Consider the following 92,845-nt stretch of genomic DNA (forward strand, 5'->3'; position numbering starts at 1 on the left):
GGAGGGGCGGTGGTTCATGGTGCCCATGGTGCTCGCGTGCGCCTCCTCGGCCTGTCAGCGGGGTCGGCGTGGTCGGGGGTCGGCGTGGTCGGGGGTCGGCGCTGATCGCGGTGGGCGGGTCAGACGGCTCGGCTGACCCCGCGGCTCATGATGGCGGTGGTGAGGGCGTCGACGGGTTCGCGGGGGGCGACGGGGTTGGCGACGAGGACGTAGTCGACGTCTCCGAGGTCGGGCAGCGAGAAGCGGCGGCTGACCTTGACGAGGTCGGTGGGGATGAGGGAGAAGGGGAAGGCGGCGATGCCCATGCCGGCGCGCACGGCGGCGAGCATGCCGTTGACGTCGCGGGTGTTGCAGGTGATGCGCCAGGTGCGGCCGGCGGACTCGAGCGCGTCGATGGCGAGCTGTCGGCTGAGACTCGGCGCCTGGTAGGCGATGAGGGGCACGGGGCGACCGGTCTCGATCTGCAGCTTCTCCTGCGCCATCCAGACCATGGTGTCTCCGGCGACCCGGGTGCCCTCGGTGCTCTCGCCCGCCGTCTGCTTGACGAAGATGAGGTCGAGGTGTCCGGAGGCGAGGCGGCGACGGAGCGGCGCGCTCTGGTTGACCGTCAGCTCGAGGTCGATCTGCGGATGCAGCTGACGGAAGTGGCGGAGGATGCGGGGCAGCTGCGTGATGGCGAGGTCGTCGGCGGCGCCGAAGCGGAGTCGCCCGCGCATGGCCGAGCCGCTGAAGTAGCTCTCGGCGGCGGTGTGCGCGGCGAGGATCGTGCGGGCGAAACCGGCCATGGCGTCGCCGTTGTCGGTGAGTCGGACCTCGCGGGTGTCTCGCGTGACGAGCGTGCGGCTGGCCGCCTTCTCGAGACGGCCGATGTGCTGGCTGACCGTGGGCTGGCTGATGCCGAGTCGGAGCCCGGCGTTCGTGAAGCTGCGGGTCTCGGCGACGGCGAGGAACGTGGCGAGCAGGGCGGGGTCGAACACGGGGCTCCTCTCGGTGCATTGGGATGACCAATGGCACTGATTCGAACCATAGCGGGTCCGAATGAGGGTTCGGGCCGTAGCGTCGTGGGTGATGTCAGTCCCGCCCCGCACCGTCGCCCCGCCGCCCGCCACCGAACCCCTGCCCGTCATGGCCGAGCGCCCGCCGTGGCGCCACACCTTCATCGCCCTGAGCGTGCCGAACTTCCGGCTGTGGACCGCCGGCAACGTCGTCGCGATGACGGCGGGCTGGATGCAGCGCATCGCGCAGGACTGGCTCGTGCTCGAGCTGACGGGCAGCGCGACGGCCGTCGGCATCACCGTGGCGCTGCAGTTCGCCCCGATGCTCTTCTTCGGCCTGCTCGGCGGGGTGATCGTCGACCGCTTCTCGAAACGCGCCCTGATGATCGCGACGCAGAGCGTGTTCGCGGTCCTCAGTCTCGGGCTGGCGGCTCTGACGCTCTCGGGCGTCGTGATGCCCTGGCACGTCTTCGCCATCGCGTTCGCGACCGGTCTCGTGACGGTCATCGACAACCCCGCACGGCAGGTGATCGTGTCGGAGCTCGTGGGGCACAGGTACCTGCGGAACGCCATCAGCGTGAACTCCAGCGTGTTCCAGCTCGGCGGGATGATCGGACCCGCCGTGAGCGGGGTGCTGCTGCTGGCGGTGGGTGCCGGCTGGGCGTTCGTCGTCAACGGGGTCGCCTGCCTGCTGGTGGTCGTCATGCTCGGCCTGCTGAAGACGGCGCAGATGACCCGCACGACGCCGGGCCCGCGCAGTCGCGGTCAGCTGCGGGCGGGCCTCGCCTACGCCCGGGCGAAGCCGACGATCCTGGTGCCGGTGGTGCTCGTCGCCTCGTACGCCGTGTTCGGCCTGACCATGCCGGTGCTGCTGGCCTCGTTCGCCGACGACGTCTACGACGTGGGGGCGGGCGGCTACGGGCTCTTCAACTCGATGATCGCGGTGGGCGCCCTCACCGGCGCGCTGCTGTCGACGCGGCGGGCGACCATCCGGCTGCGGACCATCGTGCTCGGTCTGCTGGCGACGGGCCTGCTCCAGGCGGTCGCCGGCTCGATGCCGTCGGTCGGGCTCTTCGCCGTCACCCTCGTCACCGTCGGCTTCGCATCGCTGCTGTTCCTCACGGCGGCGAACCAGCTGGTGCAGCTCTCGAGCAACATCGCCATCAGGGGGCGCGTCATGTCGCTGTACGTGCTGGTGCTGCTCGGCGGGCAGGCCATCGGCGGGCCGCTGATGGGGCTCGTCGTCGAGACGTTCGGAACCCACGCGGCGATGGTGCTGTCGGGTGGAGTGCCTGCGCTCGTCGCGGCGATCACCGCCCTCGTGCTCGCCCGGCGGGGGCAGCTGACGCTGCAGATGCGCGTGCGGCGATACGTGCCGGTGGTCGAGATCGCGCACCGCTGAGGCGTCGGCCGGACATCGCTGAGGCGGCCGCCGAACACTGCTGAGGCAGCCGCCGCGACCCGCGAGCCGCGACCCGTCAGACGGCGGGTGCGCGCCTCGTGCCGCCGAACGCGAGGGCGACGTCGAGTCGCCACGAGGTGGGCTCGCCCGAGACGTGGGTGGTGCCGACGAAGCGCAGCAGATCGCCGGCGCGGAGGCTGAGCACCCCGTGCACGTCGTCGCTGCCCTCGAGCCAGAAGGCGATGTCGTGCTCGTCGAGCAGGTCGTCGTCGACGGTCGCCCCGAAGCTGGCCCCGTCGAACTTGAGCGGCACGTCACGGAACCGGAGGCGCGGCGGCGACTCCGTCCAGTCGGCGGCGGCGGGCACCCGCTGGGCGACCACGACCGCGTCGATCACCCCGTCGTCGTCGAGCGTGACGCTCGAGGCCTGCAGGTCGACCCCGAGGTCGTCGTCGTCGATGCGAAACCGATTCTCCACACGATCACGCTACCGAGATGAGCGGCCGGGCGGAATGGGCTGCGAGCGCCGATGGTTCGCCCGGTCATGAAGAAGCGCATCGGGTTCCTGTCGTTCGGCCACTATCAGGACGTCCGCGGGTCGGCGACCCCGACCGCCCGGGAGGCGCTGGTCCAGTCGATCGAGCTGGCCGAGGCCGCGGAGGAGATCGGCATCGACGTGGCCGCCGTGCGCGTGCACCACTTCGTGCGTCAGCTGGCCAGCCCGTTCCCGCTGCTGGCGGCCATGGCGGCGCGCACCAGCCGCATCGAGCTCGGCACCGGCGTGATCGACATGCGCTACGAGAACCCGCTCTCGATGGCGGAGCAGGCCGCGTCCGCCGATCTGATCAGCGCAGGGCGACTGCAGCTCGGCGTCAGCCGCGGGTCACCCGAGCCGGCCCTCCGCGGCTGGGAGTCGTTCGGCTTCACGCCGGCGGACGGCGAGAGCGACGCCGACCTCGCGCGTCGGCACACCGAGCTGTTCCGAGCCGCGATCGGCGGAGCCGACGTCGCGCGGTCGGACCCGAAGATGACCGGCTGGTCGCAGGGCCTGTCGATCGAGCCGCATTCCCCCGGTCTCGGCGAGCGCATCTGGTGGGGTTCGGGCAGCCGGGCCACCGCCGTCTGGACCGCGCAGCAGGGCGTGAACCTGATGAGCAGCACCCTGCTGACGGAGGACACCGGTGTCCCCTTCGATCAGCTGCAGGCCGAGCAGATCGAGCTCTACCGCCAGGCGTGGGCCGACGCGGGTCACACCCGGGAGCCCCGCGTCTCGATCAGCCGCAGCGTCATCCCGATCACCACCGACGAGGACCGCCGCTACTTCGGCGTGCGCGCCCAGGCCGACAGCGGCGACCAGGTCGGTCTGCTCGACGGCGTGCAGTCGCGCTTCGGCAAGAGCTACATCGGCGAGCCCGACGTCATCGCCGAGCAGCTGGCGGCCGACGCGGCCGTGCAGGCCGCCGACACCGTGCTGCTCACCGTTCCGAACCAGCTGGGCGTCGAGTACAACGCCCGCCTGCTGCAGACCGTGGCGGAGCACGTCGCTCCCGCGTTCGGCTGGGTGCCGAACCTGGTGCCGGCGGCCTGACCCGCGCCTCCTCGGCTCCGCCTCTCCGGCTCACCGGCTCACCAGCTCGAAGAGTCAGGACACGCCGCGTCGCATCGGAGGCCCGCGGCATGTCGTGACTCCTCGACGAGCCGCTCGGCGGGTAGACAGGAGCGCATGTTCACCGACATGCCCGAGACAGCCCTCTGGGAACACCGCAGCACCCAGACCGAGCCCGACGACTTCGACGCGTTCTGGGCCGCCACCCTCGACGAGACCCGGGCGCACCCCATAGACGTGCGGGTCGAGGCTGTGGACACCGGACTGACGACGGTCGACGTGTACGACGTCACCTTCGCCGGCTGGGCAGGGCAGCCGGTGCGGGCGTGGCTGCGAGTTCCCGCCGGTGCGACCGGGCCGTTGCCCGCCGTCGTGCAGTACGTCGGCTACGGGGGCGGCCGCGGCGCCCCCACCGAGAACCTCTTCTGGTCGGCGACCGGGCACGCGCACCTCCAGATGGACACCCGCGGGCAGGGCTCGGGCTGGAGCCGCGGCGACACCCCCGACCCCGACGGCTCGGGGCCCGCCCACCCCGGCGTCATGACGCGCGGCATCGACAGCCGCGAGACGTACTACTTCCGACGCGTGTTCGCCGATGCCGTGCGCGCCGTCGAGGCCGCTCGCTCGCTCGAGGTCGTCGACCCCGCCCGGGTGTCCGTCGTGGGCGGCAGCCAGGGCGGCGGCATCGCGCTCGCCGTCGCCGGTCTCGTGCCCGACCTCGCCGCCGTCGCGGCGTACGTGCCGTTCCTCTGCGACTTCCGCCGAGCCAGCGTGATCACCGACGCCGACCCGTACAAGGAGATCGGACGGTACCTGGCCGTCCACCGGCACCGCGCCTCCTCGGTGCACGAGGTCCTGTCGTACTTCGACGGGGTGAACTTCGCTCGCCGCGGCAGTGCTCCCGCCGTGTTCACCACCGCGCTGATGGACCCGATCTGCCCGCCGTCGACCGTGTTCGGCGCGTTCCACGCCTACGGCGGACCGAAGGACATCACGATCTGGCCGTACAACGGGCACGAGGGCGGCGGGCCCGAGGACGACCTGCTGGCGCTCGCCGCGTTCCGCCGCGCGTCCGCCTGAGCCGGGGCTTGGCCCCGTTTCCGTTCTCGGGGAGTCACGACACGCCGCGGGACTGCAGGAGGCGCGGCGTGTCGTGACTCCTCGAGCGCGGTCTCCGAGACGGCGGGAACATCGGGCGGCCGCGTCTGGTTGGCTCCGGGCATGAAGTCGATCGTGTACACCGAGACCGGACCCGCCACCACCGTGCTGCAGCTCGTCGACCGCGAGGTGCCCGAACCCGCCGCCGGCGAGGTGCGCGTGCGCGTCGTGTGGTCGGGCGTCAACCCCACCGACTGGAAGTCGCGAGCCGGCGGCGAGCCGGGCGAGAGCCTGCCGTTCGACGAGGTCACCCCGAACCAGGACGGCTCGGGGATCGTCGACGCCGTCGGCGAGGGCGTCACCGGGCTCTCGGTCGGCGACCGGGTCTGGACGTACCTCTCGGCCTACCAGCGTCCGACCGGCACGGCGCAGGAGTTCACCGTGCTGCCCGCACGCCTCGTCGTCCCGCTCCCCGCCGGCATCGGACTCGACGTCGGTGCCGCGTTGGGCGTCCCCGCGATGACCGCCCACCGCGCGCTCACCGTCTGGGAGGACGGCCCGAGCCGCCTGACCCCCGGCAGCCTCGACGGCGCGACCGTTCTCGTCGCCGGAGGCGCGGGTGCCGTCGGTCACGCCGCCATCCAGCTCGCCCGCTGGGCCGGTGCAACGGTCATCACGACCATCAGCTCGGACGCCAAGGCGGCGCTGGCCACCGCCGCCGGCGCGCACCACGTGGTGAACTACCGCACCGGCGACGCCGCCGCCGAGATCCGATCCATCGCACCCGACGGGGTCGACGTCGTCGTCGAGGTCGCCATCTCGCAGAACGCCGATCTGCTCGCCGACGTCGTCGCCCACCGCGCCTCCGTCGCCATCTACGCCGACAACGGCGGCGACACGACGACGATCCCGATCCGCGCGAACATGATCACCAACACGCGGTACCAGTTCGTGCTGCTGTACACGGTCGGCGCGGCGGCGCTCGACGCCGCCGCGGAGGACGTCACGGCGGCCCTCCGCGACGGGGTCCTGCCGATCGGCGAGGCCGCGGGCCTGCCGGTGCACACGTTCCCGCTCGCCGAGACCGCGGCCGCGCACGAGGCCGTCGAGGGCGACATCGTCGGCAAGGTGCTGATCGAGGTGTCGGCCGAGTAGCCGTCGGCCGCTCTGCCCCGCGAACCCCGTTCGCGAAGATGAACCGCCGTATATCGCGGTTCATCTTCGCGAACGGGGTTCATCGCTGCCGGGGCGGCGGCAGGACGGGCGGGCGGCGGGCGGGCGGCACGGCGGGCGGGCGGCGGGGCGGGCCTGGCGAGGCTCGGAGGGTGAGCGACCCCGCCAGCCGACCCGCGCCTCCCACCCCCGTCAGCGCCGTCCAGGCGCAGGCGCTCGACCGTGGCGAGCTGCCCCCGGTCGAGGAGGTGCGGCACGGAGTCTGGTCGATCGCCTTCCCGTTCGGCGACGGCGACTTCTCGCTCGGCTACCTGGTCGAGGGCTCCGACGGCGCGCTCGCCCTCATCGACCCCGGGTGGGCCGACGACGCGAACCTCGACCGGCTCGAGGCCGCACTCCGCGAGATCGACCACACGATGGCGGACATCGCCCTCGTGGCCGTCACCCATCTGCACGCCGACCACCTGGGTGGTGCCGATGCCGTGCGCCGCGCCTCCGGAGCCCGCCTCGCCCTGCACTCCACCGAGCAGCGCGCCCTCGACGAGCGCACCGCCGACGCCGCCGCAGCCGACGCCGACATCGCCCGCTGGGGCGCACCGGCCGACGACGAGGAGGCGCTGGTCGCGTCGTGGGGATCGGGTCGCCACCTCCCCCGCGTCACCGCCGACCTGCTGCTCGCCGATGGCGACGAGCTGCCGATCGCCGGCCGACGACTGCGCGCCGTCCACACCCCCGGTCACACCGCCGGGCACCTCTGCTTCGTCGAACCGGAGCAGCGGCTGATCTTCACCGGCGACCACGTGCTGCCGCGCATCAACCCGGGCATCGGGCTCGGCGGTCGGGCGGACGGCAACCCCCTCGACGACTACCTCGCGTCGCTCGGTCGGGTCATCGCCCTCGACGTCCCGGGGGCGGACGCCCTCGAGGTCTGCCCCGGGCACGAGTACCGGTTCGTCGGTCTCGCCGACCGGGCGCAGGCCCTCGTCGATCACCGTGCCGCCCGCAGCGCCGACGCCGCAGCCGCGCTCGACGCTCTCGCGGGGGCGCGCGAGGACGCGACGGGCGCCGACACGACGGTCGCCAGCGCGACCGATGCCAGCACGACGCACGCCGGTACAACCGACCCCAGCGCGTCCGATGCCGGCACGACCGACGCGTCGCTCGACCATCCGACGGTCTGGCAGGTCGCCGAACGCATGTCGTGGACCGGCGGCATCGCCTCGCTGCACGGCTACCGGCTCGGCTCGGCGCTCGCCCAGACCGAGTGGCACGTGCAGGCGCTCGGCCGACTCGGCGAACTCCGACCGTCCTCTTAGGCGACGGGCCTACCGTCGGGGCCGGCCCCGTGGCAGCGCGATCTCGCACCCGAGACGACCCGCGCCCGGGACGCCACCGAACCGACACACCGCCGACACTCCGGAGATGCACGACATGACCAGCCCCGCCTCCTCCCGCCCTCGCACCGCTCTCGTCCTCGGCGGTGGCGGCATCACCGGAATCGCCTGGGAGCTCGGCGTGCTGTCGAGCCTCCTCGAGGCCGGTGTCGCCCTCGACGACGCCGATCTGGTGGTCGGCACGTCGGCCGGCTCGGTCGTCGGCACGATGGTGCGGCTCGGACGCGTGGACGAGGGTCTGCGCGAGCAGTACGAGGCGGTCACGGAGCTGCCGACCGGCTCGATCGACCCCGAGGCGTTCCAGCAGACGCTCGGTCAGGCGCTGATGGGCGCGACGGACCAGCAGGAGGCGCGGGCCCGCATCGGCGCGCTCGCCCGGCAGACACCGGTCACCGGCGACGAGCCCGCCCTGCTCACGACGATGCGCGCGCGATTCGGCGACGTCGGCTGGCCGACCGGCGCGTTCACGGTCTGCACCGTCGACGCGACCGACGGCGCCTTCCGCCCCCTCGACGCCGACTCGGGCGTCGACCTCCACCGAGCCGTGGCTGCGAGCTGCTCGGTGCCCGTCGTCTGGCCCACCGTCGAGATCGACGGGCACCCCACCATGGACGGCGGGGTCCGCTCGGGCACGAACGCCGACCTGGGCGACGAGTACGACCGGGTGCTGGTGCTCTCGTGCGGCCCCGAGCTCGACGTCTCGCCGATGGGGCCGACGCTGCCCCAGGTCGTCGCCGCCCGCCGTGCCGCCGGGCGCGAGGTGCTCGTGATCCAGGCGGACGCCGAGGCGCTGGCGGCCTTCGGCGGCGACGTCCTGTCGACCGCCACCCGCCGCCCCGCGGCCGACGCCGGACGACGCCAGGCCGAGGCGATGCTCGACGACGTCCGCGAGTTCTGGACGGGCGCGACCGCCTGATCCGCCGGCCGGGCGGGTCCGGCGAAGACGGGCGCGTCCGGGCGACCGTCCTGGCCGGACTCGCCCGCGTCGTCCGGCGCACCGGGCGCGCGGGCGCGCGCACCCGCGGGCCGGTACCCTCGGGAAGTGACCACCGCCTCCTCCCCGCTCCGCATCGCGCTCGTGTCGCTGCACACCTCCCCCGGCGCCGAGCCGGGCTCGGGCGACGTCGGCGGCATGAACGTCGTGGTGCGCAACCAGGCCGAGGCCCTCGGCGCCGCCGGCCACCGGGTCGACATCGTCACTCGACGCTCGTCGCCCGACGAGCCGCCCCGCGTCGACCTGTCGCCGGGCGTCACGCTCCACTTCGTCGCCGCGGGCCCCGCCGAGCCCGTCACGAAGGGCCGCAACGAGCTCTTCGTCGACGAGTTCCGCGACCGTCTCGCCGAGCTCGGCCCGTGGGACGTCGTGCACTCCCACCACTGGTTCTCGGGCATGGCCGCCCTGCCCGTCGCCCGAGCGCTCGGCGTGCCCCACGTGCAGAGCTTCCACTCGATCGCGGCCGCCGACTCGACCCCCCTCTCGCACGGGGAGCGCGCGGAGTCCCCCGGCCGCCTCGCCGGCGAGGCCCACCTGGCCCGCGAGTCCGACGCCGTCGTCGCCATCAGCCGCGCCGAGGCCGAGACCGTGCTGACCCGTCTCGGCGGCAGCCCCGATCGCGTCGCCGTCGTGCTGCCCGGCGTCGACAGCGAGCTGTTCCACCCGCTCGACGGCACGGTGACGGATGGCACCGCGACCGACGGCGCCGCGACGGATGGCACGGCGACCGACGGCACGGCGTCGGAGGGCACCGCGGAGGCGCGGGTCGTCGACCCCGCACGCCCCTACGTCGTCGTCGCCGGGCGCCTCGAGCCGCTCAAGGCCCCCGACCTCGCCATCCGCGCGGTCGCCGCCGTGCCCGCGGAGGTGCGCCCCGACCTGGTGATCGCCGGCGGCGCGTCGACGGAGTTCGCCGGCTACGAGGACGACCTCCTGGCCCTCGTCGACGAGCTCGACGTCACCGTGCGCTTCGTCGGCCCCCGCACGCGCACCGGTCTCGCGACGCTCCTGCGAGGAGCGCGCGCAGTGCTCGTGCCGTCGCACTCCGAGACCTACGGCCTGATCGCCCTCGAGGCGGCCGCCAGCGGGGTGCCCGTCATCGCCGCCTCCTCGGGCGGACTCCGCGAGAGCGTCGTCGACGGCGTCACCGGCGTCGTGCTCGACTCGCGCGACCCCGACGTCTGGGCGGCCGCCATCACCCGCGTCGTCCGCGACGTCGAGTGGGCCGGGCGACTCTCGCGCGCCTCCCGGGCCAGGGCGCTCGACCACCCGTGGGCGTGGTCGGCCGCCGAGCTGGCCGACGTGTACTGCCGCGTCGCGGGCAGCGACGACTGCTCCGAGCTCGCGTCCGCCGGCGTCCGCCGCTGACCGTCCGGCGGCGGGTCACCGACGCACGGCCTCCAGGGCCCGGTCGGCAGGGTCGCCCGACGCCCCCGGCTCGGACGCCCCCGGCTCCGATGCTCTCGGCTCCGATGTCAGGGGCCCGGCCTATGCTCGGATGCGACCAGACGACCCGCATCGACCGGAGGCCCTCATGACCGACGACACCCTGCTGACCGAGCTCGCCGAGCAGGAGGAGCGCCTGGTCTTCCGTCGCTTCACCACCGACACCGCTCTCGATCTCGGTGCGTTCCTGCTCGCCGAGGCGCGTCGCCGCGGTCTCGCCGTCACCGTCACGGTGCGCAAGGGCCGCCAGCGGGTCTTCCACGCCGCGCTGCCCGGCACGTCGCTCGACAACGACGAGTGGCTCGACCGCAAGGCCCGCGTGGTCGAGCGCTACGGGCAGAGCTCGTACCGGGTCGGCGAGTCGTTCCGCGTCGCCGGGTCCACCTTCGACGAGAAGTCCCGTCTCGACACCGACCTCTACGCCGCCCACGGCGGTCTGTTCCCGGTGACGGTGGTCGGGGTGGGCGTCGTCGGGTCCGTCGGGGTGTCGGGGTTGCCGCAGGCCGACGACCACGCCCTGGTCGTCGAGGTGCTCGACGACTTCCTGGCGCACGGCTACGACTCCTGAGCCGATCGTGCCCGCACCGATCGTGCCCGCACCGATCGCGCCCGCACCGAGCGAGGCCGATGAGCAGGCGGCCGCGCAGCTCCGCGCGTTGCTCGCCGACACGGCCCGCGACCTCGCCGCGCGTGACGCCCGCACCGAGGCGCTCGCCCGCTACCGGCCGTCGCGCCGGATCGTCGTCGTGAAGACCGCCGACTCGCTCGAGCCAGTCGGCCGGGCCTGGCGCCTCGGCGTGCTGCTGCTCGAGACCGACGGCCGTGTGCACGAGACGGGTCGCATCACCCGGGCCCTCGAACCGACCCGATCGCAGAACCTCTCGCCGTCGGTCGAGAGGCGCAAGGCCGAACGGCGGGCTGCGGCCCGGGGTCACTTCGCCGAGGGCGAGGTCGTCGACTACGCCTATCTGCCCATCGACCTCTCGACCGAGGCCCTCGTCGCCGGCGACCAGCGCCTCCTCGTCTCCGACGGCCGGGCACTGGTGCGCTGGGGCGCCGGGCCCGGCGAGGTGCGCGATGCGGCGGCGTACCTGGCCGACCGAGGCGACCTGCTCTAGGCGATCCGCTCCGGGCCATCCGCGCTAGGCGATCTGCTCTAGGCGTTCCGCTCCAGGGGGGCGGGCGTCGTCGGCGAGGCACGCCGCGCCTCCTCGGCTCGCGCCCAGTGAGGGTCCGAAACCGGGCGATATCCTCGGACTCCGTCAGACGCCTCCGAGTCGTCTGCTCCATCCGCCCGACCGAGAGGCCCACCTGTGCGCCGAGTGCTGATCGCCGCGTCGATCGTCTTCTGCGCCGCGGTGCTGGCTCTCGTCGTCGCGCTCGTGATGGTCGTGTCGTCGTTGGCGGCGCCGCGCGATCAGGTGGCGCGGCCCGTGACTCCGCCGGTGACCTGCCCCGCGGTCGACCCGGTGATGGTGGGCGACATCGAGGTGCCTGCCGGTCCGGTCGCCGGCTACTGCCAGGACCGCCTGATCAACGCGGCGTGGATCATGCAGGCCGCCCGGGCGCAGGGCATCGGCGAGCACACCCAGGCGATCGGCGTGATGACGGCGATGGGCGAGTCCAGCCTGCGCAACATCGACCACGGCGACGCGGTCGGCCCCGACAGTCGCGGGCTCTTCCAGCAACGCGACAACGGCGCCTGGGGAACCTATGCCGAGCGGATGGATCCGTACTCGGCGGCCACCCGGTTCTTCTCGAAGCTCGTGGCGATCCCCGGCTGGAAGGAGCTGTCGCCGACCGAGGCGGCGCACGCCGTCCAGATCAACGACGACCCCGACCACTACGCGCGGTGGTTCCCCGAGGCCGAGCAGGTGGTCGCGGCACTGTCGGGTTCGACGTCGCCCTGACCCGGGGGCCGCGCGTCGTTCGCAGGCCGACCCGCGCCTCCTCGGTGTTCGCGTCGATGGTCAGAAGATGCCGTTCATCCGAGCCCGAACGGCATCTTCTGACCACTCGAGGCCGCCAGCACGGAACCGAGGAGGCGCGGGTCACCAGCCGAGCGTGCCGGGCGGTCCCTTGAACGGGCCGACGATCGCATCGGTGATCCAGCCGCCGTAGAAGTCGCCCTCCTGCGCCCGCACGGTCTCACCGTCCATCTCGATCGACTCGACGCGACCCGGGTAGAGCGCGACATGGTCGACGAGCTGCTCGTACCCCGCCCACGGGGACGGATAGAACCAGCCGGCTCCGCTCGACCGGTCCGCCCCGCCCCGCAGATCGACGTAGCCGGCGCTGCCCTTGAACTCGCACATGCTCGATCCGTCGCCCCGGGTCAGGGCGCCCTCGACGAACGCGCTCCGCGGCAGGTAGTAGACCGGCGGGTGGCTGGTCTCGAGCACGCGGAACGACCGGGTCGTGTCGGCCACCACCTGCCCGCCGAGTCGCACGACGATGCGCTCGGTTCGCGCCTCGACGCGAGGGGGTCGGGGATAGTCCCAGACGGACTCCTGACCGGGGCCGGGGATGTCGCGGTCGGGTCGGCGGACGCTGCGTCTCATCCGGCCATCGTGCACCCCGCGCCGACGAGTCGTCGGGGAGATGCTCAGGCCCGGACGACCGCGGGTGCCGAACGGAGCGTCGACGACAGGCCGTCGAGGGCCGCGACGCCGCCCGTGGCCCCGCGCGCCGACGCGACGAGCAGCTCGAGCGCGGCCCGGGCGGTCGTCGGCGACACGTCGACGTGCTGACCGACGCTGAGCGCGAGGTCCTCGAGATCGGCGGCGAGGGAGGCGAGTCGCGAGGCCGGGATGTCGCCGCGATCGATGGGACCACCCGCCGAAGCGCCGACCGCATGCTGCTCGAGACGCTCGACGAGCAGTCGCGCCTCGCGGGCCGTGGACTCCGCGGTCGGACGCAGCGCCGACGGCACGGAAGGACCCCGGCCCAGATCGAGCGCGCTCAGACGCAGCCCCCGCACCAGCTCCGTCGCGACGTCGCGCACCCGGAGCCCGTCGTGCACGGACGGCAGCGCCCAGGCCGCCGCCAGCTCGGGTCGCTCCAGCAGCCGGACGGCCACGGAGGCGCAGGCCAGGAAGGCCGATCGGGTCTCGGTCACGGGAACCATCCTCGCATCGCCCCCGAGACGGGGACGACCGGCGGGCGCGGATCATCTTTTGCCTCTTCGGCAACAGACGTTGCCGCGCAGGTCATCGACCGGCACCCTGGAGTCAGGAGGTCATCGACCATGACGCACGACACCACCCATCCCCGGACCGACTCCCCCGAGACCGAGAACGCGCACGCACACGCACACGCACACGCACACGAGACCGAACACGAACACGCCATCGAGCACGACGCCGTCGTGATCGGCGGAGGGGCCGCCGGCCTCAGCGCCGCCCTGACGCTCGCGAGGGCCCGCCGCGACGTCGTCGTCGTCGACGCGGGCGAGCCGCGCAACGCCCCGGCCGACGGCGTCCACGGGTTCCTCGGCCTCGACGGCATCGCCCCGCTCGAGCTGCTCCGTCGCGGGCGCGCCGAGGTCGAGTCGTACGGCGGGGTGGTCGTCTCGGGCACCGCCACCGACGTCCGCCGCACCGGCCGAGGAGGCGCGCCCGGCTTCACCGTCGAGGTCGCCACCCCCGACGGCGGCCACCGCACCCTGCGCGCCCGCCGCCTCGTCGTCAGCACCGGCCTCGTCGACGCCCTGCCGCCCGTCGACGGACTCGCCGCACGCTGGGGCCGGGACGTCGTGCACTGCCCCTACTGCCACGGCTGGGAGGTGCGCGACCGCGCCATCGGCGTGATCGGCACCGGGCCGATGAGCATTCATCAGACGCTGCTCTTCCGGCAGTGGAGCGACGACGTCACCCTGTTCGCGAACGACCGCCTGGCCCCTGACGACGCCGACCGCGCGCGTCTCGAGGCGCGCGGGGTCCGCATCGTCGAGGGGCCCGTCGCCTCGGTGCGCGTGGAGGACGACCGCCTCACAGGCGTCGTGCTCGCCGACGGGACGACCGTCCCGGTGGGCGCCGTCGCCGTCGCGACGAGCGTCGCGGCTCGCAGCGACGTGCTCGTCTCGCTCGGTCTCGACGCCGAACCGCACCCGTCGGGCATGGGCACGATCGTCGCCGCCGACCCCGTCACGGGGCAGAGCGCCGAACCGGGCGTCTGGCTGGCCGGCAACCTGACGAACCCCGGTCACCAGGTCGTGATGGCCGCGGCGTCCGGCGTCATGGCCGGCGCCGCGCTCAACATGGACCTCGTCTCGGCCGAGACCCGGGCCGCCGTCGAGGCCGTCGAGACCTGGAGCGCCGACGCGCCCCGCCGGTCGGCGACCGCCCCGCCGACGATCTCCGAGACCGCACCCGAGACCGCGCCCCCGACCTCACCCCAGAACCAGCACCCGCCCCGCCCCGGCGGCGAGCTCTTCGACGCCGCCTACTGGGAGGACCGCTACGGCACCGAGGGCTGGGCCTGGAGCGGCGACCCCAACGCCGCGCTGGTCGACGAGGTCGCGGCGCTGACACCGGGCCGCGCCCTCGACATCGGCAGCGGCGAGGGCGGCGACGCGATCTGGCTGGCGCGCCGGGGCTGGACGGTCACCGGCACCGACATCGCCGTGAACGCACTGGACAAGGCACGCGCTCGGGCCGAGGAGGTCGACGCGGAGGCCGCCGGGCGCATCACCTGGGAGCAGCACGACATCACCGGGTGGACGCCGCCCCGCGCCTCCTACGATCTGGTCACGTCGCACTTCATGCATCTGCCGGCGGCGGACCGCGACCGGGTCTTCCGCGGACTCGGCGAGGCGGTCGCGCCGGGCGGCAGCGTGCTCATCGTCGGACACGACCTGTCGGATCTCGACTCCGACGCGCACCGGCTGCACCACCCCGAGCTGATGTTCGGCGTCGACGAGCTCGTCGCGCTGTTCGACCCGGTCGAGTGGACGATCATCACGGCCGAGACCCGCGAACGCGAGACCGCCGCCGGGCACGAGGGCCCGGCGACGGTCCGCGATGTGGTCGTCCGCGCGGTCAGAGCCCTCTGACCCGCAGCCGGATCGCCCGGGCGGAGGGTCGCAGCACGTGCGGGGCCGAGACGTCGGGCCCGCACGCCCGCGAGCCGACGCCGTTCTGCGCCGCGTCGATCCAGAGGTGGGTCGCCTCGGGCTCGGGCAGCTCGAACGGGTGCTCGGCGGCGTCGACCTGCTGGGCCGTGTGCCGCCGCAGCGAGAACCCGGGGCGCCGCCCGGCGGTGTCGGGCGCGGCGTCGAGACGCAGCCACGGGGCGCCCGCCCCGGTCTGCAGCTCGAGGCTGCGGAGGTCGCTGCGGTGTCCGCTCTCCTGCGGCCGCGCGTAGTCGACGGTGAGGTCGTCGACGCTCGACTCGAAGCGACCCACCCGGGCGGCCTCGCGGCTGTCGGGGTACGACTCGAGCGGGCCGGTGCCGAACCACGAGACGCGGTCGACGTCGAGCGGCAGGTCGAAGCGCACGCCGACCCGCGGCCACGAGAGATCCCAGCCGGCCGACGGCACGAGGTCGAGCGAGAGCCAGAGCTCGCCGCGCTCGAGGCTCCACCGCTCGTCGACGGTGACCGAGTGGCGACTGTCGGCGGCGGCCCAGCGGGTGCGGACCGCGACGTGCTCGGACGACGACCGCACCGACTCGACCCGGGAGGTCAAGCGGTGCAGCCCGGCCCGCTTCGCGATCGTCTCGGCGCTCGGCAGCAGCTCGTCGGTCGGCAGGTCGGTGCGGTGCCGATCGCGCATCGGGTCGGCGTCGATGTCGCGCGGGGCGTCCCAGTGACCGCGCTCGTTGTCGGTCGTGGCGCGCCACAGCTCGAGCCGCGGGCCGGAGACGGGTCGCCCGGCCAGCGAGACGAGCCGCCCGTCGACGAACGACGCGGGGCCGAGCTCGAGGGAGCCGTCGAGGGCCCCCGAGGAGGCGCGGGTCGAGTCGTCCCGCCCGGCACCCGGTGCCGCGGACCGCGGGTAGGCGGCGACGTGGCGCACGGCCGCCGGCGCGCTCAGGTCGACCTGGGTCGTCGCGAGCACGTGACCGGCGTCGGCCCAGCCGTGGTCGGCGCGGAGGGCGACCCGCACCGTGAGCCACGTCTCGCCGGTCGCCGACACCTCGAGTCCGGGCAGGGCGAGGGCGACCTGCTCCCCCGCGGCCAGGGCGCGCCCGCGGTCGTCGAGCGCGTCGAGGCGGCCCGTGGCGACGACGTCGCCGTCGTGCTCGAGCGACCAGAGCAGCTCGACGTCGGCGGTCGTGGCGCTGTGCCGGCGGTTCTCGACGACGATCGACGCGCCGGCGAGGTCGGCGTCGGCGTCGGTGCCCGCGGCCCGCGTCGCCGTGAGTCGGATCGGCGAGACGACCTGGGCCCATTCGTGCAGACCAGGGCTCGGCGTGCCGTCCGAGAGCACCATGCCGTCCATCACGAAGTTGCCGTCGTGGACGACCTCGCCGAAGTCACCGCCGTAGCCGAAGTACTCGACGCCGTCGGGCGTCGTCGTGCGGAGGCCGTGGTCGCGCCACTCCCAGACGAAGCCGCCGTGCAGACGCGGGTACTCGTCGACGAGCCGCTCGTACTCGTCGACCGCGCCGGGGCCGTTGCCCATGGCGTGCACGTACTCGCAGAGCACGAACGGCTTCGAGCGCTGACGGGCCGCCTCGGAGGCCGTGCAGCCGAGCAGGCGGAACCCCTCGTCGCCGGCGCCGATCGCCCGGGTCTCGTCGATCCACGAGTACATCCGCGAGTAGACGTCGGTGTACGAGCCGGTGTAGTCGCCCTCGTAGTGGACCGGTCGACCCCGGTCGCGCGCGTGGGTCCACGCGGCCATCGCCGCGAGGTTCCGCCCGGTGCCCGCCTCGTTGCCGAGCGACCACATCACGATGCTCGGGTGGTTCTTGTCGCGCTCGACGGTGCGGACCATGCGGTCGACGTAGGCGTCGTGCCAGTCGGCGTCGTCGCTCGGGTTGCCGACCCAGCGCTCGCGCTCGAAGCCGTGCGTCTCGAGGTCGCACTCGAGCACGACCCAGAAGCCGAGCTCGTCGGCGAGGTCGAGGAGGCGCGGGTGCGGCGGGTAGTGCGAGGTGCGGATCGCGTTCACATTGAACCGCTTCATCAGCTCGAGGTCGCGGCGCGCGTACTCCTCGTCGAACACGCGCCCCTTGTCGGCGTGCACCTCGTGCCGGTTGACGCCGTGGAAGACGACGCGGCGGCCGTTGACCTCGAACCGGTCGCCGACGATGCGGACGGTGCGGAACCCGAGCCGGTGCGAGATCGTCTCGACCGCGTCGGCGCTCGACACGGTCGCCTCGTAGAGTCGCGGCACCTCGGCGCTCCACGGCTCGACGTCGATCAGCTCGATCGGAGCGACGTCGGCCGGGGACTCCCACGTGACGTCGACGCCGAGCTCGGGGACGGCGAGCGTGACCGGCCACGCGGCGGGGCCGGCGGTGATCTCGGCGACGATCGTCGCGCCTCCTGCCGTCTCGCCGGCCGTCCCGTGCCATTCGCTTCGCAGCCAGACGTCGTCGATGCCGCCGACCGGTCGAGCCTCGAGCGATACGCTGCGGAAGACGCCGGGCAGCCACCACTGGTCCTGATCCTCGACGTAGCTCTGGGCCGACCACTGGTGCACCCGCACGGCCACGGTGTTGATGCCGGGGTGCACGAGATCGGTGACGTCGTACTCCTGCGCGAGCCGGCTGCCGACGCCGACGCCGACGTGCACGCCGTTGACCCAGACGACCGCCGTCGACTCGACGCCGTCGAAGCGCAGCAGCACGCGCTCGGCGCCCTCGAACGAGGCGGGCAGCTCGAAGGTGCGCCGGTGGTCGCCCGTCGGGTTCGCATCGGGCACGTTCGGCGCGTCGGTCGGGAACGGGAACTGCACGTTCGTGTAGATCGGGGCGCCGCGACGACCGTCGCCCGTGAGCACCCAGTGCGACGGCACCGTGATGGTCTCCCAGCCCGAGTCGTCGAGGTCGACCGAGCCGACGTCGTACGCGCCCTCGCCGTCGGGCAGCACGCCGCGCCCGCCGGGCAGCCCCGGCACCCCGGCGAGCAGGCGGAACGACCACTCGCCGTCGAGCGAGAGGCGCGGGGCGTCGCTGTGCAGCCACGAGCGCGCGGGCGAGCGGCGACCGCTTCCGGGGCCCGTGTCGGAGAGGTACCCGACGGGCGGCGAGAGCGGCGAGCCGGCGGTGGACGAGGAAGCGGTGGTCGAGGAGGCGGTGGTCGAGGGGACGACGGAGGTCACTTCACGGATCCTTCGGTGAGACCGCCGCGCCAGAAGCGCTGCAGCACGATCATGGCGATGACGAGCGGGATGATCGACAGCAGGACGCCGCCGGTCGTCAGTTGGTAGAACTCGGGCAGTCGGTCGGTCTGGCTCAGCCAGTTGTTGAGACCCAGCGTGACGGGGAACTTGTCGACGTCGCTCAGCATCACCAGCGGCAGGAAGTAGTTGTTCCAGATGCCGACGAGCTGGAAGAGGAACACCGTGACGAGCGCCGGGGTGAGGATGCGCAGACCCAGGGTGTGGAAGATGCGCAGCTCGCTGGCGCCGTCGAGGCGGGCGGCCTCCATCAGCGAGGTGTCGACCGTCGCCTGCGCGTAGATGCGGCAGAGGAACAGCCCGAACGGCGACACGAGCGACGGCAGCAGCACGCTCCAGTAGGTGTTCGCGAGACCCATCTGGCTGAAGAGCAGGAACAGCGGCAGGGCGGTCGCGGTGCCGGGCACCAGCACGCCGCCGAGGATCGTGCCGAAGACCAGATTGCGGCCCTTGAACTCGTACTTGGCGAGGGCGTAGCCGCCGGCCGCGGCGAAGTAGGTCGCGATGAGGGCGCCGACGCCGGCGTAGAGCACCGAGTTGCCGAGCCAGCGGACGAAGACGCCGTCGCCGTAGGTCAGCACCTGACCGAGGTTGTCCCACAGGGCGAACGACGGGGCGAACCAGAAGCCGAAGGTGCCGAAGAGGTCGCCGGTGGTCTTCGTGGCCGCCACGACGACCCAGTAGACCGGGATCAGGAAGTACAGCGCGACGACCGTGAGCACGGCGGTGACGATGATGGTGGAGGCGCGGCTGCGACCCGCGGACCGGTCGGGCCCGGCCCCGCGCGAGCGTCGGGGGGAGACGCGACCCGCGCCGCGCCTCCCGCCCTGCCCGGCGGTGACGATCGACTCGGTCTCGGTGGCGTGCTCGGCGACCGTGGCGCGGGGGCTCATGCGGACTTCCTGTTCGTGATGGTGAGGAACACGATCGAGAGCGTGAAGGCGACGAGCGCGATCAGCACGGACTGCGCCGCGGCGACGTTGTAGTCGTTGTAGGCGAAGGCGGTCGTGTAGGCGCTGAGGTTCGGCGTGTACTGGCTGTCGATGGCGGGGGCCACGCGCTGCAGCACCTGCGCCTCGGCGAACAGCTGCAGGGTGCCGATGATCGAGAAGACGGCGGTCAGCAGCAGGGCCGGGCGGATCAACGGCAGCTGGATGCTGGTCGCGACGCGCAGAGGCGACGCGCCGTCGACCTTCGCGGCCTCGTAGAGCTCGACGGGGATCGACTTGAGCTGGGCGATGATGATCAGCATGTTGTAGCCGGTGTAGCTCCAGGTGACGATGTTCGCGATCGACCAGAGGACGGTGTTCGGCCCGAGGAAGTCGGGCGAGACGCCGAACGTCTCGGCGACGTCGATGATCGGGCTGAGCCCCGGCACGTAGAGGAACGACCAGAGGATGGTCGCGATGACGCCCGGCACCCCGTACGGCAGGAAGTACGCGGCGCGGAACAGCCCCGGCCACTTCGCCGACGCCGACTCGAGCAGCAGGGCGAGCACCGTGCAGAGGATGAGCATCAGCGGCACCTGCACGATGCCGAACAGGAACATGCGCCCGATCGAGGCGACGAAGTTGGGGTCGCCGAGCACCTGGGCGTAGTTGCCGAACCCGGCGAACTGCGTCACGACGCCGGTCTCGCCGAAGAGACCGCCTCGGCGCACCTGCGTGAAGCTCGACACGAGCGCCATCAGGATCGGCACGATGAAGGTCAGCAGGAACAGCGCGAGGAACGGGAAGAGCAGCACCCACGGCGCCCGGGCGACCGAACGCGACGACGGGCCGCTCATGCGCCGGCCTTGCGGATCGAGAGGCCCTTGTTCTTCATGACCGTGATGATGTCCTTCTCGGCCTGCACCACCGCGTCGACGAGGGTCCCGCCCGAAGCCTTGCCGCGGAATCCGTCGCTGAGGATGTTGAACGACTGCTGCGTCACGGGCCACCAGCTCCAGTCCTGATTCTGACTCGACTCCTTCGTGGCGGGCACGAACACCTCCTGGTTGTAGTTCTGACCGCTGAAGAACTCGCTCGGCTTCTCGCGCAGGTCGCCGACCACGTCGACGGCGGGCGACCAGCCGATGCCGCAGAACTCGATCAGCGCGTTCACGCCCTCGGGGGTCGTGGTCATCCAGACGGCGAAGTCGAGCGCCTCCTGCGGGTGCCGGCTGTTGGCGAGGATCGCCGCCGTCGACCCGCCGAGGAACGACGACGCGTAGCCGTCCTCCCAGGTCGGCAGGGGCGCGGCGCGCCACTTGCCCGAGGCGCCGCTGACGCCCTCGATGAGCGCGTCGCCCCACGAGCCCGTCGCGACCGACGCGATCTTCCCGTCGGCGGCGGCCGAGAACCAGGCGGGCGTGTACGCGCCGTAGGCCGTCGTGACGATCCCGTCGTCGATCGCCTGGTCGAAGAAGGCCGCGACCTTCATCGTCGCCTCGTCGGTCATGTCGATGACCCACCCGTCGTCCTCCGCGCGGAACCACGAGGCGCCGGCCTGGGTGGCGTAGGCGGCGAACGGCGACGCGTCGGCGAGCGGGAACGAGTCCATCAGGACTCCCGCGCCCTTCAGCTCGGCGCCCACGGCGGCCCAGTCGCTCCACGTGGCGGGCACGGACGCGCCGACCTGGTCGAAGACGGCGGGCTGGTAGAACATGCCCATCGGGCCGCTGTCCTGCGGCACCGCGTAGACGCCGCCCGTGTAGCTGACCTGGTTCCAGAGCGTGGGGTCGTAGAGCTCGCGATACCGGTCGATCCCGTAGCGCGAGAGGTCGACGACGCCGTTGGCCAGCAGGAACTCGGGCAGCGACCGCAGCTCGACCTGGGCGATGTCGGGGCCGGCGCCCGCCGCCAGCGCCGAGTACAGCTTCTGGTAGCCGCCGGCGTTGCCACCCGGGATGAACACGGTCTCGACCTGGACGCGGTCCTGGCTGCGGTTGTAGAGGTCGGTCACCTGGTCGAGGCCCTTGAGCCAGGCCCAGTACTCGAGGCGGACGCGGCCGTCGGCCGGCGGGATGGTCGGCAGGCTGTTGACCGAGGTCGTGCCGGGTGTCGCGCACCCGGCCAGGATCGCGGCAGCGCCGGCGCTCAGGCCGAAGCCGAGCAGTTGACGTCGACTGAGGGGGCTCATCATGACTCACTTCATCGTGGACGGGACCCGCCGAACCTAACACAATTCCGAGTGCTCACTCGGATTTGAGCCGGGGAGGCGCGGGTCGGCCGTAGAGTCCCCTCATGACCGCAGACACCACCGCCGCCCACCCGGAGCCCGCCGCCCGGCACGACGCGCCGGTCGCCCGCGGCCCGCGGGGCCCGCGCGGCCCCTACGCGAAGTCGTCCGAGCGCCGGGCCGCGATCGTGGACGCCGCCTTCGAGGTGTTCTCGACCCGCGGCTACCGCGGCGGCTCGCTGCAGGAGGTCGCGGATCGCGTGGGCGTCAGCCAGACCGGCCTGCTGCACTACTTCCCCTCGAAGCGCGATCTGCTGCGGGCCGTGCTCGAGCGACGGGACTCGATGGCGAGCGGCGCCGTGCGCGACGGGACCACCGACGGCGACTTCATCGAGGGGGTGCTGCGACAGGCACGGCACAACGAGACGGTGCCGGGTCTGATCGCGCTGTACGCGGTGCTGGCCGGAGAGGCCGCCACGGAGGACGCCCCCGTGCGCGGCTACGTGGCGACGCGCTTCGAGGGGTTGCGGGCCGAGTACACGGCCGGGTTCCGCGACCTCGAGTCGCAGGGGCGCCTCCGTCCGGGGGTGGACCCCGCCCGGGCGGCGTCCGGGCTCGTGGCGCTCTGGGACGGCATCCAGCTGCAGTGGCTGATCGACCCGTCGAGCGTCGACGTCGAGCAGCAGCTGCACGACCACCTCGGGTCGCTGGTGCTGCCCGGCTGAGCTGCGCCGCGCCTCCTCGGCGCCGCTACTTCGAGCGGGTGAGCTGCGAACGGAGCGCCGCACGGTCGCGCCACGCGCCCGTGGACCAGAGCGCGAGGAGGACGAGGAGGGGCTGGCCGATCAGGCGGACGGCCCGCTTCGTGTCGGTGTCGAGGCCGAACGCGTCGGTGTGCGTCACGAGCTGCGAGATGTTGCCGGGGAAGATCGCGATGAAGAACGCCGCGACGGCCCAGCCGACGGCGACGCGCTTCTTGCCGAGCACGAGCAGCGCCCCGCCGAGCGTGATCTCGACGACGCCCGAGGCGAGCACCACGGCGTCGTCGTCGAAGGGCAGCCACTCGGGCACCTGCGCCTGGAAGTCGTCGCGGGCGAAGGTGAGGTGGCTGACGCCGGCGAGGACGAGGATGCCGCCGAGGGCCAGACGCCCGATGACGCGGGGGACGGACGTGGGGCGCGGGCGCGTGGTTCGACGTGACATCCCGTCAGTCTGCTCCTCCCCCGGTGCATCGTCGACCCGTGTCGCTGCACGTCCGTGCAGGTCGGACCGTGGGCGTCGTGTCTGCGGACCGGTGCCAGGGTCGTCGGGTAGAAGAGGCGGATGAGCCTCGCATCCACACTCCTCCGCACGACGATCGGCGGCCTCTTCGTGGGCCACGGACTCCAGAAGCTGACGGGCGCCTTCGACGGGCCCGGGCTCGAGGGCACCGAGCAGATGATGGCGGGGACGGGCATGCACCCGGCCGCCCGCACCGCACGACTCGTCGCCGTCGCCGAGACCGCCGGCGGCGCCGCGCTGGCCCTCGGCGCCGCGACCCCGCTCGCCGCCGCGACGGTCGTCGCCACCATGGTCACCGCCGTCCGCAAGGTGCACGGGTCGAAGGGCCCGTGGAACACCGAGGGCGGCTTCGAGTACAACGCCGTCCTGATCGCCGCGGCCGCCGCCGTCGCCGCGGGCCCCGGCGGGCCCTCGATCGACCAGGCCTTCGGCAAGAAGACCTGGGGCACCGGCGGCACGCTGTTCGCCCTCGTCGCCGGCACGATCGGCTCGTTCGTGGTCGTCGAGCTCGGCCGCCGCGCCGCGCCGAAGGACGCCTGACCCGCCGCACCCGCACCGCCAGCACCAGCACCAGCACCAGCACCAGCACCAGCACCAGCTGAACCGCTTGTGCAAATCGCGACCGTCCGGGCGCGACACGCCGCTCATCTTCACGTGAGCACGGCGTGTCGCGGCCGACAGGTCGGGTTCGGCACGCAGAAGCGACGCCCGCCGGTCGGGTTCGGCACGCAAAAGCGACGCCCGCAGCTCGCCATCCACCCAGAGCAGCCCGAGAACTCCCGGCCCGGTGATCCCTCCCCAGACGGCCCTGCCGAGGAGGCGCGGTGCAGGCACCCGACGAGGGCCCGGCACTGTCGGTGGCGTCTGACACCATGACGGCATGACTTCGACGAGCACCACGACCGACATCGACGCCGAGGCCCTCGATCTGCTCAGGGCTCTGACGGGTCGCGACGACGCGGTGTTCCACGACGGTCAGCTCGAGGCCATCCGCGCCCTCGTCGCCGACCGGCGCCGCGCTCTCGTCGTGCAACGCACGGGGTGGGGCAAGTCGGCGGTGTACTTCATCGCCACGCTGCTGCTCCGCCGTCGCGGCACCGGGCCGACGCTGCTCGTCTCACCCCTCCTCGCCCTGATGCGCGACCAGGTCGCGGCCGCCGCGCGGGCGGGGGTCAGGGCCGTCGCCTTGAACTCCGCCAATGCGCACGAGTGGTCCGACGTGCAGCAGCAGCTCGTCGACGACGAGATCGACGTGCTGCTCGTCTCGCCCGAGCGCCTCAACAACCCGAGGTTCCGAGACGAGCAGCTGCCCGTGCTGATCGCCCGACTCGGCATGCTCGTCGTCGACGAGGCGCACTGCATCTCCGACTGGGGCCACGACTTCCGGCCCGACTACCGCCGTCTCGCCGAGCTCATCCGCACGCTGCCGAACGGCGTTCCCGTCCTCGCGACCACCGCGACCGCCAACGCCCGGGTCGTCGCCGACGTGGCCGAGCAGCTGGCGGTGGGGCCGGGCGACGACGTGCTGACCATCCGCGGGTCGCTGGCGCGCGCCTCCCTGCGGCTGGGGGTGCTGCAGCTGCCCACCTCGCGCGACCGGCTCGGCTGGCTGCTCAGCCACCTCGCCGACCTTCCGGGCAGCGGCATCATCTACACGCTGACCATCTCGGCCGCCGACGACACCGCGCGGCTGCTGCGCGAGGCCGGCCACGACGTCCGCTCGTACTCGGGGCGCACCGACCCCGAAGAGCGCGAGCAGCTCGAGCAGCGGCTGAAAGACAACGACCTCAAGGCCCTCGTCGCGACCAGCGCCCTCGGCATGGGGTTCGACAAGCCCGACCTCGGTTTCGTCATCCACCTCGGGGCGCCCTCGTCGCCCGTGGCGTACTACCAGCAGATCGGTCGAGCCGGTCGGGCCACCGACAACGCCGACGTCCTTCTGCTGCCCGGCAGCGAAGACGCCGAGATCTGGCAGTACTTCGCCACGGCCTCGATGCCGTCCGAGGCCAGGGCCTCCGCCGTGCTGGCCGAGTTGACCGACACCCCGCTGTCGACCCCCGCGCTGGAGGCACGGGTCGACATCAAACGCACCCCCCTCGAGCTGATGCTGAAGGTGCTCGACGTCGACGGGGCCGTCCGGCGGGTCCAGGGCGGGTGGGTGAGCACCGGGCAGCCCTGGGTGTACGACGCCGAGCGCTACGACCGCATCGCGACCGCCCGCGTGGCCGAGCAGCAGTCGATGCTCGATTACCAGCACGCCACCACCTGCCGCATGCAGATGCTGCAGACCGATCTCGACGACCCCGACGCCAAGCCGTGCGGGCGCTGCGACGTCTGCGCGGGCGCCTGGTACCCGACCGACATCAGCGGCGAGGCCGCCACCTCGGCCACGTCGTCGCTCGACCGGGTCGGTGTCGAGATCGAGCCCCGCGCGCAGTGGCCCACGGGCGCCGACCGCGCCGGTGTGCCCGTCAAGGGCAAGCTCCCCGAGGGCGAGCGCGTCGAGCAGGGCCGGGCCCTCGCGCGGCTGACCGATCTGGGCTGGGGCACGACGCTGCGCGAGGTGTTCGCACCGTCGACCCCCGACGCCCCCCTGTCGAAGAACCTGCTCGATGGCGTCGTGCGCGTGCTGCGCGAATGGCCCTGGGCCGAACGACCCGTCGGCGTGGTGGCCATGCCGTCGGCGTCGCGACCGCTGCTCGTCGGCTCGCTCGCCGAGGCCATCAGCACCGTCGGGCGACTCCCCCTGCTCGGGGCGCTCACCCCCACCCGTCCGTCCGCGGGGCGGGGCCAGGGGGGCAACAGCGTCTACCGACTCGCCGACGTCTGGCAGTCGTTCGAGGTCGGCCCCGAGCTGGCCGCCGCCCTGGCCGGCGTGCAGGGCCCGATGCTGCTCGTCGACGACCTCGTCGACAGCCGCTGGACGCTCACCGTCGCCGGTCGCGAGCTGCGCCGAGCAGGGGCACCCGCCGTGCTGCCCTTCGGACTAGCGATCGTCGGCTGACCACCGGGCCGCCGAGGTCGCCCGCCGACGGCACGAGCGACGGGCGGACTGCGACCACGGGAGACCCCGTCACCGCCGCCGCGTCACCGCCCCCGCATCAGCGCCCGAAGCGCATGCCGTCCCGCGTCAGCGAGCTGAACCGCATGGCCCACACGTCGCGTGGGTAGTTCTGGTGCATCCGCCACGGAGCACGCCCGCCCTGGCGCGGCAGCAGATGCTCACCCCGCGCGACGTACCCGCTCGACAGATCGATCAGCGGCATCGTCCGACCGGTGCGTCGAGGCGCCGTCGGCACCGCCCACCGCAGACCCCGGCGGTCCAGGTGTCGGAGCAACCGCGACAGGTACCGGCCGACCAGGTCGATCTTCAGCGTCCACGACGCGTTCGTGTACCCGATCGCGAACGCGAAGTTCGGCACGTCCGCCAGCATGAACCCCTTGTACGTCAGCTTGGTCGCCGGGTCGACCACCGCCCCGTCCACCGACAGGCGCATGCCGCCGAACAGCAGCAGATTCAGCCCCGTCGCGGTGACGACGACGTCCGCGGGCACGACCCGCGCCTCCTGCCCGTCACGCCCCTCGACCGCCACGCCCTCGGGCACGAACCGCTCGATGCCGTCGGTCACGATCGACGCCGACCCCGACCGCAGCGCACGGAACAGCGCCCCGTCCGGGGTGATGCACAGACGCTGATCCCATGGGTCGTAGCTCGGCTGGAAGTGCCGGTCGACGTCGAAGCCCTCGGGCAGGCGGCGCTCGACGCCCGACCGGAGGAACGCCTTCATCCGCTCCGGCGATCTGCGGCTCGCCTGGTAGCTCAGCAGCGCCATGCCGACGCTCCGCCACCGGACGAGCCGATCGTCGACCAACAGCGGCAGCAGTCGCCGCCAGGGCCGCGGTCGCTTCCGCTCCGACGGCAGCGACAGCACGTACGTCGGCGAGCGCTGCAGCATCGTCACGTGCTCGGCCTGCTCGGCGAGCGCCGGCACAAGGGTGATCGCGGTCGCGCCCGACCCGATCACGACGACCCGTCTGCCGGTGACGTCGAGGTCGGCGGGCCAGTGCTGCGGGTGCACGAGGGTGCCGGCGAAGTCCTGCTGACCGGTGAAGGTCGGCGTGTAGCCCTCGTCGTAGCGGTAGTACCCCGAGCAGGCGACGAGCACGCCGCAGGTCACCGTGAGGCGGCGGGCGCCGACGGACCGGTCGGCGGAACCGGCGGAACCGGCCGAACCGTCCGAACCGTCCGCGGCTCCCCCGGCTCCCCCGGCTCCCCCGGAGGGAGGCGCGGCGACGTCGATCTCGACCGTCCAGCGGGCGTCGGCGGACGACCAGTCGGCGGCCACGACCCGGTGCCCGTAACGCACCCGCTCGCCGACCCCGGTCTCGTCGGCGGTGTCGCGCACGTAGTCGCGGATGGCCGCGCCCGGGGCGATCGAGCGACGGTCGCGCCACGGGCGATCCGCGTAGCCGAGGGTGAACATGTCGCTGTCGGAGCGCACGCCGGGGTAGCGGAACAGATCCCAGGTGCCGCCCATCGCCTGGCGGGCCTCGACCACGGCGAGGGTGCGTCGCGGGAAGTCGCGCAGCAGGCGCGCGGCCATGCCCACGCCCGACAGCCCAGCGCCGACCACGAGCACGTCGACGTGCCCGGGCAGCGGCTCACCCGACGACCGTCTATCGCGTGACCGCTCCCCGTGCAGCGGCTCACCCGACGACACGCCCGCCGAGGAGGCGCGGTTCGAGCCGGTCACGGGACCAGCACGATCCGGATCGGGTCACCCTCTTTGCGCTCCAGCATCTCGACCGCGCGGGCCGCCTCGGCGAGGGGGACGGTGGCGCTGACGGACCGCGAGAAGTCGAGGCGGCCCTGCCCGGCCAGGGCGACGAGCGTCGTGACGTCGGCGGGCTCCGACCCGTAGTGGCCGAGCACCTGCTGCTGCAGGTAGCTGAACTTGGTGCCGTCGGCGATCGTGATGGGCTTGTCGGTCAGACCCACGAGGGTGAGTCGGCCGCGGTAGCCGAGGCAGGCGATGGCCTGCTCGCGGACGGCCGGCACCCCGGCGAAGTCGAAGGCTCGTGCGAGACCGGCGCCGCGCGTGGCCTGCCCGAGCTGCTGCGCGAAGTCGGGGGCGGCGGGGTCGAGGGCGAGGTCGGCGCCGAAGGCCAGGGCCCGCTCCCGCGCCTGCGGCAGCGGGTCGACGGCGATGATCGGGGCGGCTCCGATGAGGGCGAGCAGCTGCACGGCGTGGGCGCCGAGTCCGCCGACGCCCCAGACTCCGACGGCGGTACCGGGCTTCGTGTCGGCCGTGGTGGTGAGCGCGGCCCACGGGGTCGAGACGGCGTCGGGGATGAAGCAGGCCTGCTCGAACGGGAGCCCGTCGGGGATGGGGACGACCGTGTCGGCCCGGGCGACCGCGTACTCGGCCCAGCCGCCGTCGTAGTCGACGCCGCGGGTGAGGACCCGTCCGTCGTCCTCCTGGCCGGCCTGCAGCAGGACGCGATCGCCGACCGCGAGGTGCGCGACCCCGTCGCCGACCTGGTCGATCGTCCCGGCGACCTCGTGACCGAGGGTGACGGTGTCGCCCGGCAGGTGGAGCGGTGTCAGCGACCCCTGGATGAGGTGGACGTCCGACAGGCAGACGCCGGCGGCGGCGACGGCGATGCGGACCTCTCCGGGGCCGGCGTCGGGGGTGGGCACCTCGACGACCTCGAACTGGCGGGTGGTGACGGTCAGGCGTCCGGCGAGCATGGTTCTTCCGATCTGGGGGCGGCACGCTCTCGGTCGTCGGTGACCGCGGGCTCGCACCGCGCCTCCTCGGCGACGGTACGCCCGCTCCCGTGGCCGTGCCCCACGCACGGCCACGGGAGGTCTCAGCGTCGGGTGCCGGTCTCCGCGTCGGCCGCGACCGCGGCGGCTGAGGGCGCCTCACCCGCGGCGGCGGCGTCGTCGACCGCGCCGTCGGACGAGCCGTGCCCGTCGGCGTTCATCGTCGCCTCGTCGAAGGGCGCCCGACCGGACAGCACCGTCTCGACGCGCTCGGCGTCGATCTGCTTCGTCCAGGTGCCGACGAGCACGGTCGCGACCGCGTTGCCGGTGAAGTTCGTCAGCGCGCGGGCCTCCGACATGAACCGGTCGATGCCGACGATCACGCCGACGCCGTCGACCAGGTCGGGACGATGAGCCTGCAGCCCGCCCGCGAGCGTGGCGATGCCGGCGCCGGTGACCCCGGCGGCGCCCTTCGAGGCGATCATCATGAACAGCAGCAGCGAGATCTGCTCGCCGACGCTGAGGGGCGTGCCCATGGCGTTGGCGATGAACAGCGACGCCATCGTCAGGTAGATGGCCGTGCCATCGAGGTTGAACGAGTACCCGGTGGGCACCGTGATGCCGACGACCGGCTTCGAGACGCCCAGGTGCTCCATCTTGGCGATGAGACGGGGCAGGGCGACCTCGCTCGACGAGGTCGAGACGATCAGCAGGTACTCGCGACCGAGGTACCTCATCAGCCGGAAGATGTTGACCCCGGTGACGAGCTTGAGGATCGAGCCGAGCACCACCGCGACGAACACGATGCAGGTGATGTAGAACGCGATCATCAGGGTGCCGAGCGCGATGATCGCGGCGACGCCGGTCTCGCCGACGACCGCGGCGATGGCCCCGAAGGCGCCGATCGGCGCGACCCACATGATCATCGCGAGGATGCGGAAGACCAGCACCTGCAGGTTGCGGACGCCCTCGAGGATGGAGGCGCCACGGGTGCCCATGCGCTGCAGTGCGAACCCGACGAGCAGGGCCACGAAGAGCGTCTGGAGGATCGAGCCCGACGTCAGCGACGACACCAGGGTCTCGGGGATGATGCCGAGCAGGAACCCCGCGGTGCCGCCGGCCTCCTCCGACGCGGGGGCCTCGTAGCCGGTCGAGCCGACCATCAGACCCTCGCCCGGGTGCACGAGGTTGCCGACCACGAGGCCGATCCCGAGCGCGAAGGTCGACATCGCGATGAAGTAGCCGAGCGCCAGACCGCCGACCTTGCCCACCGTCGCCGCCTTCGCGATCGACCCGACGCCGAGCACGATGGTGCAGAAGATGACGGGGGCGATCATCATCGAGATGAGCGAGACGAACGCCGTGCCGATGGGCTTCAGCTGCACGGCCACCTCGGGCGCGGTGAGACCGACGAGGATGCCGGCCGCGACCGCGACGATGACGGCGATGTACAGCCAGTGCGAGCGGTCGATGCGACGGCGCGTCCGCCCGCCGCCCGCCGTGGGTGTCGACGGTGTCGTGCTGCCACCGGGGGCGAGCGCGCCGGCGCCCTTGTGCGTCCTAGCCATGGGGACTTCCTCGTTCTCATGTCCGATCGACGTCGTCGTCGACGGTCTGCGGAGTGCGTTCGGGCGAGCCTGACGTGCGGTCCGGCCCCGGTCGAGGTTCTGGTCATACTGGTCACGCCGGCTCGCGCGGGCCCGCGGCGCACGACCCGGTGCAGCGCGACCCGGTGCAGCGCGACCGGTGCAGCGCGACCCCCGCCGCACGACCCCGCGCCGCCCGACTCGACGAGGAGCCACCCGATGACCCGACCCCACCCCCGGTGGAGCATCGCCGCGCGCCTGTTCGCCCTGCAGGTCGTCGTCATCGTGCTGATCGCCGCCCTCGCGACCGTGTGGACGATCCGCTCGGCGCGCACCGACGCCGACTCCTCCGCCGCCCGCGCCTGCCTCGCGCTCGCCACCGGGATCGCCGACAACCCCTTCGTGCTCGACGCGCTGACGACGACCGATCCGAGTGCGCGCCTCCAGCCCTACGCCCTCGACCTCATGCGCGACACGTCGACCGACTTCGTCACGATCATGAGCCCCGACCGCACCCGTCTCACGCACCCCGACGCCGCCGAGATCGGTCGGCCGTTCGTCGGCACGATCGAGCCCGCGCTCGCCGGGCGCTCGTTCACCGAGACCTACACGGGCACGCTCGGCCCGTCGGTGCGGGCCGTCGTCCCCGTGCTCGGCGCCGACGGCGAGGTCGTCGCCCTCGTCGCGGCCGGGGTCACCGTGTCGGCGATCGCCGACACCCTCGAGCAGCGACTGACGCTGGTGCTCGCGGCCGCCCTCGCGACCGTGCTGATCGGCGCCCTCGCCTCGTGGCTGCTCAGCCGCTACCTCCGTCGAGTGACGAGGGGCCGCGGCCCGGAGGAGCTCGGCCGCCTCTTCGACTACTACGAGGGCGTCCTCCACTCCGTGCGCGAGGGCCTGCTGCTCGTCGACGGACGCGGTCGCCTCACCCTCTGCAACGATCAGGCGGCCGAGCTGCTAGGTCTGCCGCCGGGCGGGGTCGACCGGCCGGTGCCCCTCGAGAGCCTCGACCTCCCCGACTCCCTCGCGCGCCTCCTCGTCGAGGGGCGCGTCGCCGTCGACGAGGTGCACGTGACCGACGAGCGCGTCCTCGTCGTCAACCAGCAGCACACCGGGACTCCGAGCCGAGGAGGCGCGGGTCGCGTCGTCCCGGCACGCACCCTCGGCACGGTGACCACGCTGCGCGACCGCACCGAGCTGACCGACCTCGCCGACGAGGTCGAGACGATGCGGACGCTCGCCGACGCCCTGCGCTCGCAGACGCACGAGTTCTCGAACCGGCTGCACACGATCGTCTCGCTGATCGAGCTCGGTCGCGGCGACGAGGCCCTGCGGTTCGCGGCCACCGGGCTCGACGTCGACCAGCGACTCGCCGACAGCCTCGTCTCGTCCGTCGCCGAACCGGCGCTCGCGGCGCTGCTGCTCGGCAAGTCCGCCCAGGCGCGCGAGCGCGGCGTCGACCTCGTGATCGACGTCGATCCCGCCCTCGGCACCGTCGACGTCGAGCCGCGCGACCTCGTGACGGTGCTCGGCAACCTGCTCGACAACGCCCTCGACGCCGCCGCCGGCACCGTGCGGATCACGGCGCGGCGGGAGCAGAGCGAGGGCGGCGAGCTCGGCGGCGCCGTCGTCTTCACGGTCGCCGACGACGGGCCGGGGCTCGGCGACGTCGAGCAGGCGTTCCACCGCGGCTTCAGCACGAAGGAGCCCGGCAGCACCGGTCGGGGCGTCGGGCTCGCGCTCGTGCGGCAGGCGGTCTCCCGCGCCGGCGGCGGCATCACGGTGACCACGGGCACCGACGGGACCGCCTTCTCGGTGCGGTTCTCGGACGCCGCGACCGCCGACGCGGCCGCGACGCCTGACGGCGGGGGTGGGCGAGGGTGACCCGCGCCTCCTCGGGGCCCGGGCCCGAAGCACCCGTCGCGGACGTCCGGGTGCTCGTCGTCGAGGACGAGCCGCTGACCGCCGAGGCGCACGTCGCCTACGTCGGCCGCGTCGACGGCTTCGTCGTGGCGGCCACGGCCCACGACGGGCGAGAGGCCCTCGATCGGCTCCGCGACGACCCCTCGATCGACCTCGTGCTGCTCGACATGAACCTGCCCGACACGCACGGCATCGCCCTCTGCCGGGCCCTGCGCGCTGCGGGGTCCACCGTCGACGTGATCGCGGTCACGGCCGTGCGCGACGTCCAGGTCGTCCGCGCCGCCGTCTCGCTCGGCATCGTGCAGTACCTGATCAAGCCGTTCACCTTCGCGACGTTCGCCGAGCGCCTCGAGGGGTACCGCACGTTCCGGTCGTCGCTGACGCCCGACGGCGGACTCGTGACCCAGGGCGACGTCGACGCGGGGCTCGCGACCCTCCGCACGACGACGGCGCCCGCGCTCGGCAAGGGCCTCTCGCCCACCACGCTCGACCGGGTCGTCGCGGTGCTGCGCGGCGGACCCGACCCGTGGACCGCGGAGGCGCTGGCCGGGTCGACGGGGGTCTCGCGCGTCACGGCGCGCCGCTACCTCGAGCACCTCGAGACCGCCGGCCTCGTGCGCCGCGACCAGCGCTACGGCTCGCCCGGGCGGCCCGAGAGCACGTACCGGTGGCTGGGGCGCCGGTGACCAGCAGGCGGGAGTGACGCGCGGCCGCGAGTGACGCCCCGGCGCGAGTGACGGGCGCCCCGGCCCGAGTGACGTCCCGGCGCGGTCAGCGCACGGTGATCGTGTGCTCGTCCCAGCCCTCGGCGCCGTTCGGGGCCGGGGGCAGCGGCGTCTCCGACTGCGTGACGCCGTCGGCACCCGTGGCCCGCACCTGCACGGTGTGGTCGCCCGGCGTGGCGTCCCAGCGGTGGACCCACTGCACCCAGGTGTCGGCCGAGACCGACTCGGCGAGCTCGGCGGCGACCCAGGCCCCGCCGTCGATCCGCACCTCGACGCCCGAGACCCCCGTGTGCGGATGCCAGGCCACCCCGGCGATCGGCACCCGGCCTGCGTCGACCGACGCGCCCGCCTTCGGCGTATCGATGCGCGACTCCAGCTTGACCGGCCCGAGGGCGTCCCAGCCGCGCGGCGTCCAGTAGCCCTCGGTGTCGGCGAACCGGGTGACCTCGAGGTCGACGACCCACTTCGTCGCCGAGACGTAGCCGAACAGCCCGGGCACGACCATCCGCACCGGGAACCCGTGCTGCTGAGGCAAGGGCTCGCCGTTCATCCCCACGGCCAGGATCGCGTCGGTCCCGTCGTCGACCAGCACGGACAGCGGCGTGCCCGCGGTGAACCCGTCGCTGCTGGTCGAGAGCACCATGTCGGCGCCGCTCTGCGGACCGGCCCGCTCGAGCAGGGCGCGGATCGGGTAGCCGAGCCAGAGCGCCGTGCCGATCAGGTCGCCGCCGACCTCATTCGACACGCAGCTGAGGGTCGCGTAGTGCTCTTCGAGGGGCAGGGCGAGCAGCTCGTCGAACGAGATCTCGATCTCGCGGTCGACGAGACCGTGGATCCGCAGACTCCACTCGGCCGGGTCGATCGAGGGCACCTGCAGGGCGGTGTCGATGCGGTAGAAGTCGGCGTTCGGGGTGACGTACGGCGTGATGCCCTCGACGTCGAGGGAGGCGCCGGCCGGCACCGCGGGAGCGGCCTGCGCCGGCGCGGGCAGGGTCAGGGCGTCGCGGAGCGCCCCGACGTTCGCCCGGGTCGCGTTCACCAGACGGGCGCCGGTGCCGACGACGACGGACGCCGCACCCACGGCGATCGCCATCACCAGGAACCCGCGGCGCTCGAGCCCGGGGCCGCGCAGCGGCGGTTCGGGCACGGTCGCGGCGGCCCAGCCCGGCTCGGTCGAGGCCTCCCAGCGGTGCAGGCGCGTCATCAGCGCGGTGAGGACGACCAGCGACACGACGGTGCCGACGGCCGTCGGGGCGCCGTCGAGCGAGGTGCTGTCCGCCCGGGTCAGCACGGCGACGAGCGCGACGACCCCGCCGATGCCGAAGACGATCTTGCCGCCGGGCGGACGGCGATGCTCGAGCACGCCGGCCCCCGCGGTGATCGCGACGAGCAGCACGCCCATCAGCACGAAGAGGGCCACCTTGTCGCCGGTGCCGAACAGCGACACCATCAGGTTCTTGACGGCCGCGGGGGCCAGGTCGATCGCGGCCGAGCCCACGCCGAACAGCGGGCTGCCGCCGGCGCCGGTGACCCACGCCACGGCCTCGGCCGACGCGAGGAACGCCGCCACCGACACGACGCCGGCCAGAGCGGCCCAGGCCGAGGAGGCGCGGGTCGTCATCCCGACGCCGGCGGGACGGGGCGGGGACTCCAGACGCACGGACATGCTGCCAGGCTAGGCCGCGCCTCCGGGGAGTCGCCTCCGCGCAGCCGCGCCACGGTCAGTCGTCGTCGCCGACGAGGCTCTCCATCAGCTCGACGATCAGCGCGACGGCCGACTCCGAGCCGGGCGGGTCGCCGGCGTCGGCCTCGGCGTCGGGGGCGTCGACGACCAGCAGCGGGATGCCGGGGCCGAGCACCAGCTGGGCGATCTCGGAGCGCCCCTCGATGCGGCAGGCGACCGGTACGCGGAGCGTGCGGTCGTCGTCGGCGAACTCCATCGAGGCGGCGAGCAACGTCTCGGCGAGCTCGTCGGTGACGGTCAGGCGGGCGCCGGCGTAGTGCAGGGTCTTCATCCCCTCACCTTAGGTGCGCGACCGGAGCACACTCGGGTGATGATCCCCGACGCCGCTCATCCCGTCGTTCCGATGCTCGCGAAGGCCGTCGCCGAGGTGCCCGAGCCCGACTCGGTGCCGGGTGGGTTGTCGTACGAGCCGAAGTGGGACGGCTTCCGCGGCATCGTCTATGCCCGATACCCCGACGCGGACCAGCCCGGCGGTGCGACCGACGCCGTCGCCCCGCGCGGCGGTACCGACCGCCCCGCCCTCGAGATCGAGATCGGCAGCCGCGGCTCGAAGACGCTGACCCGGTACTTCCCCGAGCTGGTCGCGTCGCTCGCCGAGCTGCTGCCCGGTCCGTGCGTGCTCGACGGCGAGATCGTCGTCCGCACCGGCGAGCCGGGTCACGAGCGGCTCGACTGGGAGGCGCTCGGTGCGCGGATCCACCCCGCGGAGTCCCGGGTCGCCACCCTGTCGGTCGAGACCCCCGCCCTCTTCATGGCCTTCGACCTGCTGGCCCTCGGTGACCGCGAGCTCGTCGACGCGCCGTTCGGCGAACGTCGCGCCCTGCTGGTCGAGACCGTCGGCGGCGGGACCGGCACCGGGCCGCTGCACGTCAGCCGCACCACCGACGACGTCGATCTCGCCCGCCGCTGGCTCGCCGAGTTCGAGGGCGCCGGGCTCGACGGGGTCGTCGCGAAGCCCCTCGACGCCCCGTACTCCCCCGGCAAGCGCACCATGCTCAAGATCAAGCACCACCGCACGGCCGACGTCGTCGTGCTCGGCTACCGGGTGCACAAGAGCGGAGCCGGGGTCGGGTCGCTGCTGCTCGGCCTGTACGACGCCGACGGCGAGCTGAGGAACGTAGGAGGCGCGTCGGCGTTCTCCGACGCCCGTCGCCTCGAGCTCGTGGCCGAGCTGGAACCCCTCGTGGCCCGCGACGCCGACGGCGGTGTGTCGCACGCCGAGACGGAACGGAGCCGGTTCTCGTCGGGCAAGGACGTCTCGTACGTGCCGCTCCGGCCCGAGCGGGTCGTCGAGGTCCGCTACGACCAGATGGAGGGGTCGCGGTTCCGCCACACGGTGCAGTTCGCCCGCTGGCGGCCCGATCGCGACGCCCGCTCGTGCGGCTTCGACCAGCTGGAGGTGCCGGCCGCGTACGACCTCGGCGACGTGCTCGGGTAGGCGCGCCGCGCCTCCCCGGGGGGGCCGGGACTCCTCGGCTCCGCGCGCCTCCTCTGTTGCCGAACCGCGCCTCCTCGGCTCCGCGCGCCTCCTCGGGAGGCGACCCGGGCCTCCTGGGCTCCGCGCGCCTCCTCGGCCCGGTAGCGGGCGGGTCAGTCGGTTGCGGGCGTGCGGGCGCGACTGGGCTGCACGCGGGGCGGCTCGCCCGGCATCTTCGGGAAGTCGGGCGGGAACGGCAGCTCACCGAGACCGTCGGCGACGTCGCGCTCCCACCAGCCGAGCAGGGTGTCGATGCGGCCCGGGCTGTCGTGCATGCCCGCCCACGGGTCGCCCAGCCGCTGCAGCCGGTCGGGCACCGTCAGCACGGTGTGCTCGGCCGGGTCGACGGTCGGCAGATCGTCCCAGCCGACGGGCAGCGAGACGGAGGCGCGGGGCAGCGCCCGAGGCGACCAGGCCCCCGCCATGGTCCGGTCGCGATTGGCCTGGTTGTAGTCGACGAAGATGCGCTCGCCGCGCTGCTCCTTCCACCAGGCGGTGGTGATGCGGTCGGGGGCGCGACGCTCGAGCTCGCGGGCGGCGGCGATCACCGCGTGCCGCACCACGAGGAACTCGTGCTCGGGTTCGATCGGTGCGAAGACGTGCAGCCCGCGGTTGCCGCTCGTCTTGACGAAGGCGGTCAGTCCCGCCTCGGCGAGCACCTCGCGGAGGTCGAGAGCGGCGCGGACGGCGTCGTCGAACCCCGTGCCCGGCTGCGGGTCGAGGTCGATGCGCAGCTGGTCGGGCAGATCGGGCTGCTCGGCGCGCGACGCCCACGGGTGGAAGACGAGGGTGTTCATCTGCGCGGCCCAGACGGCGGCGGCGGGTTCGTCGATCACGAGCTGCGGGTGGACGCGCCCGCTCGGATACGTGACGTCGACGGCGCGGACGTAGTCGGGGGTGCCGCGCGGCGGGTTCTTCGAGAAGTACTGGTCGCCGTCGACGTCGCCGCCGAAGCGCTGCAGCGAGATCGGTCGGTCGCCGTTCGCCTCGACGAACGGCGCACCCACCTCGACGAGATAGCGGGCGAGGTCGAGCTTCGTGACGCCGAGGTCGGGCCAGAGCACCCGGGAGGGGCTGCTGACCCGGACGTCGCGGTCGCCCACCCGCAGGGTCGTCGATTCGGAGGCCATGCGCGCGACGCTAGTCCGCCGGGCGAGGTGCGGCCCGACGGGCGAGGTGCGGCCCGACGGGCCGGGTGCGCTGCGATGAACCGCGTTCGCGAAGATGAACCGCGATCTATCGCGGTTCATCTTCGCGAATGCGGTTCATGGGGAGGAGTGGCCCGCTTCGCGGACGCAGTTCATGGAGCGGAGGTGGCGGTGGGGAACGCCCGCGCTAGATTGTGCGCATGAGCAGCTCTCGCGAGTCCAAGGGTCCTCGGGTCGAGCGGGGAGATGCGGAGCTGACCCGCGCCTCCTTGGTGCTCGGTCTTCCTCCGACGATGGTCCCCGCGCTGGTGCGTCGGGCGGTGCAGACGAGCCCGTCGTTCACCGTGACCAGCGTCGACGACGACGGGGCCGTGCTGTCTCGCCGGTCGGCGACGGCGACGGGTGACGTGGCGTTCCGACTGACGTTCACGGCGGTCGACGGCGGGACGCGCGTCGATGGCGAGCTGCGGCCCCCGACGGGGACGATCGGCGCCTCGGTCAAGCGTCGCGACGACGATGCGACCGCCCTCTTCGAGGCCCTGGCTGCCGCCGCCGGCCCCTTCTGAGCGAGCCTCCGGCCCGCCCCGGCTCGAGTGGTCGGAAACCGCCCTTCCGCGCGCCACGAAGGACATCTTCTGACCACTGACGCACCCCGGCGACGCGTTCGCCTACGCACTCCGCCCGGCTGACGCCCACCCCCGAGCCAGGGTGGTCAGAAACCGCCCTTCCGCGCGCCACGAGAGACATCTTCTGACCACCGATGCACCCGGCGACGCGTACGCCCGCACTCCGCCCGGCTGACGCCCGCCCCCGAGCTCGAGTGGTCAGAAAAGGCCTTTCCACGCGCCGCGAGAGACATCTTCTGACCACCGACGCACCCGCGCGAGACGGAGCGGTGCCTAGGCGCCCGCCTCGTCGTCCGTCTCGTACCGGTCGACGCTGATCGTCGGGATCGACGCCGTGATGACCGACCCGTCGGCGCGCATCAGCCCGCGCAGGTCGTTCGTCGTCGGCACCTTGGTGGTGATGCGCGGCCCCTGGTCGTCGAGTGCGATGCGCACCGGCGCCTCGGGCGTGACCGTGAAACCCTGCTCGCGCACCCACAGCTCGACCTCGCCGCCGGTCTCGATCGTGAAGACGATCTCGTGCTGGGCCAGGTCGACGCGCACGCGGCTGCCCCGGATCTGCACCCGGAACGTGAGCTCGGTCCACTCCCCGGGCAGACGCGGGTCGAAGCTGAAGCGGCCGAGCCAGTCGCGCATGCCGCCGTACCCGTTGACGAGCGCGCTCCAGATGCCGCCGGTCGAGGCGACGTGCACCCCGTCGGAGGTGTTGTTGTGCAGGTCTGCGAGGTCGACGAAGAGCGACGACAGGAAGTACTGCTGCGACAGCTGGTGGTGCCCCACCTCGGCCGCGACGATCGACTGCACGACGCCCGAGAGGGTCGAGTCGCCGGTCGTCAGCGCGTCGTAGTACTCGAAGTCGCGCAGCTTCTGCTCGGCGGTGAACTCGTCGCCCTGCAGGTAGAGCGCCAGCACGACGTCGGCCTGCTTCAGCACCTGGAAGCGGTAGATCACGAGCGGGTGGTAGTGCAGCAGCAGGGGGCGCTTGTTCTCGGGCGTGGCGTCGAGGTCCCAGAGCTCCTTGTCGAGGAACTGCGCGTCTTGAGGGTGGATGCCGCGGTGCTCGTCGTAGGGGATGTGCATGGCCTCGGCGGCGAGGCTCCAGCCGTCGACCTCGTGGTCCTCCAGACGGAGGCGCGCCACGAGCCGGTCGTAGGCGGCCGGCGACTCCTTGGCCAGCCAGGTGACCGTGCGGACGGCGGCCCGGAGGTTCGCCCGGGCCATGACGTTCGTGTACAGGTTGTCGTCGACGACGGTCGTGTACTCGTCGGGCCCGGTGACGCCGTCGATGTGGAACCGCTGATCGCCGTTCGACCGCCAGAAGCCGAGGTCGGCCCAGAGACGGGCTGTCTCGACGAGGATGTCGACGGCGCCCCGCTCGAGGAAGTCCTGGTCGCCCGACGCCTGCACGTACTGGCTGAGGGCATGCGAGATGTCGGCGTCGATGTGGTACTGCGCGGTGCCGGCGGCGTAGTACGCCGACGACTCGAGGCCGTTGATCGTGCGCCAGGGGAACAGCGCCCCGCGCTGGTTCAGCTCGACGGCGCGGTCGCGTGCCGCGTCGAGCATCCCGAGCCGGAACCGCAGCGCGTTGCGGGCCACGTTCGGCGACGTGTACGTGAGGAACGGCAGCACGTAGATCTCGGTGTCCCAGAAGTAGTGCCCGCCGTAACCCGAGCCGGTGACGCCCTTCGCGGCGATGCCCTGGCCGTCGGTGCGGGCCGTCGCCTGCGCCAGCTGGAAGAGGTTCCAGCGGATGGCCTGCTGCACCTCGGGCTGACCGGCGACCTCGACGTCGCTGCGAGCCCAGTAGTCGTCGAGCCAGGCGCGCTGCTCGGCGAAGACGTTCTCGATGGGCTGATCGGCGATGCGGTCGAGGGTGCGGTCGCAGCGATCGGCCAGTTCGCGCGGCGGCACCCCGCGCGACGTGTGGTAGGCGACGGTCTTGGTCAGCGTGACCTTCTGACCGGCCTTGGCGCGCACGCGGTAGACGTGCTTCGCGATGTCGTCGTCGATCTGCGACGACTCGTCCCAGCCGTTCTCGGTCTCGAGCACGTGGTCGGCGCCGACGGCGAGGGTCATGCCCGAGTTGGTGGTGCGGTAGCCGAGGATGGCGCGCGACCCGCCGTTGCGACGCAGCTCGGGCTGCAGCACGCGGTCGTCGAACGACTCGGCCCGTCGCGGGTCGAAGGCGTCGGCCGCCGCGCGCATCCCGGCGTGGTACTCGTCGCCCATGTCCTGGCGGTTGAGGATCTGACTCGAGATCAGCAGCGACGCGTCGGCGTCGAGCACCGTCACCTCGTACTGGATGACGGCGAGGTGACGCTCCTCGAACGACACCAGGCGGCGGCTGGTGACGAGCACCTGCTTGCCCGAGGGGGTGCGCCATTCGATCTCGCGGACGAGCACGCCGTCGCGGAAGTCGAGGCGGCGGCAGTGCCGGAGGATGTCGGCCTCGAACAGCACGAACGGCTCGTCGTCGACGTAGAGGCGGATCACCTTGGCGTCGGGCACGTTGACGATGGTCTGACCGACCCGCGCGAATCCGAAGGCCTCTTCGGCGTGGCGGATGGGCCACGTCTCGTGGAACCCGTTGATGAACGTGCCGAACGAGTGCCCGCCGCGCCCCTCGTCGGGGTTGCCGCGGAGACCCAGGTAGCCGTTGCCGACCGCGAAGACCGTCTCGGTGCGACCCTCGTCGCCCTGGTGGTACTCGTCTTCGATCAGGGCCCACTCGTCGACCGGGAACCGGCGGCGGTCGAGCGGGTCGGACGTGATGTGGTTCACGGCTGGTCCTCTCGCGGGCTGGTGCTGATGTCGTGGTCGGTGTTCGGAGCGATTCGAGGAGGCGGTGGGTCCGAGGGCGCGTCGGCCCGCGTCCGCGACGATCCGAGGCTCCCGACGACCTCGGCGAGATCGTCGACGACGACGTCGGCCCCGAAGTCGAGCAGGGTCTGCGCCCCGGTGCCGCGGTCGACGCCGAGCACGAGGCCGAAGGCCCCGCGACGACCGGCCTCGACGCCCGACTGGGCGTCTTCGACGACGACGCAGTCGGCGGCGGTCAGCCCGAGACGGCGAGCGCCCTCGAGGTAGGTGTCGGGGGCCGGCTTGCCCGTGATGCCCTCCGCCGCGGCGACGACGCCGTCGACGATGACGTCGAAGCGGTCGCGGAGACCGGCGGCCTCGAGCACGGGCACGGCGTTGCGCGAGCTCGAGACGACGGCGACGCGGATGCCGAGCGCGATCGCCCGGTCGAGGAACTCGACCGACCCCGGGTACGGCGCGACCCCGTTCTCGTCGAGCTCCGCCGCGAAGGCGGCGTTCTTGCGGTTGCCGAGACCGCGCACGGTCTCGACGTCGGGCCCGTCGTCGTCCGACCCCTCGGGCAGGGTGACGCCGCGGGCGGCCAGCATGGCGCGCACGCCGTCGTAGCGCGGGCGGCCGTCGACGTGCTCGAAGTAGTCGGCCTCGGTGTACGGCGCGAGCCCTCGGGGTTCGAAGTACTCGGTGAACAGCCGCGACCAGGCGCGCATGTGCACCTCGGCGGTCGGTGTCAGCACCCCGTCGAGGTCGAAGAGCAGGGCGTCGAGCGAGGCGAGACGGAAGACGTCGCGCGGGCCCTCGGAGGGCGGGGATGCAGGCACGGGCCGATCACTTTCGAGCGATGTCGAGTCAGGAGGTCGTCATCGGAGCGTCGGTGATCCGGTGAGGCACGACACCCCGCGGGGTGTCCGCGCCCAGTCTGACAGGTCGGCGGCGACGGACGGACCCCGTCACGACCGCGCGTCGACGGGTTCCCCCTCGCGCGCCTCCTCGGGTCCGACGATCCAGGTGTCCTTCAGCTCGCCGCCCTGCTCGGCGGTCACCACCATGCTGCCCTCCGGGGCGACCCGGGTGAGGGCCAGGTCGGCGAGCGCGCTCTCGCCCTCGCCGAGCCCGGTGACGTGCACGAAGCAGCGCAGGTCGATGTGCCGCGGCTGCAGCCCCGTGGCGGTGAGGGTGGGGTGCGACGACAGCTGGACGACCTCCTGGGCGACCCAGTGCGCGGGGTCGGCGGCGATGGCGACCCGGCGCGCGCCGACGGCCGCGGCCGAGGCGGACGGTCCGATCAGCACCCCGTGCCCTCCTCGGCCGTCGACGGGCTTGGTGACGAGCTCGCCGACCCGTTCGAGCACCGAGACCCGCTCGGCCGGGTCGCCGGGTCGGTAGGTCGGCACCGATTCGAGCAGCGGCTTCTCGCCGAGGTAGTAGGCGATGAGGTCGGGCACGGCGCAGTACATCGACTTGTCGTCGGCGAGACCGGTGCCGGGGGTGTTCGCGAGCACGACTCCCCCGCCGACGGCCGCGTCGATCAGGTGCTCGCCGAGCCGGTCGTCGTCGGGCGACGCCGCGTCGATCAGCTCGCCGTCGAGGCGCACGTACACGGCGTCGATCACCGTGCCGGTCGCCCGCTCGACGACGAGCCCGTCGCGCACGATCAGATCGCCCGGTCGCACGAGCAGCAGACCGGCGCCGTCGGCCAGCACCCGGTGCTCGTACCAGCCCGAGCTGCCCGGTCCGTCGCTGAGCAGGGCCGCGACGCGCTCGCGGTCGGCATCGCGGTCGCCGCCCAGGTCGCCATCCCGGTCGCCTGCGAGGTCGCCGTCGACGGGCCGAGGAGGCGCGGCGTGCGCCAGCAGCGTCCGTCGCAGCATCGAGAACACGGTCGTCGGGTCGAGCAGCCCGGCCGGTCGAGGGGCGTCGGGCACGACCGCGTCGAGCATCGCGCGGACGGCGAGCGAGAAGGCGGCGCCGCCCGGCGAGCGCACGGTGTCCTCGAGCACCCGCCACGAGCCGAACTCGGTGCGGACGAGATCGAAGCCCTGGAGGGGCGCGCGCACGACGTCGGCCGGCAGCCGGGTCGCCTCGTCGCGCCAGCCCGAGGCGCCGACCACCTGGTGCTCGGCGAGGACGCCGTCGGCCACCACCCGGCGGTCGCCGTAGGCGTCGCGGAGGAACGCCTCGATGGCTCGGGCGCGCTGGGTGAGCCCCGCCTCGAGTCGCGCCCACTCGTGCCGGCCGACGACGCGGGGCACGAGGTCGCCGCGGAACTCGCGTTCGTGACCGTCGACGACGGGGCCGACCCGCGCCTCCTCGGCCCAGCGGTCCCGGTGGGCGACGCGCTCGCGGAGGCCCTCCGCGCCGAGGTCGACGAAGAAGGCGGCGATGTCGGCGTAGGCGGCGCGGGGCTGCAGCCCGGGCCCGATCGCCTCGTCTCCGGCCCGGAGCCGGTAGCCGGTCAGGGTCGGCACGGCGGCGCGACGCCCGGCGGCGGGGCCCCGGGTCTCGTCGAGCACCTGCGCCACGACGTCGTCGAGCTCGCCCCGTTCGGCGAAGGCGGCGCGTTGCCGGTCGGCGCTGTTGCCGCGGGCGAGGGTGGCCTCGGCGAGGTCGCGCACGTCGTCGTAGTCGCCGAGCTCCTCCAGCTGGGGCCGGAGGTGCTCGACGAGCGCGCGGACGGCGTCACGGGCCGGCAGGCGCGACGGGTGCGCGTCGAGGTCGAGCAGCTCGCCCGAGAGGCCCGCCCGCGCCGCCTGCCACATCGCCGCGCGGTGCAGCGGCTGAGCGCGGAGCTCGTAGGGCCGGTCGGCGAGCACGTCCAGCTCGGCGTGCCGGACGGCCGCCCGGTACAGCCCGGCGATCAGCACGGCGTCGTCGACGAGCGGGCAGGCGTCGCAGGTGCGCAGCTCGAGGGTCGGCGCGTGCGAGGACGGCCGCACGTCGAAGTAGGCCATCTTCGCGTCGGCGATGACGCCCGAGGCGATCAGGTCGTCGAGCAGGCGGTCGTACTCGGCGGCGTCGCGCATCGGGCCGGTGGCGCCGGCGCTCGGCCAGCGCTGCCAGATGATCGACCGGATGCTCGCGTAGCCGGTGTCCTGTCCGTTCCAGAACGGCGAGCTCGCCGACAGCGCCAGGAGGGCGGGCAGCACGGGGGCCACGCGACCGGCGATCCGCACGGCGACGTCGCGATCGGCGACCCCCACGTGGATCTGCAGCCCGCAGATCAGCTGCTCGTCGACCAGCAGCCGGTACTGCTCGTGCATGCGCCCGTAGCGCCCGGTGGGGGTCAGCTCGAAGTCGGCGAACTCCGACCGGGGCGCCGTGCCGACGGCGGCGACGGCGAGACCCTCGGCGGCGGTGACCTCGGCGACCTCGCGGCGCAGCTCGACGATCTCGCGACGGAGGTCGCTCAGCGTCCGCACGACGGGCACGTTCGTCTCGATGGTCGAGCGCTGCAGCTCGGCGCCGAACCGGTCGGCGGGCAGGCGGCTCAGCAGGTGCGGCGCCCTCGTCGACAACCGCCCCGTGGCGACGTCGATCAGATGCAGCTCCTCTTCGGCCCCGAGCGTCAACTCCGCAGTCATGGCCCGACCCTAGGGCTCAGAGACACCGTTGGGGCGGGTTACGTGAGGAATTCACAAGAAGTTGAGGAGGCGCGGCGCCGAGGAGGCGCGGTGCCGAGGAGGCGCGGTGCCGAGGAGGCGCGGTGCCGAGGAGGCGCGGTGCCGAGGAGGCGCGGTGCCGTCGCGCCCGCGGTCAGGCGTCGGCGGGCTGCCGCACTCCGGCGGCGGGGAGCAGCACGCCGTCGATCAGCGAGATCAGGAAGTCGCGGTCGACGGGCCTGCGGAGCACGAGCACCCGGTACGAGACCATCGACGGCGTGACGAGCGCGAGCGACTCGATGTCGGTACCGGGGTCGATCTCGCCGCGCTCGAGGGCGCGGCGCATGAGCAGTCGATTGGCCTGGGCCCGCGGCTGCACGATGGCGCTGTCGACGGCGTCGGCCAGCTCGGGCGTGGTCGAGAGCATCGTGACGACCCCGGCCATCACCCGCATCTTCTTCTCGGCCTCGTCGATGCTCTGCGGCTTGATCATCGCGACGAGGTCGCCGCGGAGGGTGCCGGTGTCGGGCAGGTCGTCGAGATCGACCGCGCCCTGCTTCAGGCAGGCGACCGCGTCGACGACGAGCTCGCCCTTCGACGCCCACCGGCGGTAGAGCGTCGCCTTGCCGGCCTTGGCGCGGGCGGCGACCATCTCGATGGTCATGCCCTCGAAGCCCGTCTCGGCCAGCACGTCGATGGTGCAGCGGAGGATCTCGGGGTCGCGGCTGTGATCGCGCTTCCGCCCCGGGCGGCCGGGCGTCGGTGCATCGGTCATGCCGGTGACTCTACCTCGCGAGTTTGCGAGACCGGGCATATCCGAAACCGACGAGACTCGTATATGCTCGCGCCCATGTCTCGGACCTCTCCGCTCTCTGGCGACGCGACCCGCGCCTCCTCGTCCCGCCGCTGGTGGACCCTCACCACCGTCGCCCTCGCCCAGCTGATGGTCGTGCTCGACTCGACCGTCGTCAACATCGCGCTGCCCGCCGCCCAGGCCGACCTCGGCTTCTCGGACGGCGACCGGCAGTGGATCATCACCGCCTACTCGCTCGCCTTCGGCAGCCTGCTGCTGCTCGGCGGCCGCATCTCCGACCTGATCGGCCGCAAGCGCACCTTCATCGTCGGCCTGATCGGCTTCGCGCTCGCCTCGGCCCTCGGCGGCGCCGCCGACAGCTTCGGGCTGCTCGTCTTCGCGCGAGCGCTGCAGGGCGCGTTCGGCGCACTGCTCGCCCCCACCGCGCTCGCCGTGCTGACCACGACCTTCACCGTGCCGAAGGAGCGCGCCCGCGCGTTCGGCGTCTTCGGCGCGATCGCCGGCGCCGGCGGGGCGATCGGCCTGCTGCTCGGCGGGTTCCTGACCGAGTACGCCTCCTGGCGCTGGAACCTCTACATCAACGTCGTCATCGCCGTCGTGGCCATCGCCGGCGCCGCGGTCTTCGTCTCGCACATCACCCGCACGGGCCCGCGCCCGAAGCTCGACGTGCCCGGCACCGTGCTCGTCTCGGCCGCGCTGTTCTCGCTCGTCTACGGATTCTCTAACGCCGAGAACGAGGGCTGGGGCTCACCTCTGACCTGGGGGTTCCTCGTCGCGGCCGTCGTGCTGCTAACCGCCTTCGTGCTCTGGCAGCGCCGTGCCGAGCACCCGCTGCTGCCGATGTCGATCGTGCTCGACCGCAACCGGGGCGCCGCGTACAGCTCGGTCACCATCGCGGGCGCCGGCATGTTCGGCATCTTCCTGTTCGTCACGTACTACCTGCAGACCTCGCTCGGCTACACGCCGACGCAGACGGGTCTCGCGTTCCTGCCGATGATCGGCATGCTCGTGCTCGCCGCGCAGCTGTCGACCAACATCTTCGTGCCGCGCTTCGGTCCGAAGATCATGGTGCCGTTCGGCATGGCCCTCGGCGTGATCGGCATGCTGCTGCTCACGAGGCTCGATCTCGACAGCGGCTACGCCGGCGACGTGCTGCCCGCGCTGATGGTGCTCGGCTTCGGCATGGGGTCGATCATGCCGGCGTCGATCCAGACCGCGACCCTCGGCGTCGATCGCGAGCACGCCGGAGTCGCCTCCGCCATGGTCAACACCAGCCAGCAGGTCGGCGGATCGATCGGCACCGCGCTCCTCAACACCCTCGCGGCCACGGCCACGGCGAACTATGTGATCGACAGCACGTCGACGACGGGTGCGGTCGCCGCCGAGGCCGCCGTCGCGGGCTACGCGACCGCGTACTGGTGGGGAGCCGGGTTCTTCGCCGTCGGCGCCGTCATCGCCGCGCTGCTGTTCCGCCGACGTGCGCCCCAGGCACCGGACGAGGAGGCGCGGGCCGGGATCTCGACGGAGACCGGGCCGGTCGCCGTCCCCGCCTGATCGTCCCGGTCTCGCGGCCGCGCACGACCCCTCGGGGCGGGCTCTCCACAGGGCCCGCCCTCGACGCTCTCGGCGTCGGTGGCTGCTGACATCATGGTCGGCATGGACCACACGGACGGCATGGGCGACGACGGGGCCGAGGCCGACTTCTCCCCTCTCACGCCGCTGATCGACGCCGTCGACATCATCCGACTCGTCGGGCCGATGGCCTTCAACCGGGCGAAGGAGTACGCGGCGACGGGTGCCGTCACCGAGACGTCGTGGCACCCCGCCGACGAACGCATCACCGGCACCGTGCAGGGCACCGAGGCCACCCCGTACCTCAGCGAGATCGTCGTGCGAGCCGGCCGGGGCGACTACAGCCGACCGCTGCGCAGCACCTGCAGCTGCCCCATCGGCGGCGACTGCAAGCACATCGCGGCCGTGCTGCTGCAGAGCAACACCGCGGCCCTGCTGCAGCGACGCGGGGCGTCGAGCGGCGGGCTGCAGTCGGGTGCGCTGCCGTCGGGTGCGCTGCAGCCCGGCGGCCTGGCGGGGTCCGCCCTGGGCGAGATCACCTCGGCGTCGAGCGCATGGTCGCCGACGGGTGCGGTCGACCCGGGCGACTGGCGATCGGTCGTGGGCTCCCTCGGTCGGTCGACCCGCGCCTCCTCGGCTCGAACGACCGGCATGGGGCTGCTGTTCGAGGTGCGCGACCGGGCTCCCGCCCCACGACCGGGCGGCCGACGCCCGCCGGGTGGCACGGGTCGATCGATGCCGCCCCGCCTCGGCGTGCGACCGGTCACGCTCAGTGCGACGGGCAACTGGGTCAGAGGCTCCCTGACCTGGACGTCGCTGCCGTACCAGCTCAACCGTCTCGCCGTCGACCCCGATCAGCACGCCTGGTTCGGTCAGTTCGCGGCCCTGCACCGATCGGTCGTCGCGACCTACGTGCCCGGCGACGCCGACTGGCTGCACCTCGACGACTTCGCCAGCCCGCTGCTCTGGCCGCTGCTCGCCGAGGCCTCGCGACTGGGGGTGGCCTTCGTCACCGGCAAGCGCGCGACCGACGTGACGATCGGCGAGCAGGCGCAGGTGACCGTCGACGCGACCCGCGCCGCGGATGGGGCCGTGCTGCTGACCGCGGGCGTCTCGATCGACGGCTCGACCGGGCGCGCGCCGATCGCGGGGGTCGTCGGCGACCACGGGGTGTGGACGGCCGAGACGTCGCGGGCGCTTTCGGTGGTGCTGGCTCCGACGGCCGCGCCGCTCGGCGCCGACGAGCGTCGGCTGCTGACCCTCACCCCCGAGATCCTCGTGCCGGCCGCCGAGACCGCCGAGTTCCTCACCGACTTCTACCCCGCGCTCCGCCGCAGCGTCGACGTGGTCAGCTCCGACTCGTCCGTCGAGCTGCCCGAGATCGTGCCGCCGAGCCTCCTGCTCACGGTCGGCTTCGAGAGGTCGCACACGCTGCGGCTCTCGTGGGGCTGGTCGATCGACGGCCGACGGCTGCCCCTCGACGCCCACGGTCCGGTGCCGACCCTCGACGAGCTCGCCGCGCCTCCTCGAGACACGGTTCTCACCGGGGTCGCGGCGGCCGAGTTCGCCGCCGAGGTGCTGCCGGCGCTCGAAGCCCGAGCCGACGTCGTCGTCGACCTCGTCGGCACGCGGCCCGACTACCGCGAGCTCACCGACGAGCCGCATCTGACCGTGACGACGATCGAGACCGACAAGCGCGACTGGTTCGACCTCGGGGTGCTGGTCACCGTCGAGGGGCGCACGCTGCCCCTCGTGCCGCTCCTCACGGCGATCGCCAAGCGGCAGCGCAAGATGCTGCTGGTCGACGGCTCGTACCTCTCGCTCGGCTCGCCCGTCTTCGACGAGCTGAAGCGCCTGCTCGACGAGGCGGCCTCGCTCGACGAATGGGAGACCGGGCCGCGCATCAACCGGTACCAGGCGGGTCTCTGGGCCGAGATCGACGACCTCGCCGACGAGACGGTGCAGGCCGACCGGTGGCGCTCGGCCGTGGGCGGGCTCCTGGCGCTCGCGCAGCGGGGCGAGGGCGGTGGTGACGGCGAGGGCGACGGGTCGGGGCTCGTCACGACTCCCCCGGCGGTGCCCGCGTCGATCGACGCGACCCTGCGGCCGTACCAGCGCGAGGGGTTCGAGTGGCTGGCGTTCCTCTACGAGCACGGGCTCGGCGGGGTGCTGGCCGACGACATGGGTCTCGGCAAGACCCTGCAGACCCTCACCCTGATGGCGCACGTGCGCGAGACGGAGGACCCTGCCGAGCGGCGGCCGTTCCTCGTCGTGGCGCCGACCTCGGTCGTGGCGAACTGGGTGCTCGAAGCGGCCCGGTTCGCCCCGGGTCTCGTCGTGCACGGGGTGACCGAGACGGAGCGGAAGAGCCGGGGCGCGCTCGCGACCGCCCTCGACGGAGGCGCGGGGCCGGTGCCCGACGTCGTCGTCACCTCGTACGCGCTGTTCCGACTCGACGCCGCGGCCTACCAGGCGCACGCCTGGGCGGCGCTCGTGCTCGACGAGGCGCAGTTCGTCAAGAACCGGGCGTCGCAGGCGCACCGTGTCGCCGTCGAGCTCGACGCCCGGGTCGCGATCGCCATCACGGGCACTCCGCTCGAGAACAGCCTGATGGATCTCTGGTCGCTGTTCCGCATCGTCGCCCCGGGTCTGCTCTCGACGGCGAGCGCGTTCACCGAGAGCTACGTCAAGCCGATCGAGGCCGGCGGGCGACCCGAGCACCTCGACCGGCTGCGTCGGCGGATCCGCCCGCTCCTCCTCCGCCGCACGAAAGAGCTGGTGGCGGCCGACCTGCCGGCGAAGCAGGAGCAGGTGCTCCGCGTCGATCTGGCGCCCGCGCATCGCGAGCTCTACGACACCTTCCTGCAGCGCGAGCGCCTGAAGCTGCTCGACCTCATCGACGACCTCGACCGCAACCGCTTCATCGTCTTCCGATCGCTGACGCTGCTGCGCATGCTCTCACTCGACGCGGCGCTGCTCGACGAGGCCTACGCCGACATCCCGTCGGCGAAGCTCGACCAGCTGATCGACGAGCTCGACGACGTCGTGGCGGGCGGGCACCGCGCGCTCGTGTTCAGTCAGTTCACGTCGTTCCTCGGGCGGGTCGCCGCGCGGCTCGACGAGCGGGGCATCGCCCACGAGTACCTCGACGGGTCGACGCGTCGACGGGCCGAGGTGATCCGGCGCTTCAAGACCGGCGACGCCCCCGCGTTCCTGATCAGCCTCAAGGCCGGTGGGTTCGGGCTGACCCTGACCGAGGCCGACTACGTCTTCATGCTCGACCCGTGGTGGAATCCCGCGGCCGAATCGCAGGCCGTCGACCGGACGCACCGCATCGGCCAGACGAAGAACGTCATGGTGTACCGGATGATCGCGAACGGCACCATCGAAGAGAAGGTGCTGGCGCTGCAGAAGAAGAAGGCCCAGTTGTTCGACGCCGTCATGGACGACGACGCGGTCTTCAGCTCGGCGCTCACCGCCGACGACATCCGCGGTCTGCTCGACGTCTGAGCCGGCGCCGGGTCTGCGCGCCCGGCACCTGGTCTGCGCGCCCGGCACCGGCGCTGAGCGTCGGCGCCGGGTCCGGATCGTGGTCCGTGCGGAGGCGTTACGCGTCGAGCGGGATCGTCGTCGAGAACGAGCGCGTCGTCGGCGGCTCGACGAGCACCTCGGGCAGGCGGTTGGCACCCTCGGGCGTCGCGCGCCACGCGACGTAAGCCTCGTGATCGGCGGCCGTCGCCCAGGTCTCGACGACGATGGCGCGCGTCGGGTCGTCGTCGTCCACGACGACCACGAGGTCCTGGCAGCCCGGCCAGGCACGGGTCGCGACGAGCGTCTCTCGGACGATGTCGCGGGCGAGGTCGAGCTTGTCGGCGTCGAAGTGCACCTCGAGATGGACGGTCGTGGTCATGCGGTTCCTCCTGCGGTCGGAGGGTCGACGCTACGCGCGTCTCCCCCGTCTGCCCGCACCGCGCCTCCTCGGACGCGATGCGCCTCCCCGCTCGCGCCTGCGCAATCCACCCACGCGGCGCCTCCTCGGCTGCACCGCGCCTCCCCGGCTGCACCGCGCCTCCTCGGCTCCGGGGTCGACAAGCGGCGCGGAGCGGGGGCAGGATGTCGTGGACATCCGTGCTCCACCGACGCACCCGGAGGTCGCCATGACCACGTCGAGCAACACGAAGCCGCCGACCACCGACACCGGTGAGACGCCCACCGAGCTGAAACGGGCGATCGGCCCCAAGCTGCTGCTGCTGTTCATCGTGGGCGACATCCTCGGCACGGGCGTCTACGCGCTCACCGGGCAGGTCGCCGCGGAGGTGGGAGGCGCGGCCTGGCTGCCGTTCCTGATCGCGTTCGCCGTCGCCCTGGTGACCGCGTTCTCGTACCTCGAGCTCGTGACGAAGTACCCGCAGACGGCCGGGGCCGCCCTCTACGTGCACAAGGCGTTCGGCATCCACTTCGTCACGTTCATCGTGTGCTTCGTCGTGATGTGCTCGGGCATCACGAGCGCCTCGACCGCCGCGCGCGCTTTCGCGGCCAACCTCGCGGCGGGCATCGGCGTCGAGCTGTCGAACGGCGTCGTCATGGCGATCGCGATGGGGTTCATGCTGCTGGTGATGGCGATCAACTTCCGAGGCGTGAGCGAGAGCGTCAAGGCGAACGTCGTGCTCACGCTCGTCGAGCTGTCCGGTCTGCTGATGGTGATCATGATCGGCTTCTGGTTCATCGCAGGCGGCAACGCTGATTGGGGGCGGGTCGTGCTGTTCGAGACGCCGGGCGACAAGTCGCTGCTGCTGAGCATCAGCACGGCGACTTCGCTCGCGTTCTTCGCCATGGTCGGCTTCGAGGACAGCGTCAACATGGCCGAGGAGACGAAGGACCCGAGCCGGATCTTCCCGAAGGTCATGCTCACCGGGCTCGGCATCGCCGCCGTCATCTACGTGCTGGTCGCCATCTGCGCCGTCGCGGTCGTGCCGATCGGCGAGCTGGCCGACAACGAGACGCCGCTCGTGACCGTCGTCAACACGGCCGCCCCCGACTTCCCCATCGGTCAGCTGCTGCCCTTCATCTCGATGTTCGCCGTCGCCAACAGCGCCCTGATCAACATGATGATGGCCAGCCGCCTGCTCTACGGCATGAGCCGCCAGGGCGTGCTGCCCGGGTTCCTGTCGAAGGTGCACGCGAAGCGCCAGACCCCCTGGGCCGCGATCGTCTTCACCACGGCGCTCGCGCTCGGGCTGATCGGCTACGTGTCGCTGTCGCCCGAGTCGCCCATCGTGGCGGTGCTCGGCGGCACGACGTCGCTGCTGCTGCTCGCCGTGTTCGCCGTCGTCAACGTGACGGTGCTCGTGCTGCGCCGCGACCGCGTCACGCAGAAGCACTTCCGGGCGGGCACCGTGCTGCCGGTGGTGGGCGTCGTCGCGTGCCTGTGGCTCGTGCTGCCGGTGTCGTCGGGGCGCGGAGCCGAGCAGTACGAGATCGCCGGAGGGCTGCTCGCGATCGGGATCGTGCTCTGGGCCGTGACCTTCGTGTCGCGGCGCGGCAAGCCGGTGCCGAGCGAGGCGATCGCCGAGGCCGATCGCGCCGAGCCGCCCGCGTAGCCGCCCGCGCGCATCCGTGTGACCCGAAGCGAGCCGCGGCAGCCCGCTACGGCACCCTTCGGGTCACCTCGATGGCCGCAGACGAGGCGCGCGGGCGGGCGCGCGGGCGGGCGGGCGGCGGGCGGGTCGGCTGGACACACGCGTACGCGACCTTCGGCGGGTTCCCGTCATCGGGGGCGGGTCAGCGCTGACCCGCCGCCGATGACGGGAACCCGCCGAAGCACAGGACGCACGAGAAACTTGACGAGCTTTATTTAGTGGGGTAACAATGGGCCATCGGGGCGACGACGCCCTGTGACAACGATGTCAGCACCGCCCAGGGCAGCCCGCGGCGGTGCAGCGAAAGGATCGACGATGTTCCTCCGTGCTTCGACCGGCCACCGGCCCGTCCGCCCCCGCTGGGTCGTGGGGGCCGCGGCCGCCGCCTCCCTCGCGCTCGTCCTCACCGGCTGCTCCGCCGGCGGCTCGAACTCGAGCTCCACCCCCTCCGACACCCTGGTCGTCTACACCGGTCAGGCCGGCGACTACCAGATCAACTTCAACCCGTACTCGCCCTCGAGCATCGGCGGCATCGGCGCGATCTACGAGTCGCTGTTCTTCGTCACGAACGTCAACACCGAGGCCTACGAGCCCCTGCTCGGCACCGAGTACACCTGGAACGAGGCCGGCACCGAGCTGGCCGTCACCCTCCGCGACGACGCCACCTGGAGCGACGGCGAGCCCTTCACCGCCGACGACGTCGCCTTCACCTTCCAGATGCTGCTCGACACCCCGTCGCTGAACACCAGCGGCTTCGACGGCACCGTCACGGCGACCGACGACACCCACGTCGTCTTCACCTGGAGCAAGCCCGCGTTCGTCGCCGGCCCCACCCTGCTCGGTCGCACACCGATCGTGCCCGAGCACCTCTGGTCGGGCATCGACCCCACCACCGACGTCATGGCCGAGCCCGTCGGCACCGGCGCGTTCACGCTCGACGACTTCAAGGCGCAGGCGTTCACGCTCGCCTCGAACCCCGAGTACTGGGGCGGCGAGCCCGAGGTGAAGAAGGTCCGCTACCTGTCGCTGTCGGGCAACACGGCCGGCGCCGACGCGCTCGCCGCCGGCACCATCGACTGGCAGACCGGCCCCGTGCCCGACATGGAGAACGTCTCCGAGAACTACCCCGGCTACGACGCCGTCACCATCCCGCAGAACCAGGTCGCCCTGCTCACCTGCTCGAGCGTCGAGCTCGGCTGCGAGGGCCCCCAGACCGACCCGGCCGTCCGCCAGGCCATCTACTACGCGCTGAACCGTGATCAGGTGAACTCGCTCGCGTTCCAGAACACCGCCAGCGAGATCTCGCCCACGTTCGCGCTCACCTCGACTCAGGAGGACCTCATCTCGGCCGACGTCGCCGAGCCCGTCGCGCCCTCGGCCCCCGACCTCGACAAGAGCGGCGAGCTGCTCGAGGAGGCCGGCTACACCAAGGGCGGAGACGGCGTGTACGCGAAGGACGGCGAGCCGCTGAAGCTCACGGTCGAGGTCGTCACCGGCTGGACCGACTACATCACCGCCATCGACACCATGGGTCAGCAGCTGAAGGCCGCCGGTATCGAGCTCACGGCCTCGCAGTCGTCGTGGAACGAGTGGACCGACAAGAAGAGCAAGGGCAACTACCAGCTCGCGATCGACTCGCTCGGCCAGGGCCCCGCGTCCGACCCGTTCTACCTCTACGACCAGTACTTCAACACCGCCTACACGTCCGAGGTCGGCGAGGCCGCCCCGACGAACATGGCGCGCTTCAGCGACCCCGCCGTCGACGCCGCACTCGCCGAGCTGAAGGCCGTCGACCCGGCCGACACCGCGGCCCGTCAGGTGCAGTTCGACGTCATCCAGGCCGCGATCGTCGAGGACATGCCCTACATCCCCGTCATGACCGGCGGCACGACGAGCGAGTTCCACTCGTCGAAGTTCACCGGCTGGCCCACGATGGACGACCTGTACGCGTTCCCCGCGATCTGGGCCTCGCCCGACAACGCTCAGGTCTTCAAGAACCTGAAGCCCACGGGCGAGTAGGCGATCGTCGTGACCGAGGAGGAGACGGCGGCCCCCGAGACGACGTCGAGGCCGGGTGAGGGTTCGTGAACTACTTCGTCAGGAAGCTTGGCTTCTACGCCATCGCGCTGTGGGCGGCGTTGACCCTGAACTTCATGATCCCGCGCCTGCTGCCGGGCAACCCCGTCGACATCCTGCTGGCCAAGCTGCAGCAGCGTGGCGGCGTGGTGACGGCGGACACCCGGGAGGCCTACACGCTCCTCCTCGGCGGCGACTCGTCCGAGCCGCTGCCCGTGCAGTACTGGAACTACCTGATCAACATCCTCCGCGGCGACCTCGGGGTCTCGGTGAGCTACTTCCCGGCACCGGTCAGCGAGGTCATCGCGGGGTCCCTGCCGTGGACGATCATGCTCGTCGGCATCGCCACCGTGATCGGCGCCGCCCTCGGCGTCCTGCTCGGCGCCTTCGTCGGCTGGAAGCCGGGCACCTGGCTCGACTCGCTCGTGCCGGCGACGACGCTGCTCGCGGCCGTGCCGTACTTCTGGCTCGCGCTGATCCTCGTCTACGTGCTCGCCACGTCGATGCGGCTGTTCCCCTCGCAGGGCGGCTACGACGTCGTCCTCGACCCGGGCTGGGACTGGGCGTTCATCTCGTCGGCGATCGAGTACGGGTTCCTGCCCGCTCTCACCATCGTCATCGCGTCTCTCGGCGGCTGGCTGCTCGGCATGCGGAACATGATGGTGTCGACCCTGTCGGAGGACTACATCCTCACGGCGCAGGCCAAGGGACTCAGCCAGGGGCGCATCCTGCGCGGCTACGCGGCCCGCAACGCGGTGCTGCCGAGCGTCGCCGGCTTCGCCATCTCGCTCGGCTTCGTCGTCTCGGGGTCGATCGTCACCGAGCAGGTGTTCTCGTACCCGGGCATCGGCGGCAAGCTCCTCTCGGCCGTGACGAACAACGACTACGCGCTGATGCAGGGCATCTTCCTGTTCATCACGCTGGCCGTGCTCGGCGCCAACCTCGTGGTCGACCTGTTCTACGGGATCATCGACCCCCGCACCCGGGCCCGCAGCTGATGCGCGGCGCACGGACCGGAGCCCAGGAGGCGCGACCCACCCGGGTGGGCCGCTCCCGGACACAGACACCGCGCCTCCTGCAGGCCGATCTCGGAGAAGACTCATGACGAACGTCGCGCCCCTCACGGAGGCCGCGGTCGCGGATCCGACCGCCGAGCTCGCGTCGGCGTCCGCCGACAGCGGCAAGCCGCCCCGCTCGCCCTGGCGGCTGATGCTGCCGACCATGACGCCGTGGCTCGCCACCGGCCTCGCCCTGATCGGCGTGATCGTGCTGTTCGGCGTCGTCGGCCCGTTCTTCGTCGGCGACCCGGCGGCCATCCGCGACATCGGACTGACGGGACCGTCGGCCCAGCACCTCCTCGGCACCACCCAGACCGGGCAGGACGTCTTCGCGCAGCTGGCCTGGGCGACCAGGGGCTCGCTGCAGATCGGGCTGATCGTGGGCGTGCTCGCGACGGCGCTGTCGGCGTTCTTCGGGATCCTCGGCGCGTACATCGGCGGGTTCACCGACGAGGCGTTCTCGTTGTTCTCGAACGTGTTCCTGGTGATCCCCGGACTGCCGCTCGTCATCGTGATCTCGGGCTTCGTGCCGCAGGAGCAGCGCGGGCTGTGGACGATCGGCGTCGTGCTCGCCATCACCGGCTGGGCCGCGTCGTCCCGCGTGCTGCGGGCGCAGACCCTGTCGATCCGGTCGCGCGACTACGTGGCCGCGTCGCGGGTCGCGGGCGAGCGGCCGTGGCGGGTCATCACGGTGGAGATCCTGCCGAACCTTCTGCCGGTGCTCGCGTCGCAGTTCGTCTTCGCGGTGATCGCCGCGATCCTCGGCGAGGCGGGGCTGTCGTTCCTCGGGCTCGGGGCGTCGAACTCGTCGACCCTTGGCACGATGCTGTTCTACGCCCAGAACGGCTTCGCGCTGCCGCTCGGCGCCTGGTGGTGGTTCGGCCCTCCCGGTCTGATCATCGCCCTGTTCGGCACCGGCCTCTCGCTGATCAACTTCTCGATCGACGAGATCATCAACCCCAAGCTCAAGAACGTCCGACTGCACCGCAAGCAGGCGCGTCGGGCCCGGAAGGCAGCACGATGACCCCCACCCAGGAGGCGCCGGTCGCGTCGCGCACGCGCACCCGCCGCGACGCCGTGCTCACCATCGACGACCTCACCGTCGTCTACGAGGTCGAGAACCCGGTCACCGCCGTGAAGTCGGCCAGCCTCACCCTCGGACCGGGGGAGATCCTCGGGCTCGCGGGCGAGTCGGGCTGCGGCAAGACGACCCTCGCCTACGCGATCAACCGGCTGCACCGGCCGCCGGCGCGCATCGCGACGGGGTCGGTGACCTTCCACGACCGCGACGGCACCGACGTCGACCTGCTCGCCCTCGAGTCGGAGGAGCTGCGGGCGTTCCGCTGGTCGAAGCTGTCGATGGTGTTCCAGGGCGCGATGAACGCCCTGAACCCCGTGACGACGGTGCGGACCCAGCTGGAGGACGTCCTGATCACGCATCGTCGCGGCATGTCGAAGAAGGAGCGCCGCGAGCGGGCGGCCGAGGTGCTGACCCGCGTCGGGGTCGACCCGGTGCGCCTGTCGTCGTACCCGCACGAGCTGTCGGGCGGCATGCGGCAGCGCGTCATGATCGCCATGGCCATGCTGCTCGAGCCGCAGATCATGATCATGGACGAACCCACCACGGCGCTCGACGTGGTCGTGCAGCGCGACATCCTGCGCGAGATCGTCCGCCTGCGCGACGAGCTCGACTTCGCCGTCATCTTCATCACGCACGACCTGCCGCTGCTGCTCGAGATCAGCGACCGGATCGCCGTGATGCTGCAGGGCGAGATCGTCGAGCTGTCGACGGCGCAGCGGATCTACACCGACGCGCAGCACCCGTACACGCGGCGGCTGCTCAGCTCGTTCCCGAGCCTCAGCGGGTCGCGCGGGGCGTTCATCCGCACCGGCGTCGACGAGGGCTCGCCCGTCGACACCGACACCCGCTCCGTCGTGCTGCCCACGCCGGACGACCTCGAGGAGGGGCTCCGATGACGAGCATCCAGATCACCGACCTGACCAAGGACTTCGCGGTCGGCTCGGGGCTGTCGCGGAAGGCCTTCCGGGCCGTCGACCACGTCTCGTTCGACCTGCTGCCGGGTCGCACCGTCGCGCTCGTCGGCGAGTCCGGCTCGGGCAAGTCGACCATCGCCCGGATGCTCGCCAAGCTCGAGAAGCCCACCTCGGGCACCATCGACGTGCAGCTCGACGACGGCACGCCCGTCATGGGGTCGCTGTACCGACGGCACGTGCAGATGGTCTTCCAGGACCCGTTCGCATCGCTGAACCCGTTCCACTCGATCGAGCACCACGTCGCCCGACCGCTCAAGATCCACCGGCGCACCCGCGGTGCCGCGCAGACGCACGAGCGGGTGCTCGAGATGCTCGAGCGCGTGAACCTGAGGCCGGCCGCGGACATCGCGGCCCGGCGACCGCACGAGCTGTCGGGCGGGCAGCGGCAGCGCGTCGCCATCGCACGGGCCCTCGCGCCGGGCGCGCAGGTGCTGATCGCCGACGAGCCCGTCTCGATGCTCGACGTGTCGATCCGCCTCGGCGTGCTGAACCTGATGGGCCGACTGCAGCGGGAGGACAACCTCGCGGTGCTCTACATCACCCACGACCTGGCGACCGCCCGGCACTTCTCCGACGAGATCCTCGTGCTCTACCGCGGTCGCGTCGTCGAGCGCGGGCCCGCCGACGCCGTCATCCTCGACCCTCACCACGACTACACGAAGCTGCTCGCACTCGCGGCGCCCGACCCCGAGCGCGTGGGCAAGATCGTCTCGGACGAGGCCGCCCCCGACCGCGCCTCCCTCGACAACTCGGTGTGCTTCGACCACTACACGGGCGAGTGGCAGACGGCGCGCGAGAAGGGCGGGGCGCGTGCGCGGGTCTGACGGGGGCGGTGGCGGTGCCGGTGCCGGGGCTGGAGCCGGCGCGGGGGCCGGCGCGGGGGCCGGCGCGGGGGCCGGGGGCGGGCGCGGTGCCGCGGCGCGCCTCGCCTGGCCGACGGACGGGCTCTCGTTCGGCGGCGACTACAGCCCCGAGCAGTGGCCGTGGGAGGTCGTGCTCGACGACATGCGGCTGATGCGCGAGGCGGGGGTCACCCTCGTCACGCTCGGCGTCTTCTCGTGGGTGGTGCACGAGCCCCGCGAGGGCGTGTTCGACTTCACCTGGATCGACCGGATGCTCGACCTGCTGCACGAGAACGGCATCGCGGTCGACCTCGCCACCCCGACGGCCGCCGTGCCCATGTGGCTGCACCGGCTGCACCCCGAGATCCTGCCGCACGACGAGCTCGGCCACCCGCTGGCCCCCGGCGGACGCCTCGGCTTCTGCCCGTCGTCGCCGACGTTCCGCCGCTTCGCGCTGCGCATCGTCGAGGCGCTCGCCGAGCACGTCGCCGGGCACCCGGCCGTGCGGATGTGGCACGTCGGCAACGAGCTCGGCGGCGGCAACGCCCGCTGCCACTGCCCGGTGTCGAACGAGGCGTTCCGTCGCTGGGTGGAGGCGCGCCACGGGTCGGTCGATGCGCTCAACACCGCCTGGGGCATGGCGTTCTGGGGCAACAGCTACTCGTCGTTCGACGAGGTCACGACGCCGAGCGGCGTCACGGCCCACAACCCCGGGCAGCTGCTCGACTACGAGCGCTTCTCGTCCGACGCGCTGCTCGAGTGCTACCGGGCCGAGAAGGCGGTGCTGAAGCGCGTGACGCCCGAGCTGCCGGTGACGACGAACTTCATGGTCGGGCTGGGGCCCGACGTCGTCGACTACGCGCGCTGGGCGCCCGAGGTCGACATCGCCGCGAACGACCACTACACGTACGGCCCCGATCCGCTGCGGCACGAGGAGCTCGCCTTCAGCGGGGACCGCATGCGCGGCATCTCGGGCGGCGGCCCGTGGATGCTCATGGAGCACGCGGCGGGGGCGGCGAGCTGGCACCCGATCAACCAGCCGAAGGCGCCGGGCGAGATGATCCGGCACGCGATCGCGCACCTGGGGCGCGGGTCGGACAGCGTGATGTTCTTCCAGTGGCGGGCGTCGCGATCGGGCACCGAGCAGTTCCACTCGGCGATGCTGCCGCACGCCGGTCCGTCGTCGCGGCGGTTCGCCGAGATCACGCGTCTGGGGCGGCATCTCGAGGCGCTGCGCGAGGTGCGCGGGAGCGTCGTGGTCGGCGCCCGGGTCGCGCTGCTGCACGACGACGAGGCCGGGTGGGCGCTGAAGAGCGGCCTGAAGCCGATCAACCGGCCCGATTACGCGGCGACGGCGCGGGCGATCCACACCGCGCTGTTCGAGCGCGGCGTGACGGTCGACGTCGTGCCGGCCTGGCATCCGCTCGAGGCCTACGACCTGGTCGTCGTGCCGGGGCTGTTCCTCGTGTCGGACGCCGACGCCGACGCGGTGCGACGCTTCGCGGAGGCGGGCGGCACCGTGCTCGTCACCTGGTTCTCGGGCATCGTCGACGTGAGCAACACAGTGCGGACGGGCGGCTACCCGGGTGCCTTCCGTGAGCTCCTCGGCGTGCGGGGCGAGGAGTTCTCGCCGTTGACCGACGAGCAGACAATCGAGCTCTCGACCGGCTGGCGCGCTCGGCGCTGGGCCGAGGTCGTCTCGCCGGTCGACGCCGGGACCGAGGTGATCGCGTCGTACCGGGTGGCCGCGGACTCGGGCGTCGTGGCCGACGGGGTCGACGGCGGGCTCGCGGTGTCCCGCCGACCAGTCGGAGCGGGAGCGGCCTGGTACCTCGCGTCGGACCTCGAGCCCGAGGGGCTGGGGGAGCTGCTCGAGCGGCTGCTCGACGGGAGCGGCGTGCGGCCGGCGGCCGTCGCCTCGGCCGGTGTCGAGGTCGTCCGGCGCGCCGCGGGGGAGTCGTCGTGGCTGTTCGCGATCAATCACGGCGCCGTCGAGGGCTGGGTCGAGGCGACCGGGGTCGACCTGCTGACCGGGACCGCGTGGGAGGGGCGAGGCGTCGTGCCCGCCGGGGGCGTGGCGGTCGTCCGCGAGGAGTAGCGCCCGCCCCGCGCGGCGACCCGAGCCGCGCCTCCTCGGGGCCGGTGCGGCGCATCGAGGTGACGCGAAAAGGCGCCTCCGGCCCCCGGAGGCCGCCCTTTGCGTCACTTCGACGCAGGCCCCGCGGCGCGACGCCGCGAGGGGCCGCAAGCGCCGCATCGAGATGACGCGAAAGGGACCCTCCGGACCGCGAAGGCACCTCGACGCGTCACTTCGATGCAGGGCCGCCCGCAGGGTGACGCGAGCCGCGCCTCCTCGGGGCCGCGGATCAGGCGCGTCAGCCGGTCGCGAGCTCCGCCGAGAGCACGGCCTCGACGGCCTCGGCGACGGCCCGGGCCGAACCGGCGAGGTGCCAGCGGCGACCGAGATGCTCGACGATCTCGGTGCCGCCTCCCGCTCCCTCGACCAGGGCGCGCCCGGGCAGCCAGTCCCAGTCGTCGCAGTCGGCCTGCACCCACAGCCCGATCCGCCCGGCTGCCACGTCGGCCAGATCGCAGGTGCCCGACCCGCTGACCCGCACGGTCGCCGACGAGCCGAGGAGGCGCGCCATCACCGCCACGGACCTCCCGTCACCGAGATCCCCCGACTTCACGAACGTGGCCACGCCGCACTCCGCGAGGGGTCGATCGACCAGCGGTGCGACACGACGACCGTTCAGGCGCGTTCCGTCGGCGTCGGCCACCCAGGTCTCGTCGAGCGCAGGGCGGTGGACGGCGCCGACCGCGAGCACGCCGTCGACCTCGAGGGCGACCGCGCTGCTCCACGACGCCAGACCGGACAGGAAGTTGAACGTGCCGTCGATCGGGTCCGCGACCCAGGCGCGGCCGTCGCGCGACACGGACGCCGCGCCCTCCTCGCCGATCAGCCCGTCGTCGGGCCGCTCGCGCGCCAGGGTCTCGCCGATCAGCTCCTCGGCGGCGCGATCCGCCGCGCTGACCAGGTCGGCGTTCGAGGTCTTGCGCTCGGACGCGACGCCCTCGTCGCGCATCCGGATGGCCAGGTCCGCTGCGCCGCGGACGAGGTGCTCGGCGAGCTCGACGTCGTTCATCGCTCCACCCTAGGGGCCGGTGCGGCGCGTCGAGGTGACGCGAAAGGGCGCCTCCGGCCTCCGCAGGCGGCCCTTAGCGTCACCTCGACGCACGCCCCGCCGCGCGACGCCGCGAGGGGCCGCAAGCCCCGCGTCGAGGTGACGCTAAAGGGGCCCCGGGGGCGTCGCAAGGCCCGCTTCGGGTCACTTCGACGCCGGGCCGACCGCGCGGTGCCGCGACGTAACGAGTGCGTTAAGCCTCGGGCCTCGAATCGTGGATACGCCGCGACTGCCTTATCGTTCACCCGAACGATAAACCGGAAGGCCATACCCGTATGACACCGATCGTCCCCGAACACCCGCGCCCGGGCGCAGAATCCCGAGGTCCGAGCCGCCGCACCGTCCTCGCCGGCGCCGCCGGGCTCGCGAGCCTCGCCGGCCTCTTCACCCTCGCCGGCTGCGCCCCCGCCCGCAGCGACCCGACCATCCCCGAGGCCGCCGCCACCGGCACCGCGCAGCGCGGCGGTCGCCTCCGCATCGCGCGCCCCGCGGCCTCCGCCGCCGAGACCCTCGACTCGGCCAGCTCCCTCTCGGCCTACGAGTACCTCGGCGCCCTCTACAACCGTCTCGTCAAGCTCGACGAGAAGGGCGTCACCGTGCCCGACCTCGCCGAGGAGTGGTCGGCCACACCCGACGGCGTCACCTGGACGTTCCGCCTCCGCAGCGGCGTGCGGTTCCACGACGGCCGCCGCTTCACCGCCGCCGACGCCATCTACTCGATCGAGCACATCCTCGACCCCGAGACCGCGTCGCCGCAGGGCGAGGTGCTCGCCGCCATGATCGGCCCCGGCAGCATGAGCGCCCCCGACCCGCTCACCCTCCGCATCGAGCTGCTCACGCCGAACGCCGAGTTCCCCTCGCTGCTGACGGCGTACCAGTGCTACATCATCCCCGAGGGCAGCGCCGACCCGGCCAACGGCCCCACGATCGGCACCACCGGCATCGGCACGGGCCCGTTCCGCCTCAGCGGGTTCGAGCCCGCGGGCACCGGCAGCATCGAGGCGTACGACGACCACTTCGCCGGCCGCCCGGCCCTCGACGGCATCGACTTCTACTCGATCCAGGACACGACGGCCCGCGTCAACGCGCTGCTCGCCGGTCAGATCGACCTCATCTCGCAGACGAACCTCGACTTCGCGACCGCGCAGGTCGTCAGCGCGTCGAGCACCGCCACGGTCGCCCGCTCGGCGAACGCGCAGTGGTACACGGTCCCGATGCTGTTCACGAGCGCCGAGTTCAGCGACCCCCTGGTGCGTCAGGCGATGAAGCTCGCGTACGACCCGCAGGCGATCGTCGACACGGCCCTGCAGGGGACCGGCACCGCTGGGTGGGACAACCCCGTGCCTCCCACCCAGGCCGTCTGGCTCGATGACCAGCGCGAGTACGACCCCGAGAAGGCCCGCGCCCTGCTGAAGAAGGCCGGCCGCGAGGGGTTCCGCACCGACATCCACACCTCGAGCTACGAGTCGGTCTTCACGCCGATGGCCGTCGCCTACCGCGACCAGGTGAAGCAGGCGGGCATCGACCTCGTCGTCAAGAACGCCAGCGCCGACTCGTACTACACGCAGATCTGGATGCAGAAGCCGCTGATGGTCAGCTACTGGTTCACCGGCCGACCGATCGACCAGCTGCTGAACCAGATCTTCCGCACCGGCTCGTCGTACAACGAGAGCGCCTGGTCGAACCCGACCTTCGACGCCCTGCTCGACGACGCCCGCGCCGAGATGGACGACAGCCGTCGCGCCACCCTCTACCAGGACGCCCAGCGCCTGATCGTCGAGGACAGCGCCGACATGACGCCGATGTTCGGCGACCGCCTCGTCGGCATCGGCCGCGACGTCGTCAACTACCGCGAGTACGGCTTCGAGTTCGACTACCTCCAGATCGGACTGCGCGCATGAGCCCCACCGACAGCCCCACCGACACCCCGACCGGATCCGCCGTCGAGGCCGATCTCACGAGCCGAGGAGGCGCGCCCACGACCCCGCGCCCGTCACGCCCCGGCACCCCGGCCCTCAGCACCCTGCTGCTCGTGCTGCGTCGCGTCGGCACCGCGCTGCTCACGGTGCTGCTCGCCTCGTTCCTCGTGTTCTTCGCCGTGCAGGCGCTGCCCGGCGACGTCGCGCAGCAGCTGCTCGGCCAGGACGCCACGCCCGAGGCCGTCGCCGCCCTGCGCGACACGCTGGGCCTCGACCAGAACGTCTGGGCCCGCTACGGCGAGTGGCTGCTCGGCGCGAGCCACGGCGACTTCGGCGTCTCGCTCGTCAGCGGGGCGCCCGTCGGCCCCGATCTGCTGATCGCGTTCCGCAACAGCATGCTGATCGCCGTGCCCGCGATGCTCGTCGGCGTGACGATCTCGCTGACCCTCGGCGTCGTCGCCGGGGTGCGTCGCGGCCGTCCGAGCGATCACGCGATCTCGCTGATCAGCCTGATCGTGATGAGCGTGCCCGAGTTCATGGTCGCCACCATCCTCGTGCTGCTGTTCGCCGTGGCGATCCCGATCTTCCCCGCGGTCGTGCTGCGCGGCGACAGCGCCACCGTCGTCGAGCTGCTGCCGAGCGTCTGGCTGCCCGCGATCGTGCTGACCCTCGCGATGGCGGCGTACATCGTGCGGACCGCGCGGTCGTCGACGATCGACGTGATGGCGTCCGAGTTCGTCACCACCGCCGAGCTGAAGGGCCTCTCGACCCGTCAGGTCGTCTGGCGTCACGCCGTGCCGAGCGCGCTGCTGCCGACCCTGAACGTCGTCGCGCTGAACGTCGCCTGGCTGCTCGGCGGCGTGGTCGTCGTCGAGAACGTCTTCAACTACCCGGGCATGGGCAAGCTCATGCTCGAGTCGGTGTTCAACCGCGATCTGCCCACCATCCAGGCGATCGCGGTCGTCAGCGCCCTGGTCTACGTCGTCTGCAACCTCGCGGCCGATCTCATCGCCCTCGCGCTCGACCCCCGACTCCGCACCCGACGGAAGGCCCGCTCATGAGCACGACGACGAACGGGACCGAGGAGGCGCGGGTCGCCTCGACCGGTCGACCCGACGCCCCGAAGACGGTCGGGGCGCGACTGCGCGGTCTCGCGACCGGTCTGACCGGCAGCATCAGCGCCTCCTCGGCTCTCGGCATCGGTCTGGGGCTCATCGCGCTGCACATCGCGCTGGCCCTGCTCGCCCCGCTGATCGCCGGGCACGACCCCGTCGCGACCGACTCGACCGCGGCCCTCGCCGGCTCGAGCTGGTCGCATTGGCTCGGCACCGACCAGTACGGCCGCGACATCCTCTCGCGCACCCTGCACGGCGGGCAGTACGCGCTGCTCGTGACGTTCCTGGCGACGACGATCGCGGTGAGCATCGGCACGGTGCTCGGCTGCATCACGGCCTACGCCGACAACTGGTTCGACGAGGTCGTCATGCGCATCGTCGACGCGCTGCTCAGCGTGCCGTCGATCCTCGCGCTGCTGGTCGTCGTGACCGTGTTCGACTCGGGGCTCTGGGTGATCGTGCTCGCCGTCACCGTCGTCTACGCGCCGGCCGTGACCCGCGTCGTGCGCGGCGCCGCCCGCACCGTCATCACCCAGGACTACGTCACCGCCGCTCGGGCGCGCGGCGAGGGGTCGCTGAGCATCGTGTTCCGCGAGATCCTGCCGAACGTGCTCGACGTCGTGCTGGTCGAGTTCGCGATGCGCGCGTCGTGGATCGTGCTGCTCATCTCGACCCTGTCGTTCCTGGGGTTCGGCGCCAACCCGCCGACTCCCGACTGGGGGCTGATGGTGCAGGAGAACCGCACCGCCCTCACCGTCGTGCCGATGGGGACGCTCGCCCCCGTCGTCGCCCTCGCCACCCTCGTGATCGGCCTCAACCTCAGCGCCGACGGACTGAGCAAGACGCTCGGCGTCGACCGCGCGCAGAAGGGCGCCACCTCATGACCACCACCAGCCCGAACCAGGGAGGCGCGGTGCCCGTCACCGACACCGCCTCCGCACCCGTCGTGGTCGTCGACGACCTCTCGATCTCGTACGCCGCGGGGCGCCGCGAGGTGCCCGTCGTGCGCGGCGTCGGCTTCGAGATCGCCGCCGGCCGCGCCCTCGGACTCGTCGGAGAGAGCGGCAGCGGGAAGTCGACCGTCGCCCGCACTCTGCTGGCGCACCTCCGGCGGGGGTCGCGGATCGTCGGCGGCAGCGTCCGCGTGGCCGGCGACGACGTCTTCGCCCTCGACGAGCGGGCGAGACGCGCGCTCCGGGGCGGCACCGCGGCCCTCGTCGCGCAGAACGCCGGTCAGGCCCTCACCCCGTCGATGCGCGTCGGGCGTCAGCTGCGCGAGGCGCTCGAGAGCCACGGGCTGCCCGGCGGGCACGACCGCGTGCTCGAGCTCGTGCGGCACGTGCGCCTGCCCGACCCCGAGACGATCGTGCGCCGCTACCCCCATCAGCTCTCGGGCGGTCAGCAGCAGCGCATCGCCATCGCGATGGCCGTCGCCGCGCGGCCGCAGCTGCTCGTGCTCGACGAGCCGACCACCGCGCTCGACGTCGTGACGCAGTCGGCCGTGCTCGAGCTGATCCGCGATCTGGCGGTCGAGCTCGACATGGCGATCCTGCTCGTCAGCCACGACCTCGGCGTCGTGTCGAGCATGGCCGACGAGATCGCCGTCATGCGCGACGGCCTGATCGTCGAGCACCGGCCGACCGCCGAGCTGTTCGCCGACCCGCAGCACGAGTACACGCGCGAGCTGCTCGCGAGCATCCCGCGCGTGCACCTCGGCGACGGTGACCGGGCGGGCGAGTCGGGACGAGACGCCCGGTCGCTCCGCGGGACGCTGTCGGGCATCGCGCACGCCGCCCACGTGCGGGCCGCGCAGGTGCTCGCCGTCGCGCGGGGCGAGGAGTCCGCGGTCGATCCCGGTGCGCAGGCTGCGCCTCGTGTCGGCAGCACCGAGCCCGTCGTCGCCGCGCGCGACCTCGTCGTGCGCTACGGGCGCGGTCTGCCCGCCGCGGTCGACGGGGTGTCGCTCGAGATCGGCCGCCGCGAGACGCTCGCCGTCGTGGGGGAGTCCGGCAGCGGCAAGTCGACGCTCGCGACCGCGATGGCCGGGCTGATCCCCGCCGAATCCGGCGCCTTCTCCTTCCGCGGAGCAGCCGGCCTGGAGGGCGACCTCACCCAGCCCGTCGGCCGACGGAGCGCCGACCTTCGACGCGCCGTGCAGCTGATCTTCCAGAACGCCGACACCTCGCTGAACCCCCGCCGCACCGTCGGCGCCGCGATCGCCCGCCCGCTGAAGCTCTTCACCGGCAGCAGCTCGCCCGACCGCGTCGCCGAGCTGCTCGTCGAGGTCGGTCTCACGCCCGACTTCGCCGCCCGCCTGCCGGCCCAGCTCTCGGGCGGCCAGCGGCAGCGCGTCGGCATCGCCCGGGCGCTCGCCGCCGGCCCCGAGCTGATCATCGCCGACGAGATCACGACCGCGCTCGACGTGCGCGTGCAGGCCGGCGTGCTCGAGCTGCTGACGCGACTCCGCGACGAGAAGGGCCTGAGCTGCCTCTTCATCAGCCACGACCTCGCCGTCGTGCGCGGAGTCGCCGACCGCGTCGCCGTGATGACCGGCGGACGCATCGTCGAGGTCGGCCCCGCCGACCGCGTCTTCGGCGGCCCCAACCACCCCTACACCCGCACCCTGCTCGACGCCACCCTCGACCCCGGCACCACCGAGCTGCCCGGGGTGGGCGACGGCCGCGCCCGCTGGCGCGACGCCGACGGCTGGACCGACCACGGCGGCGGGCACCACGTCAAGAACTGGGAGGCACAGTGAGCATCACCCACCCGAACGACGACCGCCTGCGCGACGGGGCCTCGCCCGAGCGCGCCTCGCACGAGCGCGGCTCCTACGACAGAGCCCTGGACGAGGAGGCGCAGGCCGGCCTCGCGACGGAGGCTCACCTCGAGCGCAGCGCGAGCCGCCGCGAGCAGACCCGCGAGGGCGGGCGGCCGTCCGACGGGACCGGTCTGTGAGCGGCGACCAGCGCCTCCTCGGCGACCCGCGCCTCCTGCACGAGATCGACGTGCGCGACGAGTGGGTGCCGCTGCCCGACGGCACGCGACTGCACGCCCGCGTCTGGGCCCCACGCGTCGAGCACCCGGTGCCCGTGCTGCTCGAGTACCTGCCGTACCGGCTCGACGACTGGACGGCTCCCCGCGACAGCGAACGGCACCCCTGGTACGCCGCCCGTGGGTACGCGTCGGTGCGCGTCGACATCCGCGGCACGGGGTCGAGCGACGGGCTGTTCGACGACGAGTACTCCGAGCAGGAGCTCGCCGACGGCATCGCCCTGATCGAGTGGCTCGCCGCGCAGCCCTGGTCGACGGGGGCGGTCGGCGCATTCGGCATCTCGTGGGGCGGGTTCAACGCCCTGCAGCTCGCCGGTCGCGCCCCGGCCGCGCTCAAGGCGATCGTCACCGTCTGCTCGACCGACGACCGCTACGACAACGACGTGCACTACATGGGCGGCGCCGTGCTCGGCATCGACATGGCCGCGTGGGGCGGCACCATGTTCGCGTTCAACTCCCGCCCGCCGCGCCCCGAGGTGGTCGGCGCCGACTGGGTCGCGCGCTGGCGCGAGCGCCTCGAGCACAACCGGCCGATGACCCCGGTCTGGCTCTCGCACCAGGAGCGCGACGACTACTGGCGGCACGGCAGCGTGTGCGAGGACTACTCGTCGATCACCGCCGCCGTCCTCGCCGTCGGCGGCTGGGCCGACCCGTACCGCGACGCCGTGCTGCGCCTCGTCTCCGAGCTCGACGCACCGGTCAAGGGCATCATCGGGCCCTGGTCGCACCAGTACCCCGACCGCGGGCTCGCCCCCGGCCCGGGCATCGGCTTCTTGCAGGAGACCCTGCGCTGGTGGGACCGCTGGCTGCTCGACGAGCCGAACGGCGTCGACGACGAGCCGGCCCTGCGAGCGTGGATCAACGACTCCGAGCCGCCCGCGACGTACTACGCCGAGCGGACCGGACGCTGGGTCGGCGCCGAAGGCTGGCCTTCGACCGCCACCCGGGCCCGCGTCGAGCCGCTCGAGCTGCTGACCGGCGGCGAGCACGGATCCGTCGTCGTGCGCTCGCCGCAGAGCACCGGACTCGACGCCGGGCGGTTCTTCCCGTTCGGCAACGCCACCGACCTGCCGCCCGACCAGCGCGCGGAGGACGGCCGGTCGGTGTGCTTCGACCTCGACGTCGGGGCGTCTGCGGAGGGGGCCGGCGGGGCCGGTGCGCCGCTGGACGTGCTCGGCAGCGTCGTCGTCGACCTCGCGATCACGAGCGACCGGCCCGACGCCAACGTCATCGTGCGCCTCTGCGACGTCGCGCCCGACGGCAGCTCGACGCTCGTCACCCGCGGAGTCCTCAATCTGAACAAGCGGAACGGCCGGCACCGCGACCACCCGATGGAGGTGCGGGTCGAGCAGACCGTGCGCGTCCCGTTGGTCTCGACCGGGCACTCCTTCCCGGCCGGCCACCGCCTCCGGATCGCCGTGTCGTCGGCCTACTGGCCATGGATCTGGCCGCACTCCGACGAGGCCACGCTCACCATCGACCCCCAGCGCAGCGCCGTGACGCTGCCGGTGTGGACGCGGGCCGACGACGACGGGGTGCGCTTCGACGAGCCGACCCGCGCGACGCCGCTCGCCGTGCGGGCACTGCCGCCCGCGTCGGATCTGCCGCAGCGCAGCGTCACGCACGACGTCGGCACCGGCGAGTGGGTGCTCGACGTCGACCCCGGCTACGGCGGCGGACGCGAGTACCCCGACGGGCTCGTCTTCACCGAAGACAGCCGCGAGACCTACCGCATCGTCGACGGCGACCCGCTGTCGGCCTCGGCGGAGTCGCGCTGGGCGATCGGACTCGAGAAGCCCGACTGGCGGGCCTGGCTCGAGACGACGTCGCACGTCTCGGCCACCCACGACGACTTCGTGATCGTCAACACGGTGCGGGCGTGGGCGCGCGACGGCGGGCCGTCGACGGAAGCGGTGCTCGTCGCCGACCGGCGGTTCGAGGACGTCGTGCCGCGGACGTCCGCGTGATGTCGGCGGAGGGTGTCGCGGCAGCGGGCGCCGTCGGCGGCGGGGCGCGTCGCAAGCCCGCCGAGCGACGGGCGCAGATCGTCGAAGCGGCGCGAGGTGTGATCCTCCGCGAGGGGCTCGGTGCGACCCGGCTGCGCGACATCGCGGGGGAGGCGGGGGTGTCTGTCGGCACCGTCACCTATCACTTCGAGAGCGTCGCGCAGATCCTCAACGAGGTCGTCGTGCTCGAGACGGCGCGGTTCTACTCGTCGATCATCGAGGCGGTCGACGCCGAGCCCGACCCCGTCGCCGGGGTGCGGATGCTGATCGAGCCCCTGTTCGCCGCGACCGACGCGAGCGACGAGCACTGGCGTCTGTGGTCGGACTACTGGACGGCGGTCGCCCGCAAGCCCGCGGTGGCCGAGGAGTACGTCGAGCGGATCCGCGTGTGGGAGGCCTGCCTGACGCGCACGCTGCGTCGTGGGGCCGGCGGGGTGTTCCCGTCGCTCGCGGTCGGCGACGCGTCGGAGCTGGCGCTCAAGCTCGCGGCCTACAGCGACGGTGTGGCGACGCAGCTCGCTCAGAAGGCGCCGGGGCTGACCTCGGAGCTCGCGCTGGCGTGGATGTGGGTGTTCGTCGAGCACGAGACCGGCGCCCGCTGCGCCTGAACGACGAACCGCGAGGCGGACGAGAGCCGGCGTGATCGCGGCGTCCCATCCACCTCGCGGTGCGTGATGCGGTGGGGCTGCCTACTTGAGGTCGCCGTCCTTGGCCTTCTCGGTCTGCAGACGGTCTTCGCTCATCGCCTTGTCCTTCTGGCCCTGCGCGGTGAGCTCGGCGTCGTCGGTCTTCTTGCCGACGGCCTCCTCGACGTGACCGGCTGCCTTCTGGACGAAATCTTTTGCCTTGTCTCCAACGGACATGTTGTCCCCTTCGGTCTCTCGCCGGAGAGTCCCGGCTGACGTGGACGGTAGGCCGAAGCCGGGTGCCGGGACGGCCTCCGGGCGAGTTCCCAGCCGCTGCACGGGAGGGGTGCAGGCACGGCTCGGCGCCGCCGGACGGCGGCGCCGAGGTCAGGCGAGCGCGGCGGGGTCGAGGCCGTGGCGTTCGACCTCCATCGCCTGGCGGATCGTCAGCGGGTAGATGCGCGACAGCTCGGGATGCGCGGGGTCGCTCGAGATGTACGCCACGCTCTCGACGTGCTGCTCGAACGCGTTCACCTTGTCGCGGGGCGCACCCACGACGAGCTGGAACCCGAGCGACGTCAGCGCCGCGAGCGACCGCCCGGTGTACTCGTCGTCGGCCTTGACGAACCCCTCGTCGAGCACGATCGGCGCGTAGGTCGGCACCCGGTCGGTGCCGTCGCCGAGCCGGAAGCGGAGGGCCGCGCCGAGCACGAACGCGATCAGCTCCTGCCCCTCGCCGCCCGACTTGCCGGCCACGCCCTCGTGCACGATCTGCGTGCCGTCGACCCGGGTCTCGATGGCGCGGAACTGGTAGTGCTCGCGCGCGTCGAGCACACGGCGGCGCCAGGCGTCGCCGATCTTCGAGCGCTCCTCGAGGTGCGCGAGGTCGCGTCGGAGGGTGACGAACCGCCGCTCGATCTCGGCCGCGTCGCGGGGCGCCCCCGCCCGATCGCCGATGTGCGTGCGCAGCGTCCGCTTGAAGTCGACGAGGTCGCTGTTGGACACGGGCTTCGGCTCGATGTCGAGCGTCGACCCCTGCCGGAACTCGATCGCCCGGAGCGCCTGCGAGATGGGCCGCACCCCGCGACGGATGACGTGGCCGTCCTCCTCGATCTGCACGAGCAGCGCGCGCAGGCTGTCGCCCATGTCGGCGCCGGCCTTGGCGAGCCAGTCCTCCTTGGCGTTCGGCAGGGCGTCGTCGACGAGCGTGCGGTGGATCGCCCTGACCGCGTCCAGGCTGTCGATCGAGGCGTCGATCCCGGCCGTGCGGTCGAGCTCGAGGTACCGCTCGAAGATCAGCACGAGGGTGTTCTCGGCCTGAGTGCGTTCGCGGTCGTGGCCGTCGATCTGCCCGCGCAGCAGCGACAGCGCCTCGCGGTGCGACCGCTCGACGTCGGCCACCTCGCGCGGCGCGGCGAACGGCAGCGGTGCGAGCAGGGCGCGCTCGTGGTCGGTCAGCGGGTCGGCCCCGGTCAGGGCGTCGCTGAAGGCGTCCTCGATGTCGACGAGGGTCGAGTGCTCCGCCTCGAGTCGCGCGAGCTCGTGGTCGAGCTCGGCCAGACGACGCGTCGCCGCCGAGCGCTCGTCGTCGTGACGACGGGCGTCGGCCTGGAGCGTGGCGAGCTCGGGCCGCTCGTCGGCGAGCCGGTCGAGCTGACCCTGCAGATCGTCGAGTCGCGCCTGAGCCGGCGCGGTGTCGATGTCCGCCCACGAGAACTCGGTCGACCGCGCGACGGCGTCGAGCACCCGGCGTCGCGCCGACGACTCGGCCTCGGCGGTGTCCCACGCGGCGCGCGCGACGGTGAGGTCGCGTTCGAGCGACGCGATCTCGTCGGCGAGCTCGGCGACGCGGGAGCCGTTGTCGAGGCCGATCCACGAGCGTGATCGGCGGTCGTCCTTCACGACCCGGCCTCGCGAGCCCGTGCGGAGACCGGCACGCGTCACGGCGCCCCGCGCCCCGGCGGGCAGCGAGCCGTCGAGGTCGTCGGGCCCCTCGACGCAGAGCACGCTGCGCTCGGCGACGATCTCGTCGAACAGCCAGCCGAAGAACGGGCTGCCCTCGTCGAACTGCAGCATCGCGGGCACGGTGCGCGGCACGGCGTCGTGCTCGGGCTCGACGCCGGTCGCCGCGGGCACCAGCGTGATGCGGCCCCGCATGTCGTGGTCGTTGACGAAGCGGCGCACGGCGTCGAACTGCGCGCGGTCGACCAGGAGGTGCGTGGCCAGGTCGCCGACGACCCGCTCGATCGCGACCGTCCAGTCGGTGTGCGCGGCGGCGACCTCGAACAGCTCGCCGGCGTAGGGCAGACCCGCGACGGGGATCCCGGTGCCCTCGGCGATGCGCAGTCGGCGTTCGGCCGCATCGTCGGGCACGTTGCTGCCGCGCAGCTCGAACGAGCGGCGCTGCGCCTCGCGGGCCGACAGTGAGCGCTTGGTCTCGCCGATGCGGGCGGCGAGCTCGCCGCGCACGTCGTCGGCGGCGGCGCGGGCGGCAGCGTCCTCGTCGGCGAGTCGCTCGGCGCGCTGCCGCAGCGCGACGAGCTGCTTCTCGGAGGTCGGCACGGACTCGCCCGTGCCGTCGAGGGCCGTCGCGAAGCGCCGCCGCTCGCGCTGGACGACGGCGAGGTCGCGCTCGGCGGTCGCCACGAGCTGTCGGAGCGACTGGGAGGGGTCGCCGCCGAGATCGCCGATGCGGGCCAGAGCCTGCTCACGGGCACGGAACGCGGCGGTGTCGTCGTCGGCCGCGCGCCTCCTCGACTCGGACAGGGCGCGCTTCTCGGTCGTGACCCGGTCGACCTCGCCGCTGACCCAGCTGCCGACCTTCTCGGCCAGCCAGACGCGCAGTCGGCTCGGGCCGTGGCTCTCGTCGATCAGGCGGCGCTTCTCGGTCGCGTCGTGGCCGGCGATCTCGTAGCGGTCGGCCAGCGCGGGCACCGGCTCGAGCACGCCGAGCTTCTTGCGCGTCGTCTCGAAGACGTCGTAGAGCGCCGAGGCCTCACGGTAGGTGCCGAGCGTGGTCTCCCAGCGCGAGAGCGCCTTGGGCTGCGTGAGCACGAACGACTTGAACAGCTCGTCGATCGAGAAGACGCCCTTCGACGCCTGCGCACGGCGCAGCAGCGTCAGCGCCTTCAGCTGCGACTCGTCGCTGCCGCCGATGCCGAGCTCGCCGCACAGCTGCACGCGGAACTCGGGCTGCGAGTACGTGACGAGATCGCGGACGGGGTCGAGGAGGCGCGCGAGGGAGCCCTTCGTCAGCGGACTCGAGCTGCTCGCATCGCGCTTGACCTCGGTCAGCCGGCTGAGATCGAAGGGCCCGCGGACGAGCAGGTAGACGCTGGCCTGCGTCACGTCGTCCTGGCTGGAGGTGTCGGCGCCGATCCAGGCGAGACGCACCGCGGTGAGGGTCTGCCCGAGCTCGGTCGCGTACGTGATGGCGGCGCCGCTCGCGAACGCCTGGCCCAGCGGACGGAGGAACCGCGTCGTCGTGCGATCGGACGCCGCGTCGCGGACCTCGTCGGTCTTGCCGCGCGCGTAGCTGTAGACGGTGCGCTCGGAGCGCTGACGGCTGTCGTCGCGCGCGGCCCGGTTGAACTCCTGCGGGTTCGGCATGATCACCGCGGCCATCGCGTCGAGCACCGTCGACTTGCCGCGCCCGGTCGGCCCGAGGATCGCGATGCCGCCACGCCCCACCGGCATGCGGTGCAGCCCCGAGTAGCTGCCCCAGTTCAGCAGCTGCACCTGCTCGATGCGGTACTGACCCGAGTGGAACATGCCGAGGTCGGGTGCGTCGGCGTGGTCCGCCGTGCCCGTCGCGGCGGCGATGCCGGCGGTGCCGGGAGCGTCGGCGGCGTCGGGAGCCGAGGAGGCGGTGGTCGCGTCGGCGGGGATCATGCCTGGTCTGCTTCCGGGTCGAGGGGGAGATCGAGGGCGACGGCGGTCGGGTCGGGTCGGGGCTCGGCGGCCTGATCGGGGTCGGCCTCGGCGTCAGCGTCGAGGTCGGAGTCGTCGTCGCCGTCGCCGTCGGGCTCCGAGTCGTCGTCGACCGGTCCGTCGGCGTCGGCTCCCGCCTCCTCCACGGCGTCGAGCATGCTCGCGTCGGCGGGCGCATCGGCCCCCGCCGCCTCGAGGAACACGCGCTCGAGGTGAGCCAGCTGCTCGGCCGTGATCAGCGGCACGATCGCGGGGGCGACGACGAAGAGCGCGGGGTCGTCGGGCTCCGGTTCGAGGAGGTCGCGCGACACCATGGCGGCGAGGGCCGCGTCGACGCGACGCATCGAGCGGATCTCGTCGTGCGCGGTGTCGTCGTGGTACCGGCCGAGGAACTCCGCGACCTGATCGCGCGACACCACGACCGATTCGTCGTGCGCGTCGCTGAACGCGTGCTCGCGTCGCAGGAAGACCATCAGCAGCGACGCGTCGCGCGACAGCGGCTTCTCGCGCCGCAGCAGGATGGGCACGTCGTCCTGTCCGCTCTGTCGCTTGAACGCGACCTCGTACTCGTGGTCGACGACCAGCACGAGGAACATCTCGTCGAGCCGGGCCCGGATCTCGGGCTCGTACGCGAGCAGCGCGGCCCACGCCTCGCCCTGCCGGGCCCGCGACATGAAGCGGTGGGTCAGCAGCGTGACCAGCGCCTTGCGACCGGCCAGCGGCAGCTCGTCGCGGAGCCCGCTCGACGGGTCGGTAGCAGCGCCGGCCGCATCCGTCGTGCCGTCCGGGTCGGCGCCGTCCGGATCGATGCTGTCGAGGACGGTGCTGCCGAGAACGGTGCCGACTGCCTCGGTGCTGACGTCGTCGATCGGGTCGGGGGTCATACGGTGTCTCTCTCGGGCTGCGGGGTCGGGGCGGGGGCGTCGTCGCCCGGTGCGGGCTGTCGGCGGAAGACGAGCCGGGGGAGGACGACGCGACGACCCGCGCCTCCTCGACCCGCGCCTCCTGGGCTGCTGCCTCCTGGTGCGGCCGGTTCGCCGGCGGTCAGGGTGACGGTCTCGGTGGTCTCGTCGACCACGCCGCGGTCGATGGCGAGGTCGAGCATGCTCAGCACGAGCCCGAGTCGGCGGAACTCGGGGTCGGTGGCCTCGTACAGCTCGGCGCTCGTGACGGCCTCGTGCTCGTCGAGCAGGCGGTCGAGGGTGGCCGCGACGGCGGCGGTGCTCGTGCCCGAGCTGATGCGGAGCGCGGCGCGGTCGGCGGCGGGCAGCGTGGCGTCGCCCTCGGTCACCTGCACGTCGACGGTCGGGCGCCCCCGGTCGCTGTGCAGCTGCGCCTGGCTGATGTCGACCACGTCGAGCGCGCCGAGCCCGAGCACGTCGACGGGCAGCACGGCCGGGCCCGGTCGTCGCTCGGCCCAGACGCCGCCGGCGTGCAGCGCACGTTCGGCGAGGGTGAGGAGGCGCTGGTGACGCTCGGTCGACGAGCGGCTGAGGAACCGGCGGAGCGACGACGTCCAGCGCCCGTACGTCTCCTGCACCGACTGCTCTTCGGCGAGCAGCGACGAGATCAGCGACTCGAGCTGCGTCCGCTGCCGATCGGTCAGATGCTCGGCCGCGGCGGGGTGATCGAGGATCAGCTCGATGTCGGCGCGCATCACGTCGATCTCACGCGACGACAGCATCTGCGCGAAGCCGCGGTAGGCCCGGCCCTCGGGGGTCTGCTCGAGCAGATCGTTCTCACGGAGGTACTGCTCGACGAGCGCGCCCTTGCCGACGTGCTCGACCGTCGCCCGGCGCGCGACCTCACGGTGCCGCTGCTCGACCATGCTGCTCAGCTGCCGGAAGTCCTCGGGCAGCGACGCCGTCAGCCGCACGACCTCGCGCACCTGCCGCTTGAGGACGTCGGGGCTGACCGGCTCGGTGCCGTGCTGCTCGATGCGATCGCGACGACGCTGCAGTTCGGCGATCTGCTCGTCGATCCGAGCGGTCTGCGCCTCGCGACTCGCGTCGGCGAGACCGGCGAGCTGACCGACGGCGTGGGCGATGCTGCCGAGTCTCGCCTCGCTCACCGCGTTGTCCTGCTCGACCAGCTCGCGCACGATCCGCAGCGCCTTGAGCGCGTGGGGCGAGAGCCGGTACTGCGCGCGGGCCTCGCCGCGCGGGGGCGGGCTCGAGGCGCGCGTCGGGGCCGACCCCACCGCCGCGCCGCTCGGGTGCGCGGCGCCGAGCGCGCCCCAGCCGTCGGCCGCGGGGGAGGTGCCGGTCGTCGTGCTGCTCGGGCCGCCGTGGCCGGCGTCGCCGTGGCGTGCCCCGCCGTCGTCCGCCGAGGAGGCGCGGGTGCGGATCAGCCACCGGCTGTCGACCCAGCTCCGGCAGTAGTCGGCCGGGGTGGTGCGGGTCTCGGGGGCGGGCGTCGCCCCGGAGTCGCCGACCCGCGCCTCCTCGGCTCCGGCCCGGACGGGCGCGGTCTCGGCGGGCGCTGTCTGATGCGGCGCTGTCTGATCGAGCGCGTTCAGCTCGAGCGCCTGGGCGACCTGCTGGTGGAACCAGTCGGCCGAGACGGGCCCCTCGGCGTGCTCGAGGTGACGGGAGAAGAGCGGGAGCATCCAGCGGCTGTTGTAGCTGCGGAGCAGGGCCCACGTCGGGTCGTCCTCGTGCGCGACGCGCACGTCGTCACGGCTCAGGGCGTCGTCGGGCCCTGACGATTCGTTCACCAAGCGGACCTCCGGCAGTCGTCGGACGAGGATACCAACTGGCGCGTTCCGCCCCGCGACGGAAGCGCCGACGGTGCTCGGGGGTCAGACTGAGCGGATGCGGAGCGGACTGAGACGATGCGTCACGGGATCCCTCGTCGCGGTGGTCGTCCTCGCCGGGGCCGGGTGCGCCGACTCCGCCGAACTGGGCCAGCGCTTCGAGTCGCTGATGGAGGGCGTCGACGGCATCGTCGAGATCGAGACCGGCGGCATCGACTACCCCCTGGGCAGCGCGACGGCCGAGGCCACGGTCGTGGTCGAGAGCGATCTCGGCGACGACGACCTCGCCGCCGTGGCCGAGCGGATCAGGCCGTTCGTGGCCCGCGAGGTCGGCGACGAGTGGCAGTACGTCGACGTGCGCCGGGGCGCCGTCACCTTCGAAGTGCTCGCCGACGAGGCCGACACGGCGGCCCAGCTCGACCTCGCCCGCCGGGTCGCCGACGATCCGGTCTTCGCGGAGGCGTCGCTCGGCACGCACGAGTTCGGTGCGACGACGAGCGACTCGGAATCGCCGCGGCGGGGGTTCGGGATCACGGTGGTCCCCTCGGCGTCGTCGGACGTCCTCACGGCGTGGCAGCGGGCGCGCGCTCTCCGGGATGCGGAACCGCAGCTGGCCGAGGTCGACGTGTCCGCCTGGAGCCAGGACTCGCGCCGGTTCATCACCGAGAACGTCAGCGGGTTCCCCTCGGCGCTCGACGACCCCGCGACGTCCGACGTCGTCCTCGACGCCGCCGATCAGGCGGATCTGCTCGCCGCGATTGGGGGCGACGACCTCGGTGAGGGGCAAGTCCTCGTACTGCCGGAGGGCATCAGGGTCGACCTGAAGCAGCCGACCGTCACAGGGCAGCAGCCACCGGACGAGGTGGCCGAGGCGTCCGGCCGTGCCGAGCGGATCGCGAGCGCCCTCGCGGCGACGTCCGGCGTCTCGGGCACGACCATCGGCACCGTCTCGTCGCCGGACGAGTCGCGCGAGGTGGACGGCGACCTGTCCGACGCCGAGTCGGTCGTGGACGCCGTCGACTCCGACGCGGTGACCTACTCGGCCATCAGCGCCCGGTCCGTCGAGGTGCGGACGGTGCGGCCCGATCAGGTCGTGCCCGCTCTGCGGGCCATCGGCGGGTCGGCGGACGTGTCGCGTCTGGATGTCGTCCGCGTCTCGCCTGACCGGTCGGACCCCCGCGGCCTCGCGTTCTCGAGCGACCCCGCGACCCTCGACGTGCTCGTCTCCGTCGCGGACGCGGTGACGGCCTCACCCGGGATCGAGGGCGTGTCCGTCGCGAGCACGGAGGCGAGGGTGGACGTCGTGCTGGGCGACGCCGTGACCGAGGGGTCGCTCGACGACGTGGTCGCCGCGGTGCAGGCGGCGCCGCATGGCACCGTCGTGGCGTTCCGTCGCGACGTCCGGGAGCCGGTCGACCTCGCCGTCGAGACGGTCGGCGACGAGGCCGTGGCCGACTGCTCCGCGCTCGACACCGATGATCAGCGCCTCTGCGAGGTGGTGCGCGCGGCCTGGGCGGAGTAGCCCCGCGTCGGGTTGTCCGTGTCGAGCCGCTCCTGGCGAGCAGCTCATGGCGAGCAGCTCGCTTCGGGCGGCTCGCCGGACGGGTGCGTGTGCCCGTCGTCACGCGCCGACATGTGGAGGATCGCCGGAGGCGCGTGGTGCAGTCTCGGGGGATGACCGCTTCCGCAGACGTCGCCGACCCGACGCCCGTCGTCCACATCCTGCACGACAACGCCGAGTGGCTCCCTCCGCTCGTCGCCGCCCTCGACGCGGCGGGGGTGCCGCATCGCGAGCACCTGCTCGACGGGAGCTCGTTCGATCTGTCCGCCGAGCCTCCTGCCGGGGTGTTCTGGTCGCGCCTCAGCGGGTCCGCCCACACGCGAGGCCGAGCGACGGCCAAGGAGGTGGCCCGAGCGACGCTCCGCTGGGCCGAGCGCCACGGACGCCGCACGATCAACGGCAGCGGCGTCGTCGAGCTCGAGGTGAGCAAGGTCGCGCAGTACCTGGCGCTCGGGCAGGCCGGTTTCGACGTTCCGGCCACCACCGCCGTGTTCGGCACCGCCGACCTCAAGGCCCGGGCGCGCGAGCAGAAGCTGCCGTTCATCACCAAGCACAACCAGGGCGGCAAGGGTCTCGGGGTGCGTCGCTTCGACGACCTCGAGTCGTTCGACGCCTACGTCGACGGCCCCGACTTCGAGGTGCCGGTCGACGGGATCACGCTGCTGCAGGAGTTCCTGCAGGCCGAGGAGCCCTTCAACACCCGTGTCGAGTTCGGCGGCGGGCGCTTCGTCTACGCCGTGCGGGTCGACACCTCGGCGGGCAGCTTCGAGCTGTGCCCCGCCGACGCGTGCGTCGTGCCCGACGGCGCCGACCCCGCCACGTTCGCACCCTTCGCCGTCCGATCGTCGGTGACCGCGTCGCACCCTCTCGTGCAGCGGCTCGAGGCCTTCCTGGATCAGCAGGGCATCGAGGTCGCGGGGATCGAGTTCATCGAGACCGTCGACGGCCGCGTCGTGCCGTACGACGTCAACACGAACACCAACTACAACCCCGACGTCGAGCGGTCGTCGAGCGTGTCGGCCGCGGCGACGCTCGCCGGTTGGCTCGGCTGGGTGCTCTCGAGCGAGGGGTAGCGCGCGCCGGTCCCCCTTCGGAGGCGTGCGCCCGGGCCGAGGAGGCGCGGGGCCGGGGAGCCGAGGAGGCGCGGGTCGACGATCGATGTCGGGGGTCGGCGTTAGCGTGTGCAGCACGGGCCGACGACCGTGCGGACCGTGAATCGAAAGGCGACGCCATCTACCTCGACGACGACACCGTGGTCACGAGCCCGTCCGACCTCAGCACGTGGGCCGCGTGCGAGTGGGCGTTCCTCCGACGCCTCGACGCCAGGCTCGGGCGCATCCCGGCGGTGCCCGAGGTGGCCGACGCCATGCTCGACCGCACTGCCCGTCTGGGCGACGACCACGAGATCCGGTTCCTCGAACGGCTGCGCGAGACGCACCGGGTCGTCGAGTTCGAGCGCCCCGAGCGCGCGGGGTACCCGGCCGCAGCGGCGGCCGCCGAGCAGGCCATGCGCGACGGCGTGCCGGTGCTCTATCAGGCGACGTTCTTCGACGGCTCGTTCATCGGCTTCTCCGACTTCCTGCTCCGCACCGACGACGGCGCGTACGAGGTCTACGACACCAAGCTCGCCCGACACGCCAAGATCCCCGCCCTCCTGCAGCTGGCCGCCTACGCCGAGCAGATCGCCGCGCTCGGTCTGCCCGTCGGGCCGCAGGTGCACCTCGTGCTCGGCGACGGCACGACCTCCAGTCACGCTCTCGCCGACATCGCACCGGTGTACCGCGCGCAGCGCGACCGGCTGAGGACGGTCGTCGACCGGCGGCTGCACGCCGACGCCCCGCTGGCCTGGGGCGCCCCCGGGGTCGTCGCCTGCGGCCGCTGCGGACAGTGTTCGGTGCAGGTCGACGAGCACCGCGACCTCGTGCTCGTCGCCGGGCTGAGTCTCGGTCAGCGGTCGGCGTTGCTCGCGGCGGGCATCGCGAGCATCGACGACCTGGCTGCGAGCACCGGGCCCGTCGCCGGCGTGGGCGGTGCCGCCCTCGCGCGCCTCCGCGGTCAGGCCCGGCTCCAGATCGACAGCGCCGGGGCCTCCCTGCCCAAGGTGCGCGTCATCGACCCGGGTGCGCTGGCGGCCATCCCCGCCCCCGACCCCGGCGACATCTTCTTCGACTTCGAGGGCGACCCGCTCTACACCGAGGGCGACTCGTCGGTGTGGGGGCTCGACTACCTGTTCGGGCTGGTCGACGACCGGTCGCGCTTCACGGCGTTCTGGGCGCACGACCTCCGACAAGAGCGCCGTGCTCTGATCGACTTCCTCGCGTTCGTCCGCGAACGGCGGGCGGCCCACCCGGGCATGCACATCTACCACTACGCGTCGTACGAGCGCAGTCACCTGCTGTCGCTCGCCGCCCGGCACGGCGTCGGAGAAGACGACGTCGACGACCTGCTGCGGGCGGGGGTGCTGGTCGACCTGTACCCGATCGTCCGGAAGGCGCTGCTCGTGGGGTCGCGCAGCTACTCGATCAAGAAGCTCGAGCCGCTCTACATGGGCGCCGAGCACCGCGACGGCGACGGGGTGGTCTCGGCCGTCGACAGCATCGGCGCGTACGTCGAGGCGGCGGCCGCCCTCCGTGCCGGAGACCCCACCGGTCAGACGCGCCTCGACCAGGTCGCCGACTACAACGAGTACGACTGCCGGTCGACCCTCCGTCTGCGCGACTGGCTGCTGACGATGCTCCCCGCCGACACCGTCAGCGACGACACCGTGGCCCTCGTCGACGACGAGCGAGTCCGGGCAGAGCCCGACCCCGTCTTCGTCGAGCTCACGGCGCAGCTGGCCGACGTCGATCCCCTCGACCGCACGACCGATCAGACCGCCCTCGCCCTGGCGGCCGCGGCCATCGACTACCACCGCCGCGAGGTCAAGACCTTCTGGCAAGAGCACTTCGATCGTCTGCGCGAACCGCTCGACGAGTGGGCAGACACCCGCGACGTGTTCGTCGTCGAGCGCGCCGAGGTCGTCCGCGACTGGGGGAAGCCGCCGCGCAAGCGGACCCTCTCGAGAGACCTCCGCCTCGTCGGGTCGCTCGCCCCGGGCAGTCGGTCGCCTCTGGGCTCCACGCCCATGGCCGTCTACGACACGCCTCTGCCTCCCTCGGCGAATCGGGTGGGCCCGGGCTCCCGAGGCTGGGCCGCCCGGGCGACGGTCGTCGACGCCGATCCGGGCACCGACGACGTCGTGCTGCTCGTCACCGAGACCGTCCCCACGGGGGCCGAGCCCCACGGGTCGTTCCCGGTGGCGCTGACCCCCGCCGCACCTCCTCGGGCGGCCCCGCAACCCGAGGCCATCTCGGAGTGGGGGCGCCGGGTGCTCGACGACCTGCCGGGGTTCGTGCCCGACGCCGCGCTCGATCTGCTGCGCCGTGTGCCGCCCCGCGGCGGCGTCCGACCCGTCGTGGGCGACGACACGGTCGGGGCCGTGATGGGGACCCTGCTCGACCTCGACCGGTCGTATCTGGCCGTGCAGGGTCCTCCGGGCACGGGCAAGACCTACGTGGGCTCGACCGTCGTCGCCCGCCTCGTCCGCGAGCACGGCTGGCGGGTCGGCGTCGTGGGGCAGTCGCACGCCGTGGTCGAGAACTTCCTGGCGGCCGTCGTCGACAAGGGCGTCGACCCCGAGAGGGTCGTCAAGGTGCCGAAGAAGGGCACCAGCCCGGAGGCCCTCGAGGCCGCCGCATGGACGCCAGTGGCGAACGGCGCGGGTCTCGCGTCGTTCCTGTCCGGGCCGGGTGAGACCGGGGGCGTCGTCGGCGGCACCGCCTGGACCTTCGCCAACGCCGACCACATCGCGCGCGGCTCGCTCGACCTCCTCGTCGTCGACGAGGCCGGGCAGTTCTCGCTGGCCCCCACGATCGCGTCCTCGCTGGCCGCCCAGCGTCTGCTGCTGCTCGGCGACCCCCAGCAGCTGCCGCAGGTCAGCCAGGGCTCGCACCCCGAACCCGTCGACCAGTCCGCGCTCGGCTGGCTCGCCGACGGACACGACGTGCTCCCGGGCGAACTCGGCTACTTCCTCTCGCGCACCTACCGGATGCACCCGGCGCTCACGGCCCCGGTCTCACGGCTGTCGTACGACGGCGCCCTCGAATCGCGGGCACCCGAGCGATGGCTCGAGGGCATCGCGCCCGGGCTGCACGTCGAGCCGGTCGCCCATCACGGCAACACGACCTCGTCCGCCGAGGAGGCCGAGCGCGTCGTCGCGATCGCCACCGACATGGTGGGGCGGACCTGGACGGACGGCGACTCGACACGACTGCTGACGGCTGCGGACGTCATCGTCGTCGCCCCGTACAACGCGCAGGGGGCGCTGATCCGCGACGCTCTCGACCGGGCCGGGCTCGCCGAGACCACCGTCGGCACGGTCGACCTCTTCCAAGGGCGTGAGGCCGTCGTGGCGATCCTCTCGCTGGCGGCGTCGTCGGCGGCCGAGATCCCGCGCGGGCTCGACTTCCTGCTCATGCCGAACCGGCTCAACGTCGGCATCTCGCGTGCGCAGTGGGCGGCGTACCTCGTGCACTCGCCGGCCCTGGTCGCGTCGATGCCGACGTCGATCGCCGGGTTGGGGCTGCTGTCGCGGTTCATCGACCTCGTCGCGCCTGCGTCAGCGTCTGCACCCGAGCCTGGGCCCGGGCCCGGGACAGCACCTTCCGGCATCGGATCGTCACCGTCTTGAGCAGGTGCGATCCGAGGCCACCGGCGTCGTCCCTCCCCAGCCGTGCGGTGCGTCCTGGCGCCCGGGTGCTGCGCCGCGCCTCCTCGGCTTCGCCCTAGGCTCGACGTATGGGGCTCTTCTCGCGCAAGAAAAACACACCCGCCGACGACACCACGACCGATCGGACCACGTCCGACCCCGCCGACGGGGTGAGGGTCGACACCGCAGACGAATCCGCACCGCAGGTGGCCCCGGCGCAGGCGCCGCCCGTCGTGAGGATCACGCGCGCCGCGCCGACCAACTCGACCGGGGCGGACCCGTCGGCCGTCCCGACCGGTGCCTCGGCCGGCACCTCGGTGCCCCCGCTGCGTGCTGCCGCGCCCGTCGTGCACACCGCGCTGCAGGAGGCGCTGACCGGCTGGAGCAAGGCCAAGAACGTCCAGACGATGTACTCCGTCGTCAAGGAGCTCGCGGCGGGCGACCTGCTGCTCGACATCGGATCGTCGACGATGGCCGACCCGAAGGTCGGACCGCAGAAGGGCGACACGATCTCGATCGCCCACCAGGTCGACAACGCCGGCAAGAAGGTGCTCCTCGCCTTCACCAGCGGCGACAGGCTCGGCTTCTACCGCAAGACCAGCGACCCCGTGTCGCTCGTCGAGGCGGCACCCGACGTCGTCGCGATGGCCGTGTCGAAGTACGACGGGCTCGTGCTCGACCCCGGATCGCCCGAGACGCAGTGGATCGGCTACACCGACGAGCTCGTGCGCGGGCTCACCGAGAACCCGGCCGAGAACAGGGCCGTCAAGCAGGCCATGGCCGAGAAGCGGATCGCCTGGCCGGCCATGCTCGAACTCGTCCGCGCGGCTCCGGCGCTCTACATCGCGTCCGTCGCGCATCGCGACGAGAGCGGCGAGATCACGTCGATGGGTGTCGCGACCGTCACGTCGCACGAGGGTCAGACGTTCTCGGTGCTGCTGACGTCACCGGCCGAGGTGGGTGCCTGGGCCCCGAGCGCGGATGCGAACGCGACCCGCTTCGATGCCGTGGCACACGTCGCACTCGACCAGGGGCATGCGGGCATCGTCGTGAACCCCGCCGGGTCGATGCTGACGATCACGGCCGACGAGCTGCGCGCACTCGTCGACTGACCGCGGCGCCGGGCACCCGAACTCGAGCGGGGCCCGCCAGGGTGGGCGGTTATTGCCCTTCGGCGGTGAGTGAGGGGCGTCTTCTGCCCACCGTCGAAGCGGGGCTCGCAAGGGTGGGCGCTAAGTGCCCTTCGGCGCTGGGTAGGGGGCGTCTTCTGCCCACCGTTGAAGCCGGAGCCGGAGCCGAGGCCGAAGCCGGCGGCGGGCCCGCGAGGGTGGGCGGTTAGTGCCCTTCGGTGCTGGGTAAGGGGCGTCTTCTGCCCACCGTTGAAGCGGGGCGCGCGAGGGTGGTCGGTTGATGCCCTTCCCTGGTGAGCGTGGGGCGTTTTCTGCCCACCGTCGGAGCGGAAGCGGAAGCGGGAGCGGGAGCGGGAGCGGCCGCGACCGCGGACGCAGGGGCGCCGGAGGGTGGGCGCTAGCGCCCGGGCGCGGGCGACGCGGCGAGGGCCACGGCGGACACCGCCGTCAGCGTCAGCGCCCCGATGTTGAGGGGCACCAGTGGCCCGGCGAACGCGTTAACCAACCCGATCGACGTTCCGAGACCGACCACGAGCTGCCCGACGAGCAGCAGCGCCGTCCCGAAGGCCGAGCCGAGCAGCGCCACGCGGGCCAGATCGTGCGCCCGCTGCCGTGCAGCCGCACCTTCGCCGCCGCCGCCGTCCGACGCCGCCGAGTTCGTGGCTCGCGTCCGCAAGAACAGAACCAACGCCACGAGCCCCAGCAGCAGCGGGATGAGGCAGCCGATGGTCAGCGCGGTCTGCACGACGCCGAAGAGGGCGTCGGTGCCGGTGGCGGGGTTCATGCGGGGCTCCTCGGCGGGGGAAAGCCGAAGGCGGACCCGAACGGGCCCGCCTTCGGAGGGTGTCGCTAGTAGCGGGGCTTGCGCGGCGGGCGATCCCCGCCGTACGAGCCGGAGGAGCGGTCGCCGCGGTCGCCGCGGTCGTCACGACGAGCCCCGCCACCGGCGGCGCCGCCGCCACGGCGGTCCTGCTTGATCTCGATCAGCTTGCCGCTGATGCGAGTGTCGCTGAGGCGGTCGAGCATGTCGCTGCTGACGTCGGAGGCCAGCTCGACGATCGAGAAGTCGGGGCGGATCGCGATCGCGCCGAAGTCGTCTCGGCTGAGACCGCCCTCGTTGGCGAGCGCACCGACGATCTGACGCGGCTCGACACGGTGACGACGACCGACCTCGATGCGGTACGAGGTCATCGGCTTCGACGTGCGGGGGCCGCGGTCGCGACGCTCGCCTCGGTCGTCGCCCTGACCGGCCCGCGGAGCCCGGTCGTCGCGCTCGCGCAGCGGACGCTCGTCGCGCTGCGGACGCTCGTCTTTCGGGTCCAGCAGCAGCGGCGTCTCGCCCTGCGCCACGACCGCGAGGGCCGCGGCCACATCGGCCTCGGGCACGTCGTGGTGCTCGACGTAGTGCGCGATGATGTCGCGGAAGGCCGAGATGCGGGCCTCCTGCGACAGCGCCTCGGTGATCGCGTCGTCGAAGCGCGTGAGGCGCGTGCTGTTGACGTCGTCGACCGACGGCAGCTGCATCTGCGTGAGGGGCTGACGCGTCGCCTTCTCGATGGCGCCGAGCAGGCGGCGCTCACGCGGGGTGACGAAGCTGATCGCCGCGCCGCTGCGACCGGCACGGCCGGTGCGGCCGATGCGGTGCACGTACGACTCGGTGTCGATCGGGATGTCGTAGTTGACGACGTGGCTGATGCGATCGACGTCGAGACCACGGGCCGCGACGTCGGTCGCGACCAGGATGTCGAGCTTGCCGCTCTTCAGCTGGTTGACGGTGCGCTCGCGCTGGGCCTGGGCCACATCGCCGCTGATCGCCGCCGCCGAGTAGCCGCGCGCACGGAGCTTCTCGGCGAGGGTCTCGGTCTCGCTCTTGGTGCGGACGAAGATGATCATGCCCTCGAAGTTCTCGACCTCGAGGATGCGCGTCAGGGCGTCGACCTTCTGCGGGTACGACACCATCAGGTAGCGCTGCGTCGTGTTGACCGACGTCGTGGTCTTCGCCTTGACGGTGATCTCTTCGGCGTCGTTCAGGTACTGCTTCGAGATGCGACGGATCTGCGGCGGCATGGTGGCCGAGAAGAGCGCGACCTGCTTGTCGTCGGGGGTGTCGGCGAGGATCGTCTCGACGTCTTCGGCGAAGCCCATCTTGAGCATCTCGTCGGCCTCGTCGAGCACGAGGTACTTGAGCTCGGAGAGGTCGAGGGTGCCCTTCGCGAGGTGGTCCATGATGCGACCGGGCGTGCCGACGACCACATGGACGCCGCGGCGCAGAGCGCTCAGCTGGACGCCGTAGGCCTGACCTCCGTAGACGGGCAGCACGTGGACGCCGCGCATGCCGGAGGCGAACTGCTCGAACGCCTCGCAGACCTGGAGGGCGAGCTCGCGGGTGGGCGACAGGACGAGCGCCTGCGGCTTCTTCGCGCTCACGTCGAGGCGCGACAGGATCGGCAGCGCGAAGGCTGCCGTCTTGCCGGTGCCCGTCTGCGCCAGGCCGACGACGTCGCGACCGGCGAGGAGGGTGGGGATCGTGGCGGACTGGATGGCCGAGGGGGTCTCGTACCCTATGTCTTTGATGGCCTTGAGGACCTGATCGCTCAAGCCCAGGTCGGCGAACGTCGAGGGTGTTTCGGCTTGCTCCGTGGCGTCGCTCGGGGCTTGTTCGGTGGTGTCACTCATAGTGCAACGGTAGCCGGTCTCGGGGCATGTGCCGTGCTGACATGGCGAGGAGCCCCGATAGGACGACCCGCGCCTCCTTCGCGGCCCGCCCGCGCCTCCTGCTCAATCGGCCCGGGGCGCCTCGGCGTCGTGCGCGACGACGATGTTGATCGGCGTCGTGTCGCTGTGCAGCGACTGCACGTAGACCTTCTTGCGGCGGCGCAGCCAGCGACGCGCGCCGGGGGTGGCGAGCAGGTTGCCGAGCACGAGTCCGGCGCCGATCGCGAGCGTCGTCAGCATGGAGAAGACGAAGTCGACCTCGGCCCCCTCCGTGCCCGACATGAAGTTGAGCAGCGCCGACGCGACCGCCAGCGACGGCAGCAGGGACCCGCAGAACGCCGGCACCGCGATGACCGTCGCGGCCGTGCGGAGTCGCGCCGCGGCCACCGTCGACAGCGCGCCGAGCAGGATCGCCGCGAGGAACGTCGCACCCATCAGGGGCACTCCGAGCAGTCGCAGGGTGAAGAGCGAGAGGTTGCCGACGAGCGCGACGCCGATCGTGATCGGGATCATCCGCGCGCTCGACCCCTGGGCCACGGCGTTCGCCGACGCCGCCGCGAAGCTGGAGCACAGCGACAGCCACAGGGGCAGCGCCTGCAGCGTGATGTTCGTCGGATCGACCTCGAAGTCGACGAACCCGGCCGTGACGGCGATGCCGGCGGGGATGCCGCAGACGATGCCCGCCACGATCAGGCCGATCACCAGGGCCCGGCCGAGGGCCATCGCCCGGAACCCCGAGATGGCGTCCTGCGCCCAGGTGACGATCGTGGGGTGCGGGAGCGTCAGGACGACCACCGCTGCGACCATCGCCGCCGCGCCTCCGGCCGACAGGAGGTCGAGCGAGATGCCGACGGTGCCGAGGGCCGCCGTGGCGCCCGCCTGCAGACCGACGACGAAGAACTGGGGGATGCCGCGGGCCGCGAGCCCCCGCCCGGTCGCCATCACCCCGATCATCAGGACGAACGCCCCGACGGCCGCCTGCCAGGTGCCGCCGGCCTGCAGCGTGACCGAGACGCCGAGCATGCCCATCGCCAGATCGGTGATCCACGACGGCCAGCGCGGGGGAGAGCGCAGCACGTCGACGAGACCGGCCACGGCCGTGGTCATGTCGCGGTCGTCGTGCAGCAGGTCGTCGACGATCTGGTAGACGAGCGACAGCCGGTGCAGGTTCGAGCCCTCGGCGTAGACGACCCGGGTCTTGATCAGCGGCGGGCCCTCGACGGGCGCGTACTGGACGGTGATCGCCGTGCCGGTGATGTCGAGCTCGAGCGGGGCGAGGTTCCACTTCGTGCTGACCGCGACGATCGCGACCTCGGTGCTGCGGACGTCGGCCCCCGACGCGAGCATCACGTCGCCGAGGTCTAGGCAGAAGTCGACGATCTGACGCGGCGAGTAGAGGTCGCCGCCGATGCCGTGCTCGGGCGTCGTGCCCTCGTAGATCGTGCCGCGGAGGCGGGCGCGGACGTCGCGCATCTCCTGCGGGTTGACGTTGCGGGCCCTGACCCGGGTCGGCTTCGCCGGCGGGCGGGGCGGGCGGGCAGGACGATCGCGTCGGCCGGGTCGCTGGGGATCGCTCACGGTCGAGCTCCGATCGGTCACGTCGGGGTGGTGCGGGGTCACGGGAGATGGCCCTCGGGTCGGGCCCCGCTCGACAAGGCTGACACGGTCGCGGCGGGGCCTGCTCGGCGGGCTGCGTCGAGTCTAGGAGGCGCGGTGGTCGTCGTCAGGACGGCGGCCGTCGGCGTGCCGGTCGCCTCGCCGAGCGCCCTGGCCCCTCTGCCCGGCGTCGTCTCGACCCGTGCCGGCGACCAGGTCGTCGAAGGCGTCGTCGAACGCGGCGTTGTCGCGGTCCGAGATCGCGTCGGAGCCGGGGGACCGGTCACCGGCGCCCGGTGCGGTCGCGTCGCCGGCGCCTGCTCCGTCGTCGGATGCCGTCTCAGCGTCGGATTCGCTCGCCGCGTCGGGCGCGTTCTCCGCCTCGGGCTGCGTCTGCGCGAGCACGGCCTCGGCGGCCGAGCCGAGCACGACGCCGGTGTCGACGCCCTTCGTGTGCGCGAGCGCCTCCGAGAGCCCGGCGGCGAGACTGCCGCCGGCGGCGCCGAGAGTCGCGACGACGTCCTCCTGGCGCGGGGTGAGGGGAGCGTCCGAGAGGCCGGTGACGACCTCGCGGAGGTTGTCCTCGCTCGCGTCCAGCGCCTCCTCGTCGCCCTGCGTGATGGCCGAGGCCTGCGACACGATCGCGAGAGCGAGGGCAGCGGCCTCCTGCTCGGGGGTCGAAGGGGGCCGGTCGGTCGAGTCGTCGCCGCTGATCTGATCCATCGCTCGACCGTACGCGGTGGACACCGGGAGCGGTCGCGGTCGTCCGCCGCGCGAACGGACGAGGGGACGCCCGGGAATAGAAGGAGGCGCGCTCGGCTTCTCTCCCGGATGAGCGACGACCGCACCCCGCAGACCGACCGCCCGCAGACCGACCCCGCGACGAGCGACATCCGCGACCCCGAGACGGGCGCCCCCGAGAGCGTCACCCTCGAGTCCGTCGAGTCCGTCGAGCCCCGGCACGACGCCACCGCATCGGGCGCCCGCCCCGGCACCGCACTCGTGGTGGGCGCGAGCGGCATCACGGGCACCGCGCTCGTCGAGCAGCTGACCCGCGACGGATGGGACGTGCTCGCCCTGTCGCGCCGCGCCTCCTCGGCTCCGGGGGTCACCGGCATCGCCGCCGATCTGCTGAGCGCCGAGAGCCTCGCGACCGCCCTGGCCGACGTGCAGCCCACGCACGTGTTCTTCGCCGCCTGGCAGAAGCGCGACACGGAGGCCGAGAACATCGAGGTGAACGGCGGCATGGTCCGCGATCTGCTCGCCGCCCTAGAGCACGCCCCCGTGCAGCACGTCTCGCTCGTGACCGGTCTGAAGCACTACCTCGGCCCGTTCGAGGCGTACGGCAAGGGCGTCATGCCCGACACGCCGTTCCACGAGGACGAGCCGCGCCTCGACTACCCGAACTTCTACTACGCGCAGGAGGACGAGCTGTTCGCCGCCGCCGAGCGTCAGGGCTTCACCTGGTCGGTGCACCGCTCGCACACCGTGATCGGGTTCGCCGTCGGCAACGCCATGAACATGGGGCTGACCATCGCCGTGCAGGCGGCGCTGACGAAGCGCCTCGGGCGGCCGTTCGCGTTCCCGGGCAGCGAGACGCAGTGGAACTCGCTCGTCGACATGACCGACGCCGGCGTGCTCGCCGAGCAGATGATCTGGGCCGCGACCGACCCCGCGGGCGGCGACGAGGCGTTCAACATCGTGAACGGCGACGTCTTCCGCTGGCGCTGGATGTGGCCCCGCCTCGCCGCGCACCTCGACATCGACCCCGCCCTCGTCGAGGGGTTCGAGGGCGCGCCGCGACCGCTGGAAGAGCAGATGGCCGGGCTCGAGCAGGACTGGCGCGAGCTCGTCGCCGAGCACGACCTCGTCGAACCCGAGCTGGCGCGCGTCGCCTCGTGGTGGCACACCGACGCCGACCTCGGCCGCGACCTCGAGGTCGTCGCCGACATGGGCAAGGCGCGCGACGCCGGCTTCTCGCGCTACCGCCGCACCGAGCAGGCGTTCGTCGACCTGTTCGAGCGGTACCGGGCGGCTCGCCTCATCCCGTGATCGTCGAGGTGACCCGGATGGTGCGGTAGCGGCCTGTGGCGGCGCCCGTCGAGTCACTTCGATGGGCGGTGGGCGCGGTGCGCGGGGCGCAGCGCGAGGGGCTCGGGGCGCAGCGCGCGGCGCGGTGGCCGCGATGCGCGCGCTCAGGGGATCGACAGGACCGAGGAGGCGCGGCGTCGGTACGGTCGGCGGAAGCGACCCACCCGAGACGGAGCCGACATGACCCGCCCGACCCGCGCCTCCTGCGCCTGCCCCCGTCGCGCCGCGCGCGACACCGCGACCCGATGAGGGTCACCGACACGAGCGACCTGTGGTGGAAGACCGCCGTCTTCTACAACCTCGACGTCGAGACGTACCTCGACTGGAACGACGACGGCGTCGGCGACCTCGAGGGGCTGGCGCACCGCCTCGACCACCTCGCCGAGCTGGGCGTCACCTGCCTCTGGCTGGCGCCGTTCTACCCGTCGCCGCAGCGCGACAACGGGTACGACATCTCCGACTACTTCGGCGTCGACCCGCGCTACGGGCACCTCGGCGACTTCGTCGAGGTCGTGCGGACGGCGAAGGACCGCGGGATGCGCGTCATCGTCGACCTCGTGGTCAACCACACGAGCGATCAGCACCCGTGGTTCCGCGCGGCGCGCAGCGACCGCGACAGCCGGTACCGCGACTTCTACACCTGGCGCGACGAGGTGCCCGCCGACCAGCCGGCGAACATGTTCCCCGACGTCGAGGACGGCGTCTGGTCGTTCGACGACGAAGCCGGCCAGTACTACCGGCACTCGTTCTACTCGCACCAGCCCGACCTCGCGACCGACCGTCAGGAGGTCCGCGACGAGATCGCCAAGGTGATCGGATTCTGGCTGCAGCTCGGGATCGACGGGTTCCGCGTCGACGCGGTGCCGCACCTGATCGACACGGACGACGGGGCGGAGCACGGGTTCCTGCAGGCGCTCCGCGGGTACGTCGCCCGACGGAGCGGCAGCGGCATGATGCTCGGCGAGGTGAACCTGCCGTACGACGAGATGGTCGCGTTCTTCGGCGAGGACGACGGCGACGAGCTGACGATGCAGTTCGACTTCGTCGCCAACCAGGCGCTGTACCTCTCGCTGGCGCGGCAGGACGCCCGTCCGCTGGCCGCCGCGCTGTCGACCCGTCCGACGCTGGCGCGGGGCAACCAGTGGGGCAACTTCGTGCGCAACCACGACGAGCTGACCCTCGATCAGCTGAGCGACGACGAGCGCGACGAGGTGTTCGAGGCGTTCGCGCCGCTCGAGTCGCAGCGGATCCACGGTCGCGGCATCGTGCGTCGTCTGCCGCCGATGCTCGACGGCGACCCGCGGCGCATCCGCATGGTCTACAGCCTGATGTTCTCGACGCCCGGTGCCCCTGTGCTGTTCTACGGCGAGGAGATCGGCATGGGCGAGAACCCGGCCGTCAGCGGTCGCGGGGCCGTCCGCACGCCGATGCAGTGGACCGACGAGGCGGGCGGGGGCTTCTCGCGCGCCGAGGCCGACGACCTCGTCGCGCCGCTGGCCGTCGAGGGCTGGGCGCCCGAGCACGTGAACGTGTCGCGCCAGCGGCACGAGCCCGACTCGATGCTGCGATTCGTGCAGAGCCTCGTGCGGCACTATCGCGCGTCGCCCGAGATCGGCTGGGGCGAACTGACCCTCCTCGACTCGGGGCACGACTGCGTGCTCGCCCACGCGGTCGTCAGCAGCACGGGGACGCTCGTCGCCGTGCACAACTTCGCACCGGACGGCCGCTCGGTCGACCTCGACCTGAGCGGGCTGCTCGGCCCGGATGCGGGCGAGGCGGGCGCAGTGGGTGAGGCGGCTGGTGCCGCCGCGGGCGCCGCGGGCGACGCCGCGGGCGACGCCGCGCCTCGCCTCGTCGATCTGCTCGCCGAGCGCTCCGTCCCCGAGGCTCTGGCCGGCGACGCCCACCACCGCATCGAGCTCGAGGGCTACGGGTTCCGGTGGCTGCGCGTGCTGCGGGCGGGCGAGAAGCGGCTCGTCTGATCGCGGTTTCACGGCGGGTTCGGCAGGTTCCCGTCCTTCGCGGCGGGTCAGCGCTGACCC

The 92,845-nt window shown here is 72.7% G+C and carries 69 protein-coding genes; 40 read left to right on the top strand and 29 right to left on the bottom strand.

Annotated elements, in window-relative coordinates; all coding sequences use genetic code 11:
- Positions 1-119 precede the first annotated feature (119 nt).
- Entirely contained in the window at positions 120-977 is an 858-nt protein-coding gene (locus tag ACZ6JE_RS09145; RefSeq protein ID WP_464318755.1) for a LysR substrate-binding domain-containing protein, read from the bottom strand.
- Between the two features lie 91 nt (positions 978-1,068).
- Here ACZ6JE_RS09145 and ACZ6JE_RS09150 point away from each other — a divergent pair, with 91 nt between their 5' ends.
- Positions 1,069-2,397 carry an MFS transporter gene (locus tag ACZ6JE_RS09150; protein WP_464318756.1) on the top strand — a complete coding sequence of 443 codons (1,329 nt, stop codon included), beginning with the start codon at positions 1,069-1,071 and terminating at the stop codon, positions 2,395-2,397.
- 76 nt (positions 2,398-2,473) lie between these two features.
- Here ACZ6JE_RS09150 and ACZ6JE_RS09155 read toward each other — a convergent pair whose 3' ends face one another.
- Positions 2,474-2,875, bottom strand: a complete 402-nt coding sequence (locus ACZ6JE_RS09155) for a hypothetical protein (protein ID WP_192060478.1) — start codon at positions 2,873-2,875, stop codon at positions 2,474-2,476.
- Positions 2,876-2,941: 66 nt separating this feature from the next.
- Here ACZ6JE_RS09155 and ACZ6JE_RS09160 point away from each other — a divergent pair, with 66 nt between their 5' ends.
- The 9 genes from ACZ6JE_RS09160 (at position 2,942) to ACZ6JE_RS09200 (ending at position 12,018) form a co-directional block, all read left to right on the top strand.
- Positions 2,942-3,985 (top strand): LLM class flavin-dependent oxidoreductase, encoded by a 1,044-nt coding sequence (locus tag ACZ6JE_RS09160; RefSeq protein WP_464318757.1) that lies wholly within the window; start codon positions 2,942-2,944, stop codon positions 3,983-3,985.
- Between the two features lie 135 nt (positions 3,986-4,120).
- Positions 4,121-5,083 carry an acetylxylan esterase gene (locus tag ACZ6JE_RS09165; RefSeq protein ID WP_464318758.1) on the top strand — a complete coding sequence of 321 codons (963 nt, stop codon included), beginning with the start codon at positions 4,121-4,123 and terminating at the stop codon, positions 5,081-5,083.
- Positions 5,084-5,224: 141 nt separating this feature from the next.
- The gene (locus tag ACZ6JE_RS09170; RefSeq protein ID WP_320477260.1) at positions 5,225-6,256 is read left to right on the top strand and encodes an NADPH:quinone reductase; all 1,032 of its coding nucleotides are present in this window, start codon (positions 5,225-5,227) and stop codon (positions 6,254-6,256) included.
- A gap of 170 nt (positions 6,257-6,426) precedes the next feature.
- Positions 6,427-7,590 carry an MBL fold metallo-hydrolase gene (locus tag ACZ6JE_RS09175; RefSeq protein ID WP_464318759.1) on the top strand — a complete coding sequence of 388 codons (1,164 nt, stop codon included), beginning with the start codon at positions 6,427-6,429 and terminating at the stop codon, positions 7,588-7,590.
- A gap of 106 nt (positions 7,591-7,696) precedes the next feature.
- On the top strand, positions 7,697-8,584 hold the full coding sequence (locus tag ACZ6JE_RS09180; protein WP_464318760.1) for a patatin-like phospholipase family protein: 888 nt from the start codon (positions 7,697-7,699) through the stop codon (positions 8,582-8,584).
- 126 nt (positions 8,585-8,710) lie between these two features.
- The gene (locus ACZ6JE_RS09185; protein WP_464318761.1) at positions 8,711-10,030 is read left to right on the top strand and encodes a glycosyltransferase; all 1,320 of its coding nucleotides are present in this window, start codon (positions 8,711-8,713) and stop codon (positions 10,028-10,030) included.
- Between the two features lie 166 nt (positions 10,031-10,196).
- Positions 10,197-10,676, top strand: coding sequence for a heme-degrading domain-containing protein (locus ACZ6JE_RS09190; protein ID WP_243216322.1), 480 nt, complete (start codon positions 10,197-10,199; stop codon positions 10,674-10,676).
- A gap of 7 nt (positions 10,677-10,683) precedes the next feature.
- Positions 10,684-11,226, top strand: coding sequence for a hypothetical protein (locus ACZ6JE_RS09195; RefSeq protein WP_464318762.1), 543 nt, complete (start codon positions 10,684-10,686; stop codon positions 11,224-11,226).
- 195 nt (positions 11,227-11,421) lie between these two features.
- Entirely contained in the window at positions 11,422-12,018 is a 597-nt protein-coding gene (locus tag ACZ6JE_RS09200) for a hypothetical protein (RefSeq protein ID WP_192060486.1), read from the top strand.
- Positions 12,019-12,159: 141 nt separating this feature from the next.
- Here ACZ6JE_RS09200 and ACZ6JE_RS09205 read toward each other — a convergent pair whose 3' ends face one another.
- Positions 12,160-12,669, bottom strand: a complete 510-nt coding sequence (locus ACZ6JE_RS09205; protein WP_192060487.1) for a DUF427 domain-containing protein — start codon at positions 12,667-12,669, stop codon at positions 12,160-12,162.
- Positions 12,670-12,713: 44 nt separating this feature from the next.
- On the bottom strand, positions 12,714-13,226 hold the full coding sequence (locus tag ACZ6JE_RS09210; protein ID WP_464318763.1) for a hypothetical protein: 513 nt from the start codon (positions 13,224-13,226) through the stop codon (positions 12,714-12,716).
- A gap of 129 nt (positions 13,227-13,355) precedes the next feature.
- Between ACZ6JE_RS09210 and ACZ6JE_RS09215 the strand changes: the two genes are divergently transcribed.
- On the top strand, positions 13,356-15,161 hold the full coding sequence (locus tag ACZ6JE_RS09215; protein ID WP_464318764.1) for an FAD-dependent oxidoreductase: 1,806 nt from the start codon (positions 13,356-13,358) through the stop codon (positions 15,159-15,161).
- Here the strand turns inward: ACZ6JE_RS09215 and ACZ6JE_RS09220 are convergent.
- Genes ACZ6JE_RS09220 through ACZ6JE_RS09235 form a run of 4 tightly spaced genes read right to left on the bottom strand, consistent with a single transcriptional unit; the run spans position 15,148 to position 21,579 of the window.
- On the bottom strand, positions 15,148-18,381 hold the full coding sequence (locus ACZ6JE_RS09220; protein WP_464318765.1) for a glycoside hydrolase family 2 TIM barrel-domain containing protein: 3,234 nt from the start codon (positions 18,379-18,381) through the stop codon (positions 15,148-15,150). The two genes, ACZ6JE_RS09215 and ACZ6JE_RS09220, sit on opposite strands and share 14 nt — an antisense overlap.
- Complete coding sequence (locus ACZ6JE_RS09225) at positions 18,378-19,352, bottom strand: carbohydrate ABC transporter permease (RefSeq protein WP_464318766.1); 975 nt, start codon at positions 19,350-19,352, stop codon at positions 18,378-18,380. Before ACZ6JE_RS09225 ends, ACZ6JE_RS09220 begins: the two co-directional genes overlap by 4 nt.
- Complete coding sequence (locus ACZ6JE_RS09230; RefSeq protein WP_192060492.1) at positions 19,349-20,245, bottom strand: carbohydrate ABC transporter permease; 897 nt, start codon at positions 20,243-20,245, stop codon at positions 19,349-19,351. The genes ACZ6JE_RS09225 and ACZ6JE_RS09230 overlap by 4 nt, the downstream gene beginning before the upstream one ends.
- Entirely contained in the window at positions 20,242-21,579 is a 1,338-nt protein-coding gene (locus ACZ6JE_RS09235; RefSeq protein WP_464318802.1) for an ABC transporter substrate-binding protein, read from the bottom strand. The genes ACZ6JE_RS09230 and ACZ6JE_RS09235 overlap by 4 nt, the downstream gene beginning before the upstream one ends.
- Before the next feature lie 104 nt (positions 21,580-21,683).
- On the opposite strand from ACZ6JE_RS09235, the gene ACZ6JE_RS09240 reads away from it, so the two are divergent.
- Positions 21,684-22,343 carry a TetR/AcrR family transcriptional regulator gene (locus ACZ6JE_RS09240; protein ID WP_464318767.1) on the top strand — a complete coding sequence of 220 codons (660 nt, stop codon included), beginning with the start codon at positions 21,684-21,686 and terminating at the stop codon, positions 22,341-22,343.
- A 25-nt stretch (positions 22,344-22,368) separates the two neighbouring features.
- Here ACZ6JE_RS09240 and ACZ6JE_RS09245 read toward each other — a convergent pair whose 3' ends face one another.
- On the bottom strand, positions 22,369-22,821 hold the full coding sequence (locus ACZ6JE_RS09245; RefSeq protein ID WP_192060495.1) for a DoxX family protein: 453 nt from the start codon (positions 22,819-22,821) through the stop codon (positions 22,369-22,371).
- Between the two features lie 120 nt (positions 22,822-22,941).
- Here ACZ6JE_RS09245 and ACZ6JE_RS09250 point away from each other — a divergent pair, with 120 nt between their 5' ends.
- Complete coding sequence (locus ACZ6JE_RS09250) at positions 22,942-23,439, top strand: DoxX family protein (RefSeq protein ID WP_192060496.1); 498 nt, start codon at positions 22,942-22,944, stop codon at positions 23,437-23,439.
- Positions 23,440-23,779: 340 nt separating this feature from the next.
- Complete coding sequence (locus ACZ6JE_RS09255; RefSeq protein ID WP_464318768.1) at positions 23,780-25,903, top strand: RecQ family ATP-dependent DNA helicase; 2,124 nt, start codon at positions 23,780-23,782, stop codon at positions 25,901-25,903.
- 97 nt (positions 25,904-26,000) lie between these two features.
- Here the strand turns inward: ACZ6JE_RS09255 and ACZ6JE_RS09260 are convergent, their stop codons facing one another.
- The 3 genes from ACZ6JE_RS09260 to ACZ6JE_RS09270 all read right to left on the bottom strand — a co-directional run bounded on the left by ACZ6JE_RS09260 (position 26,001) and on the right by ACZ6JE_RS09270 (position 30,237).
- On the bottom strand, positions 26,001-27,653 hold the full coding sequence (locus ACZ6JE_RS09260; protein WP_464318769.1) for a flavin-containing monooxygenase: 1,653 nt from the start codon (positions 27,651-27,653) through the stop codon (positions 26,001-26,003).
- Positions 27,650-28,651: a zinc-binding dehydrogenase gene (locus ACZ6JE_RS09265; RefSeq protein WP_320477271.1), complete on the bottom strand. Its 1,002-nt coding sequence runs from the start codon at positions 28,649-28,651 to the stop codon at positions 27,650-27,652. Before ACZ6JE_RS09265 ends, ACZ6JE_RS09260 begins: the two co-directional genes overlap by 4 nt.
- 122 nt (positions 28,652-28,773) lie before the next feature.
- Positions 28,774-30,237, bottom strand: coding sequence for a cation:dicarboxylate symporter family transporter (locus tag ACZ6JE_RS09270; RefSeq protein WP_464318770.1), 1,464 nt, complete (start codon positions 30,235-30,237; stop codon positions 28,774-28,776).
- 237 nt (positions 30,238-30,474) lie between these two features.
- Between ACZ6JE_RS09270 and ACZ6JE_RS09275 the strand changes: the two genes are divergently transcribed.
- Both ACZ6JE_RS09275 and ACZ6JE_RS09280 read left to right on the top strand, forming a co-directional pair.
- The gene (locus ACZ6JE_RS09275) at positions 30,475-32,139 is read left to right on the top strand and encodes an ATP-binding protein (RefSeq protein WP_464318771.1); all 1,665 of its coding nucleotides are present in this window, start codon (positions 30,475-30,477) and stop codon (positions 32,137-32,139) included.
- The gene (locus tag ACZ6JE_RS09280; protein WP_464318772.1) at positions 32,136-32,864 is read left to right on the top strand and encodes a response regulator; all 729 of its coding nucleotides are present in this window, start codon (positions 32,136-32,138) and stop codon (positions 32,862-32,864) included. The genes ACZ6JE_RS09275 and ACZ6JE_RS09280 overlap by 4 nt, the downstream gene beginning before the upstream one ends.
- Positions 32,865-32,949: 85 nt before the next feature.
- Here the strand turns inward: ACZ6JE_RS09280 and ACZ6JE_RS09285 are convergent, their stop codons facing one another.
- Together ACZ6JE_RS09285 and ACZ6JE_RS09290 are read right to left on the bottom strand one after the other, a co-directional pair.
- Complete coding sequence (locus ACZ6JE_RS09285) at positions 32,950-34,569, bottom strand: molybdopterin-dependent oxidoreductase (RefSeq protein ID WP_320477275.1); 1,620 nt, start codon at positions 34,567-34,569, stop codon at positions 32,950-32,952.
- A 55-nt stretch (positions 34,570-34,624) separates the two neighbouring features.
- Positions 34,625-34,918: a hypothetical protein gene (locus tag ACZ6JE_RS09290; protein WP_464318773.1), complete on the bottom strand. Its 294-nt coding sequence runs from the start codon at positions 34,916-34,918 to the stop codon at positions 34,625-34,627.
- Positions 34,919-34,957: 39 nt separating this feature from the next.
- Here ACZ6JE_RS09290 and ACZ6JE_RS09295 point away from each other — a divergent pair, with 39 nt between their 5' ends.
- Positions 34,958-36,085 (top strand): ATP-dependent DNA ligase, encoded by a 1,128-nt coding sequence (locus tag ACZ6JE_RS09295; RefSeq protein WP_464318774.1) that lies wholly within the window; start codon positions 34,958-34,960, stop codon positions 36,083-36,085.
- A gap of 152 nt (positions 36,086-36,237) precedes the next feature.
- Here ACZ6JE_RS09295 and ligD read toward each other — a convergent pair whose 3' ends face one another.
- On the bottom strand, positions 36,238-37,254 hold the full coding sequence (ligD, locus tag ACZ6JE_RS09300; protein WP_464318775.1) for a non-homologous end-joining DNA ligase: 1,017 nt from the start codon (positions 37,252-37,254) through the stop codon (positions 36,238-36,240).
- A 218-nt stretch (positions 37,255-37,472) separates the two neighbouring features.
- Here ligD and ACZ6JE_RS09305 point away from each other — a divergent pair, with 218 nt between their 5' ends.
- Positions 37,473-37,838 (top strand): hypothetical protein, encoded by a 366-nt coding sequence (locus tag ACZ6JE_RS09305; RefSeq protein WP_192060502.1) that lies wholly within the window; start codon positions 37,473-37,475, stop codon positions 37,836-37,838.
- Between the two features lie 333 nt (positions 37,839-38,171).
- Here ACZ6JE_RS09305 and ACZ6JE_RS09310 read toward each other — a convergent pair whose 3' ends face one another.
- The 4 genes from ACZ6JE_RS09310 to ACZ6JE_RS09325 all read right to left on the bottom strand — a co-directional run bounded on the left by ACZ6JE_RS09310 (position 38,172) and on the right by ACZ6JE_RS09325 (position 45,092).
- On the bottom strand, positions 38,172-40,682 hold the full coding sequence (locus ACZ6JE_RS09310) for a glycoside hydrolase family 65 protein (RefSeq protein ID WP_192060503.1): 2,511 nt from the start codon (positions 40,680-40,682) through the stop codon (positions 38,172-38,174).
- On the bottom strand, positions 40,679-41,539 hold the full coding sequence (locus tag ACZ6JE_RS09315) for an HAD family hydrolase (protein ID WP_464318776.1): 861 nt from the start codon (positions 41,537-41,539) through the stop codon (positions 40,679-40,681). Before ACZ6JE_RS09315 ends, ACZ6JE_RS09310 begins: the two co-directional genes overlap by 4 nt.
- Positions 41,540-41,668: 129 nt before the next feature.
- Positions 41,669-44,299: a glutamate--cysteine ligase gene (locus ACZ6JE_RS09320; RefSeq protein ID WP_464318777.1), complete on the bottom strand. Its 2,631-nt coding sequence runs from the start codon at positions 44,297-44,299 to the stop codon at positions 41,669-41,671.
- Between the two features lie 172 nt (positions 44,300-44,471).
- Positions 44,472-45,092: a TetR/AcrR family transcriptional regulator gene (locus ACZ6JE_RS09325; protein WP_320477281.1), complete on the bottom strand. Its 621-nt coding sequence runs from the start codon at positions 45,090-45,092 to the stop codon at positions 44,472-44,474.
- Between the two features lie 75 nt (positions 45,093-45,167).
- On the opposite strand from ACZ6JE_RS09325, the gene ACZ6JE_RS09330 reads away from it, so the two are divergent.
- Both ACZ6JE_RS09330 and ACZ6JE_RS09335 read left to right on the top strand, forming a co-directional pair.
- A complete protein-coding gene (locus tag ACZ6JE_RS09330; RefSeq protein ID WP_464318778.1) occupies positions 45,168-46,685 on the top strand; it encodes an MFS transporter in 1,518 nt (505 codons plus the stop codon).
- Between the two features lie 78 nt (positions 46,686-46,763).
- A complete protein-coding gene (locus tag ACZ6JE_RS09335) occupies positions 46,764-50,213 on the top strand; it encodes a DEAD/DEAH box helicase (RefSeq protein WP_464318779.1) in 3,450 nt (1,149 codons plus the stop codon).
- 97 nt (positions 50,214-50,310) lie between these two features.
- On the opposite strand, the gene ACZ6JE_RS09340 is transcribed toward ACZ6JE_RS09335, so the two are convergent.
- Entirely contained in the window at positions 50,311-50,613 is a 303-nt protein-coding gene (locus ACZ6JE_RS09340) for a putative quinol monooxygenase (RefSeq protein WP_192060508.1), read from the bottom strand.
- 247 nt (positions 50,614-50,860) lie between these two features.
- Between ACZ6JE_RS09340 and ACZ6JE_RS09345 the strand changes: the two genes are divergently transcribed.
- From ACZ6JE_RS09345 to ACZ6JE_RS09375, 7 genes are all read left to right on the top strand, one after another.
- Positions 50,861-52,303, top strand: a complete 1,443-nt coding sequence (locus ACZ6JE_RS09345; RefSeq protein WP_464318780.1) for an APC family permease — start codon at positions 50,861-50,863, stop codon at positions 52,301-52,303.
- 354 nt (positions 52,304-52,657) lie between these two features.
- Positions 52,658-54,361 (top strand): ABC transporter substrate-binding protein, encoded by a 1,704-nt coding sequence (locus tag ACZ6JE_RS09350; RefSeq protein ID WP_464318781.1) that lies wholly within the window; start codon positions 52,658-52,660, stop codon positions 54,359-54,361.
- 65 nt (positions 54,362-54,426) lie between these two features.
- Positions 54,427-55,416: an ABC transporter permease gene (locus ACZ6JE_RS09355; protein ID WP_192060532.1), complete on the top strand. Its 990-nt coding sequence runs from the start codon at positions 54,427-54,429 to the stop codon at positions 55,414-55,416.
- Positions 55,417-55,519: 103 nt separating this feature from the next.
- Positions 55,520-56,500: an ABC transporter permease gene (locus ACZ6JE_RS09360; RefSeq protein ID WP_192060531.1), complete on the top strand. Its 981-nt coding sequence runs from the start codon at positions 55,520-55,522 to the stop codon at positions 56,498-56,500.
- Positions 56,497-57,453, top strand: a complete 957-nt coding sequence (locus ACZ6JE_RS09365) for an ABC transporter ATP-binding protein (protein ID WP_243216019.1) — start codon at positions 56,497-56,499, stop codon at positions 57,451-57,453. Before ACZ6JE_RS09360 ends, ACZ6JE_RS09365 begins: the two co-directional genes overlap by 4 nt.
- Positions 57,450-58,355, top strand: a complete 906-nt coding sequence (locus tag ACZ6JE_RS09370) for an ABC transporter ATP-binding protein (RefSeq protein WP_464318782.1) — start codon at positions 57,450-57,452, stop codon at positions 58,353-58,355. The genes ACZ6JE_RS09365 and ACZ6JE_RS09370 overlap by 4 nt, the downstream gene beginning before the upstream one ends.
- A complete protein-coding gene (locus tag ACZ6JE_RS09375) occupies positions 58,342-60,471 on the top strand; it encodes a beta-galactosidase (protein WP_464318783.1) in 2,130 nt (709 codons plus the stop codon). The genes ACZ6JE_RS09370 and ACZ6JE_RS09375 overlap by 14 nt, the downstream gene beginning before the upstream one ends.
- 277 nt (positions 60,472-60,748) lie before the next feature.
- On the opposite strand, the gene ACZ6JE_RS09380 is transcribed toward ACZ6JE_RS09375, so the two are convergent.
- On the bottom strand, positions 60,749-61,519 hold the full coding sequence (locus ACZ6JE_RS09380; RefSeq protein ID WP_464318784.1) for an inositol monophosphatase family protein: 771 nt from the start codon (positions 61,517-61,519) through the stop codon (positions 60,749-60,751).
- 314 nt (positions 61,520-61,833) lie between these two features.
- On the opposite strand from ACZ6JE_RS09380, the gene ACZ6JE_RS09385 reads away from it, so the two are divergent.
- From ACZ6JE_RS09385 to ACZ6JE_RS09415, 7 genes are read left to right on the top strand one after another with little or no spacing between them, the layout of a single operon-like run.
- The gene (locus tag ACZ6JE_RS09385) at positions 61,834-63,459 is read left to right on the top strand and encodes an ABC transporter substrate-binding protein (protein ID WP_464318785.1); all 1,626 of its coding nucleotides are present in this window, start codon (positions 61,834-61,836) and stop codon (positions 63,457-63,459) included.
- Entirely contained in the window at positions 63,456-64,538 is a 1,083-nt protein-coding gene (locus ACZ6JE_RS09390) for an ABC transporter permease (RefSeq protein WP_464318786.1), read from the top strand. Before ACZ6JE_RS09385 ends, ACZ6JE_RS09390 begins: the two co-directional genes overlap by 4 nt.
- A complete protein-coding gene (locus ACZ6JE_RS09395) occupies positions 64,535-65,476 on the top strand; it encodes an ABC transporter permease (protein WP_464318787.1) in 942 nt (313 codons plus the stop codon). Before ACZ6JE_RS09390 ends, ACZ6JE_RS09395 begins: the two co-directional genes overlap by 4 nt.
- Positions 65,473-67,350 (top strand): dipeptide ABC transporter ATP-binding protein, encoded by a 1,878-nt coding sequence (locus tag ACZ6JE_RS09400; RefSeq protein WP_464318788.1) that lies wholly within the window; start codon positions 65,473-65,475, stop codon positions 67,348-67,350. Before ACZ6JE_RS09395 ends, ACZ6JE_RS09400 begins: the two co-directional genes overlap by 4 nt.
- Positions 67,347-67,550 carry a hypothetical protein gene (locus ACZ6JE_RS09405; protein ID WP_464318789.1) on the top strand — a complete coding sequence of 68 codons (204 nt, stop codon included), beginning with the start codon at positions 67,347-67,349 and terminating at the stop codon, positions 67,548-67,550. Before ACZ6JE_RS09400 ends, ACZ6JE_RS09405 begins: the two co-directional genes overlap by 4 nt.
- Positions 67,547-69,613 (top strand): CocE/NonD family hydrolase, encoded by a 2,067-nt coding sequence (locus ACZ6JE_RS09410; protein ID WP_464318790.1) that lies wholly within the window; start codon positions 67,547-67,549, stop codon positions 69,611-69,613. Before ACZ6JE_RS09405 ends, ACZ6JE_RS09410 begins: the two co-directional genes overlap by 4 nt.
- Positions 69,613-70,260, top strand: coding sequence for a TetR/AcrR family transcriptional regulator (locus tag ACZ6JE_RS09415; protein WP_464318803.1), 648 nt, complete (start codon positions 69,613-69,615; stop codon positions 70,258-70,260). Before ACZ6JE_RS09410 ends, ACZ6JE_RS09415 begins: the two co-directional genes overlap by 1 nt.
- Before the next feature lie 81 nt (positions 70,261-70,341).
- Here ACZ6JE_RS09415 and ACZ6JE_RS09420 read toward each other — a convergent pair whose 3' ends face one another.
- The 4 genes from ACZ6JE_RS09420 to ACZ6JE_RS09435 all read right to left on the bottom strand — a co-directional run bounded on the left by ACZ6JE_RS09420 (position 70,342) and on the right by ACZ6JE_RS09435 (position 76,924).
- Positions 70,342-70,515, bottom strand: a complete 174-nt coding sequence (locus ACZ6JE_RS09420; RefSeq protein ID WP_156463343.1) for a CsbD family protein — start codon at positions 70,513-70,515, stop codon at positions 70,342-70,344.
- Positions 70,516-70,665: 150 nt separating this feature from the next.
- Positions 70,666-74,169 carry an ATP-binding protein gene (locus tag ACZ6JE_RS09425; RefSeq protein ID WP_464318791.1) on the bottom strand — a complete coding sequence of 1,168 codons (3,504 nt, stop codon included), beginning with the start codon at positions 74,167-74,169 and terminating at the stop codon, positions 70,666-70,668.
- The gene (locus ACZ6JE_RS09430) at positions 74,166-75,092 is read right to left on the bottom strand and encodes a DUF4194 domain-containing protein (RefSeq protein WP_464318792.1); all 927 of its coding nucleotides are present in this window, start codon (positions 75,090-75,092) and stop codon (positions 74,166-74,168) included. The genes ACZ6JE_RS09425 and ACZ6JE_RS09430 overlap by 4 nt, the downstream gene beginning before the upstream one ends.
- Positions 75,089-76,924, bottom strand: a complete 1,836-nt coding sequence (locus ACZ6JE_RS09435) for a DUF3375 family protein (RefSeq protein ID WP_464318793.1) — start codon at positions 76,922-76,924, stop codon at positions 75,089-75,091. Before ACZ6JE_RS09435 ends, ACZ6JE_RS09430 begins: the two co-directional genes overlap by 4 nt.
- A 97-nt stretch (positions 76,925-77,021) precedes the next feature.
- On the opposite strand from ACZ6JE_RS09435, the gene ACZ6JE_RS09440 reads away from it, so the two are divergent.
- The 4 genes from ACZ6JE_RS09440 to ACZ6JE_RS09455 all read left to right on the top strand — a co-directional run bounded on the left by ACZ6JE_RS09440 (position 77,022) and on the right by ACZ6JE_RS09455 (position 84,383).
- Complete coding sequence (locus ACZ6JE_RS09440; protein WP_464318794.1) at positions 77,022-78,485, top strand: hypothetical protein; 1,464 nt, start codon at positions 77,022-77,024, stop codon at positions 78,483-78,485.
- Between the two features lie 152 nt (positions 78,486-78,637).
- Positions 78,638-79,597, top strand: a complete 960-nt coding sequence (locus tag ACZ6JE_RS09445) for an ATP-grasp domain-containing protein (RefSeq protein WP_464318795.1) — start codon at positions 78,638-78,640, stop codon at positions 79,595-79,597.
- Positions 79,598-79,776: 179 nt separating this feature from the next.
- Positions 79,777-83,253, top strand: a complete 3,477-nt coding sequence (locus tag ACZ6JE_RS09450) for a TM0106 family RecB-like putative nuclease (RefSeq protein ID WP_464318796.1) — start codon at positions 79,777-79,779, stop codon at positions 83,251-83,253.
- Positions 83,254-83,360: 107 nt separating this feature from the next.
- Entirely contained in the window at positions 83,361-84,383 is a 1,023-nt protein-coding gene (locus ACZ6JE_RS09455) for an SseB family protein (protein ID WP_464318797.1), read from the top strand.
- Between the two features lie 415 nt (positions 84,384-84,798).
- Here the strand turns inward: ACZ6JE_RS09455 and ACZ6JE_RS09460 are convergent, their stop codons facing one another.
- The 4 genes from ACZ6JE_RS09460 to ACZ6JE_RS09475 form a co-directional block, all read right to left on the bottom strand.
- Positions 84,799-85,185, bottom strand: a complete 387-nt coding sequence (locus ACZ6JE_RS09460) for a hypothetical protein (RefSeq protein ID WP_464318798.1) — start codon at positions 85,183-85,185, stop codon at positions 84,799-84,801.
- Between the two features lie 65 nt (positions 85,186-85,250).
- Positions 85,251-87,077 (bottom strand): DEAD/DEAH box helicase, encoded by a 1,827-nt coding sequence (locus ACZ6JE_RS09465; protein ID WP_192060513.1) that lies wholly within the window; start codon positions 87,075-87,077, stop codon positions 85,251-85,253.
- 102 nt (positions 87,078-87,179) lie between these two features.
- A complete protein-coding gene (locus tag ACZ6JE_RS09470) occupies positions 87,180-88,694 on the bottom strand; it encodes a threonine/serine exporter family protein (RefSeq protein WP_320478834.1) in 1,515 nt (504 codons plus the stop codon).
- Between the two features lie 123 nt (positions 88,695-88,817).
- Positions 88,818-89,435: a hypothetical protein gene (locus ACZ6JE_RS09475; protein WP_464318799.1), complete on the bottom strand. Its 618-nt coding sequence runs from the start codon at positions 89,433-89,435 to the stop codon at positions 88,818-88,820.
- A 108-nt stretch (positions 89,436-89,543) separates the two neighbouring features.
- On the opposite strand from ACZ6JE_RS09475, the gene ACZ6JE_RS09480 reads away from it, so the two are divergent.
- Both ACZ6JE_RS09480 and ACZ6JE_RS09485 read left to right on the top strand, forming a co-directional pair.
- A complete protein-coding gene (locus ACZ6JE_RS09480) occupies positions 89,544-90,764 on the top strand; it encodes an SDR family oxidoreductase (protein WP_464318800.1) in 1,221 nt (406 codons plus the stop codon).
- A gap of 284 nt (positions 90,765-91,048) precedes the next feature.
- A complete protein-coding gene (locus ACZ6JE_RS09485) occupies positions 91,049-92,785 on the top strand; it encodes an alpha-amylase family protein (protein ID WP_464318801.1) in 1,737 nt (578 codons plus the stop codon).
- Positions 92,786-92,845 lie beyond the last annotated feature (60 nt).

The sequence above is a fragment of the Frigoribacterium sp. AC759 genome (assembly GCF_979256015.1).

What these genes read in the sequence shown, in the direction of transcription:
- ACZ6JE_RS09285 (WP_320477275.1), bottom strand. Translation starts at nt 34,569, where the DNA reads ATGTCCGTGCGTCTGGAGTCCCCGCCCCGTCCCGCCGGCGTCGGGATG.
- ACZ6JE_RS09160 (WP_464318757.1), top strand. Translation starts at nt 2,942, where the DNA reads ATGAAGAAGCGCATCGGGTTCCTGTCGTTCGGCCACTATCAGGACGTC.
- ACZ6JE_RS09340 (WP_192060508.1), bottom strand. Translation starts at nt 50,613, where the DNA reads ATGACCACGACCGTCCATCTCGAGGTGCACTTCGACGCCGACAAGCTC.
- ACZ6JE_RS09480 (WP_464318800.1), top strand. Translation starts at nt 89,544, where the DNA reads ATGAGCGACGACCGCACCCCGCAGACCGACCGCCCGCAGACCGACCCC.
- ACZ6JE_RS09365 (WP_243216019.1), top strand. Translation starts at nt 56,497, where the DNA reads ATGACCCCCACCCAGGAGGCGCCGGTCGCGTCGCGCACGCGCACCCGC.
- ACZ6JE_RS09150 (WP_464318756.1), top strand. Translation starts at nt 1,069, where the DNA reads ATGTCAGTCCCGCCCCGCACCGTCGCCCCGCCGCCCGCCACCGAACCC.
- ACZ6JE_RS09370 (WP_464318782.1), top strand. Translation starts at nt 57,450, where the DNA reads ATGACGAGCATCCAGATCACCGACCTGACCAAGGACTTCGCGGTCGGC.
- ACZ6JE_RS09400 (WP_464318788.1), top strand. Translation starts at nt 65,473, where the DNA reads ATGACCACCACCAGCCCGAACCAGGGAGGCGCGGTGCCCGTCACCGAC.
- ACZ6JE_RS09290 (WP_464318773.1), bottom strand. Translation starts at nt 34,918, where the DNA reads ATGAAGACCCTGCACTACGCCGGCGCCCGCCTGACCGTCACCGACGAG.
- ACZ6JE_RS09330 (WP_464318778.1), top strand. Translation starts at nt 45,168, where the DNA reads ATGTCTCGGACCTCTCCGCTCTCTGGCGACGCGACCCGCGCCTCCTCG.
- ACZ6JE_RS09305 (WP_192060502.1), top strand. Translation starts at nt 37,473, where the DNA reads ATGAGCAGCTCTCGCGAGTCCAAGGGTCCTCGGGTCGAGCGGGGAGAT.
- ACZ6JE_RS09485 (WP_464318801.1), top strand. Translation starts at nt 91,049, where the DNA reads ATGAGGGTCACCGACACGAGCGACCTGTGGTGGAAGACCGCCGTCTTC.
- ACZ6JE_RS09440 (WP_464318794.1), top strand. Translation starts at nt 77,022, where the DNA reads ATGCGGAGCGGACTGAGACGATGCGTCACGGGATCCCTCGTCGCGGTG.
- ACZ6JE_RS09395 (WP_464318787.1), top strand. Translation starts at nt 64,535, where the DNA reads ATGAGCACGACGACGAACGGGACCGAGGAGGCGCGGGTCGCCTCGACC.
- ACZ6JE_RS09255 (WP_464318768.1), top strand. Translation starts at nt 23,780, where the DNA reads ATGACTTCGACGAGCACCACGACCGACATCGACGCCGAGGCCCTCGAT.
- ACZ6JE_RS09360 (WP_192060531.1), top strand. Translation starts at nt 55,520, where the DNA reads ATGACGAACGTCGCGCCCCTCACGGAGGCCGCGGTCGCGGATCCGACC.
- ACZ6JE_RS09190 (WP_243216322.1), top strand. Translation starts at nt 10,197, where the DNA reads ATGACCGACGACACCCTGCTGACCGAGCTCGCCGAGCAGGAGGAGCGC.
- ACZ6JE_RS09460 (WP_464318798.1), bottom strand. Translation starts at nt 85,185, where the DNA reads ATGAACCCCGCCACCGGCACCGACGCCCTCTTCGGCGTCGTGCAGACC.
- ACZ6JE_RS09445 (WP_464318795.1), top strand. Translation starts at nt 78,638, where the DNA reads ATGACCGCTTCCGCAGACGTCGCCGACCCGACGCCCGTCGTCCACATC.
- ACZ6JE_RS09235 (WP_464318802.1), bottom strand. Translation starts at nt 21,579, where the DNA reads ATGAGCCCCCTCAGTCGACGTCAACTGCTCGGCTTCGGCCTGAGCGCC.
- ACZ6JE_RS09415 (WP_464318803.1), top strand. Translation starts at nt 69,613, where the DNA reads ATGTCGGCGGAGGGTGTCGCGGCAGCGGGCGCCGTCGGCGGCGGGGCG.
- ACZ6JE_RS09225 (WP_464318766.1), bottom strand. Translation starts at nt 19,352, where the DNA reads ATGAGCCCCCGCGCCACGGTCGCCGAGCACGCCACCGAGACCGAGTCG.
- ACZ6JE_RS09350 (WP_464318781.1), top strand. Translation starts at nt 52,658, where the DNA reads ATGTTCCTCCGTGCTTCGACCGGCCACCGGCCCGTCCGCCCCCGCTGG.
- ACZ6JE_RS09345 (WP_464318780.1), top strand. Translation starts at nt 50,861, where the DNA reads ATGACCACGTCGAGCAACACGAAGCCGCCGACCACCGACACCGGTGAG.
- ACZ6JE_RS09430 (WP_464318792.1), bottom strand. Translation starts at nt 75,092, where the DNA reads ATGACCCCCGACCCGATCGACGACGTCAGCACCGAGGCAGTCGGCACC.
- ACZ6JE_RS09205 (WP_192060487.1), bottom strand. Translation starts at nt 12,669, where the DNA reads ATGAGACGCAGCGTCCGCCGACCCGACCGCGACATCCCCGGCCCCGGT.
- ACZ6JE_RS09465 (WP_192060513.1), bottom strand. Translation starts at nt 87,077, where the DNA reads ATGAGTGACACCACCGAACAAGCCCCGAGCGACGCCACGGAGCAAGCC.
- ACZ6JE_RS09240 (WP_464318767.1), top strand. Translation starts at nt 21,684, where the DNA reads ATGACCGCAGACACCACCGCCGCCCACCCGGAGCCCGCCGCCCGGCAC.
- ACZ6JE_RS09325 (WP_320477281.1), bottom strand. Translation starts at nt 45,092, where the DNA reads ATGACCGATGCACCGACGCCCGGCCGCCCGGGGCGGAAGCGCGATCAC.
- ACZ6JE_RS09250 (WP_192060496.1), top strand. Translation starts at nt 22,942, where the DNA reads ATGAGCCTCGCATCCACACTCCTCCGCACGACGATCGGCGGCCTCTTC.
- ACZ6JE_RS09420 (WP_156463343.1), bottom strand. Translation starts at nt 70,515, where the DNA reads ATGTCCGTTGGAGACAAGGCAAAAGATTTCGTCCAGAAGGCAGCCGGT.
- ACZ6JE_RS09270 (WP_464318770.1), bottom strand. Translation starts at nt 30,237, where the DNA reads ATGGCTAGGACGCACAAGGGCGCCGGCGCGCTCGCCCCCGGTGGCAGC.
- ACZ6JE_RS09475 (WP_464318799.1), bottom strand. Translation starts at nt 89,435, where the DNA reads ATGGATCAGATCAGCGGCGACGACTCGACCGACCGGCCCCCTTCGACC.
- ACZ6JE_RS09245 (WP_192060495.1), bottom strand. Translation starts at nt 22,821, where the DNA reads ATGTCACGTCGAACCACGCGCCCGCGCCCCACGTCCGTCCCCCGCGTC.
- ACZ6JE_RS09165 (WP_464318758.1), top strand. Translation starts at nt 4,121, where the DNA reads ATGTTCACCGACATGCCCGAGACAGCCCTCTGGGAACACCGCAGCACC.
- ACZ6JE_RS09455 (WP_464318797.1), top strand. Translation starts at nt 83,361, where the DNA reads ATGGGGCTCTTCTCGCGCAAGAAAAACACACCCGCCGACGACACCACG.
- ACZ6JE_RS09265 (WP_320477271.1), bottom strand. Translation starts at nt 28,651, where the DNA reads ATGCTCGCCGGACGCCTGACCGTCACCACCCGCCAGTTCGAGGTCGTC.
- ACZ6JE_RS09425 (WP_464318791.1), bottom strand. Translation starts at nt 74,169, where the DNA reads ATGATCCCCGCCGACGCGACCACCGCCTCCTCGGCTCCCGACGCCGCC.
- ligD (WP_464318775.1), bottom strand. Translation starts at nt 37,254, where the DNA reads ATGGCCTCCGAATCGACGACCCTGCGGGTGGGCGACCGCGACGTCCGG.
- ACZ6JE_RS09180 (WP_464318760.1), top strand. Translation starts at nt 7,697, where the DNA reads ATGCACGACATGACCAGCCCCGCCTCCTCCCGCCCTCGCACCGCTCTC.
- ACZ6JE_RS09385 (WP_464318785.1), top strand. Translation starts at nt 61,834, where the DNA reads ATGACACCGATCGTCCCCGAACACCCGCGCCCGGGCGCAGAATCCCGA.
- ACZ6JE_RS09390 (WP_464318786.1), top strand. Translation starts at nt 63,456, where the DNA reads ATGAGCCCCACCGACAGCCCCACCGACACCCCGACCGGATCCGCCGTC.
- ACZ6JE_RS09170 (WP_320477260.1), top strand. Translation starts at nt 5,225, where the DNA reads ATGAAGTCGATCGTGTACACCGAGACCGGACCCGCCACCACCGTGCTG.
- ACZ6JE_RS09230 (WP_192060492.1), bottom strand. Translation starts at nt 20,245, where the DNA reads ATGAGCGGCCCGTCGTCGCGTTCGGTCGCCCGGGCGCCGTGGGTGCTG.
- ACZ6JE_RS09215 (WP_464318764.1), top strand. Translation starts at nt 13,356, where the DNA reads ATGACGCACGACACCACCCATCCCCGGACCGACTCCCCCGAGACCGAG.
- ACZ6JE_RS09380 (WP_464318784.1), bottom strand. Translation starts at nt 61,519, where the DNA reads ATGAACGACGTCGAGCTCGCCGAGCACCTCGTCCGCGGCGCAGCGGAC.
- ACZ6JE_RS09275 (WP_464318771.1), top strand. Translation starts at nt 30,475, where the DNA reads ATGACCCGACCCCACCCCCGGTGGAGCATCGCCGCGCGCCTGTTCGCC.
- ACZ6JE_RS09320 (WP_464318777.1), bottom strand. Translation starts at nt 44,299, where the DNA reads ATGACTGCGGAGTTGACGCTCGGGGCCGAAGAGGAGCTGCATCTGATC.
- ACZ6JE_RS09295 (WP_464318774.1), top strand. Translation starts at nt 34,958, where the DNA reads ATGATCCCCGACGCCGCTCATCCCGTCGTTCCGATGCTCGCGAAGGCC.